The organism is Pasteurella dagmatis (assembly GCF_900186835.1).
Taxonomy (GTDB): Bacteria; Pseudomonadota; Gammaproteobacteria; order Enterobacterales; family Pasteurellaceae; genus Pasteurella; species Pasteurella dagmatis.
The window spans coordinates 1693528-1808870 of sequence record NZ_LT906448.1; the positions used below are offsets into that span (position 1 = coordinate 1693528).

General features: G+C 39.2%; 107 protein-coding genes, 4 tRNA genes, 1 pseudogene and 1 riboswitch (1 of these 113 running past the window's edge). Of the genes and pseudogenes, 58 read left to right on the forward strand and 54 right to left on the reverse strand.

From position 1 onward, the window contains the following. The 4 genes from mltC to CKV78_RS10580 all read right to left on the reverse strand — a co-directional run. Window positions 1–317, reverse strand: the beginning of a protein-coding gene (gene mltC / locus CKV78_RS07680) for a membrane-bound lytic murein transglycosylase MltC (protein ID WP_005763575.1). 763 nt of this gene lie to the left of the window's left edge; the window shows 317 of its 1080 coding nt (coding positions 1–317); it begins with the start codon at window positions 315–317; its stop codon lies off the left edge, out of view. A 6-nt stretch (window positions 318–323) separates the two neighbouring features. Next, window positions 324–596, reverse strand: coding sequence for an oxidative damage protection protein (locus CKV78_RS07685; RefSeq protein ID WP_005763577.1), 273 nt, complete (start codon window positions 594–596; stop codon window positions 324–326). Further along, entirely contained in the window at window positions 589–1707 is a 1119-nt protein-coding gene (gene mutY, locus CKV78_RS07690) for an A/G-specific adenine glycosylase (protein WP_005763580.1), read from the reverse strand. The genes CKV78_RS07685 and mutY overlap by 8 nt, the downstream gene beginning before the upstream one ends. 87 nt (window positions 1708–1794) lie before the next feature. Beyond that, on the reverse strand, window positions 1795–2286 hold the full coding sequence (locus tag CKV78_RS10580) for a cytochrome b (protein ID WP_032855395.1): 492 nt from the start codon (window positions 2284–2286) through the stop codon (window positions 1795–1797). A 118-nt stretch (window positions 2287–2404) separates the two neighbouring features. Here CKV78_RS10580 and trmB point away from each other — a divergent pair, with 118 nt between their 5' ends. The 5 genes from trmB to yggU all read left to right on the forward strand — a co-directional run bounded on the left by trmB (window position 2405) and on the right by yggU (window position 5868). Continuing rightward, the gene (trmB, locus tag CKV78_RS07695; protein WP_005763584.1) at window positions 2405–3172 is read left to right on the forward strand and encodes a tRNA (guanosine(46)-N7)-methyltransferase TrmB; all 768 of its coding nucleotides are present in this window, start codon (window positions 2405–2407) and stop codon (window positions 3170–3172) included. Between the two features lie 81 nt (window positions 3173–3253). Next, complete coding sequence (locus CKV78_RS07700) at window positions 3254–3598, forward strand: YggL family protein (protein WP_005763586.1); 345 nt, start codon at window positions 3254–3256, stop codon at window positions 3596–3598. A 411-nt stretch (window positions 3599–4009) separates the two neighbouring features. Next, the gene (gene corA / locus CKV78_RS07705; protein WP_005763588.1) at window positions 4010–4960 is read left to right on the forward strand and encodes a magnesium/cobalt transporter CorA; all 951 of its coding nucleotides are present in this window, start codon (window positions 4010–4012) and stop codon (window positions 4958–4960) included. Window positions 4961–4974: 14 nt separating this feature from the next. Beyond that, on the forward strand, window positions 4975–5541 hold the full coding sequence (locus CKV78_RS07710) for a YggT family protein (protein WP_005763590.1): 567 nt from the start codon (window positions 4975–4977) through the stop codon (window positions 5539–5541). Between the two features lie 24 nt (window positions 5542–5565). Further along, entirely contained in the window at window positions 5566–5868 is a 303-nt protein-coding gene (gene yggU / locus CKV78_RS07715; RefSeq protein WP_005763592.1) for a DUF167 family protein YggU, read from the forward strand. 286 nt (window positions 5869–6154) lie between these two features. Here the strand turns inward: yggU and CKV78_RS07720 are convergent, their stop codons facing one another. After that, the gene (locus CKV78_RS07720) at window positions 6155–6589 is read right to left on the reverse strand and encodes a hypothetical protein (protein ID WP_032855397.1); all 435 of its coding nucleotides are present in this window, start codon (window positions 6587–6589) and stop codon (window positions 6155–6157) included. Between the two features lie 177 nt (window positions 6590–6766). On the opposite strand from CKV78_RS07720, the gene tpiA reads away from it, so the two are divergent. Beyond that, complete coding sequence (gene tpiA, locus CKV78_RS07725; protein WP_005763596.1) at window positions 6767–7534, forward strand: triose-phosphate isomerase; 768 nt, start codon at window positions 6767–6769, stop codon at window positions 7532–7534. Window positions 7535–7604: 70 nt separating this feature from the next. Here the strand turns inward: tpiA and CKV78_RS07730 are convergent, their stop codons facing one another. The 8 genes from CKV78_RS07730 to rpsP all read right to left on the reverse strand — a co-directional run bounded on the left by CKV78_RS07730 (window position 7605) and on the right by rpsP (window position 13212). Next, the gene (locus CKV78_RS07730) at window positions 7605–8417 is read right to left on the reverse strand and encodes a class I SAM-dependent methyltransferase (protein WP_005763598.1); all 813 of its coding nucleotides are present in this window, start codon (window positions 8415–8417) and stop codon (window positions 7605–7607) included. Continuing rightward, complete coding sequence (locus CKV78_RS07735) at window positions 8410–8622, reverse strand: hypothetical protein (RefSeq protein ID WP_005763600.1); 213 nt, start codon at window positions 8620–8622, stop codon at window positions 8410–8412. Before CKV78_RS07735 ends, CKV78_RS07730 begins: the two co-directional genes overlap by 8 nt. Before the next feature lie 182 nt (window positions 8623–8804). Continuing rightward, window positions 8805–9629, reverse strand: a complete 825-nt coding sequence (locus tag CKV78_RS07740) for a glycosyltransferase family 8 protein (protein WP_032855399.1) — start codon at window positions 9627–9629, stop codon at window positions 8805–8807. A 99-nt stretch (window positions 9630–9728) separates the two neighbouring features. Then, window positions 9729–10997: a M20 family metallo-hydrolase gene (locus CKV78_RS07745; protein WP_005763603.1), complete on the reverse strand. Its 1269-nt coding sequence runs from the start codon at window positions 10995–10997 to the stop codon at window positions 9729–9731. Window positions 10998–11229: 232 nt separating this feature from the next. Further along, window positions 11230–11580: a 50S ribosomal protein L19 gene (gene rplS / locus CKV78_RS07750; RefSeq protein ID WP_005763605.1), complete on the reverse strand. Its 351-nt coding sequence runs from the start codon at window positions 11578–11580 to the stop codon at window positions 11230–11232. A gap of 35 nt (window positions 11581–11615) precedes the next feature. Beyond that, window positions 11616–12353, reverse strand: a complete 738-nt coding sequence (gene trmD / locus CKV78_RS07755; RefSeq protein WP_005763606.1) for a tRNA (guanosine(37)-N1)-methyltransferase TrmD — start codon at window positions 12351–12353, stop codon at window positions 11616–11618. A gap of 53 nt (window positions 12354–12406) precedes the next feature. After that, window positions 12407–12934 carry a ribosome maturation factor RimM gene (rimM, locus tag CKV78_RS07760; protein ID WP_032855400.1) on the reverse strand — a complete coding sequence of 176 codons (528 nt, stop codon included), beginning with the start codon at window positions 12932–12934 and terminating at the stop codon, window positions 12407–12409. A 29-nt stretch (window positions 12935–12963) separates the two neighbouring features. Beyond that, the gene (gene rpsP, locus CKV78_RS07765; RefSeq protein WP_005763610.1) at window positions 12964–13212 is read right to left on the reverse strand and encodes a 30S ribosomal protein S16; all 249 of its coding nucleotides are present in this window, start codon (window positions 13210–13212) and stop codon (window positions 12964–12966) included. A 267-nt stretch (window positions 13213–13479) separates the two neighbouring features. On the opposite strand from rpsP, the gene CKV78_RS07770 reads away from it, so the two are divergent. Further along, complete coding sequence (locus CKV78_RS07770; RefSeq protein WP_005763612.1) at window positions 13480–14517, forward strand: glycosyltransferase family 9 protein; 1038 nt, start codon at window positions 13480–13482, stop codon at window positions 14515–14517. Here CKV78_RS07770 and yczE read toward each other — a convergent pair. Further along, window positions 14470–15138, reverse strand: coding sequence for a membrane protein YczE (yczE, locus tag CKV78_RS07775; RefSeq protein ID WP_032855495.1), 669 nt, complete (start codon window positions 15136–15138; stop codon window positions 14470–14472). The genes CKV78_RS07770 and yczE overlap by 48 nt on opposite strands. Window positions 15139–15369: 231 nt before the next feature. Between yczE and CKV78_RS07780 the strand changes: the two genes are divergently transcribed. Both CKV78_RS07780 and deoD read left to right on the forward strand, forming a co-directional pair. After that, complete coding sequence (locus CKV78_RS07780; RefSeq protein WP_032855403.1) at window positions 15370–16647, forward strand: NupC/NupG family nucleoside CNT transporter; 1278 nt, start codon at window positions 15370–15372, stop codon at window positions 16645–16647. 249 nt (window positions 16648–16896) lie between these two features. Continuing rightward, complete coding sequence (gene deoD, locus CKV78_RS07785) at window positions 16897–17613, forward strand: purine-nucleoside phosphorylase (protein WP_005763619.1); 717 nt, start codon at window positions 16897–16899, stop codon at window positions 17611–17613. 63 nt (window positions 17614–17676) lie between these two features. Here deoD and metJ read toward each other — a convergent pair whose 3' ends face one another. From metJ to uspA, 6 genes are all read right to left on the reverse strand, one after another. Continuing rightward, window positions 17677–17994, reverse strand: coding sequence for a met regulon transcriptional regulator MetJ (gene metJ / locus CKV78_RS07790; RefSeq protein ID WP_032855405.1), 318 nt, complete (start codon window positions 17992–17994; stop codon window positions 17677–17679). A gap of 161 nt (window positions 17995–18155) precedes the next feature. Further along, complete coding sequence (galU, locus tag CKV78_RS07795; protein WP_005763624.1) at window positions 18156–19043, reverse strand: UTP--glucose-1-phosphate uridylyltransferase GalU; 888 nt, start codon at window positions 19041–19043, stop codon at window positions 18156–18158. A gap of 73 nt (window positions 19044–19116) precedes the next feature. Then, window positions 19117–20481 (reverse strand): phosphohexomutase domain-containing protein, encoded by a 1365-nt coding sequence (locus tag CKV78_RS07800; RefSeq protein WP_005763626.1) that lies wholly within the window; start codon window positions 20479–20481, stop codon window positions 19117–19119. A 27-nt stretch (window positions 20482–20508) separates the two neighbouring features. Further along, window positions 20509–20697, reverse strand: a complete 189-nt coding sequence (gene csrA, locus CKV78_RS07805; protein WP_005763628.1) for a carbon storage regulator CsrA — start codon at window positions 20695–20697, stop codon at window positions 20509–20511. A 118-nt stretch (window positions 20698–20815) separates the two neighbouring features. Beyond that, window positions 20816–23440: an alanine--tRNA ligase gene (gene alaS, locus CKV78_RS07810; protein ID WP_005763629.1), complete on the reverse strand. Its 2625-nt coding sequence runs from the start codon at window positions 23438–23440 to the stop codon at window positions 20816–20818. A gap of 216 nt (window positions 23441–23656) precedes the next feature. Further along, complete coding sequence (uspA, locus tag CKV78_RS07815) at window positions 23657–24082, reverse strand: universal stress protein UspA (protein ID WP_032855407.1); 426 nt, start codon at window positions 24080–24082, stop codon at window positions 23657–23659. Window positions 24083–24266: 184 nt separating this feature from the next. On the opposite strand from uspA, the gene mazG reads away from it, so the two are divergent. After that, window positions 24267–25055 carry a nucleoside triphosphate pyrophosphohydrolase gene (gene mazG / locus CKV78_RS07820; protein ID WP_005763633.1) on the forward strand — a complete coding sequence of 263 codons (789 nt, stop codon included), beginning with the start codon at window positions 24267–24269 and terminating at the stop codon, window positions 25053–25055. 105 nt (window positions 25056–25160) lie between these two features. On the opposite strand, the gene ilvC is transcribed toward mazG, so the two are convergent. Next, the gene (gene ilvC / locus CKV78_RS07825) at window positions 25161–26636 is read right to left on the reverse strand and encodes a ketol-acid reductoisomerase (protein ID WP_005763635.1); all 1476 of its coding nucleotides are present in this window, start codon (window positions 26634–26636) and stop codon (window positions 25161–25163) included. A gap of 174 nt (window positions 26637–26810) precedes the next feature. On the opposite strand from ilvC, the gene ilvY reads away from it, so the two are divergent. Continuing rightward, window positions 26811–27689, forward strand: coding sequence for an HTH-type transcriptional activator IlvY (ilvY, locus tag CKV78_RS07830; RefSeq protein WP_032855409.1), 879 nt, complete (start codon window positions 26811–26813; stop codon window positions 27687–27689). Window positions 27690–27751: 62 nt separating this feature from the next. On the opposite strand, the gene CKV78_RS07835 is transcribed toward ilvY, so the two are convergent. Beyond that, window positions 27752–30085 (reverse strand): TonB-dependent receptor, encoded by a 2334-nt coding sequence (locus CKV78_RS07835; protein ID WP_032855410.1) that lies wholly within the window; start codon window positions 30083–30085, stop codon window positions 27752–27754. 145 nt (window positions 30086–30230) lie between these two features. Here CKV78_RS07835 and rarD point away from each other — a divergent pair, with 145 nt between their 5' ends. Then, entirely contained in the window at window positions 30231–31106 is an 876-nt protein-coding gene (rarD, locus tag CKV78_RS07840; RefSeq protein ID WP_005763641.1) for an EamA family transporter RarD, read from the forward strand. Between the two features lie 336 nt (window positions 31107–31442). On the opposite strand, the gene aroE is transcribed toward rarD, so the two are convergent. The 4 genes from aroE to CKV78_RS07860 are packed head-to-tail and all read right to left on the reverse strand — an operon-like array spanning window position 31443 to window position 33985. Then, window positions 31443–32252: a shikimate dehydrogenase gene (gene aroE / locus CKV78_RS07845; RefSeq protein WP_005763643.1), complete on the reverse strand. Its 810-nt coding sequence runs from the start codon at window positions 32250–32252 to the stop codon at window positions 31443–31445. 3 nt (window positions 32253–32255) lie between these two features. Next, the gene (locus tag CKV78_RS07850) at window positions 32256–32807 is read right to left on the reverse strand and encodes a Sua5/YciO/YrdC/YwlC family protein (protein ID WP_005763644.1); all 552 of its coding nucleotides are present in this window, start codon (window positions 32805–32807) and stop codon (window positions 32256–32258) included. A gap of 5 nt (window positions 32808–32812) precedes the next feature. Beyond that, complete coding sequence (locus CKV78_RS07855) at window positions 32813–33364, reverse strand: DNA topoisomerase family protein (protein ID WP_005763646.1); 552 nt, start codon at window positions 33362–33364, stop codon at window positions 32813–32815. An 18-nt stretch (window positions 33365–33382) separates the two neighbouring features. Continuing rightward, a complete protein-coding gene (locus CKV78_RS07860) occupies window positions 33383–33985 on the reverse strand; it encodes a Maf family protein (protein WP_005763648.1) in 603 nt (200 codons plus the stop codon). A gap of 98 nt (window positions 33986–34083) precedes the next feature. Here CKV78_RS07860 and rmuC point away from each other — a divergent pair, with 98 nt between their 5' ends. From rmuC to CKV78_RS07905, 9 genes are all read left to right on the forward strand, one after another. After that, entirely contained in the window at window positions 34084–35703 is a 1620-nt protein-coding gene (gene rmuC / locus CKV78_RS07865; protein WP_005763650.1) for a DNA recombination protein RmuC, read from the forward strand. An 84-nt stretch (window positions 35704–35787) separates the two neighbouring features. Then, a riboswitch (TPP riboswitch) is annotated at window positions 35788–35891 on the forward strand. Between the two features lie 78 nt (window positions 35892–35969). Continuing rightward, a complete protein-coding gene (locus CKV78_RS07870) occupies window positions 35970–36692 on the forward strand; it encodes an ABC transporter ATP-binding protein (RefSeq protein WP_005763652.1) in 723 nt (240 codons plus the stop codon). Further along, on the forward strand, window positions 36692–37444 hold the full coding sequence (locus CKV78_RS07875) for an ABC transporter permease (protein ID WP_005763654.1): 753 nt from the start codon (window positions 36692–36694) through the stop codon (window positions 37442–37444). Before CKV78_RS07870 ends, CKV78_RS07875 begins: the two co-directional genes overlap by 1 nt. A gap of 125 nt (window positions 37445–37569) precedes the next feature. Next, entirely contained in the window at window positions 37570–38223 is a 654-nt protein-coding gene (gene tenA, locus CKV78_RS07880) for a thiaminase II (RefSeq protein ID WP_005763656.1), read from the forward strand. A gap of 22 nt (window positions 38224–38245) precedes the next feature. After that, window positions 38246–39193: an ABC transporter substrate-binding protein gene (locus CKV78_RS07885; RefSeq protein ID WP_005763657.1), complete on the forward strand. Its 948-nt coding sequence runs from the start codon at window positions 38246–38248 to the stop codon at window positions 39191–39193. A gap of 518 nt (window positions 39194–39711) precedes the next feature. Beyond that, window positions 39712–40515 carry a hydroxyethylthiazole kinase gene (thiM, locus tag CKV78_RS07890; protein WP_005763660.1) on the forward strand — a complete coding sequence of 268 codons (804 nt, stop codon included), beginning with the start codon at window positions 39712–39714 and terminating at the stop codon, window positions 40513–40515. Beyond that, the gene (thiD, locus tag CKV78_RS07895; RefSeq protein ID WP_005763661.1) at window positions 40508–41320 is read left to right on the forward strand and encodes a bifunctional hydroxymethylpyrimidine kinase/phosphomethylpyrimidine kinase; all 813 of its coding nucleotides are present in this window, start codon (window positions 40508–40510) and stop codon (window positions 41318–41320) included. Before thiM ends, thiD begins: the two co-directional genes overlap by 8 nt. A 54-nt stretch (window positions 41321–41374) precedes the next feature. After that, window positions 41375–42037, forward strand: a complete 663-nt coding sequence (gene thiE / locus CKV78_RS07900; RefSeq protein ID WP_032855412.1) for a thiamine phosphate synthase — start codon at window positions 41375–41377, stop codon at window positions 42035–42037. Next, window positions 42030–43334, forward strand: coding sequence for an MFS transporter (locus CKV78_RS07905; RefSeq protein ID WP_005763665.1), 1305 nt, complete (start codon window positions 42030–42032; stop codon window positions 43332–43334). The genes thiE and CKV78_RS07905 overlap by 8 nt, the downstream gene beginning before the upstream one ends. A 55-nt stretch (window positions 43335–43389) precedes the next feature. Here CKV78_RS07905 and CKV78_RS07910 read toward each other — a convergent pair whose 3' ends face one another. Further along, window positions 43390–50970, reverse strand: coding sequence for a YadA-like family protein (locus tag CKV78_RS07910; protein WP_095075299.1), 7581 nt, complete (start codon window positions 50968–50970; stop codon window positions 43390–43392). A gap of 310 nt (window positions 50971–51280) precedes the next feature. Here CKV78_RS07910 and CKV78_RS07915 point away from each other — a divergent pair, with 310 nt between their 5' ends. Continuing rightward, a complete protein-coding gene (locus tag CKV78_RS07915) occupies window positions 51281–51841 on the forward strand; it encodes a TIGR00645 family protein (protein WP_005763670.1) in 561 nt (186 codons plus the stop codon). A 78-nt stretch (window positions 51842–51919) separates the two neighbouring features. Here the strand turns inward: CKV78_RS07915 and CKV78_RS07920 are convergent, their stop codons facing one another. Continuing rightward, window positions 51920–52708, reverse strand: coding sequence for an IclR family transcriptional regulator (locus CKV78_RS07920; protein WP_005763672.1), 789 nt, complete (start codon window positions 52706–52708; stop codon window positions 51920–51922). Window positions 52709–52925: 217 nt separating this feature from the next. Between CKV78_RS07920 and yiaK the strand changes: the two genes are divergently transcribed. The 12 genes and pseudogenes from yiaK (at window position 52926) to araD (ending at window position 65059) form a co-directional block, all read left to right on the forward strand. Beyond that, a complete protein-coding gene (gene yiaK / locus CKV78_RS07925) occupies window positions 52926–53924 on the forward strand; it encodes a 3-dehydro-L-gulonate 2-dehydrogenase (RefSeq protein ID WP_005763673.1) in 999 nt (332 codons plus the stop codon). A 9-nt stretch (window positions 53925–53933) separates the two neighbouring features. Then, window positions 53934–54404, forward strand: a complete 471-nt coding sequence (locus CKV78_RS07930; protein WP_005763675.1) for a YhcH/YjgK/YiaL family protein — start codon at window positions 53934–53936, stop codon at window positions 54402–54404. 2 nt (window positions 54405–54406) lie between these two features. Beyond that, complete coding sequence (locus CKV78_RS07935) at window positions 54407–54889, forward strand: TRAP transporter small permease (protein WP_005763677.1); 483 nt, start codon at window positions 54407–54409, stop codon at window positions 54887–54889. Next, complete coding sequence (locus CKV78_RS07940) at window positions 54886–56166, forward strand: TRAP transporter large permease subunit (protein ID WP_005763679.1); 1281 nt, start codon at window positions 54886–54888, stop codon at window positions 56164–56166. Before CKV78_RS07935 ends, CKV78_RS07940 begins: the two co-directional genes overlap by 4 nt. 19 nt (window positions 56167–56185) lie before the next feature. Then, a complete protein-coding gene (locus tag CKV78_RS07945) occupies window positions 56186–57172 on the forward strand; it encodes a TRAP transporter substrate-binding protein (protein WP_005763681.1) in 987 nt (328 codons plus the stop codon). A 79-nt stretch (window positions 57173–57251) separates the two neighbouring features. After that, on the forward strand, window positions 57252–58769 hold the full coding sequence (locus CKV78_RS07950) for a sugar ABC transporter ATP-binding protein (RefSeq protein WP_005763683.1): 1518 nt from the start codon (window positions 57252–57254) through the stop codon (window positions 58767–58769). A gap of 36 nt (window positions 58770–58805) precedes the next feature. Further along, window positions 58806–59855 carry an ABC transporter permease gene (locus CKV78_RS07955; RefSeq protein WP_005763684.1) on the forward strand — a complete coding sequence of 350 codons (1050 nt, stop codon included), beginning with the start codon at window positions 58806–58808 and terminating at the stop codon, window positions 59853–59855. Between the two features lie 40 nt (window positions 59856–59895). Beyond that, on the forward strand, window positions 59896–61005 hold the full coding sequence (locus CKV78_RS07960) for an ABC transporter substrate-binding protein (RefSeq protein WP_005763686.1): 1110 nt from the start codon (window positions 59896–59898) through the stop codon (window positions 61003–61005). A 74-nt stretch (window positions 61006–61079) separates the two neighbouring features. Next, complete coding sequence (locus tag CKV78_RS07965; RefSeq protein WP_005763687.1) at window positions 61080–61967, forward strand: SMP-30/gluconolactonase/LRE family protein; 888 nt, start codon at window positions 61080–61082, stop codon at window positions 61965–61967. A 9-nt stretch (window positions 61968–61976) separates the two neighbouring features. Then, complete coding sequence (locus CKV78_RS07970; protein WP_005763689.1) at window positions 61977–63428, forward strand: FGGY-family carbohydrate kinase; 1452 nt, start codon at window positions 61977–61979, stop codon at window positions 63426–63428. Between the two features lie 85 nt (window positions 63429–63513). After that, window positions 63514–64374, forward strand: coding sequence for an L-ribulose-5-phosphate 3-epimerase (locus CKV78_RS07975; RefSeq protein ID WP_095075300.1), 861 nt, complete (start codon window positions 63514–63516; stop codon window positions 64372–64374). Next, window positions 64368–65059: pseudogene (gene araD, locus CKV78_RS07980) on the forward strand (L-ribulose-5-phosphate 4-epimerase). Before CKV78_RS07975 ends, araD begins: the two are co-directional and overlap by 7 nt. Before the next feature lie 35 nt (window positions 65060–65094). Here the strand turns inward: araD and CKV78_RS07985 are convergent. Next, window positions 65095–65925 carry a pyridoxal phosphatase gene (locus tag CKV78_RS07985; protein WP_005763691.1) on the reverse strand — a complete coding sequence of 277 codons (831 nt, stop codon included), beginning with the start codon at window positions 65923–65925 and terminating at the stop codon, window positions 65095–65097. 171 nt (window positions 65926–66096) lie between these two features. Between CKV78_RS07985 and tkt the strand changes: the two genes are divergently transcribed. Continuing rightward, window positions 66097–68103, forward strand: a complete 2007-nt coding sequence (tkt, locus tag CKV78_RS07990; protein ID WP_005763693.1) for a transketolase — start codon at window positions 66097–66099, stop codon at window positions 68101–68103. A gap of 99 nt (window positions 68104–68202) precedes the next feature. Here the strand turns inward: tkt and CKV78_RS07995 are convergent, their stop codons facing one another. The 7 genes from CKV78_RS07995 to CKV78_RS08025 form a co-directional block, all read right to left on the reverse strand. Continuing rightward, entirely contained in the window at window positions 68203–69501 is a 1299-nt protein-coding gene (locus tag CKV78_RS07995) for an L-cysteine desulfidase family protein (protein WP_005763695.1), read from the reverse strand. A 112-nt stretch (window positions 69502–69613) separates the two neighbouring features. Further along, entirely contained in the window at window positions 69614–70333 is a 720-nt protein-coding gene (locus CKV78_RS08000; protein WP_005763697.1) for an MgtC/SapB family protein, read from the reverse strand. A 111-nt stretch (window positions 70334–70444) separates the two neighbouring features. Then, the gene (gene napF / locus CKV78_RS08005; protein WP_032855416.1) at window positions 70445–71005 is read right to left on the reverse strand and encodes a ferredoxin-type protein NapF; all 561 of its coding nucleotides are present in this window, start codon (window positions 71003–71005) and stop codon (window positions 70445–70447) included. Window positions 71006–71083: 78 nt separating this feature from the next. Further along, the gene (locus CKV78_RS08010; RefSeq protein ID WP_005763702.1) at window positions 71084–71932 is read right to left on the reverse strand and encodes a dimethyl sulfoxide reductase anchor subunit family protein; all 849 of its coding nucleotides are present in this window, start codon (window positions 71930–71932) and stop codon (window positions 71084–71086) included. A 1-nt stretch (window position 71933) separates the two neighbouring features. Further along, complete coding sequence (locus CKV78_RS08015; protein ID WP_005763704.1) at window positions 71934–72551, reverse strand: DMSO/selenate family reductase complex B subunit; 618 nt, start codon at window positions 72549–72551, stop codon at window positions 71934–71936. Between the two features lie 10 nt (window positions 72552–72561). Continuing rightward, window positions 72562–74988: a DMSO/selenate family reductase complex A subunit gene (locus tag CKV78_RS08020; RefSeq protein WP_005763706.1), complete on the reverse strand. Its 2427-nt coding sequence runs from the start codon at window positions 74986–74988 to the stop codon at window positions 72562–72564. A 257-nt stretch (window positions 74989–75245) separates the two neighbouring features. Beyond that, window positions 75246–76739 carry a PTS transporter subunit EIIC gene (locus tag CKV78_RS08025; RefSeq protein WP_032855418.1) on the reverse strand — a complete coding sequence of 498 codons (1494 nt, stop codon included), beginning with the start codon at window positions 76737–76739 and terminating at the stop codon, window positions 75246–75248. A gap of 218 nt (window positions 76740–76957) precedes the next feature. Between CKV78_RS08025 and ubiA the strand changes: the two genes are divergently transcribed. The 6 genes from ubiA to hslU all read left to right on the forward strand — a co-directional run bounded on the left by ubiA (window position 76958) and on the right by hslU (window position 84768). Continuing rightward, complete coding sequence (gene ubiA, locus CKV78_RS08030; RefSeq protein WP_032855421.1) at window positions 76958–77824, forward strand: 4-hydroxybenzoate octaprenyltransferase; 867 nt, start codon at window positions 76958–76960, stop codon at window positions 77822–77824. A gap of 42 nt (window positions 77825–77866) precedes the next feature. After that, complete coding sequence (locus CKV78_RS10680; RefSeq protein WP_005763712.1) at window positions 77867–77992, forward strand: hypothetical protein; 126 nt, start codon at window positions 77867–77869, stop codon at window positions 77990–77992. Further along, window positions 77989–79854 (forward strand): site-specific DNA-methyltransferase, encoded by a 1866-nt coding sequence (locus CKV78_RS08035; protein ID WP_005763714.1) that lies wholly within the window; start codon window positions 77989–77991, stop codon window positions 79852–79854. Before CKV78_RS10680 ends, CKV78_RS08035 begins: the two co-directional genes overlap by 4 nt. 1 nt (window position 79855) lies before the next feature. Further along, the gene (locus CKV78_RS08040; protein ID WP_005763717.1) at window positions 79856–82780 is read left to right on the forward strand and encodes a type III restriction-modification system endonuclease; all 2925 of its coding nucleotides are present in this window, start codon (window positions 79856–79858) and stop codon (window positions 82778–82780) included. A gap of 110 nt (window positions 82781–82890) precedes the next feature. Next, window positions 82891–83421, forward strand: a complete 531-nt coding sequence (gene hslV, locus CKV78_RS08045) for an ATP-dependent protease subunit HslV (RefSeq protein WP_005763719.1) — start codon at window positions 82891–82893, stop codon at window positions 83419–83421. Between the two features lie 15 nt (window positions 83422–83436). Then, window positions 83437–84768 (forward strand): HslU--HslV peptidase ATPase subunit, encoded by a 1332-nt coding sequence (hslU, locus tag CKV78_RS08050; protein WP_005763722.1) that lies wholly within the window; start codon window positions 83437–83439, stop codon window positions 84766–84768. Between the two features lie 78 nt (window positions 84769–84846). Here the strand turns inward: hslU and coaA are convergent, their stop codons facing one another. Then, window positions 84847–85797 carry a type I pantothenate kinase gene (coaA, locus tag CKV78_RS08055; protein WP_005763725.1) on the reverse strand — a complete coding sequence of 317 codons (951 nt, stop codon included), beginning with the start codon at window positions 85795–85797 and terminating at the stop codon, window positions 84847–84849. 220 nt (window positions 85798–86017) lie between these two features. On the opposite strand from coaA, the gene CKV78_RS08060 reads away from it, so the two are divergent. The 7 genes from CKV78_RS08060 (at window position 86018) to CKV78_RS08090 (ending at window position 90179) form a co-directional block, all read left to right on the forward strand. Beyond that, window positions 86018–86093: transfer RNA gene (locus tag CKV78_RS08060), tRNA-Thr, on the forward strand. 28 nt (window positions 86094–86121) lie between these two features. Next, a tRNA-Tyr gene (locus CKV78_RS08065) sits at window positions 86122–86206 on the forward strand. A gap of 43 nt (window positions 86207–86249) precedes the next feature. Further along, window positions 86250–86324: transfer RNA gene (locus tag CKV78_RS08070), tRNA-Gly, on the forward strand. 3 nt (window positions 86325–86327) lie between these two features. Beyond that, window positions 86328–86403: transfer RNA gene (locus tag CKV78_RS08075), tRNA-Thr, on the forward strand. Between the two features lie 103 nt (window positions 86404–86506). Beyond that, a complete protein-coding gene (gene tuf / locus CKV78_RS08080; RefSeq protein ID WP_095075298.1) occupies window positions 86507–87691 on the forward strand; it encodes an elongation factor Tu in 1185 nt (394 codons plus the stop codon). A gap of 266 nt (window positions 87692–87957) precedes the next feature. Continuing rightward, window positions 87958–89067, forward strand: coding sequence for an aspartate-semialdehyde dehydrogenase (gene asd / locus CKV78_RS08085; RefSeq protein WP_005763727.1), 1110 nt, complete (start codon window positions 87958–87960; stop codon window positions 89065–89067). Window positions 89068–89225: 158 nt separating this feature from the next. Beyond that, window positions 89226–90179, forward strand: coding sequence for an alpha/beta fold hydrolase (locus CKV78_RS08090; RefSeq protein ID WP_032855423.1), 954 nt, complete (start codon window positions 89226–89228; stop codon window positions 90177–90179). Here the strand turns inward: CKV78_RS08090 and crcB are convergent. After that, window positions 90157–90540 (reverse strand): fluoride efflux transporter CrcB, encoded by a 384-nt coding sequence (gene crcB, locus CKV78_RS08095; protein ID WP_005763730.1) that lies wholly within the window; start codon window positions 90538–90540, stop codon window positions 90157–90159. The genes CKV78_RS08090 and crcB overlap by 23 nt on opposite strands. A 5-nt stretch (window positions 90541–90545) precedes the next feature. Then, the gene (locus CKV78_RS08100) at window positions 90546–91364 is read right to left on the reverse strand and encodes a Cof-type HAD-IIB family hydrolase (protein WP_005763733.1); all 819 of its coding nucleotides are present in this window, start codon (window positions 91362–91364) and stop codon (window positions 90546–90548) included. 376 nt (window positions 91365–91740) lie between these two features. Between CKV78_RS08100 and ilvG the strand changes: the two genes are divergently transcribed. The 6 genes from ilvG to ilvA all read left to right on the forward strand — a co-directional run bounded on the left by ilvG (window position 91741) and on the right by ilvA (window position 98751). After that, complete coding sequence (ilvG, locus tag CKV78_RS08105) at window positions 91741–93390, forward strand: acetolactate synthase 2 catalytic subunit (RefSeq protein WP_005763736.1); 1650 nt, start codon at window positions 91741–91743, stop codon at window positions 93388–93390. A 38-nt stretch (window positions 93391–93428) separates the two neighbouring features. Next, window positions 93429–93653, forward strand: coding sequence for an acetolactate synthase 2 small subunit (gene ilvM / locus CKV78_RS08110; protein WP_005763738.1), 225 nt, complete (start codon window positions 93429–93431; stop codon window positions 93651–93653). A gap of 18 nt (window positions 93654–93671) precedes the next feature. Then, window positions 93672–94292 carry a hypothetical protein gene (locus CKV78_RS08115; RefSeq protein ID WP_005763740.1) on the forward strand — a complete coding sequence of 207 codons (621 nt, stop codon included), beginning with the start codon at window positions 93672–93674 and terminating at the stop codon, window positions 94290–94292. An 18-nt stretch (window positions 94293–94310) separates the two neighbouring features. Next, window positions 94311–94970 (forward strand): hypothetical protein, encoded by a 660-nt coding sequence (locus tag CKV78_RS08120; protein WP_032855428.1) that lies wholly within the window; start codon window positions 94311–94313, stop codon window positions 94968–94970. Window positions 94971–95048: 78 nt separating this feature from the next. Beyond that, entirely contained in the window at window positions 95049–96884 is a 1836-nt protein-coding gene (gene ilvD / locus CKV78_RS08125) for a dihydroxy-acid dehydratase (RefSeq protein ID WP_005763743.1), read from the forward strand. 325 nt (window positions 96885–97209) lie between these two features. Then, the gene (ilvA, locus tag CKV78_RS08130) at window positions 97210–98751 is read left to right on the forward strand and encodes a threonine ammonia-lyase, biosynthetic (RefSeq protein ID WP_005763746.1); all 1542 of its coding nucleotides are present in this window, start codon (window positions 97210–97212) and stop codon (window positions 98749–98751) included. Window positions 98752–98801: 50 nt separating this feature from the next. Here the strand turns inward: ilvA and CKV78_RS08135 are convergent, their stop codons facing one another. The 5 genes from CKV78_RS08135 to rpe all read right to left on the reverse strand — a co-directional run bounded on the left by CKV78_RS08135 (window position 98802) and on the right by rpe (window position 104716). Continuing rightward, entirely contained in the window at window positions 98802–99437 is a 636-nt protein-coding gene (locus tag CKV78_RS08135) for a hypothetical protein (protein ID WP_032855431.1), read from the reverse strand. A gap of 196 nt (window positions 99438–99633) precedes the next feature. Further along, window positions 99634–102135 (reverse strand): TonB-dependent receptor domain-containing protein, encoded by a 2502-nt coding sequence (locus CKV78_RS08140; protein ID WP_407946524.1) that lies wholly within the window; start codon window positions 102133–102135, stop codon window positions 99634–99636. A 211-nt stretch (window positions 102136–102346) separates the two neighbouring features. Then, on the reverse strand, window positions 102347–103345 hold the full coding sequence (gene trpS, locus CKV78_RS08145; protein WP_005763752.1) for a tryptophan--tRNA ligase: 999 nt from the start codon (window positions 103343–103345) through the stop codon (window positions 102347–102349). Window positions 103346–103354: 9 nt separating this feature from the next. Next, entirely contained in the window at window positions 103355–104029 is a 675-nt protein-coding gene (locus CKV78_RS08150; protein ID WP_005763754.1) for a phosphoglycolate phosphatase, read from the reverse strand. 18 nt (window positions 104030–104047) lie between these two features. Next, entirely contained in the window at window positions 104048–104716 is a 669-nt protein-coding gene (gene rpe / locus CKV78_RS08155) for a ribulose-phosphate 3-epimerase (RefSeq protein ID WP_005763756.1), read from the reverse strand. A 103-nt stretch (window positions 104717–104819) separates the two neighbouring features. Here rpe and CKV78_RS08160 point away from each other — a divergent pair, with 103 nt between their 5' ends. From CKV78_RS08160 to dtd, 4 genes are all read left to right on the forward strand, one after another. Continuing rightward, entirely contained in the window at window positions 104820–105452 is a 633-nt protein-coding gene (locus CKV78_RS08160; RefSeq protein WP_032855433.1) for a LysE/ArgO family amino acid transporter, read from the forward strand. A 103-nt stretch (window positions 105453–105555) separates the two neighbouring features. After that, complete coding sequence (locus tag CKV78_RS08165; protein WP_032855435.1) at window positions 105556–106029, forward strand: YchJ family protein; 474 nt, start codon at window positions 105556–105558, stop codon at window positions 106027–106029. Further along, window positions 106026–106976 carry a virulence factor BrkB family protein gene (locus CKV78_RS08170; RefSeq protein WP_005763763.1) on the forward strand — a complete coding sequence of 317 codons (951 nt, stop codon included), beginning with the start codon at window positions 106026–106028 and terminating at the stop codon, window positions 106974–106976. Before CKV78_RS08165 ends, CKV78_RS08170 begins: the two co-directional genes overlap by 4 nt. Next, on the forward strand, window positions 106973–107407 hold the full coding sequence (gene dtd / locus CKV78_RS08175; RefSeq protein WP_005763765.1) for a D-aminoacyl-tRNA deacylase: 435 nt from the start codon (window positions 106973–106975) through the stop codon (window positions 107405–107407). Before CKV78_RS08170 ends, dtd begins: the two co-directional genes overlap by 4 nt. Before the next feature lie 212 nt (window positions 107408–107619). Here dtd and nlpD read toward each other — a convergent pair whose 3' ends face one another. From nlpD to icd, 10 genes are all read right to left on the reverse strand, one after another. Further along, the gene (nlpD, locus tag CKV78_RS08180) at window positions 107620–109047 is read right to left on the reverse strand and encodes a murein hydrolase activator NlpD (protein WP_005763767.1); all 1428 of its coding nucleotides are present in this window, start codon (window positions 109045–109047) and stop codon (window positions 107620–107622) included. Window positions 109048–109079: 32 nt separating this feature from the next. After that, entirely contained in the window at window positions 109080–109244 is a 165-nt protein-coding gene (locus CKV78_RS10560; protein WP_005763769.1) for a putative periplasmic lipoprotein, read from the reverse strand. 13 nt (window positions 109245–109257) lie between these two features. After that, window positions 109258–109833 carry a YqaA family protein gene (locus tag CKV78_RS08185; RefSeq protein ID WP_032855438.1) on the reverse strand — a complete coding sequence of 192 codons (576 nt, stop codon included), beginning with the start codon at window positions 109831–109833 and terminating at the stop codon, window positions 109258–109260. A 32-nt stretch (window positions 109834–109865) separates the two neighbouring features. After that, window positions 109866–110606, reverse strand: a complete 741-nt coding sequence (surE, locus tag CKV78_RS08190; protein WP_005763773.1) for a 5'/3'-nucleotidase SurE — start codon at window positions 110604–110606, stop codon at window positions 109866–109868. A gap of 86 nt (window positions 110607–110692) precedes the next feature. After that, the gene (locus CKV78_RS08195) at window positions 110693–111208 is read right to left on the reverse strand and encodes a tetratricopeptide repeat protein (protein ID WP_032855505.1); all 516 of its coding nucleotides are present in this window, start codon (window positions 111206–111208) and stop codon (window positions 110693–110695) included. Between the two features lie 37 nt (window positions 111209–111245). Continuing rightward, window positions 111246–112253 (reverse strand): tRNA pseudouridine(13) synthase TruD, encoded by a 1008-nt coding sequence (gene truD, locus CKV78_RS08200; RefSeq protein WP_005763777.1) that lies wholly within the window; start codon window positions 112251–112253, stop codon window positions 111246–111248. Then, window positions 112253–112729 carry a 2-C-methyl-D-erythritol 2,4-cyclodiphosphate synthase gene (gene ispF, locus CKV78_RS08205; RefSeq protein ID WP_005763779.1) on the reverse strand — a complete coding sequence of 159 codons (477 nt, stop codon included), beginning with the start codon at window positions 112727–112729 and terminating at the stop codon, window positions 112253–112255. The genes truD and ispF overlap by 1 nt, the downstream gene beginning before the upstream one ends. Window positions 112730–112737: 8 nt before the next feature. Next, on the reverse strand, window positions 112738–113460 hold the full coding sequence (gene ispD / locus CKV78_RS08210; RefSeq protein ID WP_005763780.1) for a 2-C-methyl-D-erythritol 4-phosphate cytidylyltransferase: 723 nt from the start codon (window positions 113458–113460) through the stop codon (window positions 112738–112740). Between the two features lie 5 nt (window positions 113461–113465). Further along, complete coding sequence (gene ftsB / locus CKV78_RS08215) at window positions 113466–113744, reverse strand: cell division protein FtsB (RefSeq protein WP_005763782.1); 279 nt, start codon at window positions 113742–113744, stop codon at window positions 113466–113468. Window positions 113745–113905: 161 nt separating this feature from the next. Then, on the reverse strand, window positions 113906–115153 hold the full coding sequence (gene icd, locus CKV78_RS08220; RefSeq protein ID WP_005763784.1) for an NADP-dependent isocitrate dehydrogenase: 1248 nt from the start codon (window positions 115151–115153) through the stop codon (window positions 113906–113908). Between the last annotated feature and the right edge of the window lie 190 nt (window positions 115154–115343).

A 115343-nucleotide genomic window follows, 5' to 3' on the forward strand; every position in this document is an offset into this window, starting at 1 on the left:
AAGGTATGCACGATGGCATTATGTAAATGACGAGCATCGCTTTGCGTTTCAATGGTAATCGTGCCCTCATCAAAGCTCACGTGGCTACGTGTATAGAAACGGTCTGTATATTTCACATAATCTTTACGGCTTGCCACTAATAATTCATTCACTCCCCAGATACGATCAATATTATGGGAGAATTGCCCGGTTAAAATATCTAAACCACGAGTGTCTTTTGCAAAGGCCTCATCGAAAGGATTGAACTTTTTATGTGGAGTTGAGCCACCACAAGCAAAAAGGAAAGGGATTAAGGCACAAATAATATATTTTTTCATCGTTAATTATTCCGCTGGAGGAACATAGCCTTCAATATGAACATCCTTACCTTCGAATAAGAAATTCACCATTTCTTCTTCTAATAGTTTTCGGTGATCGGCATTCATCATATTCAGTTTTTTCTCATTCACAAGCATCGTTTGTTTTTTCAGCCACTCTCCCCACGCTTGTTTGCTGATTGAGTCAAAAATGCGTTTGCCTAACTCGCCTGGATAAAGCTGAAAATCTAAGCCATCAGCCTCTTGTTTGAGATATTCACAGAATACAGTTCTAGCCATAATAATTCCTTATAAATTGTATTAATAGATTCTTCACTGGCGTTGCCAGTCCGATTTGCTCTGGATTTTGCGGATCATACCAATATTTGACCGCACTGAATACATTTGATTCATATTGCGTGCCATTTCCTGCCACTTTTTTCCAATCTGCGCGTTCTTGATCTTTCGGTTGAAAATCAAGATCCACATAAATTGGATAAATATCTAAATGAAAATGGCTAAATGTATGACGAAATACTGTCCATTCTTGATAATACCGAATACCTCTGTATTTTAAAAAAGCGATCAAATTGTCTTTGGTTTCAAATTGAGGAAAACAATATAATCCCCCCCAAATCCCCGAATTTTCACGCTGTTCTAATGCAACTTTACCTTGTGACGCTAAAATTAAGAAATAACTTTCTCGCTCGGGTAAGTTTTTTTTCGGCTTTTTGCCCGGATAATCTTGCCAATTTTGTTGTAAGTTAGCTTGGCAATAAGCTCTTAATGGACAAAGGTTGCATTTCGGTTTAGAACGCGTGCACACCATTGCACCAAGATCCATCATTGCTTGGTTAAAATTCGCCACTTGAGAGGTCGGAGTCACTTCTTCAGTCAGTTGCCACAATTTATCCTCGACTTTTTTCTCACCTGGCCAACCTGCAACAGTAAAATAACGCGCTAAGACACGTTTTACATTACCATCTAAAATCGGATAAGGTGCATCTAAACAAGAAGAAAGTACTGCGCCTGCGGTGCTTCGCCCAACACCTGTCAACGCCAGCACTTTTTCAAACTCAGTAGGGAACTCACCTGCATATTGATCACGAATTGTTTGAGCCGCTTTATGTAAGTTTCTGGCTCGAGCGTAATAACCAAGCCCTGTCCATAGGTGGAGTACTTCATCAAGTGGTGCATTAGCAAGTGCGGTCACATTTGGAAAAGTTTCGACAAAACGTTCAAAATAGGGAATCACTGTCGCTACTTGGGTTTGTTGCAACATTACCTCAGATAACCAAACTCCATATAAGCTTTTGTTTTGTTGCCAAGGCAAATGTTTACGACCAAATTTATCATACCAAGTTAAAACAGCTGAAGCAAAAGGGGCATCAGGGGAAGATTTAGCAAGCATAATTAAAAAAGTGCGATAAAAATCCGAAAAATCTTGTACGATCAATGTCTAAAAAATCTTAAAAATTGACCGCACTTTTAATAAAAATTAATGAGGTGACATACTTTTCAGTACATTATCCTTCAACACAATGTGATGAAATAAAGCAGCTGCAGCGTGCATTCCCGCTAAAGCAATAAAGCTATTTGCTAACCATTTATGCGCTTTCCCAAGAGAAAAATCGACACTGTAATAAGGCAAATTCCAGCTAAATAACATAAAATCATCAACATCTGCAGTTAACGTTAAATATCCCACCACTGGTGTGAGTGCCATACAAATATATAACAGCATTTGTACCGAATGTGCTGCGATATGCTGCAAGCGTGAAAGGTTGTGTTCTGGCTGCGCATTACGATAAAACATTCGTAAAACAATGCGTAGTAACAATAAAATAACGATTATGATTCCACTCAACACGTGGATTTCACCTACAACACCATCACCTGGTGGATAATCCCCTGTAAAATACGCGGTTAACACAAATAACAACGTGAGCCAGTGAAGATATATCATTGGTTTTGGATATTTTTGAGGCATATAAAATTCCTTTCCCACAAAGATTGAAGTAAAAGTTTGCATCAACAATGACAAGTTTTGTGTTTTTCAGCAAACCCCGTATAATTCCCAGCAACTCAGATCATTATAAACAAAAAATATGTCATTTAATAATCAAGATTCAAACAATCAACCAACCTTTGCCGATCAAAAACGAAAAACTGTTGAAGTAGCAGAATTTACCGAAGACGGTCGCTATAAACGTAAAGTTCGCAGTTTTGTACTACGCACTGGTCGTTTAAGTGAATTTCAAAAAAATGCAATGAATCAAAACTGGGGCTTTTATGGTTTAGAACACCAAAACGAACCTTTCGATTTCAAAAAAATTTATGGCAATGACAACCCTGTTGTATTAGAAATTGGCTTTGGAATGGGACACTCTTTAGTCGAAATGGCATTGCAAAATCCCGATCGTAATTATTTAGGGATTGAAGTACATACACCCGGAGTAGGCGCTTGTATTGCAAATGCAATCGAAAAAAGCGTAAAAAACTTACGTGTAATTTGCCACGATGCTACCGAAATTTTACGTGATTGTATTGCAGATGCCAGTTTAGAGGGGCTACAGTTATTCTTCCCAGATCCTTGGCATAAAGCAAAGCATCACAAACGCCGAATTGTGCAACCGCACTTTGTTGAAAAAGTGATACAAAAACTGACACAAGGTGGGTTTATCCATATGGCAACAGACTGGGAAAATTACGCTGAACATATGCTTGAAGTGCTACAACAAGCAGAAAGTTTACACAATACCTCAGAAACAAATGATTATATTCCACGCCCCGATTTTCGCCCTTTGACGAAATTCGAACAACGTGGTCACCGTTTAGGCCATGGTGTGTGGGATTTATATTTCACAAAAAAATAAAAAATAGACCGCACTTTCAGACTAAGTCGTGGCATAATTTACCGACAGAATTTTATCAGCCAACAGAGAGGAGAATCGAGAATGGCGATTAAACGTAACAAAAGACAACGTAAAAAAATGCACCTTGCAGAGTTCCAAGAATTAGGTTTTTTAGTGAACTGGCAATTTGCTGACGGCACTGCCATTGAGCAAATTGATGAAGTAGTTGATCGTTTTATTCGTGAAGTGATCCAACCAAATGGCTTAGCTTACGAAGGTAGTGGTTACTTACATTGGGAAGGTCTAGTTTGTTTAGAAGCTGTTGGAAAATGTGATGAAAACCACCGCACTTTAGTAAAAGAGTGGTTAGAGAAAAACGGCTTACAACAAATTGAAATCAGTCAATTATTTGACATTTGGTGGGAATATCCTGCAAAAGATGCCTAGTCATCTCAATTAATTACTCTATTAGGCGAACAGAGTTGTTCGCCTTTTTGTTTTTCTGTATGAATAATTGCTTATTCCATATCATAAAACCTTGACGAATCAAGCTTTCAAGCGTAACATTCGCCACGATTTAGTAATATGAGGACACACACTTTGGACAGTCACAGTCGATACCGAATTGAGTTTTTACTGTAACTTTCGCCATTCTTTTAATATCGGCGAGAGTTCGCTGATAAATCTTATCTAACACCGCTTTATTCGGCATCTTTTTCAGGTCATTGAAATCTCAATAACCCTAATCAAACGAATGAAAATTAACTACACTTACATAGAATTCTCTCTAGATAAAGATTTCGTTTGATTTCTTTTGTTCATTGCGTTGTTCATAATCCAGCAAAGGAGTATGACAAAATGATTAATGCTTTTGCACTTGAAGACGCTCGCCTAGTTCGTATTGATGAGGCTGAAAATACACAGCTCAACGCCGCAATTTGGCTTGATTTACTCGAACCGACTAGCGAAGAGCGTGAAATTTTACAAGAAGGTTTAGGGCAAAGCCTTGCTACATTCCTTGAATTAGAAGATATTGAGGCATCTGCACGTTTCTTCGAAGATGAAGACGGCTTACACCTTCACTCATTCTTTTATTGTGAAGACGAAGAGGATTACGCCGACCTTGCCAGTGTGGCATTCACTGTACGTGATGGTCGTCTATTTACCTTACGTGATCGTGAATTACCTGCATTCCGTCTGTATCGTATGCGCTCACGTGCGCAACGTCTCGTGGAATGTAACGCTTATGAAGTGTTACTCGATTTGTTCGAAACCAAAATTGAGCAATTAGCAGATGTTATCGAAACGGTGTACTCTGATTTAGAAAAATTAAGTCGCGTAATTTTAGACGGTAAACAAGGAGAAGCCTTTGACGAAGCGCTTGCTACCCTCACAGAACAAGAAGACACTAGTTCAAAAGTACGTCTATGCTTAATGGATACCCAACGAGCGTTAAGTTTCTTAGTACGTAAAACGCGCTTACCCGCAAATCAGTTAGAGCAGGCTCGCGAAATCTTACGTGATATTGAGTCGCTACAACCGCACAACGAATCACTCTTCCAACGTGTCAACTTCCTAATGCAAGCAGCAATGGGTTTTATTAGTATTGAGCAAAACCGAATTATCAAAATCTTCTCAGTTGTCTCAGTAATTTTCCTCCCTCCAACATTAGTTGCATCTAACTATGGTATGAACTTTGAGATTATGCCAGAATTAGGTCTTAAATTTGGTTATCCAATGGCGCTTGGATTGATGGCACTAGCTGCTTTTGCACCATATTGGTATTTCAAACGCAAAGGTTGGTTATAATTTAAGGAAAAACAATGAATTCATTACAATTATTAGTATTTATGCTCATTGATATTTATGGGCTAATTTTAGTATTACGAGCATGGTTCCAATTTAGCCGTGTAGATTTTTACAACCCAATTTCACAAAGCTTGGTGAAAATCACACAGCCTATATTAAATCCATTGAGTGCGATGATTCCCACCATTAAAAATATCAATTTATCAGCATTAGTGTTGGCGTTTGTCTTATTCAGCATTAAATTCCCACTCGCTCATTTAGTCGGTAATTTATTTATCGCTAATGCTGAATGGCTAGATTATCTTTTTATTGGCACACTTACTCTTGTGCGTACCTTTGGGAAGGCAGTTTTCTATGTATTATTAATTGGGGCAGTAATGAGCTGGTTCAATCGTGGTGAAAACCCAATGCAATTTGTGTTAGCCCAATTAACATACCCATTACTTCGCCCAATTCAACGCATTCTACCAAATACAGGAATGTTGGATTTTTCCCCAATGGTATTAGCCTTTGCACTTTTCTTCTTAAACAGTGTGTTAAATGACCTCTTCGGCATTTATTGGGCGTTAGCAAGCTATTAAGTGCGGTTAATTTCTTACGAGTTTATGGCAGCAATAGAAAAACAAGGTGAAAACTTGCGGTTGCGGATCTTTCTGCAACCGAAAGCTAGCAAAGATCAAATTGTTGGCTTGCACGATGACGAGCTCAAAATCACAATCACTGCACCACCAATTGATGGGCAAGCTAATGCTCACTTACTCAAATTTTTAAGTAAAACATTTAAAGTGCCTAAAAGTAGCATTGTCTTAGAAAAAGGCGAGCTCAATCGACACAAACAGATTTTAGTTCCAAATCCCAAAATAATCCCCGAAATTGTATCTGGCTTCTTAACATATAGTAAGAATTGATTTTCTATTTGAGGTTAATAAATATAGCCCTGAATGTTGCCTCTTCTGATCTGAGTAAACAAATCGGATAGTTTCTGCGTTGTTATCTTCTTGTTGAATAGTATGGCTCACAAATGTTGCTCAAAAACGAGCTTAATAAAACCACACCAATAATTTTTTAACAATAATCGCAGCTCATCATCCTTGCCCAATATTGCATATTATTGAAATCAGAAACTGAAACAAATAAGGTACTGCTGCGAAGGATACAAATTTTCTCTTTTAGCAAATGAACAAGTTAAAAGCGTTATAGATTCAGCTCAAAAATCGTTTTCTTTGGATTGATTTTAAATCCTTCAGCTTCGAGAATAGCCTGTTGCTGTTGCCCTTGTTCCACAACCAAACGTGTAGATTGTGTGTAACGTACAAACTCTTTCGCTTTTGCTACAAGTGCGGTGTAGATATCCGCATAATTAGAATTAGGTAGGACAAAAATATCTGTTAACTGCCAATAGCGCTGTAATTGTAAGGACGAAAGACGCGGATAGAGCTGAATAAAACCAAGAGGTTGTTGATTATCATCAAGGGCAATAAAAAATATACTTTCACTAAAGCGGATTCGATTAGTAAGAAAAGCTAAAGTACGGTCGGGATTTTCCGACATTCCAGAAGCAAGACGATAATGCTCAAAGAGCGGTAACAGAATATCTAAGTTCCATTGTTCGGCTTTAAAAATTTTCATCTTCGTCCAAATCGCATATTTTTTATCAAATCTATACAGTAGATTGTATCTTTTTAAAACGAAATAATCATCTTTTCTAAAATTTTTTTTCAAATTTGCCTAAAATCAACAGAAGGTGATCAAAAATTTGGTATAGTAATGCGGTTATTTTTTATTAATTCAATACGGAGAAAAATTATGGCACGTCGTCCTTTAGTTATGGGTAACTGGAAATTAAACGGTAGCAAAGCATTCACGAAAGAATTAATCGAAGGCTTAAAAACAGAATTAGCTGGTGTTGAAGGTTGTGATGCAGCAATTGCACCACCTGTCATGTATTTAGCAGAAGCCGAAGCGGCATTAGCTGGTAGTGTAATTGCACTAGGTTCACAAAACGTCGATGTAAACGTACAAGGCGCATTCACTGGTGATATTTCAACTGAAATGTTAAAAGATTTTGGTGCGAAATATATTATTATCGGTCACTCTGAGCGTCGTACTTACCACAAAGAAAGCGATGAATTTATTGCGAAAAAATTCGCTGCATTAAAACAAGCAGGTTTAGTGCCTGTATTATGTATCGGTGAAAGCGAAGCTGAAAACGAAGCTGGCAAAACTGAAGAAGTTTGTGCACGTCAAATTGATGCAGTGTTGAATACATTAGGCGCAGAAGCATTTAACGGTGCAGTAATCGCATACGAACCAATTTGGGCAATCGGTACAGGCAAATCAGCAACTCCAGCACAAGCACAAGCAGTTCACGCCTTTATCCGTAGCCACATTGCGAAGAAAGATCAAGCAGTTGCAGATCAAGTTATCATTCAATACGGTGGTTCTGTTAATGATGCAAATGCGGCTGAGTTATTCACTCAACCAGACATCGACGGTGCATTAGTTGGTGGCGCATCATTAAAAGCACCAGCATTTGCCGTGATCGTAAAAGCAGCTGCAAAAGCAAAAAACTAATTTAATCTCTTAAAACAAAAAGCAGATCATTTGATCTGCTTTTTTATTACCTAAAGTGCGGTCTGTTTTTCTATTTTTTCCAACTCACAAACGCCCAAGTTTTAAAGTCACCACGTGAGGAAGTGAGGTTTGGGTGTTTGTGATAATATTCTTTGAGTTTTGCCATTTCTTGTTCGGTTAACTCGCCAATCGACCACTGCACTGATTGGATAAAACTTTGCTCATCAATTTTTTCAGGCTGAATCAAACTGCATTCAGCAGTAATAAAATCCACAGAAGCGTAATAGCCTTTTTGATGTAACAAATTCAGCGCATACATATAATTCGGGAATCCCACCGAATCTCTGCCAATATATTGCAAAATGTCGCGTGCGATAAAGTCTTTTTCGACAATCATCGTCATATAAACTGCTTTTCTTGCTTTGGCATTCAGCTTATCCAACGCTTTATCTAAATCAGCCACCATTGAAGAACGTGATGACACACAGATATCACATTCTGGCACATCGTCCCAATTCTCTTCCCAAGATTTACGTATCGACTGCACGTTATCCAGCCCTAAATTTTGCGCACGCTGTTGTAAAACGGACAACATTCCTTCACTATAATCTAGCCCATATACCTGTCTTAATTGTGATGCAACTGAAAGAACAATCGCACCACCCCCGCAGCCCACATCTAATAAAGTATCAGCGTTACTTAAATCCATTCGGCTCACAAAGGCTCTTACATATTCATTATGTAAATCGTATTCGGACTGTTGCATTTTCTCTGCTTTGCGATCCCAATCTTGTGCCGTTTTTGGCTCTCTTGAGGCAAGCTGGTAATGATTTCGATACAATTCGGCGAAATTCACGTCCCAAAGCGTTTCTGTCTTATTCATAGATTGTCCTTAAATTTTTACGCAATAATTGTTCATCTAATTGATAAATGATGGCAAGATTTTTCACAGTCAGCGTTTGTTTCGGTTCGCCATTAGTAATTGTTTTATATTGATGAAATAAAATTGACAAACCGAGTTGTTTTAACTGTACAATTTTTTCTCTCACTTGATTACCAAAATAGAGGTTTGAATCTGGTTCGTCCATAATTAAAAAGACTGTTGCTATGCCAATCCTCTAGTAATCAAGATTAGTATTCATCCCTACTAATTTAGTAGTAAAATGCTAGGTTATAAATGTACAATGCTTAGAAAAAACACAAAATTTAGGTAACATAAAAAATAAAATGCGGTCAAAATTTTAAAATTTTGTACCGCACTTTTTATCGATTAGTTTTCTTCATTCGTCCACTTACGGATAATATCCTGCCATTCTAATTGGTAATAAGCCCAATATTGATCACGAAACGGCAAGTCATATTCAGGCAATAACCAAGGTTTGTATCTTGTAATATAGTGAATGACTTTAGGTTGTTGTCCTTGTAAATCTTTATATTTCTCAAGTGCTTCTGGCATTTTGTGTTGAATAAATGCAATTAGACTTCCCGTTTGATAATTATAAATTTTGTCTAATGCTTGCCATTTGCCTTTCAAAATAATATTCATAGCATCTTGATCGCCATAATATAAATTCACAGCTTGCTTAGTTAGGTCCATCAGCTGATTTTCAATATTTTGATCTCGCCATTTGTTCAAATCAATTAGCAACATTCCTGAGTTAAAATAGGGTTTCATATCAGGAAACTCTTTATAGCTATGTGGTGCTATATTTAAAAAAGCATCTTCGACAGCATACATCATATTATCACCAAAATCGGTGTAATATATTTCAGTTAAAGATCCTGTCACCACCACATCACAATCCAAATATAGCACACGATCGAGTGGTAATTGCCCTAATAAATAGCGGAAATAACTCGCTTCAGAAATATGATCTAATGTAGGGAATGTGGAAATGACCTCTGAATCAACTTTGGCATCAATAATATTTGAACCAAAATAGGCAAGGTATTGATTGAGAATTTGAAACCATTCGGAGGGATAATCTTTATTCAATAAATAAAAATGCACGTTTTTATTATGATAAGAAACGGATTTAATAAGTGTTTTAACTTGCTCTGAAAATTGTACGTCCGCTGATAAAACAATATTCATATTGCTGTCTCTGCCCTGAGAAAATAAAAGCATATTTTAATCTGAAATACAGCTAAAGACGATTGCTTTCTTCCGTCAAAACAACCGTCTTTACAAAGATTAAGCTAATAACTCTGCTAAGAGTTGTGTATAAATATTTACGCCTGTCAGCAATTGTTTTTCATCAAAATCAAATTCAGCTTGATGGTGACCTGCTGTCCGATCTGCACCTAAAATAAAGTAAATCGCTTGACCTCCGTGCTCTTGCACTCGGCGCCCTAAAATAGTCGCATCTTCGCTAGCATTAAAAGCATAGTTTGGTTCAACGTTGCGTACTTCAGGTTGTTTTCCTGCAATTTTGCTTACTAAATCAATCAGTTGTTGATCATTAACCATATCAACGGCTTCGCCCATAATTTCAGTTTCATAACTCACATCAAAGCTGATCGCCACACCTTGAGCAATTTGCATCACTTGATCAACCATATATTGATTAATCGCTTTATTTTCACCCCGCACTTCTAACTGAATAGTTGCGGTAGAAGGAATAACATTACGCCCCTCGCCAGCTTTTAGCACGCCCACATTAATTCTAGTCATCCCATCACCGTGGCGTGCAATGCCGTGCAATTGAGTTACTGTGTGCGCTGCTGCAAGCAAGGCGTTTTTACCTAAATGAGGAGCCGCACCTGCATGTGCTGGTTTACCTTGATAACGAATATCAATTTTTGTAGTAGAAAGAAAGTTTTTCGGGTTCGCAATCACTGTGCCAGAGTCAGCACAAAAACTAATATGTGAACTCAAGAAATAATCAGCATCGTCAATAATACCGCTTGCTGCAATGGCTGCTGCACCTCTCACACCTTCTTCTGCGGGTTGGAAAACCAGCTTGACTTTACCTGTTAATTTATCTTTATTTTGTGCAATCCAAAGTGCAGTGCCTAAGCCAATCGTAATATGTCCATCATGACCGCAAGCGTGCATAAAGCCATCATTTAAAGAACGGAAACCAAAATGATTTGGAATATGCTCCGCATGATCTGTTTCTGTCACATTCACGCAGTCAATATCAAAACGTAATGCCACTGTTTTGCCCGGCTTACCTGAATCAAATACCGCAACACAGCCTGTGTAGCCAGCCATTTTGTCTAACCATTTTTGTTTTGCGCCATAAGCAATTGCATTTTTCAACCCCGCATCAACAGCCCCTTGTGAGCGCCCACGCACAAAATCAGGATGAATAATATCTGGGCCAAAAAATAACTCAAACCCCATTTCTTCTAAATAATCTGCAATACGGCTTGTTGTCCAAAATTCTGTCCAGCCAATTTCTGGGAAACGATGAAACTCACGACGCCAAGCAACTAATTGAGGTAGATCGATATTCATAATATGACTCCTTATAGATGAAGAGAAGTACACAGGAATTGTGATACTTTTATGTATAGAAAAGATGCTATTTCAAGCATAGCCCGCATACTGAATTGAATCAACCTTTAATCTATAAAATCAAAAGAAATGTATTGTGCTGGAATGAAAACTTTTAGAAATTTAACCGCACTTGATGACGAAAAATAAAGAAAAGAAAAAGGCTTGGAACCCCAAGCCTTTCACAGTGAAATTATTCACCCAAACGTTCTTTAATACGTGCAGATTTACCTGAACGCTCACGTAAGTAGTAAAGTTTAGCTTTACGCACCGCACCTTTACGTTTAACAGTGATGCTGTCAATGATTGGTGAGTGAGTTTGGAATACACGCTCAACGCCTACACCGTTAGAAACTTTACGTAGTGTAAATGCAGAATGCAAGCCACGGTTACGAATTGCAATAACCACGCCTTCGAATGCTTGTAAACGACGTTTGCTACCTTCAACTACCCATACTTTAACTTCCAAAGTATCACCAGGGCGGAAGCTTGGTAGATTTTGTTTTAATTGTTCTTGTTCAAGTTGTTTAATGATGTTACTCATAATAATTAACCTTTTAATCCTAGATTGAACTGATATTAACTGTGTTCAGCCTTAATCTGCTTCAACAGTTTACTTTGTTCGTCAGTCAGAGCTAGGCTTTCTAATAGCTCAGGGCGTCTTAACCACGTTCGCTCAAGGGATTTTTTCAATCGCCATTTACGAATTTCTTTGTGATTACCAGACATCAGCACAGGTGGTACAGATAAACCATCTAAGACTTCAGGACGAGTATAATGTGGGCAATCTAATAATCCATCAGCAAAAGAATCTTCTTCTGCTGAGGCTTGTTTACCAAGTACACCTGGGATAAATCTTGCAACAGCATCAATTAATGTCATTGCAGGTAATTCGCCCCCTGTGAGCACATAATCACCGATTGACCATTCTTCATCAACTTCCGTTTCGATCAATCGCTCATCAATGCCTTCATAACGACCACAGAGTAAAATCAATTTCTGATTTTCTGCTAACTCTTTTACTCCGGCTTGATCGAGTTTTCGTCCCTGTGGCGAAAGATAAATAACCTTCGCGCCTTCTCCTACTTCAGCTTTGGCTGCGTGAATAGCATCCCTCAAAGGTTGCACCATCATCAACATCCCCGGACCACCTCCATAAGGGCGATCATCTACTGTTTTGTGCTTATCATGTGTGAAATCACGCGGATTCCAACACTGCACTTGTAAGAGATTCTGTTTTACAGCTCTACCTGTAACCCCAAATTCGGTAATCGCTTGAAACATTTCGGGGAATAGACTAATAATCCCAATAAGCATAAAGTATCCTTACATCAAAATGCTACAACTCAAGCTAACTTGCATACCTGAGGTTAGAAACCAGCGTCCCAATCAACGATAATAGTCTTCGTGTTGAGATCCACTCTTTTAACTACTTGTTCATACAAAAACGGAATTAACCGTTCTTGTTTTCCGAAAGCATCTTTGGCATTTGCGCGCACAACTAATACATCATTAGAACCAGTTTCCATCATTTCAGTGACTGAGCCCATTGAGTAACCTTCAAGGTTTACTACATTACAACCGATCAAATCGTGCCAGTAGTAGTCCCCTTCTTCTAACTCTGGGAAAACTGCTAAATCCACACCAATTTCAATATTAGCTAGTGTTTGCGCAGCTTCTCTGTCGTCGACACCTTTTAATTTAACGATTAAATCGTTATTGTGATAACGCCAGCTTTCTAATTCTGTTGGTTGCCATTGACCTTTAATTTTTAAAAACCAAGGTTGGTAATCAAAAATGCTTTCAGCATATTCTGTTGATGAATAAATACGTAACCAACCACGAATACCATAAGTTGAACCTAATTTGCCAACTACTTCAATTCTTTGCGATTCCATATTCATCACCTATCTCTCTATAAAAGCAATTAAGCTGCTTTTTTCGCTTCTTTAACTAAGCTTTCAACACGATCAGATAAAGATGCACCTTTTTCTAACCATGCATTAACACGGTCTAAATCTAAGCGTAAACGCTCAGCATTACCAGTTGCTAATGGGTTGAAAAAGCCAACGCGTTCGATGAAGCGACCATCACGTGGTGAACGGCTGTCAGCAACAACGATTTGATAGAATGGGCGTTTTTTAGCTCCGCCACGAGATAAACGAATGGTTACCATAACCTTCCTCTAAACATTTGATTACAAAAAGAAAACTCTCAATTATCGAAGTTATCTTGAGAGTTAAACTTACTTTTTTCTCTGTATATATAGACAAAAAGCCTGTGGATCATACTCTTTTTTAAGAAAAAATCAAGGAATAACCCAAATTCTCGCCAAAATTCCGCCCTAATTTACAACGACAACGTGCGGTAGATTTTTCAATTAAATTTTGTGAGGAAAAAGAGTAGAATATGCTCAAATTTACACATTATTTGAGAATAAAAAATGCAGAAACTGTTAGTTATTCGTAACGATAAATTAGGCGATTTTATGTTGTCGTGGCCAGCATTTGCTATGTTAAAGCAATCCAATCCTGCGCTAAAACTGACCGCACTTGTGCCGAAATATACGGAGGATTTAGCTCGCCTTTGCCCTTATATAGATGATGTGATTATTGATGCAGGCAAAAATGCGGATAAATCAGCACAACTGGCAACACTAAAAGCTATTAAAGCGGCTAAGTTTGATGCGTCAATTAACTTTTTCTCAGATAAATACAATGCGTTGTTAGTATGGAAAGCGAAAATTCCGTTTCGTTTAGCGCCAGCAACGAAGCTGATTCAATTTTTATATAACCATCGAATCACACAACGTCGTTCAAAATCCTTAAAACCGGAATTTGAATACAACTTGGATCTTGCCCGTGCCTTTTTGCGAAAAAATCATTGTCCAATTGTTGAGCCAAGCCCACCTTACTTAACTTTTGAGGAAAGTGTGGTGCAAAATCAACGTGAAAAATTAAGTCGCCTTCTTGGTTTGTCTTTAAAGAAAAAGTGGATCTTTGTGCACAGTGGTTCAGGTGGTTCTGCAACCAACTTATCCCTTGAGCAATATGCTGAATTAATTTCGGGATTACTGACTCATTTTGATTGCAACATGGTGCTCACTGCTGGTCCAAATGAAGGTGAAAAAGCACAAACATTAGCACAGCTCGTCAACAATGCAAATGTGGTGGTTTATGATAAAAATGATGGGCTTGTGGATTTTGCTCATTCATTAGCTTGTGCAGATTTATTTATTGCGGGTTCAACAGGGCCGTTGCATTTAAGTGCCGCATTGAATGTTCCTACAATTGGTTTTTATCCGAGCCGTCGTTCGGCGACTCCATTGCGCTGGCAACCAATTAATGCCCCTAGGAAGCATTTATCATTTTCGCCACAAACTACCGATAAATCTCGTCAAATGGACTTAAACTTAATTGAAATACCCAAAGTGTTAATGCAAGTGATTCCGTTTGTAGGACGTATGTGGCAACTTGATTAGGAGTGCTAACGTCATTTGTACAACCCAACCTATACCAATTGCGAAAAGGACAGTACCCACGCCAACCGTACCGCCTAAAAAGAAGCCTAGTGAGCAAACCGTCACTTCCATAATAGTGCGAACAATACCAACTTTTAACTGAAAACGTTGGCAAAACCCCACCATTAACCCATCTCTTGGGCCCGCACCTTGGTGGCAGGTCAAATAAAAGGCAGATCCTACACCAAAAAGTAAAATGCCAATAACAAGGTAAATATAGCTCACTGAAAGTGCGGTCGGTTTTGGCATCAGTTCCACAGTTAAACCAAGAAAAAAAGCAATAACAATAATATTGAGTACCGTGCCTAAGCCTAGGCGCAATTTGAGTGGTAGCCAAAACAGCATCACGATACAGCTAATAATAAAAGATGCCCAACCAACACTGACATTCATTTGTAAAGCCACACCTTGTGATAAAACTGTCCAAGGGGCAGAACCTAAATTAGATAATAAAATCATCCCTTCACCAATGCCTAGCACGGCAAGTGAACAAACTAGAACAGCAAGCGACTTGACCTCTAACGCCCAAAAACTGCTAGCAGCCCAAGAAGTTATCGGTAATACGTGATTTCGTTTTTGCATAATAAACTGTGAAAAAATTAACCGCACTTAATAATAATTTAAAATTTTTCCTATCCCAATAACATTCTGTTATATCTTATGCAATCACCTAAATTGAGAAGCACATCACACTTTGATGAAAATCTACAACCTTTTAATAATTTTGGAGTGAATAAAACAAGATTTTTATTGGGAAAACAAGTAAAATCATCAATCATTTCTTCATTTAATTTAAGTAAAGGACTTTACACCATGGGTACATTAATCAGTATTCTCGGTATTGTTGTATTATTAGCCATTGCGTTCTTGCTTTCTAATAATCGCAAAGCCATAAATTTACGCACAATATTTGGTGCATTAGGTATTCAAATTGCAATTGGCGCATTAATTTTATATGTACCAGTTGGTCGAGATGCATTACTTTGGCTTTCTGATGGTATCAGTAAAGTGATTGCTTACGGTAACGAAGGTATCGGTTTCTTATTCGGTGGCTTAGTCAGTGACAAAATGTTTGAAGTCTTTGGCGGTGGCGGTTTCGTCTTCGCTTTACGCGTATTACCAATCATCGTATTCTTCTCCGCATTAATCTCTGTTCTATACTACATTGGTATTATGCAATGGATTATCAAAATCATCGGTGGTGGTTTACAAACATTATTAGGGACTTCAAGATCAGAGTCTATGTCTGCTGCAGCAAATATTTTCGTTGGTCAAACTGAAGCACCATTAGTTGTAAAACCGTACATCAGTAAAATGACTGAGTCTGAATTATTTGCAATTATGTGCGGTGGTTTAGCTTCAATCGCAGGTTCTGTAATGGCTGGCTACGCAGGTATGGGCGTTCCTCTTCCTTATCTAATCGCGGCTTCATTTATGGCTGCGCCAGCTGGTTTATTATTTGCGAAAATTCTTTATCCACAAACTGAAAAATTCAATGATGATTTAGAAAAAGTAGATTTAGAAAAACCAGCAAATATTCTTGATGCAGCTGCTGGTGGAGCATCAGCAGGTATGAACTTAGCACTTAACGTAGGTGCAATGTTAATTGCTTTCGTTGCATTAATCGCGTTAATCAACGGTATCCTTGGTGGTATCGGTGGCTGGTTTAATATGCCGGAATTATCACTTGGCTTAATTTTAGGTTGGATCTTCAAACCTCTTGCTTGGGTTATCGGTGTAGATTGGAATCAAGCTGAAATCGCAGGTCGTATGATCGGTACTAAATTAGCGGTGAACGAATTCGTTGGTTATTTAGACTTCACAGCATACTTAAAAGCAGCTGCTGCTGATACAAATATGATCCAATTAACGGATAAAACACAAGCTATCATTACTTTCGCTCTTTGTGGCTTTGCTAACTTCAGCTCAATCGCAATCTTAATAGGTGGTTTAGGTGCATTAGCACCAAACCGTCGTGGTGATATTGCTCGCTTAGGTATCAAAGCAGTGATCGCTGGTTCATTAGCTAACTTAATGAGCGCAACAATTGCAGGTTTATTTATTGGTTTAGGTGGTGTCGCATTAAGCTAAAAAGTGCGGTATCATTTAGCAGAATTTTTTAATCAACACCACGACATTGTTCGTGGTGTTGTCATCTTGGAGGCGCGAAAACGTTTGCATACGATCACAACCTCCCCACAACAAAATTAAAGTCGCTTCTCATGATCTTAATGGATATAAACAAAGTCGAGACTTTATGAATATAAGCTAAAGTAGGACTTTAGTTTCACCCGATAAGCAATAAAATCGCTATCATCAACTTAACTAAGAGGAAAAATTATGACTCCACATATTAACGCTCCAGCAGGCGCATTTGCAGATGTTGTTTTAATGCCTGGCGATCCACTACGTGCAAAATACATTGCCGAAACTTTCTTAGAAGATGTGAAAGAAGTCACCAATGTTCGTAATATGTTAGGTTACACGGGGACTTATAAAGGTCGTAAAATTTCAGTAATGGGACATGGTATGGGTATCCCATCTTGCTCAATCTATACGAAAGAGTTAATTACCGAATATGGTGTAAAGAAAATTATTCGTGTAGGTTCTTGTGGTGCAGTACGTATGGACGTGAAATTACGTGATGTAGTGATAGGTATAGGCGCATGTACTGACTCTAAAGTAAACCGCATACGTTTCAAAGACAATGACTTTGCTGCTATCGCAGACTTCGATATGACAATGGCTGCAGTACAAGCGGCAAAAGAGAAAGGCGTAAATGTACGCGTAGGCAACCTCTTCTCTGCAGACCTATTCTATACACCAGATGTTGAAATGTTCGATGTAATGGAAAAATATGGCATTTTAGGTGTAGAAATGGAAGCAGCTGGCATCTATGGAGTCGCAGCAGAATTTGGGGCGAAAGCATTAACTATTTGCACTGTATCTGACCACATTCGTACTCACGAACAAACTACAGCAGAAGAACGCCAATTAACCTTCAACGAAATGATCGAAATTGCATTAGAGTCTGTATTAATCGGCGATAAAGCATAATTATTACAATAGAAAGTGCGGTCAGAATTTTCAAAATGTTGACCGCACTTTCTATGCTCATATTTAGTATTCCCAACTATCAGGATCAATACCAAGCTCACGCATGACATTTTTCGCCTCTTCTGGAATCTCATCATGGCGCTCTTTTAATAAATCTTCATCAGTAGGCAATGGCTGACCTGTGAAGGCATGAAGAAAAGCTTCACAAAGTAACTCACTATTCGTAGCGTGGCGTAAATTACGAATTTGGCGACGAGTGCGCTCATTAGTCAGAATCTCTAACACTTTAATCGGAATGGAGACTGTAATTTTCTTTACTTGCTCACTTTTTTTCCCATGCTCTGCATAGGGGCTAATATATTTACCATCCCAATCTGCCATTTTTATCATCCTATAATTGCCTAATAATAGTGTAGTATTTTAATGAAAAATCTCACAAATAACAATCTAGCCGTGGAGATTGCTAGATATCTATATCACAAATTTAGAATATAATCAGGACAAAAAATAAAGGCACCTTTTGAGGTGCCTAAGAATATCATTTATAGCGATTTAACAATCTGTTTTAAATAGGACTTAAATGCCTCCGAAAGTTGAGGATGGTTCAAGCCATATTCCACAAAAGCTTGCATATAGCCAATTTTATCACCACAATCGAATGATTTACCAGTCATATGGAATGCTTCTACCGCTTCTTTCTCAATTAACATATCAATTGCATCGGTTAATTGAATTTCATCCCCCACGCCTATTGGCGTTCTTTCAAGTAAATCCCAAATCGCTGCTGAGAAAACATAACGGCCAACTACTGCTAAATTTGATGGTGCTTTATCTACACTAGGCTTTTCTACAATATTATTGATTCTTGCACTTTCACCACCAGAGATTTCCACTCCACCACAATCAACAACACCGTAGCTACTAATTTCTTTTTTCGGTACTGGCGCAACCATAATTTGGCTGACTTGTGTTTCTTTAAAACGCTTAACCATTGCAGAAAGATTATCTGTACTCTGGTTTGCAGAAAAATCTGCTAATAGCACATCGGGTAAAATTACCGCAAAGGGCTCATTCCCCACTAGTGGGCGTCCACATAAAACAGCATGCCCCAATCCTTTGGCATTACCCTGTCTGACGTGCATAATTGTCACATTTTTTGGGCAAATAGAACGAACTTCATCGAGTAGCTGACGCTTAACACGTTTTTCTAGCATTGTTTCCAATTCAAAAGAAGTATCAAAATGGTTTTCAATCGCATTTTTTGAAGAATGTGTAACCAATACAATTTCTTTAATACCTGCTGCAACACATTCATTAACAACATATTGAATCAATGGTTTATCTACAAGTGTGAGCATTTCTTTTGGAATCGCTTTTGTTGCAGGCAACATACGTGTCCCCAAGCCTGCTACTGGAATGATTGCTTTCATTAAGTTCACCTCTTTTTGATAGTAAATGACCGCACTCAACGCAAAGTCTAAGTGCGGCCTTCTTCCCTCGAAATTACTGACGTAATAACGATAAAATTTCGTCGGTTTTCTCTACCATTAACTGTTTATCCCCACGCGTTTCTAAATTCAAACGCACAACAGGCTCAGTATTTGAGCTACGTAAATTGAATCGCCATTCTGGATATTCAATACTGATACCATCAATATCATCAACACTAATCGCATCAGCTTCATAAGCAGCTCGAACACGAGCAATAGCAGATTCTGCATCGGCTAGTTTACTGTTAATTTCCCCTGGCGATGGATAGGTATCGATACTATTGCCAACAAGCTCACCTAACGATTTACCTGTTGTACAAACTAATTCCATCACTAATAACCAAGGGATCATTCCACTATCACAATAGAAGAAGTCACGGAAATAATGGTGGGCGCTCATCTCACCGCCATAAATCGCATCAACCTCACGCATTTTTTCTTTAATAAATGAGTGACCTGATTTAGACATCACTGCTACACCGCCATTGTCTTCCACTAACTTAATTGTATTCCAAATTAGACGTGGATCATAAATAATCTTCGCACCCTCATTTTTCTGTAAGAATGCTTGACCCAGCAGACCCACAATATAGTATCCCTCAATAAATCCGCCTTTATCGTCAAATAAAAAACAGCGGTCAAAATCACCGTCAAATGCGATCCCCATATCCGCTTTATGCTCAAGCACAGCATTAATAGTATCTTGACGATTTTCAGGAAGAATCGGATTCGGAATACCATTTGGAAAAGTCCCATCTGGATTATTATGAATCTTAATAAATTCTACTGGCACACGTCTTGCTTTAAATTGAGCCTCAATTGCATCAATAACGTGTCCTGCAGCACCGTTACCTGAGTTGATAACGAGTTTCATGGGCTTTAAGTTATCTAAATTAATATAAGATAACAAATGCTCAACATAATCACCTAATACAGATAACTGTTTATATTGACCACGTTGAGTCACTGGAGCAAAGTTATTTTCCTCTGCCAAGCATTGAATATCAGACAAGCCTGTGTCCGCACTAATCGGGCGCGACCCTTTGCGAACTAACTTTAATCCATTGTAATCCATAGGATTATGGCTTGCGGTTACTTCAACGCCACCATCTGCTTTCAAAAATGATGTCGCAAAATAAACCTCTTCAGTACCTGTTTCACCTAAATCAATAACATTAACACCTGAATCAAGTAATCCATTTGTTACTGCACTTTTTAATTCTTTACTTGTTAGGCGAACATCTCCACCGACAATGATAGTTTTTGGTTTTAAGAATTGTCCAAATGCACGACCTATACGATATACAATATCAACATTTAGCTCTTCACCTAAACGACCACGGATATTATAAGCTTTAAAGCAAGTCAATTTACTCATAACTACTCCGTTTTACTATGATAAAGCTCAGTCAGATTGTTTCTGCTCATCCATCGCTTGTTTAATGCGCTGGTAGATCTCCTCTCTATGAACTGATACATCTTTCGGTGCTTTGATCCCAATTTTTACTTGATTGCCACGTATATTCAGAATCGTGATAGAAATATCATCGCCGATGAGTAAGCTTTCGCCAACTTTACGGGTTAAGATTAGCATGTGAACTCCTCACCTTTTTTAAGTTTAGAATAATGTCCTTATTTTCTAGCGAATTCCCTATCGAAACCTGTTTACCATCCGCTGTAATACAAAACAACGAGTGATGTTAAAAGCAAAATTAAAGATTGGCTTTTAACCATTCAGAGCCAACCAACAATGCTTGACTCACTTTTTCTACCTGTGTACCACCAGCCATAGCCATATCTGGACGACCTCCACCTTTGCCCCCAACCTCTTGAGCCAAGACATTGACTAACTCACCAGCTTTCACTTTGGCAGTTAGATCATTGGAGACCCCTACGATTAAATTCACTTTACCTTCAATTACCGAAGCAAAAGCAATTACCGCAGAACCAAGTTGATTTTTTAAGTCATCCACCATTACACGTAACGATTTCGAATCCACACCATTAAGCTGTTGAATGATGACAGATACGCCATTAATGTTAATTGCGTTCTTCGCTAAATCAGAACCAGCTTGTACGGCCACTTTCTCCTTTAACGAAAGTAACTCTTTTTCGGTTTTCTTCAATTTTTCTTGCTGTTGATTGATTTTATCAACAATAGAATTCACATCCGATTTCAACAATTCTGCACTTTGGGCTAACAACGCTTGTTGTTCTTGTAACCAAGTAATCGCATTTTCACCAGTAATAGCTTCAATACGACGTACTCCTGCAGCAATTGCTGTTTCTGCAATTACCTTACATAAACCGATATCTCCTGTGCGTTTTGCATGGATACCACCACAAAGCTCAATAGAAAAATCGCCCATTGTAAGCACACGCACTTGATCTGCATATTTCTCACCAAACAATGCCATTGCACCTTTCGCTTTCGCAGCCTCTAAATCCATAATTTCAGTTTGGATAACATGGTTTGCACGAATTTGTTGGTTCACAACACGCTCAATTTCAATCAACTGCTCTTTTGTAATTGCTTCTGGATGCGCAAAATCAAAGCGTAACGCAACATCAGAAACTAGAGAACCTTTCTGAACAACATGAGTGCCTAATACTTGACGTAAAGCAGCGTGAAGTAAATGTGTTGCAGAATGGTTTAACGACGTACGATGACGACGTTCAACGTCTACTACAGCATTCACTAATTGACCAATAGCTAAACTACCAATGGTGACTTTCCCAATATGTCCAAAAACTCGACCATATTTCTGCGTATCTTCAACCTCAAAGGCAAAATCCTGACCGTCTAAACGACCTGCATCACCAATTTGGCCACCCGATTCCGCATAAAATGGTGTGTTATCTAAAATAATTACCGCACTTTGCCCAGCCTCAACACGTTCAACTGGTTTACCCTCACAGAAAAGTGCGGTCACTTTTGCGAGAGTCTCTGATTCTGTATAGCCTTCGAATACCGTTACACCATCCATACGGATAACGTTATTATAATCCATTCCAAACTGGCTTGCTGATTGCGCACGTAAACGCTGCGCTTCCATTTCACGTTCAAAACCTGCTTCATCAATCGTAATATTTCGCTCACGACAAACATCAGCAGTTAAATCAAATGGAAATCCATAAGTATCATATAGTTTGAATGCAACTTTGCCAGAAAGTTCATTATCTTTTACTTGATTTAAGGCTTCATCTAATAAGGTCAAACCACGTTCTAAAGTACGAGCAAATTGCTCCTCTTCTAAACGTAATAATTTCTCTACATTAGCTTGTTTTTCTTTTACTTGGATGCCTGCGGATGCCATTGCTTCAATCAAAGTTGGCACTAATTTATAGAAGAAGGCTTCTTTGGCACCTAATAAGTTACCATGTCGTACCGCACGACGAATAATACGACGTAAGACATAACCACGTCCTTCATTCGATGGAATCACGCCATCTGCGATTAAATATGCACAAGAACGAATATGGTCCGCAACTACACGTAGTGATTTATTAGTTAAATCTTTTTCACCTGTTAACTCTGCGACTTTCGCAATTAATTTTTGGAAAATATCAATTTCATAGTTTGAGTTAACGTGTTGTAACACAGCACTAATACGCTCTAAGCCCATTCCAGTATCTACCGATGGTTTCGGCAATGGTTCCATGGTACCGTCTGCTTGACGGTTAAACTGCATAAATACAATATTCCAGATCTCGATATAGCGATCACCATCTTCTTCAGGAGATCCTGGTGGTCCGCCCCAAATATGCTCACCGTGATCATAAAAGATTTCAGTACAAGGTCCACACGGTCCTGTATCACCCATTTGCCAGAAATTATCTGAAGCATAAGGCGCTCCTTTATTATCACCGATACGAACAATACGCTCTGCAGGTACGCCAACCTCTTTATTCCAAATATTATAAGCTTCATCATCGGTCTCATATACAGTGACCCATAATTTTTCTTTTGGTAAGCCCAACCAGCGAGGAGAAGTTAAATATTCCCAACCAAAATGAATAGCATCTTTTTTGAAATAATCACCAAAGCTAAAATTACCCAGCATTTCAAAAAATGTGTGATGACGAGCTGTATAGCCAACATTTTCAAGGTCATTATGTTTTCCGCCTGCACGTACACAACGCTGTGCTGTCGTTGCACGTGAATAAGGACGTTTATCCATTCCAAGAAAAACATCTTTAAATTGATTCATTCCCGCATTAGTAAACAGTAATGTTGGATCATTTTCAGGAACGAGAGAACTACTTTCAACAATCTGATGTCCTTTTGTATGGAAAAAATCAAGGAAAGATTGTCTAATTTCTGCTGTTGTTTTCATTTATATATAAGCCTGCTTTTTTATATTATTTCAAATAATCAAATCAATAATACGATTAAAAGTTAGTCTGGTTTATTTTGTCATATTTTAAAATTTATAGAAAACATTTTTGCATTAAGATATACAATTTTTTACACTTTTATGCAAAAAAATAAACCGCACTCCGTTTATCTTTTCGAAGTGCGGCTCGTTTTCAAACTTTTCAAACTTGCATAATTATTCATCGCGAAGCGGAACAACTAGCATATCTACCGTAATATTATTCATTACTTGTCGAGTTGAGGACATTAATTTACTCCAGAAGTCTTGGTGATGTCCAGTAACAAGTAAGTCAATATCATATTTTTCAATAGCATCTGCTAATACTTGCCCTAAATCACCGCTTCCGCTAAGCTTTTCCGAAACAGGATAACTTGCTTTCTCGGCTAATTGTACCAGAGAGTGCTGGGTTTCAGTAGAGATTCTATCCTGCATTGATGCCATATTTACGTCAATCAATCCTGTGTAAAGGTCAGAAAAGTTAACATCAACATGAATAATGGATAACTTCGCCTCATTACGTCTTGCGACTCCAGCTGCTTTTTCCAACAAAAATGCGCTTTCATCTGAAAGATCCACTGCAACTAATACGTGTTTATACATAATAAACTCCTCATCTGCCTCAGGGTTGAACATATTTCATGGATATCATATCACTGCTCCATAAAAAAAAATATGCCTTAGATCACGTTTTAAAAAACTTTTCTAAGATTACATCGTACGTATCCGCTAGAAAAAAGATTATGCTATGATTAATCAAAATATTTTCACATTATGGAAATAAAAAATGGCACATACGATCCAAGATTTTATACAGCTCATTGCAAAGCTACGTGATCCAAATGGAGGATGTCCATGGGATCTTAAACAAAATTACGACACTATGATCCCCTGCTTATTGGAAGAAAGCTATGAAGTTGTTGAAGCAATTCAGCAAAAAAATATGGCAAATCTACGCGAAGAATTAGGCGATCTTCTATTACAGGTAGTGTTCTTCAGTCAGCTAGCCTCAGAGGAACGAATATTTACCTTTAATGATGTTGTCAATGATGTGGCCGAAAAAATCATTCGTCGCCATCCCCATGTATTTGGCGATATCACTGCAAATAATGAACAAGAGGCGCTCCAAAATTGGAATGCTATTAAGGCCCAAGAAAGCGTAGAAAAAGGAGAATCGTCCATTTTAGATAATATTCCATACGCTTTTCCAGCATTAATGCGAGCTGAAAAGTTACAAAAACGTTGCTCAAAAGTGGGGTTTGATTGGACTGAACTTCCACCTGTTATCGATAAAGTCGAAGAAGAATTACAAGAAGTAAAACAAGAATTAAACAAAGCAAATAAAAATCAACAAAAAATCGAAGAAGAATTAGGCGATTTATTATTTGCGGCGGTCAATCTTTGTCGTCATTTAAAATGCCAACCTGAAGAAAGTTTACGCAAAGCAAATAATAAATTCGAACAACGTTTCCGTGCTGTCGAAAAAAAACTCAAAGACCAAAATAAAACATTTAAACAATCCTCACTCATCGAGATGGATTTATTATGGGATGAAGTTAAATCTTCAGAAAAATAATTTGAATGAAGTTTTAAAATATAAATTTATTGCGGATTAATTCTCCTTTTTAAAGAACAATAAAAAGCCAACCTTTCGGGTTGGCTTTGTCTAAGAATAAAATAATTAATTTGAAGAAATTCGTTTCATATCGGTCATATAACCGCGTAGCTCCTGACCTACAAGCTCGATCGGATGATTACGAATCGCATCATTCACATTACGCAAGATGATATTATCAATTTCAACTGTCGGGGTGGGTTCACCTAAATCACCTTTTTGTAAGGTTGGCACGATCTCTTTCGCAAGAATTGGCGCTGCTACATTTGCAAATAAATAGTTACCATATTCAGCAGTATCAGAAATTACCACATTCATTTCATATAAGCGTTTACGCGCAATAGTATTTGCAATTAATGGAAGTTCGTGCAATGACTCATAATAAGCAGACTCTTCATAAATACCACTCGCTACCATTGTATCGAAAGCCAATTCAACACCCGCTTTCACGATAGCAACCATTAACACACCATGATCAAAATATTCTTGCTCACTGATTTTTCCTTCATATTTTGGTGCATTTTCAAAAGCTGTTTTACCGGTTTCTTCACGCCATTTTAAAAGATTCGCATCGCCATTTGCCCAATCCGTCATCATTGTTGATGAAAACTCACCACTAAGAATGTCGTCCATATGTTTCTCAAAAAGTGCGGTCATTTTCTCTTTAATTTGTTCTGAAAGTTCAAATGCACGCAATTTTGCAGAGTTAGATAAACGATCCATCATTAAAGTGATACCACCGTGTTTTAACGCTTCAGTGATAGTTTCCCAACCGTATTGGATCAGTTTACCAGCATAAGCGGGATCTTTACCGTCTGCCACTAATTTGTCGTAACAAACGATAGAACCCGCTTGCAACATACCACAAAGAATGGTTTGCTCGCCCATTAAGTCAGATTTTACTTCTGCAACAAATGAAGACTCAAGCACCCCTGCACGATGACCACCTGTTGCCGCAGCCCAAGCTTTTGCAATTTCTAAACCATCACCATTTGGATCGTTTTCAGGATGAACCGCGATCAATGTTGGCACACCAAAGCCACGTTTATATTCTTCACGCACTTCTGTACCCGGGCATTTCGGCGCCACCATCACAACAGTAATATCCTTACGGATTTGCTCGCCTACTTCCACAATATTCAAACCGTGCGAATAACCAAGTGCAGCACCTTGTTTCATCAATGGCATTACATCTGCCACTACTTTTGAGTGTTGTTTGTCTGGCGTTAAGTTCACCACAAGATCTGCCGTTGGAATGAGCTCTTGATACGTGCCCACTTTAAAACCATTTTCGGTGGCACGTTGGAACGATGCACGTTTTTCTGCAATCGCTTCTGGGCGAAGTGCATAGCTAATATCCAAACCAGAATCACGCATATTCAAGCCTTGATTAAGCCCTTGTGCACCACAACCAACGATCACAATTTTTTTGCCTTTTAAATACTCTGCTTCATTTGCAAATTCATTGCGATCCATAAAACGACAACGACCTAATTGGTCTAATTGTTGGCGTAAATTTAGTGTATTGAAATAGTTAGCCATTATTATGTCCTTAAATTTGATGTGTGTTTGTATGAGTTTGTGTTTGCATATGATTTGTGCTTTGTTTTGATTATAGTGATTTTTATCATTGCGTAAATTGATATTTATTGCATTTTATGTTGCAATTAATGCAATATAAAATCTAGTAATACGAGATATTGGATACTTAGCACCTTGAACTTTACAGATCTCAAACTGTTTCTACACCTTTGTGAAACAAAAAACTTTGCTAAAACAGCGACGCAGAACCATATGTCACCTTCTACATTATCGCGTCAAATTCAACGAATGGAAGAAGAACTAGGACAGCGTTTATTTTTACGTGATAATAGACAAGTGGTAGTCACTGAAGCAGGAGAAAAATTTATTCCTTTCGCACAACAAAGTTGGGCTGGATGGCGACAAATAAAACAACAGCTAAGTGATAGTTCAGATCAAATACTCAGTGGAGAACTACGAATTTTCTGCTCTGTAACTGCTGCTTATAGTCATTTGCCAGCAATATTAGAGCGTTTTCGCACACTTTATCCAAAAGTGGAAATCCAGCTCACCACGGGCGATCCCGCAGCGGCTTTACAGCACATACAAACGCAGCAAGTCGATCTTGCACTAGCAGGACGACCTAAAAATCTACCAAGTAGTGTAGCATTTCATCACATTGATGATATTAACCTTTCACTCATTGCACCTCGCATCAACTGTCCTGCGACACAATCGTTACAAAAAACACCGATTGACTGGCAAAAAGTCCCTTTTATTTTACCTGTCGAAGGACCTGCCCGTCAGCGTATTGATCAATGGTTTAAACAACAAAAAATTAAACATCCTAAAATTTATGCTACTGTCGCTGGACATGAAGCTATTATGCCAATGGTTGCCCTAGGTTGTGGCGTCGCAATGTTACCTGATGTTGTGATCAAAAATAGCCCAGTAAATAGTCAAATCTCTATTTTGCAATTAAATACACCAATCACACCTTTTGAACTCGGTCTTTGTATCCAAAAAACACGATTGATAGAGCCATTACTCAAAGCATTTTGGCAAATGTTATAATTATAAAAAAGGTAGTAAATATAATATATTACTACCTTTATTTTCTTATTATATCGTTTAGCTTAGAACATTAATTTCACACCTAAACGTGCGTTTCGACCAGGTAAAGGCGCAAGGAAACGAAGTTGTGAATTATTCAATCTTGCCTCTCTATTTGTGAGGTTCTGAATATGAAATGATACTTCTAGTTCAGCTTGATTAAGCGGATAAACATAAGATAAACCCAGATCCACAAGTGTAAAGTTTTTTACTGGTAATTCATCATCCACTTCTTTTGTTACACGTTTTTGTTTTAAGTAATGCACTATGGAAGCAAAGCTTTTCCAACGCTGCCACTGTACAGTGAGATCGCCTCCTACTCTAGAAGTAGGAAGATATGGCAAATAACCAATTCTTTTTGTATCAATATGATTAGAATCTAATTTTAATTTATTTTGGACATAGTCAGTAAAAAAGTGCCATGTAAAATCACCAAAATTATTAGTGCTATGTTGATAAGTTAAATCCAGCTCAAGACCATTCATTTGTAAAGGTGCTTGTCGCCATTCTTTCACTACGAGTCCTGATCTGGAAATACCCGTATAACCTAAATAGTTAAATTGACTGAAATCTCGACGGAACCAAGTCAACTCAGCACTAAGTTGCTCCCAATTTATACCAGTTGAAATTTCCCAATTACGGCTCTTCTCGTTTTTCAGACGACCATCCCCATTTTCTTCAATTAATAAAGCATAATGGTTATTATCAGCATATAGTTCATTTATTTCCGGAGCCCTTTCTTGCCAACTACGTTGTAGTCTTAAATACCAAGCATCCATTGGTTGAAATAAAAATCCTGCATGTGAATTTTGAACAAGAAAGGCTCTACTTTTGGAATAAGCACCGCCTTTACCACCAGATGTAATACGATTTGTCGTATCTACCACATACTTCACTTTATCCCAACGTTGCCCAATTTCAATCACAAAAGGGGACCATTCTATTTTCTCAAGAACGAATAAACCTTTAGTATCTGTATTCACATTTGGTAAATAGCTGTCTTTTCCACTTGACATCACTTTTTGTTTATTCCATTCCGTACCAAAAGAACCAACTAAATGATGATTAAAGAGCGGTTGGTGATCAAAACTCAAACGGTAATAATCACTATAAGATTTCAAACCATTAGATAAATGTATACCTAACCATTCTTTATCATGGCTTTTCTGAAAATTTAAGTGTAACTCTGCTTTAGCTATTAACTTAGAAGAAGATAAGCGTATTCCTTTCACATTCAATCTATTCGTTTCATTCGTCACAGAAATAGGCAAATAGGTACGTTTTGTTGGTGTACGGCTAGTTAAATATGCAAAACCGGGTACACCATAACGAGTATTAAAATGAGATAATGCGGCCCCAATATAACCTTTATCATAGATATAACTTGTTCCCAATGTGATTTGCTTAGTTCTCAACTGTGAGTTTGGAATACGCCCATCGAGATTAGGCACATATTCTGTGAGTGGGCCAAATTTTTCAGCGTAATAGGGGCTACCTTGCACATATTCTGGATTTGGTTTATTTCCACCACCCGACATATTAGTATATTTGTCACCTTCAGATAGTCCATAATCAGGATCTTTATAATGATCTAAATAAAACTGACTAATATATTTAAAATACTTAGGGTTGATTGAAGCAGTTTTTTCAATATCCACCTGACACTGGCGGCGTAATTCTGTATTTGTTTTCAAATAGTCATAGTCATAACAAATACCATCTTTACTTCGACTCGGGATTTTACGAGAAGAGATTTCACTTAATGATGCATCAAAATACCAAGCAACATGTGATTTATTATTCCCTTTTAATTGTACCTTATAAGTATTTAGTGCATTAAACCCTTGTTGCCATTCAATTTCTCCACTAAAAGGTTTCTCTGCTATAGTATATGGAATCGAATCATTATTTAAATTCACTGCTCCGCCAATACTTTTGCCCCCATATAATACAGAGGCGACACCACTTTTGATAATCTGGATCTCTTTTACAGAAGCAAGATTAGCCGAGGTAGCAAGGTTACCAGAAACAGCCGCCATATCTTGTAATGGAATATCATTTTGCATGATTTGAACACGCTGTCCTGATAAACCACGAATAATTGGACGTCCAGAATTTGGACCGAAATAATTATTTTGCACGCCCGTTACATTTCGTAATGCATCACCTAAAGTATCCGAACTTGTTTGTGACAATTTTTCTTTTGATAGTACGACATTAGACGATAAGCCACTTAGATTAGCCTTATTATTTATTACTGTATCTAATACACTGATTTCATCTAATGAGGCCGAATTTGCTAAAGAAAGCATAGGAAATAGCCATAATAGACCTAATTTATTAAATTTGATTGACATAGTCATCCCACTTATTTTTTAATAAAAAAAAAGATTTTAATCAAAAAATTTAAGAATACAAAGAAATAATGAATTTATTTTAAAAATAAGGTAGGCTCTAAATTCCCTCTATCTAGAAAAGTTGATACCTTATTGGAGCAATAAAATGGTAAAAGGCATTCTGCTTTCACTGTCAGCCTCAGTGCTATTTGGCTATCTCTATTATTTCTCAACGCTTCTTCAGCCTCTCGGTGGTGAGGATATATTTGGGTTTCGTATTATTTTCACTCTACCTTTCGTCATTGCTGCTGTGTTTTTATTTAAACAAAAACAAGCACTTCTACATTATTTTGAACGTATTAAACCGCAACCTCTGTTAATTTTAGGCTTTTTATTTAACTCGGCGATGATGGGGATTCAAATCTGGTTATTTCTATGGGCACCTAATAACGGCAGTGCGCTAAGCGTGTCTTTTGGTTACTTACTTTTACCTTTAGTCATGGTCTTAACTGGACGCATTATTTTCAAAGAACATATTTCAAGGATTAAATTTTTTGCTGTCGTCATTGCGGCTATTGGTGTGTTTTCCAATATTATTTTAAAGGGTGGGCTTTCGTGGGAGGCTCTTTTAGTCAGTTTCGGCTACAGCACTTATTTTGCTACGCGTAAAATACTCAAAATTAACGATCTTGCAGGTTTTTGTATCGAAATGAGCTTATTATTGCCAGTTTGTATCTATTTCGCTTTACAAGTCGATCTTAACGCAGTACAACAAGTCAACCCAAACATTTTATGGTTACTGGTTTTACTTGGTTTAATCAGTGGTGTTGCACTCAATACTTATATTGTTGCCAGTAGCTTACTGCCTATTAACGTACTCGGCTTATTAGGCTATGCTGAACCGATTATGATGCTATTTGTATCATTTTTAATTGGTGAGCAACTGGATAGTGAAACTATTCCACTCTTTATTTGTTTAATGATCTCCATGCTCTTGTTCATGAGTGAAGGATTGATTCGATTAAAACGACGCTATAAATAATCTCACAGTCCAACTCAGGTTTTCAGTCGTGCAAAGCGTTAATTTCTTCGATTTTTGAGACTAGACCCGCTTTTTTTACAGCAGAAGTGAGGATGAGCACCCGAAGTCCGTACTGGATATACAGTTCTTCTTTCGGTGTCAGATTTCGGATGTCGAGGAGGGGTAAATCATTTCTAATGCGCTATACTAATGTGCGCTGGCAGCAACAAAAAACGAGAGCATGTGTTACGCAATTTAGCTTTTATTATAAATTATTAAGTAATAATCAGAGAAATAGAAAATTTATCATTTTAACAGCTAGCAAAGTAATCAATAATCATCAGATAAGTAATAAAGTTAAACTAGCTTTCTATCTAGCAACAATTCAAACTCTGGCATCACTCCTCGCCACAATTCAAAAGAGTGTGCAGCTTGCGCAACAAGCATACCAAAGCCATCGCTGATGTTTTGCTTACCTAACCGCTTACAAAGTGCAATAAATGGCGTGTCGATATCCTTGGCGTATTGCATATCGTAAAGTGCGGTGGCTTTTTGCAAAATTTCTGGATTGACGTTGACGGTCTGTCCGTGTAAGCCCGAGGACGTCGCATTAATGATTAAATCAAATTTTTGCAATGGAATATCGACCAATTCAACAGCCTCGATCTTGCCATATTGGGCAAATTTTTGTGCTAAATCTTCTGCCTTACTTAATGTGCGGTTCGCTAACACAATATGTTGTTTAGCTTGTAATAGGGGCAGTAACACACCTTTTGTTGCCCCACCTGCGCCTAAAATCAGAAGTGTTTGCTCAGGTTTGAGCCAACCTAAACGTTGTAAATCACTGACTAAGCCCGCACCATCTGTATTATCAGCATATAAACGTCCGTCATCTAACTTTTTCAAAGTGTTACAAGCTTCAGCTGTCAAACAACGTTCGCTGTGAATATCTGCTAACTGAAAAGCTCGCTCCTTAAAGGGGGCAGTGATATTGCAGCCTTGCGCTCCTTTATCAAAAAAGACACGCAACTGCTGTTCAAAATCTTGTTCATCGCCGAGCATTGCCACATATTCTATTTGCTGTTGAGTTTGCTCAGCAAAAATTTTGTGAATTTGTGGTGACTTGCTTTGTGCAATTGGGTTGCCCCACACCGCATATGTATCCATAGTTTAACCTTGCCTAAAAAGTTGATGAGTAAAAAGATCGCGGATCTCAGACGGATTCGTCGCACTGCCAACGGGTAAATCTAACACAGGAAAATCCTCACCAAATTGCGCTCGCACTTCTTGTGCGCTACGGCAAGGTGGCAAAGTGGTGAGATTGGCACTAGTTGAAGTTAACGCAAAGCCCGCTTGCTCACAGAGTTGCTTCACCGCATCGTGCTGACATAAACGCACCGCAATGCTGTCGAATTGTCCAGTTAAAAATTTTGGCGTACTACTTTTTGCGGGCACGACCCAAGTGATTGGGCGATCATATTGTGTCTGCAAGCGTTGCCAGTGTTGCTCATCAAAATTTGCGGTCTCAATAAAGGGCAATAAAAAGTCTAAATGAGGTGCAACCAAAATCAGCCCTTTCTCAATTGGACGTTGTTTCAGAACTAATAATTTTTGCACCGCACTTTCGCTATTTGGGTTACAACCTAAACCAAATACAGCTTCTGTGGGATAAGCCACAACGTCATTTTGTTTAAGTTGTGCAACGATTTGTTCAATATTCATTAAAATTAAATTTCCGAGTCAAAAATATAGCGACAACTTTTATTCGCACATTGAAAAGTGCGGTGAGTTTCCGTTTCTTTTTTCAATGTACAAACTGGGCTTTCACACGCAGGACAAGCCACTAAATACGGCTTACTAGGTAACGTAAATTTACATTGAGGATAGCGATTACAACCATAAAACACTTTGCCTTGACGCCCACGACGTGCCACCAATTCGCCTTTTTGGCATTCAGGACAAGGAACCGTTTCTTGCGCCTGCTCCTCTGGTTCATCGTGAACTACAAAATGACATTCTGGGTAATTGCTGCAGCCAATGAACATACCAAAATGTCCTTGTTTTAATACTAACGGATACTGGCATTCTGGACATTGCTGTTCTAACACTTTCAGAATTTTGCTTTCAGAATGTGATTGTAAAGGTCTTAAATAATCACAAGCAGGGTACGCGCTACAACCTAAAAACAAGCCTTTTTTACCCTGTTTGACCTGCAATAAAGCGTTGCAAACGGGGCAATGTTCTTCTTGTTTTGTATGTTGAAAAAGGCGTTCGCTCATTGGTGTTCCTCAGTTAAATTAAAACAATTCTACCCCAAACGTCTTCAATAATGCCACGCTTTCAAACACAGGCAACCCCATTACACCCGTAAAACTGCCCTCAATATGCTCAATAAACGCACCGCCTAATTGCTGAATCCCATAAGCACCTGCTTTATCCATCGGTTCGCCTGTTGCGATATAGCCTTGAATCTCATTTTCCGTTAAGGTTTTAAAATGTACTTTGCTGATTTGCACTGCTGTTTTCATTTGCTGATCATTCGCAACACAAATCGCCGTAATCACCTGATGTGCTCTGCCTGACAACGCACGCAACATCTGTGCTGCATCAGTTTCATTTTCTGGCTTGCCTAAAATGTTATCATCTAAAATCACTGAGGTATCCGCAGAAAGAAAGGGCAAGTGCGGTACATTTTTCGCAAGTTTTTCCTGTTGCCACTTTTGGCGTGCTGCGTGATTTTTCTCAATCGCCATACGCAATACATAATCCGCGCCCTTTTCATTCGCTAGCGGCGTTTCATCAATATCGCAGCAAAACACGTCAAATTTAAAGCCGAGATTTTGCAAAATCTGTGCACGACGTGGGCTACTTGAGGCAAGGTAAAATTGGGAATGAGACATAAGCCAACCTGATAAATAAAAAAGATTATAACCTGTTAGGATAAATCCGCCACTTTCCTTTATACTTTAATCCTTCGTTAAACTTATGGAAAGACTTTATGCTATTTGAACTGACCGCCTCACAATCCCTGCTGATTATTGGTGCTCTGACTTTTTGTTGTGTCATTTTATTGTTTATCAGCGCGCGTCGTAAACGTGACAGCCAAGAATTGCAACAAGATCTCAATAAAACCATCGAAGATTTCAATCAATTATTAAGCAAATTTGAAGCATTGCAACAAACCAAAAGCCAACTTGAACAAGCAGTGGTGAAATATCAAACTAATGCGGAAGGGTTACAAGTGCGTTTGATTGAACGTGATGAAAAGTTAGGGTATTTGCAAAAAGAACTTGATGAAGAACAAGCTCGTCATAATGAAATTTCAGAAAAAATCACCGCACTTAAAGAACGCTTTGGCATTGCTTCTGCGCAAGCGGAAAGTTTAGAAAAACAACTTGAACATAGCCAAAGCAATTTCTATCGCAAAGAGCAAGAGAATCGTGAATTAGTGGAAAAATTGACCGTACTTTCACAAGAATTTACTGAGCTAAAAACCACACTAGCGGAAAAAGAAAAAAACTTTGCCGAGCAACAACAAAATATTGAGCAAAGTAAGCAACAACTAAGCACAGAATTTCAAAATCTCGCCAACCGTATTTTAGAAGAAAAAAGCCGTAGCTTTAGCCAAAGCAATCAAACCGCATTGGACAGTTTGCTCAAGCCATTTCGTGAGCAAATTGAGGGTTTTCAAAAACGAGTGAATGAAATTCATTCTGAGTCAGTAAAAGGCAATGCGGGTTTAGAAGCGGAAATCAAAAAAGTGTTGGATATTGGCTTAAATATGTCTCAACAAGCGGATAATCTGGCGTCTGCGCTAAAAGGTGAAAAGAAAACCTTAGGTAATTGGGGTGAGGTGCAATTAGAACGTGCGTTACAATTAGCGGGCTTGATTGAAGGCGAACATTACGAAGCACAAGCGCATTTTAAAGACAGCGAAGGCAAACACAATTACCCTGATTTCATCTTGAATTTACCAGATAACAAACATTTGATTATCGACAGCAAAATGTCGTTGGTAGCCTATGAAAGTGCGGTCAATTCTGATGATGAAATACTGCGTCAGAGCAAACTACGTGAACATATCAAAGCGATTAAAAATCACATAGATGATCTGTCGCGCAAAGATTACAGCAACTTGATTGGAATGCGTAGCCCGAATTTTGTGCTGATGTTTATTGCCGTTGAGCCTGCCTATATCGAAGCCATGAAAATGGATCCAAGCCTATTTAATTATGGCTATGAGAAAAATGTGATTCTAGTGTCGCACACCACTTTAATGCCAATTTTACGCACAGTGGCAAACTTATGGCGTATCGAACGTGGCAATGCAGAAGCAAAAGAAATCAGTGCTCGTGCTGGAGAAATTTACAATCAAATTTGCGTCGTTGCGGAGCGTCTTAGCAAGCTCGGTAACACACTTTCCACTGTAAGTTCGCACTATAACAACACCGTGACGGCTCTAGTTGGTCAACAAGGCTTAGTCGGCAAAGTTGAACGTTTCAAAGACCTCTCCGCCAAAGCCAACAAAGTCATGCCAAACGTCGAACTGTTACACAATGATGTAGAAGTAGAACGCTTGCAAGTGGTTAAAATTGAAGAAAAAATAGACAACAAATAGCCGCAATATAAATTAATAACGTGACAAAGATCACATTTCTTTAACAAATATCTTCTCTTTTTAGTAGAGTAAGGTAGTCTTATCGCACTTTAGTCGGGGTGCCTTACGTTGGTAAAACGTAAAGCTGAGATGATACCCGTGAACCTGATACAGCTAATACTGACGTAGGAAACTAATTATGCGAACACTTTCATTTTCTTTGATTTTTTCAACTTCCTTATCTCGCTTATTCCTATTTCAACGCTAATTAATTTATTGTTAATACAATGAATGCAGTTGAAATTCGTTCACTCACATTGACCTATAACCAAGAACCTTTGTTCTTAGGGTTTGATTTTGCTTTACCTAAAGGAAAGTGGACAAGTATTTTGGGTGCTTCTGGTGTGGGAAAATCCACATTGTTGCGCGCTATTGCAGGGCTTGAGAATGAGGCGAAAGCGCAAGGGGAGATTTGTTTTCCGCATAATGAAAAAATCAGCTATATGGCACAACAAGATGCGTTATATCCTTGGTTGTCTGTCATTGATAACGTTCAATTGGCTCAACATCTAACCCATTCAAAAACGTTAGAAACACAAACCCAAGCACAGCAGTTGTTAGCTGCGGTCAAAATGGATATGCACCAACACAAGGCTTGTTATCATTTATCTGGTGGACAAAGACAGCGTGTCGCCCTTGCCCGTACATTAATGCAAGACGCAGAAATTGTTTTAATGGATGAACCTTTTTCGGCATTGGACGCCGTCACCCGTTTGCAATTGCAAAATCTCGCTTGTGAGTTGCTAAAACACAAGACCGTTTTATTAATCACCCATGATCCGCAAGAGGCGATTCGATTAAGTGATGAAATCTATGTGTTACAAAATTATCCCGCGACGCTTTCAGAGAAAATCGCCCCCACTGGCACGGCTCCTCGTGAATTAGTGCAAGATGATTTGTGGCAATTGCAGCAGCATTTACTTACTCAGTTAATGAAAGGGGCGGAATAATGCAAATCAAAACGCTCCTTAAAGTCACGCTACTTTCATTATTATTGCTTGGATTATGGCAAAGTGCGGTCAGTTTTTTTGATGTTCCACGCTATATGTTGCCACCACCTACCGAAGTTTTCGACCAACTTGCTAGCCGCTACGATTTATTGTGGGAACACGCACAAGTGACCTTATTAGAAATTGGGCTAGGGCTATTTTTAGGCGTCACATTAGGGCTGATTTCCGCTCTACTTTTGAGTTTATCGCGCCATTTATCCGCATTTTTATTACCGTTATTAGTCATTTCGCAAGCCATTCCTGTTTTTGCGATCGCACCGTTATTGGTGCTGTGGTTTGGCTATGGGTTAGCTTCCAAAATCGTAATGACGGTGCTGATTATTTATTTCCCTGTTACCGCTGCTTGTTATGACGGCTTACGCAACACACCAAACCAATGGTTAGAGCTGGCAAAAACCATGCAAATATCACTGCTTCCGATGTTATTTAAAGTGAGATTACCCGCTGCATTGCCCTCTTTTGCATCAGGCTTACGCATTGCAGTATCCGTAGCACCTATCGGGGCGATTGTCGGCGAGTGGGTTGGTTCATCACAGGGACTCGGCTATTTAATGCTCCACGCTAACGCTAGAATGCAAGTGGATTTAATGTTTGCGGCGTTATTCGTTTTAATGATTATCAGCTTGTGTTTGTATTTCAACGTGGATTATTTACTGAACAAATGGCTACCTTGGGTGAGGTTTTTAAAATAATCAGTCAAAAGAATAGCTTAACAATTTTTGAAAAAACAACCGCACTTTCATCATTAGTGAATTAGGTTCCTTTTCTTTGGCGAAACAAAGAAAAGGAATAAACAAAATCAAAAAGGAATACAACGATGTCAACAACACAACAACTTATCAACAATGCAGGGCAATATTGGCAAGAGTATGTGCATCACACCTTTGTTCAACAACTGGCAAATGGCACGTTGCCGAAAGCCTGTTTCCAACATTATCTAAAGCAAGATTATTTATTCCTGTTTCAATACAACCGTGCACTGTCATTGGGTATTTATAAAGCCGAAAATTTTGCCCAAATGAAAACGGCTCACGAGGCAATCGGTGCATTGTTGCACGAAATTCAATTACATATTCAATTCTGTGGAAACTGGGGAATTGATGAAAAAACGTTATTCAGCACTGAAGAATCTGCCGCTTGTGTGGCTTACACACGTTATGTGTTAGACGCTGGAATGACTGGCGGTCTAGCTGAGCTTTATACTGCTATCGCCCCTTGCGCTATTGGTTATGCAGTGATTGCAAAACACATCGTAGAAAGTGGTGTAAGCCCCGAAAACAACCCGTATCAGGCATGGATTGATGCTTATTCAGGTGAGGAATTTCAAACTGCTGCACAAAATGCAATTGAAGCATTAGATGCGTTATGTGCAGGTTTAACCGATACACAACTTGCTAAATTACAACAGATTTTTAATACCGCAACCCGTATGGAATCTGCATTTTGGCAAATGGGATTAGATTTAAGCTAACAAGAAAAAAGGAGACAAATACATGCAAAACATCGTGAAAAATACGCTTACAGTTGCGCTCGCAATGGGCGTGAGCCTTTCTGTATCTGCCAAAGAAAAATTAACTTTATTGCTCGATTGGTTTGTAAACCCAGATCACGCAGCCATTATCGTGGCACAACAAAAAGGTTATTTTGAACAACATGGCTTAGAGGTTGAAATTGTTGAGCCTGCCGATCCTTCTCTACCGCCAAAATTAGTGGCGGCAGGTAAAGCGGATTTAGCCGTTGATTACCAACCACAGTTACAAATCCAAGTGGCAGAAGATTTACCGCTCACTCGTGTTGGCACCTTAGTAGCAACGCCATTAAATACGTTGATTGTGTTAGAAAAAAGTGACATCAAAACCCTAGCCGATTTAAAAGGCAAAAAAATTGGTTATTCAGTGAGTGGCTTTGAAGACTCATTGTTAAAAGCCATGTTGAAGTCCGCAGGTTTGACTAGCAAAGATGTGGAAATGGTGAACGTCAACTGGTCACTTTCCCCGTCTGTGATTAGCGGTCAAGTGGACGCTGTGGTCGGCGGTTTCCGTAACTTTGAATTAAACCAAATGCAATTAGAAAAACAACCAGGTCGCGCGTTCTATCCGGAGGAAAACGGGGTGCCGGTATATGATGAGTTAATTTTAGTGGCAAACAAAACATCAATGACAAAAGAAAAAATTAGCAAATTTTTAACCGCACTTGAGCAAGCTACCATTTACACTATGAACCACCCTGACGATGCGTGGAAATCATTCGTGGCGTACAAACCAAAAGAATTAGATAACGACCTCAACCGTTTAGCGTGGAAAGATACTCTACCTCGTTTAGCCTTACGTCCAAGAGCGTTAGACAGCCACCGCTATGAAAGAATGGCGGAATTTTTGAAAGAAAATGGCTTAACGAAAGTGGTTAAACCGTTGAGTGATTATGCGGTAGAAGTGAAATAGCTTCTTACTTTCTTTGCTTCGCCAAAGAAAGTAAGCAAAGAAAGGCGACCCTGATTTTTCTTTTCCCTTCGCTTATTGCTAACTTTTGGAACTAACTTTCCAAACTCACTTGCTTCGCAAGCTCAAACAAGGAAAGTTGTTCTCAAAAGTAAACGCAACCGCTACGGCGAAAAATAAGGGAATAAAAGAAAATAAATCTGATTTTAAAGAACAATTTAAATTCGGTTAAAAGTCATCGCACTTTTAATTAAAAAACTCGATAAAACGAGGCCCCGTGTAAGTTGCCCGAATGGAAAAGGCATTTTTAGGAAAATAAGGTTGCGTAGCGAAGTGAAGACAACTTATTTTCCGTTAAGAAAATGGCTTTGAAATGAGGAAAAGCAACTTAGTCGGGTCTGTTTTCTTTTTGCCTACCTTTGCTTTGCACAAGCAAAGAAAAAGTAGGTCGCACATCGTGCGAAACCCGATAGAACTAAACTGATAAAACTAAAACATCACAAAACAAAAGTACAACCAATATGTTAAAACCAAAATACCTACAAAAAATCAAATCTCAAAACCCTCTCATCCACAACATTACCAATGTGGTGGCTGCAAACTTCTCTGCCAATGGATTGCTTGCGATTGGGGCTTCGCCGTTAATGTCTGCTGCGATTGAAGAAATGGAGGAAGTGCCACGTATTAGCAATGCATTGGTGATTAATATCGGCACCTTAATGGGGAAAGAAGTCGCTGCAATGGTGTTAGCGGGTAAAACAGCAAACCAAGTGGGTATTCCAGTTGTGTTGGATCCCGTGGGAGTGGGAGCAACCCGTTTCCGTAAACAAACTGTCGCTACGTTATTAAAAGAAGTGAAATTTGCCACAATTCGTGGCAATGCCGGCGAGTTAGCCACAATTGCAGATGTGGACTGGAAAGCGAAAGGTGTGGATGCAGGCAACGGCAATGCTAATGTCGCAGAAATTGCTCGCATTGTTGCTGAAAAATATCACTGTGTAGTGATGATCAGCGGTGAAACGGACTATTTAAGTGATGGCAAACGCCATGTACAAATTCACAACGGCACACCACTATTCCCGAAGATTACGGCATCAGGTTGCTTATTAAGTGCAGTTTGTGGTGCGTTTTTAGCAGTAGCGAAACCTGAAGAATATTTTGATGCCATGGTTGAAGGTTGTACGACTTATGCCTTAGCTGGCGAGTTAGCTGCTAAACAATTAAGCGATACACAACACGGACAATTTTATGTGGGCTTATTAGATCAATTAGCCAGTATTTCCCCAGAACAAATTTCACAATTAGCGAGAGTATCTTATGAGTAATATTGCACAAGCCTTAACCATCGCAGGCTCTGATAGCGGTGGCGGTGCGGGTATCCAAGCGGACTTAAAAACCTTCCAAATGCGTGGTGTGTTTGGTACTTCGGCGATTACCGCCATTACTGCACAAAACACGTTGGGTGTGTTTGATATTCACCCGGTTCCATTAACGACGATTGAAGCACAGCTGAAAGCTATTGCGGACGATTTCCACATTTCGGCATTTAAAATCGGAATGTTAGGCACGGCAGAAATTATCGAATGTGTGGCGAATGCACTGAAAAAATACCAGTTTGGCAAAATGGTATTAGACCCCGTAATGATTGCAAAAGGTGGGGCACCGTTATTACAACAAAATGCAGTGAATGCGTTGAAACAGCATTTAGTGCCAATGGCAGAAGTGATTACACCAAACCTACCTGAGGCAGAAGCCTTAACAGGCATTAAAATTGTGGATGATAAGACCGCACTTGAGGCGGCAACCTTATTACAGCAAATGGGCGCAAAAAATATCGTGATTAAAGGCGGTCACACTGAAGATTCACAAAGCAGCGTTTGTCGTGACTGGATTTTCACCCCAACCGAAACCTTTTTCTTAGACAGCCCACGTTTCCCGACGAAACATACTCACGGTACAGGCTGTACCTTCTCAGCTTGTCTAGCGGCTGAATTAGCGAAAGGTAATTCTATTGTTGATGCAGTAAAAACCGCAAAGGCGTTTATTACCGCAGCGATTAGTGATCCATTAAACATTGGTCACGGACACGGACCGACAAACCATTGGGCCTATTCCAAAGTGGAAAAATAAATCGAATTTGCACAAAAGTGCGGTCAAAAAACACAACGTTTTGAAAGGATGTATATGAACAAAATTGAACAAGCAATGCGACTGTATTTTATCGCAGGCACACAAGACTGCCCGAATACAGGGGGAGATCCTGCTGAAAATCTATTGAGGATTTTAGAACAGGCATTAAAAGCGGGGATCACCTGTTATCAATTCCGCGAAAAAGGTAAAAAGTCCTTACAAGATCCAGTAAAAGTGAAAGAACTTGCGATGAAATGTCGCGATCTTTGTCGTCAATACAATGTGCCTTTTGTGGTGAATGATGACGTGCAACTGGCGATTGAAATTGGGGCTGACGGTATTCACGTTGGGCAAACAGATATGGCAGTCGCCGATGTTGCCGCACTTTGTCATAGCAAATGTTTTATTGGCACCTCCGTCAATACCCTTAATCAAGGGCTTGCCGCACAAGCTAACCCGCTTATTGATTATTTCGGCACGGGTCCCATTTTCCCAACCCAATCAAAAGAAGATCCAAAACCTGTTGTAGGTGTCGAATTCATTTCTACGATTCGCCAGAATGGGATCGATAAGCCAATCGTGGCAATTGGTGGTGTCACTGCTCAAAGTGCAGGAGAGCTACGTCAACGTGGTGCTAATGGCGTAGCTGTCATTTCCGCTATCGCACAATCAAATAACATCACAAAAACAGTTCAGGAGTTGCTAGGGAATGCGTAATAATCCGCGTAAAGTTGCTGTTGCGACGATGGTCGGCACTGCAATCGAATATTTTGATAATTATATTTATGCAATGGCCGCGGTGTTAATTTTTAACCACCAATTTTTTAACAGCGAAGATGCAATGTCGAATGATCTTGCCGCACTTTCTACTCTTGCACTGACCTTTTTCGCACGTCCGGTAGGTGCAGTATTATTTGGACATTTTGGCGATAAAGTTGGGCGTAAAAAAATGTTAGTTGCCTCTTTATTGTTAATGGGCTTCTCAACCATTTTGATTGGTTTACTCCCAACCTATTCTGATATTGGTATTTGGGCGACCATTTTGCTTTGCTTGTGTCGTGTGGGACAAGGCATTGGATTAGGTGGCGAATGGGCAGGGGCTGCATTAGTTGCGGTAGAAAATGCACCAACAGACAAACGCTCTTGGTTTGGTATTTTCCCTCAACTTGGCGCACCTATCGGCCTGTTGCTTGCTAACGGCGCATTTTTCTTAGTGGGTGCAATTTGGGGACAACAAGCAATGTTAGAATGGGCTTGGCGAATTCCGTTTTTATCTTCCATTGTGTTAGTTGTTATTGGGCTGTATATGCGAGCTAAGCTCGAAGAAAGCCAAGTATTCTTAGAGGCGACAGAACAAGGCAGAAAACAAACTGTGCCAGTAAAATCCTTACTCAGTACTCATTTGCGTCCTTTTACCTTAGGCGTGTTAATCGCTAGCTCAGGCTATGTGCTGTTTTACATATTAGTGGCGTTTGCTCAACTTTATGTGAAAAATGCCCCAACTGTATCCGAAGCAGGTCACGCACTTGGGCTTGGATTACCAGCGAATATGTTTACCTCTTACTTGTTGATCACATCTGTGATTTTCGCAATTTCCATTGCTTTATCTGGTATCTACGCAGAAAAATTTGGTCGCAAAAACTTGTTACTTTGGTCAACACTAGCCACCGCAATTTTTGGCTTAATGTTACCGCTCTTTTTAGGCGACGGGACGCCAACCAGTATTTTCTTATTCTTGGCATTAGGCTTTATTGTTCAAGGTTTGACTTTCGGACCAATGGCTGTGATGCTACCCGAATTATTTCCAACTGAAGTGCGTTATTCTGGTGCAGCACTATCTTACACTGTGGCAGGGATTGTAGGTGGAAGTGTATTTACAATTTTCTCTGTCAAACTCAATGCAAACTACGGTCTGATTAGCGTAGGAGCTTACTTAGCGGCGATGTCGCTTGTTTCAGTCATTGCCTTATATTTTACCCCTGAAACCAAAGGGCGTAATTTATCATCTAACTAAAACAGATAAAAAATGGCTGAGATCACTCAGCCATTTTTCTTTTCTACTATTAAACTTACCAAGCCCAACCTACACCAGCACCGATGTTGATATGACCCTGTGTATCTGCACTACCTGAAGCTTTAAAGCTAATATTGCCATTATCAGATACTCGGCTTAACCCTACGGCTACAGAAGATTGTCCACGATATGAACCCACTGCAATCGAGCCCATTGATTGCCCTTGTCTTAAAGCTTGTGGTAAGTTGGCAATCGCCGTTGCTCCCGCAATACCCGCACGTAAATCACGATTCATCGAATTCACATCTTTCGCAAGTTGAGTGACTCGGTTGTCAATTGCCATAATCTGTTTTTGATGATTTTGTTGAAGTTGGTCAACATAACGTTTATTCACCGCATCATCTGCTTTTGTTGGTGCTTTCAAGCCAGAAATCATACCAGAGCCATTACCATCTTTATCTCTCGCAAACTCCAACGATGGTGTCGCACCTGACTTAATCGCCACTTTCACATCACCTTGTTTATCTTTGATTGTTATCCCCTCACCGGTCATTTCAGCTGAACCTTTATCGCTTTCTGTCGTAACAGATTTCAAGCCTTTGAGTTTATCTGATAATTTAATAGATAACGTATGGTTTGTTTTATCTGCTTCAACTTTAATGTTGCCTGTCGCAGTCGTGGTACTATTGAATTTATCACCACTCGTGTTTTCTTCACCTTTAATTGTTAAGGTTTGACCTAGATTGCGATGCACTTCGTCGCCTTTAGCAGTATCATTGCCTGCAAAGTTCAATCCTTCGGCTTTAACATCCTTCAACTGTTTCACATTGACTGCGTCAGTGTCTTTCTCCCCAGCTTTCACATTGCTAATAATACGTGTTCTATTATTTGCAGGACGAAGCACAACTTTCTCATCATCTACCGCAGATGCTAGCTCTACACCCGGTTTTAACTTACCATTTGGACGTACATTTTCTACTGCATAGTAGCCATTGATAGCTTTACCATCACCGCTGACATAATCAACATAAACGAGTTTTTTGCCAGTTTCGCTATCAGCATATTCAAATGGCACATTGTTCTGAATATGATCAACATAATTTTTGTTGATTGCCGTTGAACCATCAGCATCATCTGCAACATCTTGCAAGCCATCAACTACACCTTTGTTATTAGCAAAGTGTAACTTATTATGCACTAACGTGGTTTTATCGCCTTTTTCATCACTAATTTCAAGACCAATAGTGCCGACTTTCGTAGCTGATTTGCTATCGTCTGATTTTAACGTGACTTCTTTAAATTCGGGACGTTCATTCAATGCCACCGAAATCGTGCCATTACCGGCATTATCAATGGTGTAACTGGTAGTTAAGTTTTTACCAACAAAAGATTGTTCGCCTTTTTTGATTTCTACTTTAGCAGATTTCACTTCGAGGGTTGAACCCAATGCCTGTTTACCTTGTTTATCATCTGCTCCAAAAGTTAAGCCTTTATCTACTAACTCATTGATATCTTGTACTTTTTTATCCACATAGTTTTTATTTGCCGCTAAAGAACCATCTGACTTATCATCAAGATCTTTAAGACCTGAAACTATACCGGTTCCCTTACCATCATCATCTTTTGCAAAAGCAATTTCTGGTTTGGTTTCGCCATTTTGATCTTTGCCGCCAATACCAATGACAGATTTACCATCTTTACCATTGATCGTCAGACCTTGTTTCGTCAATTGAGCATTAGCCTTATTATCTTGCGAATTTGGATCGCCCACAGTCACACCAGAAGCGTCTAATTTAGTTTGATCACCGTCCTTTTTAAATACCGCAGAAGAAAGATCTACAAGATCTTTAGCTAACTTAATTTCTAAACCATCGTTCGTCGCATTTTTTTCGACTTTCAGGTTTCCTGCTGCAGTATCACCTGTCAAATCACCTTCGCCAGTTAATTTCAAAGTAGATCCTAAAGTGCGGTCAATTTTTTGCTTATCATCGCCTTCAAAACTGAGACCTTGGTTAGTCATTGCAGAAGCAATAGCAGCTAAATCACTTACCGAAGCTGCTGAGTTTAATTTCTCTGTAGCCTTGTCTGCTTTTAACTTATTCAAGTTAGCCAATTTTTCAGCGTCTGTTGCACCTTCTAAAATTGGTGCTAAACCTGTAATACGGCGATTTTCACCATCAACTACTAATGTAGGTTGATTATTACCATTATTAAAGGTTAAAGACTTGTTAGTTAAATTAGAACTATGACCATTCCCCTCAGTTTGTAATCCTTGCGCTGTCAAAGTAGATTTGTTGCCGTTATCAACGGTTTCCACAGACGTTAAGCCTTTCAAGCTTTTCGCTACATCAACTGTAACCACACCATCTTCTGCAACAGTTGTAACGGTATTTGTGCCATTCACAAAATTTAAACCAGTATCTAGTGTAGTAGTTAAAGCACTACCACCATTTGCCTTATAGCTAAAGCTTGCTTTACCTATATTATTAGCGACATTACCTAATGCTTTGTCCAATGCAGTGATTGCATCGCTCATCGTCGCAGGATTTTTATCAGCGTCTGCCACTGAAGTGAGTGCTGGAATCTCAAGAGTAACAATACCATTCTGAATAGTGAATTTACCCAATTTCACTAAAAGTGCATTTAATTGCCCACCATTGATCGCATCAGTAGAAGTATCACTCACAGTACCTTTTTCTAAACCAGTGATTTTACCATCTTTACCAATAATGATTTTATGAGGTGTAGTTTCGCCAGCTTTAGTTGTTGCAATCTCAACCCCATTTTCAGTGAGCGAAACTGTTGTTGCTGCTTTACCATCAACTTTCGCTTCGCTAGCAATGGATTGAATGCCTTTCAATGCTTTAGCAAGTTTAATCACTAATTCATCGTTATTTGCAACAACAAATAAGTTATCTGCTGCACTCTCAAGTGCGGTTGAATTTTCTGAAGTTTCCCCTTTTATCACCAAAGTTTGACCTAGGGTTTTACTGATTGTTGGATCTGTATTGCCTTTAAATTTCAAACCTGCACTGGCGTTAGTCAATTCATTGATAAGCTCATCAACTTTCAATGACACAACAAATTTTTTACCACCAGTAGTATTTGTTTGATCAGAAGCTACTTGAATACTTCCACTACCCTCAACGGTTTCGAGCAAATTAATTTTTTGTTTCAGAGCATCATTTAATTTACTTTCCGCAATAGCACCTTCTTTAAGAGACAAACTCAGATCACTATCAATTAGCTTACCTGCACCTGTAACAGAAATTTCCGCATTACCATTAAGATTTCCACGAGTAATTTTATTTTCTTTTGTTGCAAGATCATCTTTACTCGCCGTATTTTGAATTTTTGTATAAGTATCTTTATCTAAACCAAATTCAATTTGCCCGTTCGCTTTATCTTTGAGTTCGATACCTTTTTTCGGTGTATCTGTTGCCTGATTAGTATCGGTCGCAGCTACAAAATTTAGACCTGTTGATAGATCTACTGGTTGTCCTGCAACACTATTGACCTTGTAACCAAGCTTATGAGCATCACCTTTTAATAAAGCTTTCACTTTGTCTGATAAATCAATTTCAACTTTATTGCCATATGCTTTTGTAGTGATAAATTTCTGTTCTCCAGAACCTGCACCTACAATGCTTAAATCTTCATTATCAAATTTAATACTTGGTAATTGATTGCTTTCTTTTGTAGTGTCATCGCCTTGGAATTTTAAATGTACTGCTTTGAGTTGTTTCACATTCACTGCATCATTATCGTGAGTACCACCTGCAACCCCAACAATTCTGCGATAAAATTGACCACGTTTACCCACAGATAAAACCCCATTACCTATATCATTTACTGATTCATTACTGAGATAAGCAGCATCATTTGTGAGATCAGATGTCATAACAGCACTATTGAAACCTAAAGCAATTGAGTTTTTAGCTTCACTCACTGCATTTGACCCGATTGCAAGCGCATTATCACTACTGACTCTAGCACTATGGCCAATTGCAATAGTCTCGGCATTATTTGCAATAGCAGAATCACCAAAAGCGATACTGAAGCGAGCTTTAGCTTGAGCCATACTACCAATGGCAATCGCATCTGCACCCGATGCACCCTTGCCTCGATAGTTCGCATTATTTGGATCAACATGACTATTCACACCATAATAACGGGTTGCATAAGTCAACTGTTTGATATTCGCTGCTTCATAATCATTCGCACCGCCTGCAACATGTAGGATTCTGCGTCTTAAACTCCCGTTACCAAGCGAAACAACACCATTTGCGACATCTGCATTTTCTTCACTGTGGTTATTCACAACACCAGCATTAGGATTTAAAAAAAGTGCTTTAGTATTCGTCGTGTAATTTTCATCTTGAGAATGGAAACCTAACGATACCGAGTATCTGTGGTGAGCAATCGCATAATCACCAATGGCGATCCCCGCATTGTTGTGCACTTTGGCGCCATAACCTAACGCAACCCCTTTTTCAGCACTTACAATAGCGCCATCACCAATTGAGACTGCTGATGTGCCTTTCGCCTCTGCGCTCCGCCCTATGGCAATCGCATCTGTACCCGATGCGCCTTTACCTCGATAGTTTGGATTATTGGTATCAACATGACTATTCACACCATAATAACGGGTTGCATAAGTCAGCTGTTTGATATTCGCTGCTTCATAATCATTCGCACCACCTGCAACATGTAGGATTCTGCGTCTTAAACTCCCGTTACCAAGCGAAACAACACCATTTGCGACATCTGCATTTTCTTCACTGTGGTTATTCACAACACCAGCATTAGGATTTAAAAAAAGTGCTTTAGTATTCGTCGTGTAATTTTCATCTTGAGAATGGAAACCTAACGATACCGAGTATCTGTGGTGAGCAATCGCATAATCACCAATGGCGATCCCCGCATTGTTGTGCACTTTGGCGCCATAACCTAACGCAACCCCTTTTTCAGCACTTACAATAGCGCCATCACCAATTGAGACTGCTGATGTGCCTTTCGCCTCTGCGCTCCGCCCTATGGCAATCGCATCTGTACCCGATGCGCCTTTACCTCGATAGTTTGGATTATTGGTATCAACATGACTATTCACACCATAATAACGGGTTGCATAAGTCAGCTGTTTGATATTCGCTGCTTCATAATCATTCGCACCACCTGCAACATGTAGGATTCTGCGTCTTAAACTCCCGTTACCAAGCGAAACAACACCATTTGCGACATCTGCATTTTCTTCACTGTGGTTATTCACAACACCAGCATTAGGATTTAAAAAAAGTGCTTTAGTATTCGTCGTGTAATTTTCATCTTGAGAATGGAAACCTAACGATACCGAGTATCTGTGGTGAGCAATCGCATAATCACCAATGGCGATCCCCGCATTGTTGTGCACTTTGGCGCCATAACCTAACGCAACCCCTTTTTCAGCACTTACAATAGCGCCATCACCAATTGAGACTGCTGATGTGCCTTTCGCCTCTGCGCTCCGCCCTATGGCAATCGCATCTGCACCCGATGCACCTTTACCTCTATAGTTCGCATTATTTGGCTCAACATGACTATTCACACCATAATAACGGGTTGCATAAGTCAATTGTCTAATATTGGCTGCATCATAGTCACCCGCCCCTCCAGCGACGTGCACAATACGACGGCGGAGCCCATGATGCCCTATTGATACTACCCCATTAGTGATATCTGCATTCGCCTCACTTTGATCATTCTCAATCCCTGCTTTCGCATTCAGGAAAATAGCTCGGGTATTTTGGTTGTAGCTTTCATCGACGGAATTTCGTCCCAGTGCCACAGAGTTGGCATTACTTGCTATAGCATAATCGCCTATTGCAACACCGCCATTTAGCTTAGCTTGGGCTCCATAACCTAATGCCACAGATTTTTCACCCATTGCAATCGCATTGTCACCCACTGCTAAACTAAAACGACCTTTACCCTGAGCGGCACTACCAATAGCAATCGCATATTCACCTGATGCCCCCTTGCCTCGATAGTTTGGATTATTGGTATCAACTGGAGTATTTACTCCATAATAACGTGTCGCATAAGTCAGCTGTTCTACATTAACTGCATCTGTGTTATCTGAACCCGCAGCCAAATGAATGATTCGGCGTTTTAAACTATTATTGCCAATTGAAAGGACACCATTATTCTTATCATTATTTTCGGTATATTGATTGATCTTACTTGGATTGTGATTTAAAAATGCACCTCGACTATTTTGATTATAATTTTGATCTTGTGAGTCTGAACCTAGTGCAATAGATTTTTGATTATGGGTTGCAGCACCGCGACCGAGCGCTACTCCCTCAACCTCTCGAGTTGCTGCTTGATATCCCAATGTAAGCCCATATTGTTTATGAGAAATAGCACTTCTACCAATTGCTAGAGAACCTTGTTCTTTAGCTTGAGCATCTATACCAAAGCTTAAACTTTCTCCTCCAGCAGATGATGCACCTTTACCAATTGCAATTGAGTCTGCACCTGTTGCACCATTACGATAGTAGTTTGCATCACCGGTATTATCAGATTTAAAAGAAATATAACGCACAGCAGATTTTACTTGTTTTACGTTGGCTGCATCGTAATCGTTATACCCACCTGCGACACCTATTAGCCGGCGTTTTATGCTTCCATTGGCAGTACCAAATGACACAATACCTTGACCACTATCATTTAATACGTCTGAACCGTGGTTTTCGAGAAAATAAGAATGGGTATTTGCAGCTAAAACATCGGCAGTTTGCACAACTGAGTTATAGCCTAGAGCAAGTGAGTTTTGTAGATTTGCCTTTGCATTTTGCCCAAATGCAATTGAGCGATGTGTTGTTGTAGTCTCTCCAACGAGAGCACCAGATCCAATAGCAATAGAAGACTCCCCATTGGTTCTGGCACCCACCCCAAAACTAAGCCCCTCTCGTGCAACTGATGATGCACGTTTACCTATCGCAATAGCATCTAGTCCTGTAGCTCCTTTTCCATCGTAATTTAGATCACCTGTATTATCTGATTGAATGGAAATATAACGCACAGCGGATTTTACTTGTTTTACGTTGGCTGCATCATAATCGTTATACCCACCTGCAACGCCTATTATACGGCGTTTAATATTTCCATCTGAGGTCCCCACTGATACGATACCTTGACCACTATCATTTAAATTATCAGAACTGTGGTTTTCGAGAAAATATGAACGTTTATTACTTAATACATCACTGACCTTAATTGATGAATTATAGCCAAGTGCAATTGAATTATTAATATTAACGGATGAATTGTAGCCAATAGCAACACTATTATTGATTGCTAAACTAGAAGAACTACCAACCCTAGCAGAACGGCCAATGGCGAGGGAATTACTTCCCTTTGTCAGGGCAGAAGGTCCAATACTGATACTGGCTTCATTTTCGGCTTTCGCACTTTTACCTAAGGTGATAGCATCTGTGCCTGTAGCTCCTCTTCCTTGATAATTACTGTCAGAGGGATGATTGGTATTTACGCCTAAATAATTATTTGTAGCTAAAGCCGAGATTGGAGATAAACAACTGGCAATGGCAAGAGATAAAAGGGTTCTTTTAAAAGTCCTTAGTGTTAAATAATCCATAATTTCCTATCCTATCCAAGAAATCCATATAAACACCCTAAATTAGTTCATTATATGCTCAATATGATAGAAAATATACAAACAAGTACAATTTTTAGCTAATTTTTAATATTAAAAAGAATAAAAAGATTAGTTTTTATGATTTTTATCAAAATAATAAGCTTGCTTATTTTGTATAAGAGAGGAATTTTCCATAAAAAATTACCGCACTTAACCAAACAAATTAAATTTCTCATAAATCCATTGAATTCTGCTTAAAAAACAGGTAATTTTCTGGGATCTTTTTTATTAGCAATAATCAATAAACAAAATGGAACAACACGCTCAAAATACCTCTATCAAATCAAAATCTGTACAATATCAAGCACCGAATATTATTAGCCAAATAATTTTCGCTAGCCGTTGGCTACAATTGCCTATTTATTTAGGTTTGATCATTGTTCAAGGCTTATATGCGTATAAGTTTATGAAATCTTTGTGGGAGTTGATGACAAACTTGCAAACAATGGATGCCAATATGATTATGCTTGCCGTCCTCAATTTAATTGATGTAGTAATGATCGCTAACTTACTGGTAATGGTGATTGTAGGCGGATATGAAATCTTTGTATCGAAATTGCGAACTAAAGATCACCCTGATGAGCCAGAATGGCTAAGCCACGTAAATGCCTCAGTGCTAAAAGTGAAATTATCAATGTCAATTATCAGCATTTCATCTATTCACTTGTTACAAACTTTTGTAAATGCAGCAAATATGGATGAAAAAACGATGATGTGGCAATTATTGCTTCATCTCGGTTTCTTAATTTCTGCAGTAGCAATGGCATATACTGACAAAATCTTATACAGCACGAGTCATAAAGGTCATTAATTAATAGTTCGAAAAGTAAAAATACCCTCAATATGTACCGCACTTTGAGGGTATTCTATTTTTCTCAATCAAGATTATTTATGCACCAAGCTCTTTTGAAATAGCATTGGCAGCAAGTTTAAGATGATGCAATAATACTTCTTTACCAATTTGGTTTAAACGAGCAGTCGAGAGTGATATAGATACAGAATAAGCCACATTGCCATTGATATCAAAGATAGGACAGGCTAAGCAAGTAACACCTCTTTCATTTTCTTCATTATCCATTGCATAACCAATCTCTCGAATTTTTTCCAATTCAATGTTCATCGCTTCTTGGGTCACAATTGTTTTCGGTGTTAGCTGTTCGATATTGCTCTGATTTTTCTCCCAATAATCGTCTAGGCTATGGCTTTTCTCGTGTGCCATAAAGATTTTACCCATCGCCGAGCAATACAGCTCTAAACGCTGACCAATATAAGCACGGGTTCTCATCATTCCTGTGGTTGGCTCGAGTTTGTAAATCATCACTGCGTGATGATGATCTCGCATTGATAAATTTACTGTTTCCCCCGTATCTAAATTTAACTGCTCTAAATAAGGGGCTGTAATATTTAAAATATTCAGTGAGCTTAACGTTTTTTGCCCAATCATTAAACATTTCATCGTTAAACGATATGCGCCAACAGTATTTGCAGGTTTAACGTAACCGCAAGCTTGTAGCGTTTGTAACATTCGATGGGTTGTACTTTTATTTAAATTTGATAACTCTGCCAATTTTGCTAGTGGGCAGCCATTTGGGAAATTACTTAAAATATCAATAAGTAACAGCCCTTTGACTAAACTTTGATTGCCACCCGCTTTTTTATTTTGCTCTTCGTTTGTCATTCTTGTATCCCAAATCGCTCACTTTAAGTGCGCTTATTCTAAAGAGATCTTCTCAAAATAAAAATGAGAAGTTGATCACAAAAATAATAAAAACTTTTATCCAATTGATTTTTAAAGATTTTTATCTTTCCATTTTGTTTGCGAACAAATTTTATTCAGCTTATAATTTTTAAAACGCAATTTCAATATGTGAAACAAACAAGTTTGTGAGGATAATATGAAAGTCAGTTACGAAACACTAAAACAAGAATTCAAACGCGTATTACTTGCTCGAAATGTACGTGAGGATATTGCTGAAGAATGTGCAGCAATGTTTGCGGATACCACAGAATCCGGCGTTTACTCACACGGAGTAAACCGCTTCCCACGCTTTATCTCACAACTGGAAAAAGGCGATATCGTGCCTGAAGCTGAGCCAACGAAAGTGCTTTCTCTAGGGGCCATTGAACAATGGGATGCCCATCAAGCTATTGGTAACTTAACTGCAAAAAAAATGATGGATCGTGCAATGGAAATTGCAGACCAATTTGGTATCGGTGTTGTTGCACTAAAAAATGCAAACCACTGGATGCGAGGCGGTGGCTATGGTTGGCAAGCTGCTGAAAAAGGGTATATCGGTATCTGCTGGACAAACTCGATTGCAGTAATGCCACCTTGGGGCGCAAAAGAATGCCGTATCGGAACTAACCCATTAATTATTGCAGTACCAACGACACCAATCACAATGGTGGATATGTCTTGCTCAATGTACTCTTATGGCATGTTAGAAGTGCATCGCTTAGCCGGTCGCCAAACCTTTGTGGATGCTGGTTTTGATGATGAAGGCAATTTAACTCGTGATCCTGGTACCGTTGAGAAAAACCGCCGCTTACTACCAATGGGCTTTTGGAAAGGTTCTGGCTTATCTATCGTGTTAGATATGATCGCAACATTGCTGTCTAATGGGTTATCTGTAGCAGAAGTGACTGAAGAAAAAGATGATGAATACTGCGTCTCACAAATCTTCATTGCGATTGAAGTAGATCGTTTAATTGATGGTAAAACCAAAGACGAAAAACTCAATAAAATTATGGATTATGTAAGAACAGCAGAACGCGCGGATCCTGATGTTGCAATCCGTTTACCAGGCCACGAATTTACCGCAATTCGTGCTGAAAACAAAGCCAATGGCATTCCCGTTGATGAATCTGTTTGGGAAAAAATTAAATCCCTATAAGGAGGCGATATGTTCTTCGGTCATATTTCTCAAGTCGATAAGAAACAATATCCAGACGCAATCAATATTGCGCTGGATTTCCTTGCCAGAACAGACTTTGATCAATTAGAGGCTGGGCGTTATCCAATCGTTGGCGAGCATATCTATGCGCAAGTATTAGATCTCGAAACTCAGGAAAAAACGACAATTTTACCTGAAGTACATCGCCGTTATATTGATGTGCAATATTTACACGCGGGGTTTGAGCGAATTGGCGTAACGCCTGATTTAGGCACAAACAAAATCGCCAAAGACTACGATGCAGATCGCGATATTTTGTTTTATCAGAATATGGAAAACGAAGTCGAACTGATTATGCGCCCTGGAAACTTTGCTGTCTTTTTCCCAAGTGATATTCACCGCCCAGCATGCCTTGATGGGCAATCAACCAAAATTCGCAAAGTTGTGGTCAAAATTGAAGTTGGTGAATTAGGAGTGTAAGGATGAGCTCTCTCAGCAAATTCATTACTAAGCTATTAGAAGGATTCGTTGTGATTATTTTATCCACAATGTCCTGTTTAGTATTTCTTAACGTGGTTTTACGTTATGGCTTTAATAGTAGTATTAATATCACCGAGGAAGTGTCACGCTATCTATTTGTGTGGTTGACATTTCTTGGGGCGATTTTAGCGTTCAGTGAAAATCGCCACGTCAACGTCACTATATTTACGGCGAACCTTTCAAAATATCAACAAAAATTCCTCTATCTAATTACTGATGGATTAATGTTATTGTGTTGTTATTTATTGATTATCGGAAGTTGGACACAATTCCAATTAAACTTAAATAACTTATCGCCAATTTCAGAAATTCCGACAGGTATCACTTATTTAGCGAGTTTCATTGCAGGGATTGCCATTGCAATATTACTTGCTGTCCGCTTGTTTTCTAATGCCAATATGCTTATCAGAGGAGAGAACAAATGACCGTTATCATTTTTCTTTCTGTCCTTTTAGGCGCGATTTTATTGGGTATTCCAGTTGCCTTTGCATTACTACTCTGTGGTGTCGCATTGATGTTGCATTTAGATTTGTTCGATGCACAAATCTTGGCACAACAAATTGTGAGCGGTGCAGACAGTTTCTCCCTAATGGCAATTCCATTCTTCATTCTTGCCGGTGAAATTATGAATGAAGGAGGCTTATCTAAACGTATTATTGACCTACCAATGAAATTAGTTGGTCATAAACGTGGGGGATTAGGCTTTGTTGCCATTCTTGCTGCAATGATCATGGCGAGCTTATCTGGCTCTGCAGTAGCAGATACTGCCGCAGTTGCAGCAATGTTGCTACCAATGATGAAAACCACAGGTTATCCATTGGATCGCTCAGCAGGTTTGATCGGTACAGCAGGAATTATTGCGCCAATTATTCCACCATCTATTCCATTCATTATCTTTGGTGTCGCAAGTGGAGTTTCTATTACCAAACTGTTTTTAGCAGGTATCGCACCAGGGATTTTAATGGGGATTGCACTTGCTACACTTTGGTGGTGGCAAGCAAAACGTTTAAATCTCATGACGTTCTCAAAAGCGACGAAAGCAGAATTGTGCATATCCTTTAAAAACAGTATTTGGGCATTACTCTTACCTGTCATCATCATTGGTGGTTTCCGTTCAGGTATGTTTACACCAACAGAGGCTGGGGCGGTTGCAGCATTCTATGCGTTGCTTGTGTCACTGTTTGTATATAAAGAATTAAAAATCAAACAACTGTATAGCGTGATCTTAGCTGCTGCAAAAACAACTGCTGTAGTAATGTTCTTAGTTGCGGCTGCACAAGTCACTGGATGGCTAATCACCATTGCAGAATTGCCACAAATGATGACGGAATTGTTAGAGCCATTAATTGACACACCAACCTTACTACTGATCGTTATTATGATTTCAGTATTTGTGATTGGAATGGTGATGGATTTAACGCCAACAGTATTAATCCTCACCCCCGTCTTAATGCCATTGATTGAAGAAGCCGGTATCGATCCAGTTTATTTTGGGGTGTTATTCATTCTTAATACATCGATTGGCTTAATTACACCACCTGTAGGTAACGTACTCAATGTGATTACAGGGGTCTCTCAATTGCCTTTTGATAAAGCAGCTAGAGGTATATATCCATATTTATTGATGATGATTGCACTGCTTTTTGCTTTCATTTTCTTTCCAGAGCTAATCTTAACGCCACTCAACTGGCTACAACCTTAAATTTCCATAGGAGAATGTTATGAAATTATTCAATCTTAAAACTCTCGCAGCATTAGTAGCTGGTATTGCGGTGTTTGCTGGTTCTGCTAGTGCGTCAACAACATTACGTTTTGGTTATGAAGCACCACGTAGTGATACACAACATGCAGCGGCGAAAAAATTCAACGATCTGCTTAAAGAAAAAACCAAAGGTGAAATTAAACTCAGCCTTTTTCCTGACAGCACATTAGGTAATGCACAAACAATGATTAGTGCTGTACGTGGCGGTACTATCGATTTAGAAATGTCGGGTTCACCTAACTTCTCTGGTTTAGTACCGAAATTAAACGTGATTGATATTCCATTTATTTTCCAAAACCGTGAGCACGCTTATGCAGTATTAGATGGTGAAATTGGTCAAGGCTTATTAAAAGAGCTTGAAGCACAAGGATTGAAAGGGCTTGCATTCTGGGAGGTCGGTTTCCGCTCATTTACCAATTCTAAGCATCCAGTGAAAACACCTGATGATATTAAGGGCTTAAAAGTACGTACTAACCAGAATCCAATGTACATTCAAGCCTTCTCTATTTTAGGTGCAAACCCAGTACCAATGCCACTTTCTGAGCTTTATACAGCATTAGAAACTCGTGCAGTCGATGCACAAGAACACCCAGTAGGTATTGTGTGGTCAGCGAAATTATACGAAGTACAAAAACACTTAAGTTTAACCAACCATGGTTATACTCCATTAATTGTAGTAATGAACAAAGCGAAGTTTGATGGTCTTTCACCTGAATTACAAACAGCACTTGTTGAGGCTGCAAAAGAAGCGGGAGCTTACCAACGTCAACTTAACCTTGAAAATGAGAAAGGCATTATTGAGAAAATGCAAAAAGCAGGCATTGAAGTGATCGATACTGTGGATACCAAGCCATTTAAAGCGGCGATTGAAAGTGAAGTTCGCAAAGCATTTATTGAAAAAAATGGCGATGATCTTGTCAAACAAATTGATGCCTTAGCAAAATAAGCTAACTCAGCGGTCGATTTCAAAACTTTTGTAAAATCGACCGCACTTTTACACACTCCTCATTACTCAAGGAGGAAATATGGTGATAAACGAACAATCTCCAATTTTAAGGCTACAACATATCGTGAAAAGATTTGGTAGCCATACTGCAGTAAATGATGTCAGCCTTGACATTCATCGAGGCGAAGTTGTTGCATTGCTTGGTGAAAATGGCGCAGGGAAATCCACCCTTATCAAAATTCTCGCTGGCATTTATTCACGTGATGAAGGTGAAATTACCTTTCATGATCAAAAAATTCAATCTGCTGAATCCCTTTCCCATTCCAATAAACAGCCTATTGCGTTTATCCATCAGGACTTAGGTCTGATTGAATGGATGACAATTGCTGAAAATATGGCATTTGTAATGGGATTTCCTCGCCGTTTTGGATTGATTGATTGGAAAAAAATTAATAAACAAGCACAAGATGCCCTCGATTTTGTAGGTATCCATTTATCCGCAGAAACGCGAGTATTTGATCTAAGCCGAACAGAAAAAGCCTTATTGGCGATTGCACGTGCCATTGCAGTAAATGCCGAAGTTTTGGTACTTGATGAACCCACTGCCTCACTGCCAGCTAGTGACGTTGAACATCTATTTGTGGTGCTCAATCGCTTACGTGAGCAAGGTGTTGGAATGATTTATGTTACTCATCGCTTAGATGAAGTAATTACCATTGCCGACCGTATTTTAGTCATGCGAGATGGTTATCCTGTCGCCGAGGGTCAGACTAAAAACTACGATGTAAAAGCATTAGTGAAAGCAATTGTAGGTGAAGAAACTCGTGGTAAACAGCGTGAGCCATTACCAGAAGGCACACCTGAAGTACTACAACTAAAAGATGTGATTGTAGGCGATACTGGTCCTGTTTCGTTCAGCTTACATCAAGGAGAAATGATTGCATTAGCTGGTCTACGTGGCGCAGGTCAAGAGGAAATTGGTCGTCTTTTATTTGGCTTACGTGACTTAGATAGCGGGCATATTACGTTGAACAATGAAACTTATAATGCAAACTCACCACAAGAAGCGATTAAGAAAGGCGTTGCATTAGTGGCAGGCGACCGCATCCGTGAAAGTTTAGTCATGTCAATGACTACCACAGAGAACTTGTTTTTGAATCCAATATTAAGCGGTCACCCACCATTGAAAAATTACGCACGCAAAGAGGAATGGGCAGAAAGCTGGTACAAGTTCCAACTCTTTGATATTCGCCCCAAAAATTTATTTATTGATGTGAGTGCACTATCAGGTGGTAACCAACAAAAAATTGTGTTGGCGCGTTGGATGCACCTCAATACGCCACTGCTGATTTTAGAAGACCCAACCGCAGGTGTTGATGTAGGTGCCCGGTCAGAAATTTATGATTTATTAAACCAAGCACTCAGAAAAGGCGTGGCAATTATTGTAATTTCCAATGATTTTGAAGAAATTGCGCACCTTTGTAATCGCGCTTTAGTGTTTAACCGCGGTGATATCGCTGGCGAATTGTTTAATGAGCAATTGACATTCGCAAACTTGCTTGCACTTGCATCTGATTCAAAATCCAGCATGAATTAAATTTTCCTGTTTCATTTACTTAAATAGGAGACCATTATGGCTCAAACAAATATCAAATCAACCGCACTAGAGCACCCTGTGTCTATTGCTCGTGATGGATTTGCGGCGTGGTTTTCCCAAATGCTCACTCGATATGGCTTACTTTGGTTATGTTTTGTCCTTGTCATTATTTTCTCTTTGACAACAGATTCTTTCGCCTCAATGCTCACACTCAATGCGATTTTAGAAAGTAAGTCTAAAATTGCTTTACTCGCATTGGCTGCCACTACCACAATGATCGTTGGTAAAATCGACTTAAACGTCGGTTTCGGTATTGTGCTCTGGCATATCTTAGCCATCACATTACAAGTGCAATATGGTTTTTCATGGCAAATGGCAACCATAATTGTGTTAATTGTTGCCGCACTTTATGGCTTGTTAAACGGCATTTTAGTAGCACTTGCGGATATTGATAGTTTTGTTGCGACTCTTGGTTCAGGTACTGTGCTTTATGCAGTGGCTTTATGGCACTCTGGTGGTCGTCAAATTGTTGGGGATTTACCGGACGGCTTTATTGCGATTAATAGTACCGAAATCTTCGGCATTCCAATCTCTGCCTTTTATGTCTTAATCATTGCAGTAGTTATGTGGCTCGTAACAGAACATACTCCAACAGGTCGTTGTATGTATGCTGTTGGTGGTAACCCTGCGGCTGCTCGCTTAAATGGTATTTCCATTAAAAAATACACTATTGTACCTTTCATCGTTTCAAGCTTAATTACAGGTTTCACTGGCGTATTGATTGCTGCTCAACAAGGCGTCGGCCAAGCAAGCGTAGGGATGGACTATTTACTTCCTGCGTTAGTAGGGGCTTTCCTTGGTAGTACTACAATCAAACCAGGACGCATTAACGTTTGGGGTTCTGTAGTAGGTATTGCTATTCTCGCAATAGGTATCTCAGGTATCCAGCAGTTCGGAGGAGCCTTCTGGGTAGAACCATTATTCAACGGTGCAACTTTATTACTTTCAATCACGATTGCAGGTTATGCACAACGTAAACGATTATTAAATCAAAAAGCTGTACAAAAGAAAGCAGCAACAAAATAACTTTTTGTTGCATTAATTCACCTATTATAAGGAGAACCTTATGAAACATTCTTTTCACCGCAGTTTAAGCGCAGTTGCTGCTTTAGTAACACTTACTTTTGCAACACAAGCAATGGCAAATGACCCATTTGTAGATGAAGCAAAAAAACTTGTTGCAGCAGCGACCGCACAACAAAACACTTGGGATGGCCCAACAACTGGTCCTAAATTGCAACAAGGAAAAAACATCATTTTCATCGCATCTGATATGAAAAATGGTGGTGTGTTAGGTGTAATCGATGGAATGAAAGAAGCGACAGCAGTAACAGGTTGGAAAATGGACGTGCTGGACGGCGCAGGCTCTGTAAATAACCAACTTGCAGCATTAAACCAAGCGATCGCACGTAAACCCGATGCGATTGTAATAGGAGGTTGGAACCCAAACGTGGCAAAAATTCCTCTTAGTAAAGCAAATAAAAACGGCATTACATTAGTGGCTTGGCACGCAACGCCAGAGCCAGGTCCAATCGATAAATATAATATTTTCTACAATGTGACCTCTGATTCTGACCAAATTGCAAAACTCTCTGCACAACTTGCCGTAGCAAATTCAGACGGTAAAGCAAAAGTGGTGATTTTAACCGACTCTTTATATGAAATTGCATTACGCAAAGCGAATGTAATGAAAGAAGTGATCGAAAAATGTAAAGAGTGCAAAGTGTTAGAATTTATCGATACCCCACTTGCAGATACTTCAAGCCGCATGCCGAGCTTAACCTTCAGCTTGTTACAAAAATATGGCGATGATTTGCAATATACTTTAGCAATCAACGACCTTTATTTTGACTTTATGGCGCCATCATTACGTTCTGCTAACAAAGGTGAAATGCCATACAACATTTCTGCGGGCGATGGCTCTGTGACTGCTTACCAACGTATTCGCACAAACAGCCACCAATTTGCCACCGTGCCTGAGCCACTCAACTTACACGGTTGGCAGCTTGTCGATGAATTAAACCGTGCATTCTCTAAAGAGAAACCATCTGGCTACATCACTCCAGCACACTTAGTGATTAAAGATAACGTGGCATATGACGGCGGTGATAAAAACCTTTATGACCCACAAAACGGCTATAAAGACGCATACAAAGCAATTTGGAATGTGAAATAGTGACTCGTTGCGGTCGTGGTATCTCAATGAAAATTGAGATAAAAACGACCGCACTTTCCTGATGAGGAGAGCGTATGTTATCAGCAAAACTTGAGGTTTATGACCCTCGTTTTTACCAACTTGTGGGCGCTGAAGCCACATTAGAAGAATTATTCGATAAGGCAATTTGGGCAGAGGGTCCAACTTGGTTACACGAACAACAAGCGGTGATTTTTAGTGATGTCAAAGGCAACACAATGTACCGCTGGACAGAGCAACAAGGCACGGCTGTCTTCCGCCAACCGTCGCAATTTGCAAATGGCAATACGGTAGATGCCAAAGGCAATCTTATCACTTGTGAGCACGGTCGCCGAGGCATTAGTGTTACCGATCGTGACAATAATGTACGTTTGTTAGTCGATAAGATCGATGGGAAACAACTTAATTCACCGAATGATGTCGTGGTGAAATCAGACGGCACGATTTGGTTTACTGATCCGCCTTACGGAATTTTGAGTGATGCAGAGGGGAAGAAATCACCAAGTGAGATCATCGGCTGTTATGTGTATTGCTACGATCCAAAAACAGATGAAATCAATATCGCAACTTTCCACGTAATGCGCCCGAATGGTTTGGCATTTTCGGCCGATGAAAGGCAGTTAGTAGTTGCAGATATGTCTTCAGTGGAATTTAAAACAGCTGGTTTGCATCATCTCGTTGTGTTTGATGTGGAGGGTAAACAACTGCATAACCGCAAAACCATTGCGGAAATTACACCGGGCATTCCTGATGGTTTCTGTATTGATAAAAATAATGTGATTTATTGTAGCTGCGAAACAGGTCTACTGATTTTATTAATAGATGGCACATTATTAGGACGTGTTTTACTCGATAAAACCACATCTAACTGTACTTTTGGATCAGACCAAAAAACATTGTTTATTACAGCAACGAATAGTCTGTATCGTTTAACATTCAAATAAGGGGAAATTGTGAATTATTACTTAGGCATAGATTGTGGAGGCACCTTTATCAAGGCTGCCCTATTTGATACTTCAGGGAAAATGTTTGGTTGTGTCCGTGAGAATGTACAAATGATTAGCGAACAAGCGGGCTATGCCGAACGTGATATGAACGAACTTTGGCAAGTATGTGCAACGGTGATTCGAAAAACAATTGCACATAGCCAAATTGACCCCAAACGAATTAAAGGAGTAGGTATTTCCGCCCAAGGCAAAGGCGCATTCTTGTTAGATAAGCAAAATCAACCACTTGGACGAGCAATATTATCTTCCGACCAACGGGCTTTACACATTGTGAAACAATGGCAAAAAGAAGGCATTCCAGAAAAGCTATATCCAATCACACGCCAAACATTGTGGACTGGTCACCCCGTTTCTATTTTGCGTTGGATTAAAGAAAATGAACCTGAACGTTATCAAAATATTAGTTCAGTCTTAATGTCTCATGACTATTTACGTTTCTGTCTAACCGGTGAGTTATTCTGTGAAGAAACCAATATTTCTGAATCCAACTTATACAATATGGAAGCAGGACAATACGATCCTGAACTTGCAGATTTATTAGGATTAACGGGCATTATCGATAAACTTCCACCAGTGATTGCTGCTAATAAAATTGCAGGTCATGTTACACCTGAAGCGGCCAAACTAACAGGATTAGCAGAAGGTACGGTTGTAGTTGGTGGACTTTTTGATGTCGTTTCGACCGCACTTTGTGCCAACCTTGATGATGAAACCAAACTCAATGCAGTCCTAGGCACATGGTCTGTAGTCAGTGGTGTTACAACAAATATCGACAATCAACAAACCTTGCCTTTTGTATATGGTCGCTATGCACAATCTGACAAGTTTATTATTCACGAAGCTAGCCCAACCTCCGCGGGTAATCTCGAATGGTTCGTTAAACAATGGCAATTAGACTACCAATATATTAACCAAGCTGTGAGTGAGTTAGCACCTGCGAAAAGCTCCGTTTTATTCGTACCATTTTTATATGGCTCTAATGCAGGTTTAGGAATGCAAGCTGGCTTCTATGGTATTCAATCACATCATACGCAAGCACATTTACTGCAAGCTATTTATGAGGGTGTGCTATTCAGTTTGATGTATCACCTCAACCGAATGAAACAACGTTTTCCGCAAGCAACGTATCTACGTGTGACTGGTGGACCGACTAAATCGAAAATTTGGCTACAAATGCTGGCAGACTTCACAGGAATGACTTTAGAAGTACCACAAATTGAGGAGACGGGTTGTTTAGGTGCTGCATTAATGGCAATGCAAGGTTTAGGCGAGCAAGCAAATGTTTTCGAAAAACAATCAATGTTGAGTATTCAGCCAAATCCAGACCATTTCGAGGCTTACCAACATAAATATCAACGCTATCAACAGCTAACAGACGCTCTGAAAGCAATGCTTTAAAGTACGCAAATAAAAACACAAAGAAGTGCGGTCAAAAATAAAAAAGTTTTGACCTCAAGATTTAAAGATAAAGACGGAGTATATCGTGAGAAAACATAAACTAGGTATTTATGAAAAAGCCTTGCCGAAGAATATCAGCTGGCAAGACAGACTCTCTATCGCCAAAGCCTGTGGCTTTGATTTTGTCGAGATTTCTATTGATGAAACCGATGAACGCTTGGCACGCTTAGATTGGAGCAAAAAAGAACGTATCAATCTGGTCAAAGCCATGATAAATACCGGCGTGACCATTCCATCTATGTGTTTATCTGGCCATCGCCGCTTCCCATTTGGTAGCCGTGATGAAGCCACTCGTCAAAAAGCCTATGAGATTATGCAAAAAGCGATTCAGCTCGCCGTAGATTTAGGTATCCGTACCATCCAATTAGCAGGCTACGATGTCTATTACGAAGAGCAAGATGAAGGCACTATTCAACGTTTCCAACAAGGTTTAGAATGGGCTGTTGAGCTCGCAGCAAGTCATCAAGTCACCATCGCAGTAGAAATTATGGATACCCAGTTTATGAGCTCCATTAGCCGTTGGAAAAAATGGGATGATATTATTAAATCCCCTTGGTTTACTGTCTATCCTGATTTAGGCAATCTTTCAGCGTGGAATGATAATGTCGTAGAAGAATTAAAACTGGGCATAGATAAAATCTCCGCTATTCATTTGAAAGACACTTATAAAGTCACTGAAACTTGTAAAGGGCAATTCCGTGATGTTCCCTTTGGTGAGGGATGTGTGGATTTCGTGCAATGTTTTAAAACATTGGCAGAACTAAATTACCGCGGTGCCTTCTTAATTGAAATGTGGACTGAAAAAGCCGAAGAGCCAATTGCAGAAATTATCAAGGCACGCCGTTGGATTGAACAAAAAATGCAAGAAGGGGGATTTGTATGTTAAAAGAATTACGTGAGAAAGTTTTAAAGGCCAACCTAGAATTACCAAAACACCATTTAGTCACCTTTACTTGGGGGAATGTTAGTGCGATTGACCGTGAAAGCGGACTTGTGGCAATCAAGCCGTCGGGGGTGGAATATGATGTAATGACCGCTGAAGATATCGTGATTGTAGATTTACACGGCAATCGTGTATGGGGAACGAAAAAACCTTCTTCGGATACCGCAACACACTTAGAGCTATATCGTCAATTCCCTACTATTGGCGGGATTGTGCATACTCACTCTCGCCACGCCACCACTGGGCACAAGCGGGGGAAGATTTAATCGCTGCGGGCACTACCCACGCAGATTATTTCTACGGTTCTATTCCTTGCACGCGTAAAATGACACCTGCTGAAATTCAAGGGGAATACGAGCTTGAAACGGGCAAAGTAATTGTAGAAACCTTCCGTGAACGGGGCATCGACCCGAAAGATGTGCCTGCTGTCCTTGTTCACTCTCATGGTCCTTTTGCTTGGGGTACTGATGCTGACAATGCGGTACATAACGCTGTCGTATTGGAAGAAATTGGTTATATGAATTTATTCACTCGCCAACTTCGCCCAAATCTACAATCTATGCAACAAGAACTATTAGATAAACATTACTTACGTAAACACGGTAAGAATGCGTATTATGGGCAGTAAATAAAAAATAAGTGCTAATGCATGAACGTTAGCACTTATTCATAGGTTGATTTAATCAGAATAGAAGCCAAAACGGAAGCAATACCTTCTTCATCATTGCTAAGAGTGACTAATTTTGCACATTCTTTTACTTCTGTTTCAGCGTTACCCATTGCGATCCCCAAACCAACAGCACTGAGCATTGAAATATCATTGTGATTATCGCCAAAAGCAACTACTGCTTGTGGGTCAATTCGCCAAGAATTTAGTAACTCTAATAATCGAGTACCTTTAGTATTGCCACGGTTTGCAATGTCTGCACGGTCAAACCAAGACCATTCACAGCTAAATTCTGAGCTTGGTAAGGCATTCACTGTTGCTTGCATTAAATCACGATCAGGATGGCTAATCACAAACTTCCAGATGATTTCTCCATCCTTTAACAGTCCATTAAAATCGGATACTTCACGGATTTTAGGTCGAATTGCTTCAGGGCAACTTTCAACCCATTTAGAAAATTTGCGCATATGCTCATTTAATGAAGAGTAATTCATCTCATTGCGCGAATACATTAACAAATGCATTCCGTATTTTTCAGCTAATTGAATAATGGTGCGAGCTTGTTCAAAAGATAACGGATTTGCCGACAATACACTATCTGTTTGAGGTTGATAAACATAAGTACCATTGCAGCAGATCATCGGAGTGGTTAAATTTAATTCATGATAATAAGGATAGGCTGCGGTATGGTGTCGACCAGTGACTAAAACCACCTTGAAGCCTTTATTAATACAGCGTTGAATTGCAGCTTTACTAGAGGTAAGAATCTGTCCTTTACTGTTTAACAAAGTGCCGTCAAGATCAAAAGCAATAACTTGATAATCCATCTTTTTTCCTGTGTGAAATACAATTTATGGGTTACAGTATAGAGTGTTTAATAAGAAAAAGAAATGAATCTTAGATACCAAGAAAGCATATAAATTCATTATCCTTTACCACTAAAATAGAGTAAAATATTGTTCAAATTTAAGTCTTAATTCAATGAGGAGTAAATCATTATGGCAACTCGTAAAGAACTTGCAAATGCTATCCGTTTTTTAAGTATGGATGCCGTACAAAAAGCAAAATCAGGTCACCCTGGTGCACCAATGGGAATGGCAGATATTGCGGAAGTATTATGGCGTGACTTCTTAAAACACAATCCAACTAATCCAAAATGGTTCGATCGCGACCGCTTCATACTGTCGAATGGCCATGGCTCAATGTTAATTTATAGCTTACTGCATTTAACTGGCTATGATTTGTCTATTGATGATTTAAAACAATTCCGTCAGTTGCATTCTAAAACACCAGGCCACCCTGAATATGGTTATGCACCTGGTGTCGAAACCACAACCGGACCTTTAGGACAAGGGATTACTAATGCCGTGGGTTTTGCGATCGCAGAGAAAACTTTTGCACATCAATTTAACCGTCCAGGTCACGACATTGTTGACCACTATACTTACGTATTCTTAGGCGACGGTTGCTTAATGGAGGGGATCTCACACGAAGCTTGTTCATTAGCTGGGACGTTAGGTTTAGGTAAATTAATCGCATTTTACGATGACAATAACATCTCTATTGATGGTCATGTTGATGGATGGTTTACTGATGATACCCAAAAACGCTTCGAATCTTATGGCTGGCATGTCATTCCTGCAATTGATGGTCACAACTCTGAACAAATCATTGATGCAGTGAAAAAAGCACAAGCAGAAAAAGAAAAACCGACTTTAATTATTTGTAAAACTATCATTGGTTTCGGCTCACCAAACAAATCAAATTCACACGATTCTCACGGTGCACCATTAGGTGATGATGAAATCGCATTAACTCGTCAAGCATTAAATTGGGAGCACGCACCGTTTGAAATTCCAGCAGATATCTATGCTGAATGGGATGCAAAAGCAAAAGGCGATAAAGCAGAAAAAGCGTGGAGTGAGAAATTTGCTGCTTATGCAAAAGCATATCCTGAATTAGCAGCAGAGTTCACTCGTCGAGTAAACGCTGAATTGCCAGCAAATTGGGCTGCAGAATCGCAAGCATTCATCGAAAAATTACAAGCTAACCCAGCAAGCATTGCAAGCCGTAAAGCATCACAAAATGCAATCGAAGCTTACGCAAAATTATTACCTGAATTCTTAGGTGGTTCAGCTGACTTAGCAAGCTCAAACTTAACATTATGGTCGGGTTCAAAACCAATTCGTGCCGTTGAAAACGCTGATGGTAACTATATCAATTACGGTGTACGTGAATTCGGTATGTCTGCAATTATGAATGGTATTGCATTACACGGTGGTTTCATTCCTTACGGTGCAACGTTCTTAATGTTTATGGAATATGCACACAATGCAGTACGTATGGCTGCATTAATGAAACAGCGTTCATTATTCGTTTACACCCACGACTCTATTGGTCTTGGTGAGGACGGTCCAACACACCAACCTGTTGAGCAAACTGCAGCATTACGTTTAATTCCAAATCTTGAAACTTGGCGTCCTTGCGATCAAGTAGAATCAGCTGTCGCTTGGAAAGCTGCAGTAGAGCGTAAAGATGGCCCAAGTGCATTGATCTTTACTCGTCAGAACTTAGCACAAATGGACCGCACTTCTGAACAATTAGCAAATGTAGCACGTGGTGGGTATGTATTACGTCAATGCTGTGAAAAAGGTGACTGTCCGGATTTAATCTTAATCGCAACGGGTTCTGAAGTAGAATTAGCAATGAAAGCAGCAGATGTGTTAGATGCAGAAGGCGTGAAAGTCCGCGTAGTTTCTATGCCAAGCACCAATGTGTTCGACAAACAAGATGCAGCATATCGTGAAAGTGTCTTACCTAGCAATGTGACTAAACGTGTTGCTATCGAAGCAGGTATCGCTGATTTCTGGTACAAATACGTTGGCTTTAATGGTCGTGTAGTGGGTATGAATAGCTTTGGTGAATCAGCACCTGCTGATCAATTATTCAAACTATTCGGCTTCACCGTAGAAAATGTCGTAGCGAAAGCAAAAGAAATTCTTTAATCTAAGCGTTAGATAAAAATGAATCAGCACATTAATTTTATTAATGTGCTGATTTTTTATGCGTATTTTACTAAAAATTGCGTAAAAATGACCGCACTTTTAGCCTTTTGGTTTTGCCACCATAATTTCGATCACTTGACGATCCGTATATTGCATACTGCGTGAAGCTAAATCACATAAATTCTTAATAGAACGATCAATATTATGTTCCACTATCCCTTCATTACCTGTTACATAAGAATCATCCATTGCCATTAGAATCGACTTATAGCTTGAATTCACACTGGTGGAAACTTTCATTGCACAGCTATTCGCTGCACCATCACAAATTAAACCACTGATATCGCCAATCATACTACTTAAAGCCATACTAATAGTGCTAAATTTACCCGTGAGCAACCATGCGACACCCGCACAACTCCCCATCGCAGCAGTACTTACCGCACAAAGCGCGGACAGTTTTGGTAATTTACTGTGAATATAAATCGCCATTAAGTGTGATAAGAATAAAGCACGCACTAATTGTTCGTGGCTTGCATTAATATGACGAGCCACCACCACAGTCGGCATTGTTGCAGTAATACCTTGATTACCCGAGCCAGAATTACTCATTGCAGGTAAATTTGCCCCCCCCATACGTGCATCTGAAGCAGCCGTTGTCGCAATTGTGATACGACTTAGCAAGTCATCACTAATTAAGCCACGACTAATTTGCTTCTGTAATGTACGCCCAATATGTAAGCCGTAGTCATTACGTAAACCTTCTTCAGATAGTGCAGTGTTCAGTTCAGCAGCTTGTGAAATAAATTCAATCTTTTCAAGATCCACTTCCATTGCAAAATTGAAAATATCTTCACTGTTAAGATAGTTGAAAAAATCTTGCGTATTTTCGACCGCACTTTGGCTATTTTTATGAAAAATCACTTCGCCATTTTTCTCTATATGCACAATATTAGTGTGATGTTCTTCAATACACACACGCACCCAATCGCCTTCCGCATAAAGATTCGCTTCGGAGTATAACAACTGATCACATTGTGCAATGCCAACATTCACTGCATTATTGACTAACATTTGTTTAGCCTGTGCCACTTGTTCGGCTGTAATCTTTCTCAATACTTCCAAACCACCTTCCGCATCACCGCCAAGCGCCCCAATCGCAGCAGCCATTGGTAGGCCAACTGTCCCCGTACCCGGTACAGTCACCCCCATTCCATTTTTCATTAAATTTGCAGATACTTTCGCCTCAATCCGCTCTGGTGCTTTTCCTAAATAAGTGCGTGCGACTGCAGAAGCAAGAGCGAGGGAAATAGGTTCGGTACAACCAAGCGCTGGAACGACTTCTTGTTTTACATTATCTAAAATTCGTTGTTCAAGTTGTTGTAAAAGTGCTTTCATAAATAACCCTTTTGTAAAAATAACCCCAAAATACCGCTCTACTTTTTTGATGAATGAGATGGGCAATTAAGTGCGGTCAAAAAACGTCAATTTTCTATTTGAGTAGGAAAAGCTACCCTTCTAAATCCACACTCACCACTTCAGGTTCATTTTTTAGTAATAAATACAAATTTTGTAACATCATTTTATCGGTGATTAGACAACGAACGTTTAAGCGTACATCGTCAGTATTCGGTAGATCTTTCACGTTTAAACTATCGACACGGTAGTTATTACTAATCAGAATATCCGTGATTTTGCCAATAGCATTAGGCGTATTGAGTTGAATTGTAATTTTCGTTTTACGGATATTATTTTTACGGCGAACTAGACTCTGCACAATTGGGCTTAAACGCACAGCAACCAAAATCATCATTGTCGCAATAATCGCATCAAAGAAGAAGCCTGCACCGCTTGCAATACCAATCCCTGCGGCTGCCCAAATAATCGCTGCAGTAGTTAAACCTGAAATAGCATCATTACTTTTACGTAAAATCACGCCCGCACCTAAGAAACCAATCCCACTGATGACTTGTGCAGCCAAACGCATTGGATCAGTACGAATATTTTCAGACACTTGCGCATAATGCTCAGCTGCTTGAATGGAGACAATGGTCAATACACAAGTCGTCACTGCAATAATCACGCAAGTTTTTACCCCAACGGGCTTACGTTTCAACTCACGCTCAAAACCAATAATACCACCTAGCAACATCGCCATAGCCATTTTTGCCAAGATATAAAAATGAGTAGATACAAGAAAAAGATTAAAAAATTCAACAGCAGATTTCATACAATATCACATTAAAAAATAACCAAGATTGGGCATTTTAACAAGGGAATATACGAACCTCCATAGCTTGATAAAAATATATTCTATTTCAAGCTTTAAATGAGAAAGCACTTAGCGTTCATAAGCAGGCTCTAGCATAATGGCATTCACAAAACAGCTAATTTTACATTCACCACAGCCGTTACAATATTGACTAATTGAAAGATTATTTTGTTGGATAGAAATTGCATTTTGAGGGCATTTTTGCTGACATTCGGTACAAGACTGTCCTTTTTTAGATAAACAGTTTGAGCCAAAAACAGGACGTAGTTCTGTGTCTGCTGGAAATGCAATATGTAAAGCGTGAGTTGGGCAAACTTGTGCGCATTTGGCACAAAAATCACAAGCAGAAAAATCAATTTCTAATACTGGCTTGCCATTGTCTAATCGGATTAGACCATAAGGGCAAGCGTTGCTACAATCACCACAGCCATTACAAATATCCATAAACAGACTTTCTTTAGCAGCAAAGGGCGGTCGGTTTTTTAGGCGTTTTTCTTGTTTAATCGCACGTTCTGTACCACCTAATAATCCACGCAATAATCCACGACGAGACACCTTATGATAGTTTAAATAAGCTTCATAATAGCGCTCATCTCGTTGATTTTGTGAATTATCTCTTTTGAGGTTCATTATAACTAGCAATTCCTTACAGCATTTAGCGATAAAAAGGGGCAAACCGGAGTTTACCCCTAACATTAGGGTGTATTTTTATGCTCCAATTGCCATGCCTGCAGTCATATGTAAGCCATAAAATAGGGTACGGCCAATCATCTCTCCCACCAAAATACATAACACAGCAAAAATCTTTGTCACGATTGAGCTTGGTTTATGTACCGCATAGAATAGGCATACAACCGCTAAACCAATTAAAGTAAAACGTAGTGCAGTTAACGTTGCAAAATCAGGTACAAGTGCGGTCGCTTTTTGCACAGAAGTCACTATATCGCCTAATGCAAAACCTTGACACATTGACACAACGGCCGCAACTAATGCAGCGATTGATACCACCGTTGGCACCCAAGAAACTGAGTTGCCACCTGGGCGTTCCGTATGCAACAATGCATAACCAAGTGTAAAGCCCGATAAAATCACAGTGAGGTAGAACCCCCAAGTAGTGAAGTGAGAGTCCCACGTTGGTACAGTTGAAATATGGTAAACCATATTCATCATATACATAAACAATAAGCCAACTGCTGAAGCAAGCACTAATAATAAACTGCCAAAAACTTTGGGTAATTTATCGAACACAGACAATAGCCAATATAAGCCCACGATTGCGAAGAATAATGCTCCACTGGCAATTTCATTACTCAGCATTGATTCACCTACGCGATTTAATGAATTAAATGCACGGAATGGCGAACCTAAATGTGCCAGAGAAGCAATAAAGCCCACGCCTAACATCGCCAATAAAATAAACATCGCTTTGTGTACATAAGCCCGATAAAACTTATCTTGTGTAGTAAATAACACCATTGAGAACAGTAAAAATGCGCCTACAACAGATTGCGCTAATACCGTAAAAATCACTAAAGGTAATTCGTGTAATCCGTTCATCTTACACCTCTCTTGGGTTTGCTAAGAAACCGCTAGTATCGCCACTCGGGCGTGAGTGTTTATTGGTTTTTACCACTAAATTCGGTGCAGTTAAATCTGCTGGTGGTAATGGTGCAATGGAAGCTTGTTCTCCGTATTTTTCTCTTAATTCAACAATTGGTGCAAAATCTAATGCGCGCAATGGGCAAGCATCTACACAGATTGGTTTTTGTCCTTCTTTTACTCGAGAATAGCAACCATCACATTTTGTCATATGACCTTTTACTACATCATATTGTGGTGCATCATAAGGACACGCCATATGGCAATAACGGCAACCGATACAAATATCTTCGTTCACAATCACAAAGCCATCTGCATTTTTATGCATTGCCCCTGTTGGACAGACCGTTACACACGCTGGATTATCGCAGTGGTTACAAGAAATCGACATATAATAACTAAAGACATTTTGATTCCAACAACCTTTTGTATCTTGCTGCCAATCCCCACCACAGTATTCATAAATACGGCGGTAATTCACATCAGTGCCGAGATCTTTATAATCCTTACAGGCTAATTCGCAAGTTTTACAGCCTGTACAGCGTTCTGAATCAAAATAAAAACCATATTGTTCCATAACTCACTCCTTAGACTCTTTCAACTTGAACTAAATTAGAATGTTGTGGATTACCTTTCGCTAAAGGTGAAGGGCGTTGTGTAGTTAATACATTGACACAACCTGAATGATCAACCCCCTTGCTATCTGGTGCATACCAAGCCCCCTCACTTAAAGCAACCACACCAGGAATAATACGCGGAGTCACTTTGGCGTGAATTTGTACTTCGCCACGATCATTGAATATGCGAATCATATCGCCATTTTGAATGCCACGAGTATGTGCATCAATTGGATTAATCCAAACCTCCTGTGGATTCGCTGCTTTGATAACATCCACATTGCCATAAGTAGAATGGGTACGAGCTTTGTAATGGAATCCTGTCATTTGTAACGGATATTTCTCCATTAATTTATCACCATAATGCTCAAAGCTATCAGCGTGAATTGGGAGTGGATCAATCACTTCATCTTTTTCCAATTTCCACGTTTTCGCAATTTCAGCCAAACGGGAGGAATAAATCTCAATTTTGCCGGAAGGCGTAGGTAATGGATTGTTCTCTGGATTTTCTCGGAAAGATTTATACGCGACATAGAAACCGTTCGGGTCCACTTTCTTGAAGATGCCTTGTTGTCTAAACTCTTCAAATGTTGGCAATTCAGGTAGTTTCTCACGCGATAGCTGATAAATATGGCGTAACCATTCTTCTTGAGTGCGCCCTTCAGTAAATTGCTCTTTAATACCCATTTTTTCAGAAAGTGCGGTCAACATGTCGTAAATATTGCGACATTCAAACGCTGGCGGAATGACTTGATCAGCAAAAATCACATAGTTCATATTGGCAACAAAAGCATCCATACAAAAATCCATTTGCTCTGATGCTGTACAATCTGGCAATAAAATATCACTGTATTTCGCTGTTGAAGTCATATGGTTATCAATGGTGATAATTAACTCGCATTGATCTTCATTCTGTAAAATTTTATGTGTACGGTTAATATCAGAATGTTGGTTAATCAAACAGTTACTTGCATAGTTCCAAATCACTTTGATTGGTGCAGTAAGTTTATCCACTCCCCTAATCCCGTCTGTTAATGCTGTCATTTCATGTGCACGGAAAATGGCATCCGTCCATAAGAACATCGGAATACTGGCTTTCACTGGGTTTGTCAGTGTTGGCATACGCACAAACGGGACTTTATAAGTACTTTCTCTTGCCCCGGTGTTGCCACCACTAATCCCCACGTTACCTGTCAAAATAGGTAACATGGCAATCGCACGAGAAATCAACTCCCCATTACTACGACGCTGTGGTCCCCAACCTTGTGAAATATATGCTGGTTTAGCCCCAGCAATTTCACGCGCTAATTTAATAATTCTGGCTTCTGGAATTCCTGTAATTTGCGCTGCCCATTCTGGCGTTTTTGCAATACCGTCATCGCCTTGACCTAAAATATAAGCTTTATAATGTCCATTTTTTGGTGCATCGGCTGGCAAAGTTTTTTCATCATAACCAATACAATATTTATCTAAGAATGGCTGATCGACTAAGCTCTCCGTGATCATCACATATGCCAATGCGGACACTAATGCTGCATCCGTGCCTGGTCGAATTGGTATCCATTCATCTTCACGACCCGCAGCAGTATCTGTGTAGCGGGGATCAATGACAATCATTTTGGCATTAGATTTTTGACGAGCTTGTTCAATACAATAAGTTAAACCACCACCACTCATACGTGTTTCCGCAGGGTTATTACCAAATAACACTATCAGTTTTGTGTTTTCAATATCAGCAAGCCCATTACCAAGAGCCCAACCACCACCATAGGTATAATCTAATCCCACAGCAATTTGTGCAGTACTATAATCGCCATAATGGTTCAAGTAACCACCTAGGCAATTCATAAAACGAGCAATCATTGTTGAACCTGGAGGCCAAGATTTTGTCATTGTGCCACCAAGTGTACCCGTACCGTAATTGAGATAGATTGATTCATTACCGTACTTCTCAATATTTTTGCGTAGAGATGCAGCAATTTCGTTTAACGCTTCATCCCAAGTAATGCGTTTAAATTTACCTTCACCACGTTTACCCACGCGTTTCATTGGGTATTTCAAACGATCTGGATTGTAAACACGACGACGCATTGAACGACCACGCAAACAAGCACGTACTTGATGATCAAAGTTATAAGTTTCTGTTCCTGTATTGTCAGTTTCTACATAGATAATTTTGTTATCTTTGACGTGCATACGCAGTGGGCAACGGCTGCCACAGTTTACAGTACAGGCACTCCACACCACTTTTTCTTCTGAAGAATTGACCGCACTTTTTTCCACAGCAACCGCTTTGAATGGTAAAGAAATATTGGCTGCAGCGACTGCTGCACCAATAGAGGTTTTTTGAAGCAAAGATCTTCTCGTCAATACTGGATTGACAATTGATTTATCCATAACGCCTCCCCCAGTAGTTATGTCATATAAATAGAAGTAAAATATTTTTCTATTTAACAACTAAAAAAAGATAACCATTATGAGGTAGATCAAACTTACTTCCCTGAAAGCAATAAAAATAAAATAAATATGATATAAATCAATATGTTATTATAAATGATAATAGTTTGTATTATAAGTTTTTTAACCAGTCACTCATTTTTCATAAAAAATACCCCATTTTTAATGGGGTATTTGATAATTCTAGAAATAATAATTTAATCTTCTTTTCCTAGGATTTGATTCACTTCACTTTTATAAAGTACTGCTTTCGCACCAAAAATAGCTTGAATACCTCCACCTACATCTAGAACATCTACTGCACCCAATGCTTTTAAACGTGCTTTGTTAACCACTTTCACATCTTTCACATTCACTCTCAAACGAGTAATACAAGCATCAACGTGCTCGATGTTTTTCGCACTACCTAATGCTTCAATGATGTGATGAGCATTTTCAGTTAACGAAGTATTCGTTGACTCAGTCACTTCCTCTTGTTCTTCAGCTCTACCTGGGGTCATCACATTAAATTTGGTAATTAAGAATCGGAAGGCAAAATAGTACAACATAGCCCAAAACACCCCAACAATCACAACTCGAATCCAGTTAGTATTTTCATTACCTTGCAAAATACCAAATAATAAGAAATCGATGAAGCCACCTGAGAAAGTGTTTCCGATAGACACATTCAAAATATCAGCAATATAGAAAGATACACCATCTAAAAATGCGTGGAACACATAAAGCCAAGGTGCAACGAACAAGAACATAAACTCAATTGGTTCTGTAATGCCGGTAATAAATGAAGTTAGTGCAGCACCTAAAAATAGACCGCCTACCAAGCCACGGCGTACTTTTGGTGCACAGTGATACATTGCTAAACACGCAGCAGGTAAGCCAAACATCATTGTGTCAAAACGACCCGCAAAGAAGCGAGTTCCTTCAGTAAATAGGCCTTGGTGATTTGGATCGGCTAATTGTGCAAAAAAGATTTTTTGCGCACCAACAATAGTTTCACCATTAACGAGCTCCGTTCCACCAAGTTCTGTGTACCAGAAAAGCGGATAAATCATGTGATGTAAGCCCACTGCACCACTTAAACGCATCAAGAAACCATAGAAAAATGTGCCAATAGCACCCATTGAAGCAATGCCTTCACCCGCGGAAACTAACCAACCTTGGAATGTTGGCCAAATTAGGAAGAATACTGCACCGACAAAAATCGCCACAAATGCGGTGACAATCGGTACAAAACGAGAGCCTCCAAAAAAACCTAAAATTTGCGGTAGTTGAATATTATGATAACGATTATGTAATTTAACCGTTAATAGCCCCATCACTAATGAACCAATCACACCAGTATCAATACCTTTCACTTCAGGTGAAAAAATGGAAATTAATGCACTAATAGTGCCTGTCATAATTAAATAACCGACAACCGCCGCAAGTGCAGCGACACCTTTATCACGTTTAGCTAAACCAATCCCTAAACCAATACAAAGTAATAAAGCTAAATTAGCAAACACAACGCTCCCAGCAGCAGACATAATTTGGAAAATGCCTTGTAATACAGGTGTATCCAAAACTGGATATGCTTGAACAGTCGCTTTATTTGACAATGCACCACCAATACCTAGCAACAAACCCGCTGCAGGCAAAATAGCGATTGGCAACATAAAAGCTTTACCAATTTGTTGAAGTTGTTTAAACATACAGTTCTCCTCTTTCATACGAATGTCTAATTGAGTTTACGGATTTTAATAAGAAAGTGCAGTGAGACGAGTCACAGATTTGTGATTTAGTGATTTGATTTATCAGAAAAATACAAGAAAATAAACATTCAGTAGACTAAACGCTCTTATGATTTTGTAAGGAAATTTTGCAAAATTTGAAGTAAAATAACCGCACTTTTAACTAAATTATGAGAATTATGCCAATTTCTAAACAAAAATGGATTGCTTATGCACAGTTAATGCGATTTGATAAGCCGATTGGGACATTGCTATTACTTTGGCCTACACTTTGGGCATTATTTTTATCTGTGAAAGGTATTCCTAATTTGGCGGTGTTAACCATTTTTGTTTTAGGTGTCATTGTTATGCGTGCGGCGGGTTGCGTCATTAATGATTATGCTGATCGCCATATTGATGGTTCAGTAAAACGTACTTCTCAACGTCCTTTAGCCACTGGAGCAGCAGCCCCGAAAGAGGCCAAATGGCTATTTGCAATCCTAATTTTTTGCTCGTTTATTTTAGTACTATTTCTCAATACTTATGCCATTGCATTGTCATTTATTGCAGCCTTTTTAGCCTTTATTTATCCGTTCATGAAACGCTACACCCATTTACCTCAACTATTTTTAGGTATGGCATTTGGTTGGTCCATTCCAATGGCTTATGGTGCATCAATCGAAGCATTACCGCTGGAATGTTGGCTCTTATTTTTAGCCAATTTAGCGTGGACAGTAGCCTACGATACTCAATATGCAATGGTCGATCGCGATGATGATTTACGCATTGGCGTCAAATCCACCGCCATTTTATTTGCCCAATATGACAATAAAATTATCTCATTATTACAAATCATCACCCTGTGTTTTTTAGGCACCATTGGCTACCTTTCACAACTGCACATCAGTTATTTTGCTGTGCTATTTATCGCCACCTTATTTTTCGTTTACCAATGCAAACTCATCAAAGACCGAGAACGAGAATCCTGCTTTAAAGCCTTTTTAAACAACAACTACTTCGGGGCAATGGTGTTTATTGCGTTTTTGTGCGGGATATTTTTCGACTAAATATCATTGATGACTTGACAAATTTTAAAGGAAATCTGAACAATGAATAAACGCAACGCAACGCAACGCAACGCAACGCAACGCAACGCAACGCAACGCAACGCAACGCAACGCAACGCAACGCAACGCAATAATTATTTTCTAAATGTGTTGGGAGTGCAACTATGACGCTCCCAATTCAACATTTATTTTCTGAACAAACAGAAAACCCATCCATTACCTTACTCAAACAACTCTTTCCCCAATGCTTTGATAAAAACGGGGCATTTTTGCCTGAAAAAATGGCGGAGTTGATGCCGTCCGCAGGCGTGGATGTGAGCCGTGAGGCATATTCGCTCAATTGGTTGGGGAAATCCTATGCTCGCTATTTACGAGATTGCAACCCGACCACCTTATTAAACGAAGATCAGCCACACAACAGTCAACCGCAAAACCAACACAGCCAAAACTTGCTGATTAAAGGCGATAATTTAGAGGTGTTGAAGCACTTAAAAAATGCCTATGCCAACAAGGTTAAAATGATTTATATCGATCCGCCTTATAACACAGGCTCAGACGGCTTTGTGTATCAAGACGACCGTAAATTTACCCCTGAACAGCTTGCCAAACTTGCCAATATGCCGATTGATGAAGCCAAGCGAGTATTGGATTTTACCGCAAAAAAATCCAATTCCCACAGTGCGTGGCTAACGTTTATGTATCCACGTTTGTATATTGCTCGTGAATTATTAAAAGAAGACGGCGTGATTTTTATTTCCATTGATGATAATGAACAAGCACAGTTGAAATTGTTGTGTGATGAAGTGTTTGGGGAGGAGAATTTTGTTGCTGGGTTTATTTGGAACAATAAATATACAGTATCAAATGATACAGATGTCTCATATCAACATGAACATATTTTTTGCTACGCGAAAGATAAGGCTAATTTTTCATTAAATTTATTAGAAAGAACCGCAAAGCAAAATAAGGATTATAAAAATAGAGATAATGACCCTAAAGGTGCTTGGAAAGCTACACCAATTCATGCAAGAAGTGGAACAGATAGCGGTATTTACACAATTGTTTTTCCCAACGGCATTGAATGGACTGCCCCGACAGGGCGTTATCCTAGATACTCAAAAGCAAAACTACAAGAATTATATGATGAAGGAGCTTTGTATTTTAATAAAAATGGGGGAGTTGATAAAAAAACTTATTTAAGTGAAGTGCGAGATGGTATTACCTGTGGAACTGTTTGGAGTTATGAAGATGTTGGTCATTCACACGGAAACAATGAAGAATTAGCAGATTTATTAGGAAAAGGAATTTTTAACGACCCTAAGGGTATAATGTTAATTGAAAAATTATTAAAACTATCAACCAGTGCAAATAATAAGGATATTGTTTTAGATTTTTTTGCAGGTTCAGGTACAACCGCCCATGCTGTATTTAATGCTAATAAATTTGATGGAAATCGTAAATTTATTTTAGTTCAGCTTGATGAACCCCCTAAAAAAGAAGCCTATAAAGCAGGTTACCAAACCATTTTTGACATCACCAAAGCCCGTATTGAAAAAAGTGCGGTCAAAATTCAACAAGATTTTCCCGATTATCAAGGGGATTTAGGCTGTAAAATTTTTGAAATGGTGCCTAATTTCCGTCTTGCTCAAGAGGATGAAAATCTCAGCCCACAAATGGCATTGCCAGATAGCCTAAATGCCAATTTAAGTGAAGAACAGTATCACACCTTGCTCACCACTTGGCGTGTGTTTGATGGCAATGCTTTAACCGATTCCGTGCAAGCGGTGAAATTGGGCGATTATCTTGCCAATTTGTGTGGTCACACCCTGTATTTTATTCAAGCAGGATTTGACAGCCTTGCCATTAAAGCCTTGATTGAAAAATTGGATAAGGACAAGGCATTTTTACCTGAACGCATTGTGTTGTTTGGAGCCAATGTGGAAAGTGCCAAACAAAAAGAGCTCAAACAAGCCCTTGATAGCTACACAAACCGCAAAAAACTCAATATTGCGTTATTGGTGAGGTATTGATATGGCAGGTTTTCATTATGAAAAAGGCTTGCCGCATCAAATGGCAGCGGTGCAAGCGGTGTTGAGTACATTTAATTATTGTGTGCCAAAAAAGAATGAACGGGGGGAAAATCCCACTATTTCCGTTTCAGCTTGGGTAGAAAATATCCGCCAACTTCAACATCAAAATGGCATTGAAACCGCCCTTGCCGATGGGAGCAATGTGTTGGATATTGCGATGGAAACGGGCACAGGCAAAACTTACACCTACACCCAAACGATGTTTGAAATGCACAAACAATTGGGCGTGTATAAATTTGTGATTGCAGTGCCGACCTTATCCATTAAAGCAGGCACGGAGCAATTTTTAAAAAGTGAGGCGTTGAAAAAACATTTCCGTTTGGATTTTGAAGGCGAATACGGCGATGCAGAAATTGAGTTGTATGTGGTGCAGAGCCAAAAAAGTAAAAAAGGCAGTAAAAATCAGTCAATGCCCACGGAAATTGTGCGTTTTGTGCAAGCTGATAATGCCAAGAAAATCCACGTGTTGTTGCTCAATATGGGGATGATCAACAGCAAAACGATGAAAGGGGAAGATACGGGCAATGATGGCAGTGTGTTACTCAAAGATTTATACCACAAACCCTTTGAAGCCATTGCCTCCGTAAAACCGATTTTGATTATTGATGAACCGCACCGTTTTAAAGATGATAATAAAACTTGGCAAAGTTTAATGGCATTGGCTCCGCAGTTTGTGTTGCGTTATGGGGCGACATTTGACGATAGATTTCGTAATTTGATTTATCGTCTCACAGCCATTGATGCCTTTAATCAAGATTTGGTGAAAGGGGTGAAAGCCTTTGTTCAAGAAGTGCAAGGCGATGAAAAAGCCAAGGTGCGATTTGTGGAAAGTGATGGCAAATCCGCTACATTTGAGCTATCGGGAAGCAAAACGCCTTTTGTGTTAAATGTGGGCGAGAGTTTGGAAAAAGTCCATTCTCATATTCACGATCTGTATTTGGATAAATTGAACAAATCCACCGCCGTGTTAAGCAACGGATTAGAATTGAAAAAAGGCGACAGTTTCAATCCCTATTCGTATGCCAATCCTGTGTTCGATAAAATGTTGCGAGAGGCGGTGCGTGAGCATTTTAAAAATGAAAAAGTGCTATTAAATCGCCCTGATAAAATTAAACCCTTAACCTTGTTTTTTATTGATGATATTGCGGGTTATCGTGAAGGCGATAAACTGGCTGGCAGCTTAAAACGGCGTTTTGAAATTTGTGTGAAAGAAGAAGCAGAAAAAGCATTACAAACGGCGGAACCTGATTCTGCTTTTTATCATTCTTTGAAAACGGTATTAACAGATATTTCTGCCACCCACGGAGGCTATTTTTCGAAAGATAATTCTTCCGATGATGAGAAAATCGCCCAAGAAATTAGCGAGATTTTACACGACAAAGAAACTCTTTTGTCTTTAGCTAACCCACGCCGTTTTATTTTTTCTAAATGGACATTGCGAGAAGGTTGGGATAACCCGAATGTGTTTGGCATTTGTAAATTGCGTTCCAGCGGCAGTGAAACCAGTAAATTGCAAGAAGTGGGGCGTGGTTTGCGTTTGCCAGTGAATGAATTTATGGCACGAGTAAAAGACGGCAATTTTATGCTGAATTATTTTGTGGATAGCAGTGAAACAGATTTTGTGAAAAAACTGACCGATGAAATCAATCAAAGTGCGGTGAAAGAACAAGTGTTTACGGCGTTGAATGATGAATTATTCCAGCAAATTCAAGCCTGTTATCCGAACGAAACGAAAAAATCCATTCGCAATGCCTTGTCTGATTTAACCGATGATGATGACAATTTCATTGGTGATGGTTTTAATCAAGCGAAACAACGCTATCCAAATGCTTTCAACACGGCTGAAAAATTAAAAAATGGCAAAATTACCCAATCAGGCAAGGATCGCAGCAAAGTCAAAATGCGTGTCGGCAAATATGACGAACTCAAAGCCTTATGGGAAACCATCAATCAAAAAGCGATTTTGCAATATCAACTTAATGAGGAACAGTGCCTGCAATTGTTATTGGCTTATTTACAAGAAAATAAAAGTCGTCTTACCCAAACAGGGATTAAAACGAAAGTGAGCCAAATTAAGGTAATTAATCATCAATTGGTGGCGACAGAGCAGTCTAGCCTTGTTGATGATAACGTTGAAGCGATTGTTACGATGAATTATCGTGATTTTTTGGAAAAATTGGCTCAAAAGTCTTTTATTCAAATGACAACCTTGCACAGTGCTTTTCACCAACTACGTGATGAAATCCCAATTGAGCGGTTTATGAATGAATACACCATTGCGACAATTTGCAAGGGGTTTAATCGTTATTTATTACATCACTCCTTTAGTGAATTTCAGGTGGGATACACAAAAGTGGGAGGACGGGTTCATCCCACGAAATTTACCGATGCACAAGGCAAACCCTTGGCAGAAGTAAATTCAGTAGATTTAGGTGTGCAAAGTGATAATGCGACACCACTAGATAGCTTTCTGTTTGACAGTCTGTTTTTTGACAGCGATCTTGAGCGACAAAACATCACAGACACACACATCCCAGAAGTGACGGTTTTCACTAAAATTCCAAAAAATTCCATTAAAATTCCTGTCGCAGGCGGTGAAACCTATTCTCCTGACTTTGCCTATATCGTTAAAACCGATCAAGGCGAAACCCTGAATTTAGTGGTGGAAAGTAAGGGAGTGGAAGACCAAGAGGATTTGCGTAGCAGTGAACTGCAAAAAATTCAACACGCCGAGCATTGGTTTCAAAGCTTGAGTGGGCAGTTGAAGGTAAAATTTGAAACCCAGTTTAAAGCACAGCAGATCAAAGACATTATCTTAAAACAGCTTCAGAGAAGTGAAAAAAGATGCCAAGAGACAAGTTGTTAAAAATTAAGCCGTTTAGTCAAATAAACGGCTTTTCTTTCTCTTTTCCCTTGAACTTTCCCATTTCATCGCCATATAGAGCCTTATGATTTTGCAATAACAAAGGATACGAAATGACAACGATTGTAAGTGTTCGCCGTAATGGTCAAGTTGTGGTCGGCGGTGATGGTCAGGTTTCATTAGGCAATACCGTGATGAAAGGCAATGCCCGTAAAGTTCGCCGTTTATACAACGGCAAAGTGTTAGCCGGCTTTGCGGGGGGCACGGCTGATGCCTTTACATTATTTGAATTATTTGAGCGTAAGTTGGAAATGCATCAAGGGCATTTGTTAAAAAGTGCGGTGGAATTAGCGAAAGATTGGCGTACCGACCGTGCTTTACGCAAACTTGAAGCGATGTTGATTGTGGCTGATGAGAAAGAAAGTTTAATTATCACAGGGATTGGTGATGTGGTACAGCCAGAAGCAGATCAGATTTTGGCGATTGGCTCAGGCGGTAATTTTGCGTTATCTGCAGCTCGTGCATTAGTGGAGAATACTGATCTGTCTGCCCGTGAAATCGTGGAAAAATCGTTAAAAATTGCGGGTGATATTTGTGTTTACACCAACACCAATTTTACTATTGAAGAATTACCTAATAATTAGGTCATAGGAGTAAAAATGTCTGAAATGACCCCTAGAGAAATTGTTTCTGAATTAGACCAACACATTATTGGTCAAGCAGATGCGAAAAGAGCGGTAGCGATTGCATTAAGAAATCGTTGGAGAAGAATGCAATTACAAGAACCACTTCGTCATGAAGTAACCCCAAAAAATATATTAATGATTGGTCCGACAGGTGTAGGTAAAACCGAGATTGCACGCCGCTTAGCAAAACTCGCCAATGCTCCTTTTATTAAAGTAGAAGCGACAAAATTTACCGAAGTGGGCTATGTGGGTAAAGAAGTGGACTCAATTGTTCGTGATTTGACGGACAGTGCAATGAAGTTAGTGCGTCAAACTGAAATCGAAAAGAATCGTTTCCGTGCAGAAGAAGCTGCTGAAGATCGTATTTTAGATGCCTTATTACCGCCAGCAAAAAATCAATGGGGACAAGTTGAAGCCTCTGATAACAATAGCAGCACCCGCCAAGTCTTCCGTAAAAAATTGCGCGAAGGTCAGTTAGACGATAAAGAAATCGAAGTTGATGTCGCAGGTGTGTCAATGGGTGTCGAGATCATGGCACCGCCGGGTATGGAAGAAATGACGAACCAATTGCAGTCAATGTTCCAAAATCTTTCAAGTGGGCAAACCAAAAAACGCAAAATGAAAATCAAAGATGCGTTAAAAACCTTGATTGATGATGAAGCAGCGAAACTGATTAATCCAGAAGAGCTTAAACAAAAAGCGATTGATGCTGTCGAGCAAAACGGGATTGTATTCATTGATGAGATCGACAAAATCTGTAAAAAAGGTGAATACAGCGGTGCCGATGTATCACGTGAAGGTGTACAACGTGACTTACTTCCATTAGTGGAAGGCACAACAGTGAGCACCAAACATGGTATGGTGAAAACCGATCATATTTTGTTTATTGCTTCTGGGGCATTCCAAGTGGCACGTCCGTCAGATTTAATTCCTGAATTACAAGGTCGTTTGCCAATTCGAGTGGAATTATCAGCCTTAAGTGCGGTGGATTTTGAACGAATTTTAACTGAGCCAAATGCATCATTGACGGAGCAGTATAAAGCGTTAATGGCAACTGAAGGTGTCAACATTGCGTTTACTGAAGGAGCGATTAAGAAAATTGCGGAGGCTGCATTCCGTGTGAATGAAAAAACGGAAAATATCGGTGCACGTCGTTTACATACTGTCATGGAGCGTTTAATGGATAAAATTTCCTTTAACGCAAGTGAAATGAACGGACAAATTGTCACTATCGATGATGCTTATGTGATTGAAGCATTAGGCGATGTTGTAGAAAACGAAGATCTTAGTCGCTTCATTTTATAATTTTCTAGAAAATAAACCGCACTTTAGCTTCAACCTCAAAGTGCGGTGTGTTTTTTGTTAATTTTTACTAAAAGAAGATTATTTACGCAACTTCACTAATTCTACAGCGTGATTTGCCCCTTTCGTTAAGATTAAATTCGCCCGTTCTCTAGTCGGTAAAATATTTTCGCGTAAATTTAAGCCATTAATATCATCCCAAATACGGCTTGCGGTACTCACAGCCTCTTCTTCAGACAAGCTCGCATAGTGTTTGAAATAGGAATCGGGATCACTAAATGCACTTTGACGGAATTTTAAAAAACGGTTGATATACCATTTTTTTAATAAATTTTCGTCAGCATCCACATAAATAGAAAAGTCCACAAAGTCAGATACGAAGGTTTGCGTTGAGCGGTCGCCTGTTTGTAATACATTCAAACCTTCTAAAATCAAAATATCTGGCTGTTCAACGACATCAAATTGATCTGGCACAATATCGTAAATTAAATGTGAGTAAACTGGAGCCTTCACATTTGGTTTGCCCGATTTAATGTCAGCTAAAAAACGCACTAAACGCAATGTATCATAAGAAACAGGAAAGCCTTTTTTGTGCAATAAATTCTCTTTTTGTAACTTCTCTAAAGGATATAAGAAACCGTCAGTCGTAATTAAATCTACTTTTCGCACTTCAGGCCATTGTGATAGTAAAGATTGCAAAATACGTGCTGAAGTACTTTTTCCAACAGCAACACTACCAGCAATACTGATAATGTAAGGTACTTTGTCTGGATTTACACCTAAAAAGCGGTTCATCACTTGCTGACGCTGAATATGTTCTTCAATGTAATAATTGATTAAACGCACTAATGGTAAATAAATGGTACGCACTTCATCTAAAGAAAGCTCTTCATTAATACCAAGTAGCGGTTTGAGATCCTGCTCCGTAAGGGTTAGAGGTACCGACTTTCTCAATTCTGCCCATTGTTGGCGGTTAAAAGATAAAAAAGGTGTAAGTTGATTAGCTAAAAAAGTTGAATTTGTTTGTTCCACAATACGTTTAACTTATGTAAATGACAGTTAATTGAATATAAAATATACCCTATAAAATGATAAAATCGCATAATTTTTTTAGAAAAGTGCTAATTTTATGATAAAAAACAGCCTTTTTGTTTGATAATTAAACGAATAAATAAAAAAAATCATTTTTTTCAAAAAAACACTTGTCAGCGGTAAAAATTTCCCTATAATACGCCTCACTTGCTTACGAGATGCCGACTTAGCTCAGTAGGTAGAGCAACTGACTTGTAATCAGTAGGTCACCAGTTCGATTCCGGTAGTCGGCACCATTCTTCTCAGCAAGTGCTCATTTAACGCGGAGGGATTCCCGAGCGGCCAAAGGGAGCAGACTGTAAATCTGCCGGCTCAGCCTTCGAAGGTTCGAATCCTTCTCCCTCCACCATTTTTAAATGAATCGTTCTGATGGGTCAGATGAATTTAGGACTGCGGGCATCGTATAATGGCTATTACCTCAGCCTTCCAAGCTGATGATGCGGGTTCGATTCCCGCTGCCCGCTCCAAACGCTGATATAGCTCAGTTGGTAGAGCGCACCCTTGGTAAGGGTGAGGTCGGCGGTTCAAATCCGCCTATCAGCACCAGTCTTAAACTTCCTATCTGTCCTTTATTAACAATAAATTATTAATTTTGGTTAATGTGGTATATTGAACCATCCATAACCGTGTTTGTTTAGAGGGACTCTCAATGTCTAAAGAAAAATTTGAACGTACAAAACCGCACGTAAACGTGGGTACAATCGGCCACGTTGACCATGGTAAAACAACTTTAACAGCAGCAATTACAACTGTATTAGCAAAACACTACGGTGGTGCTGCTCGTGCATTCGACCAAATCGATAATGCACCAGAAGAAAAAGCACGTGGTATCACCATCAACACTTCACACGTTGAGTATGATACAGAAACTCGTCACTATGCACACGTTGACTGTCCAGGACACGCAGACTATGTGAAAAATATGATCACTGGTGCGGCACAAATGGACGGCGCTATCTTAGTAGTAGCAGCAACAGATGGTCCAATGCCACAAACTCGTGAGCACATCCTTTTAGGTCGCCAAGTAGGTGTACCTTACATCATCGTATTCTTAAACAAATGTGACATGGTAGATGATGAAGAATTATTAGAATTAGTTGAAATGGAAGTGCGTGAGCTTCTTTCTCAATATGATTTCCCGGGTGATGATACACCAATCGTACGTGGTTCAGCGTTACAAGCATTAAACGGCGTACCAGAGTGGGAAGAAAAAATTCTTGAGTTAGCAGGTCACTTAGATTCTTATATCCCAGAGCCAGAGCGTGCGATTGACAAGCCATTCTTATTACCAATCGAAGACGTATTCTCAATTTCTGGTCGTGGTACAGTAGTAACTGGTCGTGTAGAGCGTGGTATTATCCGTACTGGTGAAGAGGTTGAAATTGTTGGTATTAAAGAAACAACAAAAACAACTGTAACAGGTGTTGAGATGTTCCGTAAATTATTAGACGAAGGTCGTGCGGGTGAAAACGTAGGTGCGTTATTACGTGGTACTAAACGTGAAGAAATCGAACGTGGTCAAGTACTTGCTAAACCAGGTTCAATCACACCACACACAGACTTCGAATCAGAAGTTTACGTATTATCAAAAGAAGAAGGTGGTCGTCACACTCCATTCTTCAAAGGTTACCGTCCACAGTTCTATTTCCGTACAACTGACGTGACAGGTACAATTGAATTACCAGAAGGCGTAGAGATGGTAATGCCAGGTGATAACATCAAGATGACTGTAAGCTTGATTCACCCAATTGCGATGGATGAAGGTTTACGCTTTGCGATTCGTGAAGGTGGTCGTACAGTAGGTGCGGGTGTTGTTGCTAAAATTATCAAATAATTTGGTATAACTTGCTGAAAAAGGCGTATCTAAAGGTACGCCTTTTTTGTTACTTACTCATTTTTTCATCATAATTTTTCACATCACAAATATTAAAATTTTGTTAAAAAATAAACAAAAATCCTTTTTTATTAAATAAAAACTATTCTATCATCGAATTTCCTTCTTTTTTCACCAAAATAACTTGCTTTTCTTTGAGTGTTCTTGTAATTAATTAGCTTTATTCAAACACAATATCATTCACTTTTTAATATAAGGAAAATTTTATGCAAAACGTTGGGTTTATCGGTTGGCGTGGAATGGTAGGATCCGTATTAATGGATCGTATGCAAGAAGAAAATGACTTTGAAAACATTAATCCTGTGTTTTTTACGACTTCACAAGCAGGCCAACAAGCACCCTCTTTTGGAGGGAAAAACGCTGGTGATCTGAAAGATGCATTTGATATATCAGAACTACAAAAATTAGATATTATCGTGACTTGCCAAGGTGGTGATTATACCAACGATGTGTATCCAAAATTACGTGCTGCGGGTTGGACTGGTTATTGGATTGATGCTGCCTCTGCGCTTCGTATGGAAAAAGATGCTATTATCGTGCTTGACCCTGTGAACCAAAATGTAATCAGTGAAGGCTTAAAAAGCGGTATTAAAACCTATGTTGGTGGTAACTGTACTGTGAGCTTAATGTTAATGGCATTAGGTGGTTTGTTTGAACGTGATTTAGTGGAATGGGTATCTGTGGCAACTTACCAAGCAGCAAGTGGTGCAGGTGCGAAAAATATGCGTGAATTGCTAGTGCAAATGGGTCAACTTGAAGATAGTGTAAAGACAGATCTTGAAAACCCAGCATCATCAATTTTAGACATTGAGCGTAGAGTAACAGCCAAAATGCGTGGCGATTTACCTATCGATAACTTTGGTGCGCCATTAGCTGGTAGCTTAATTCCTTGGATCGACAAACTTTGGGAAGATGGGCAAACTAAAGAAGAATGGAAAGGTTATGCTGAAACTAACAAAATTCTTGGCTTAGATGACACCCCTATTCCAGTTGACGGCTTATGTGTACGTATTGGTGCCTTACGTTGCCACAGCCAAGCCTTCACTATCAAAATGAAAAAAGATTTACCATTAGAAGAAATCGAGCAAATTCTTGCGAGCCACAACGAATGGGTAAAAGTCATTCCAAATGATAAAGAAACTACTTTACGAGAGCTTACACCGACTAAAGTCACTGGCACGCTTTCTGTACCCGTGGGTCGTTTACGTAAACTCAAAATGGGGCCTGAATATTTAGCTGCATTCACTGTTGGTGATCAATTATTATGGGGTGCAGCAGAGCCACTTCGTCGTATCTTAAAACAATTAGTAGCTTAATCTTTAAACTTTAGCTCATCACAAAAGTGCGGTCAATTTTAAAAAATTTTTAAATTTACCGCACTTTTACCTCTAATCAACTGTCAGATACAATCTACTCTGTCCCTCTCACCTTTTATGCTACACTAGTCCAGATGTTTCAAAAATTGGACTATATTATGATGCGTGAACCTCACTTTACTCACTTTGCTTTAGCTGAATTATATCCTTTTGCCGCACAATTCCCGTTGCAAGATGTGAGGGGGCAAAAGAATGTGCGCATTACTTATCGTCATTTTGTGCAAGACACTCCTGAAGAACGTCGTTTAATTATTCTCGTTAATGGACGTGCAGAAAACCTATTAAAATGGACCGAACTCGCCTATGATTTTTATCAGCAAGGCTACGATGTTTTAGTGTTTGATCACCGTGGACAAGGTTATTCACAACGTTTATTGAAAGATCACGAGAAAGGCTACATTGATGAGTTCCGTTTTTATGTAGACGATATGGCGATTTTATTAGAAAAAGTCACCGCAGGTTATGGTTACAAAAGCCAACACATTCTAGCACATTCTTTGGGTGCGCTAATTAGCACTTATTATCTTGCTAATTACGATCATCACATACAAAGTGCAGCCTTATCAGCACCATTTTATGGCATTCCAATGAAACATTCTTTGCGTGATGAATTAGTGATTAATTTGATGATGTTATTTGGGCAAGGCTCACGTTATGTGTTTGGCAAAGGGGAATATAAGCCAGCGGATTTAGATAAAAATGATTTGAGTAACTGTCGTACAAGAATGCGCTGGATGAATCGCATCAATCGCCGTCACCCTCACATTCATTTAGGTGGGCCGACTTTCCGTTGGGTCCATTTATGTTTCAATGCGATTAAAAAGCTACCAAGCATTTTGCCACGTATTGAAATCCCTGTACTGATTTTACAATCAGAAAAGGAAAAAATTGTAGATAACAAAAACTTGGAAAAACTGACCGCACTTTTACCACAAGGCAAGCTAGTGCAAATTACGCATAGTAAACACGAAATTTTATTTGAACGAGATCCAATTCGTGATGAAGCACTTGCGCACATCAATCAATTTTTTACTGACAACTGCGCCAAATAAACACGCCTAACGCTGAACATAACAAGCTACCAAACAAATGCAATGAGGCAATTCCAACAGCCTCAAGCCATTTATTTTGGATAAAATTCTCAATGACTTCCGCAGAAAATGTAGAAAATGTCGTTAAACTGCCGAGAAAGCCTGTGACTAAAAATAACCGCCATTCTGCTGAAATTTGTGGGAACTGCCAGAACATTGCAATTAACAGGCCAATAATAAAACAGCCCACATAATTAGCGATGAGCGTGCCGAAAGACAAGAAAGCGAAAAGCGGATTGAACAATAAACCCAATCCCCAACGAGAACAAGCGCCCAGTGCAGCGCCTAGGCTGATTAATAGAAGATTTTGCCACAGGCTCATATCAGTTATACAATACCAAAAGTAGCTCGAATATAACTTGCAACGGCTTCGTGAGAGTTGACACCAATCACATCTAATTGTGGACAGGCTAATTTCAAACGAGGGTCAGCATTACCCATCACACAACCCTTGCCTACACCACTTAACATATCTACATCGTTCATTCCATCACCAAAGGCTAAACAATGTTGCATATCATAATCACGATGAGAAAGTACTTGTTGGAGTGCGTTCGCTTTGGACACATTTTTATTCATCACTTCTAAACATTGCGTAGTAGAATAAGTCATACTCACCATGTCGCCGTAATTGTTTTTCAAATATTGCTCAATTGGCACAAGATCTTGTGCTTCACGACCAATAAAAAACACTTTTTCTGTTTCGCGTCCGTGGTGTTGAGAGAAATCCACCACTTCATACATAAAACCAGAATCTTTGTGAAATTTACGTAATTGTGGCACATCAATATTAATGAACCAATCATCTCCTTGATAGGAATTCACACACACACGTGAGTGATCGAAATCAATATTCATTATATCTAAGGCTAAATTTTCAGGTAAATAATTACTCACTAAAAGATTGCCTTGTAAATCCTGTGCCCTTGCACCATTAGAGGTAATCATAACTGCTTTCTTAATATTCACTTTTTTGAAAATTGGGATTAAATCTGTGTGGTTACGCCCAGTTGCAAGCATAATATCCACACCTTTCTCCGCCAATTTCTCTAATGTATTGATGGTAAATTCACCAATCATATGATTCGAATTTAAAAGCGTACCATCTAAATCTGACACAATGGCTCGAAAAGGAAACTGCTGCATAATAATATCCTGTAACAAAAAATAGCATTTATAATATCACAATCACCTACCTACCACGAGGTGGTGTGCTAAAAGTCATCTAGCAAAATACAAACAATTTTATATTTTTTACAATTTTGCAAAAAAATTATTTGCTATGAAAAAAAAATATGATATGAATATAAAGCATACATAACAGCATACTAAACTATTTGGAATTAAAATGATGGCATTACGCCCTGTGATTAGCATTATTATTAACCTCGTAGTAATTCTTATTACTACGGGGCGAGTGCATAATGTTTGATTAACAGCAAACCAAATAGATCAAATATAGCCCTCGTCTAGCAAAAAAGACGAGGGTTTTTTTATACTTAAAACAACTTAAGGTGGGAAAATGAACGGGGCAAGATTAGTCACAGAAAGTTTAAAAGCACAGGGAGTAAATACCGTTTTTGGTTATCCAGGCGGGGCAATCATGCCTGTATACGATGCACTTTATGATGCCGGTATCGAGCACTTATTATGTCGTAACGAACAAGGCGCAGCGATGGCGGCTATTGGTTACGCTCGCTCAAGTGGTGCTGTCGGCGTATGTATTGCAACATCAGGTCCTGGTGCTGCAAACTTAATCACGGGCTTAGGTGATGCCTTAATGGACTCTATTCCGGTGGTCGCAATCACAGGTCAAGTTGCCTCGCCATTAATTGGTACAGATGCCTTTCAAGAGGCAGATGTATTGGGTTTATCTTTAGCTTGTACCAAACACAGCTTCTTAGTTCAAAGCATCGAGGAATTACCAGAAATCATTGCAAAAGCCTTCCAAATCGCTGCAAGTGGTCGTCCTGGTCCTGTGTTAGTCGATATTCCAAAAGATATTCAAATTGCTCCAACAAACTTGTTACCCATGACATTTCCTGTGGAAAAACCAGTTGCACTTCCAGCAGACAGCCTTGCGCAAGCGCTTGAGTTAGTTAAACAAGCAAAACGTCCTGTAATGTATGTTGGTGGTGGTGTTGGAATGGCACGTGCGGTACCTGCATTGCGTGATTTCTTAGAAGTGACTCAAATGCCGAGCGTTTCCACCTTAAAAGGCTTAGGCACAATTCACCCAGACAATCCATATTATATGGGAATGATTGGTATGCACGGCACCAAAGCTGCTAACTATGCAGTGCAAGAATGTGACTTATTAATTGCATTTGGTGCACGCTTTGATGATCGAGTGACCGGCAAATTAGATACCTTTGCTCCGCACGCAAAAGTGATCCATGCAGACATTGATATTGCAGAAATTGGCAAATTACGTCATCCTGATGTAGCTTTGCGTGGTGATTTAACTGAAGCATTCAACGCATTAGCAACACCATTGAATATCAGCGACTGGCAAACACGTGTTAAACAACTCAAACAAGAACACGATTTTTGCTATGGCGTAAATGGCGGCGATACCTTTATTAACCCACTTTGGCTACTTAACTCGTTATCAAAGAAGAAGTCACAAAGTGCAGTAGTAACAACCGATGTTGGTCAGCACCAAATGTGGTCAGCACAACACGTTCAACATTACGCACCTGAAAATTACATCACTTCTGCAGGCTACGGCACAATGGGCTTTGGTTTACCTGCGGCAATCGGTGCGAAAAAAGCACGCCCGAATGACGATGTCATTTTGATCACAGGTGACGGCTCAATAATGATGAATATTCAAGAGTTGGGCACTTTTAAGCGAGGTAAAACACCAGTCAAAATCGTGTTATTAGACAACCAACGCTTGGGCATGGTTCGTCAATGGCAAGAGCTTTTCTTCAATGCGAGATTCAGTAACACGATTCTAGATGATAACCCAGACTTCGTGATGTTAGCAGCGGCTTTCGGTATTCAAAGTGAACGAATTACCAAAGGCGAAGAGGTTGAGGGTGCATTAGATCGTTTACTTGCGAGTAAAGAAGCTTATTTCTTACACGTTTGCATTTCTTCCAACGAGAACGTATGGCCTCTCGTGCCACCAAATGCGTGCAATTTGGATATGTTAGAAAATATGTAAAAGTGCGGTCAGTTTTTTGGAAATTTTAAGGAAATTATATGCAAACCTATCAATTTACACTCGAAGTAAAGCAACGCCCTGAAACACTTGAGCGTGTATTACGTGTTATCCGTCACCGCGGTTTTTACGTTGTCTCAATGAATATGACTTCAATCGAAGATGAGGCAAGAATCGATTTTACAGTAAAAAGTGACCGCACTTTAAACTTGCTTACCAATCAATTAGTTAAGGTATATGATGTGAAGGATATTCATCTCTCATAATCAACAAGGAGTTGTGCAATGAATTTCGTCAAAAAACTAATAATTAGTGCGTTTGCTGTTGCAGCAAGTAGCTGTTTCAATACTTATGATGCATCCGTTAACGCAAAAACAGAGTCGATTTATGCTTTTATACTGTCTGATAACGCCATTCATGTTTTGGGCGAACACTATGATTACCAAGTTAGTGCTCACAAAACCGAAAATGCGAAAAGACTGATTCAGCTATTGCATTCTCCTTACTATCCATCAATTAACAAAATTGATCTTAGAGAAATCAAAAAAAATGTAAAAAGTAATCGTGCAAAAACCTGTTTAGACATCGACTTCGAACCAACAAAATTTACTGAAGTACAGCAGAAAGATTTACGTGACAATTATCAAGTCAGAGTTGCACCAAAACGTGTTTATTACAGCACGTGTCTTGAGAACATTGCTTTAGTAAAAGTGGGAAATAGAGAACAACTTTTAGCGAAAAACAAATTCTCACCACCACTGAAAACTCGCCTTGTGGAGTATAAAGAAGATACACATTACGATTCGCAAGCCACAAAAATGGGTGTTGCTGTCGCCGTCTTTACCCCAATTTATATTGCAGGTGCAATTGTTGCATTACCTTTTACATTATTTACTCAAGACTAAATGGGGAAAATAGATAGTATGTGGTACAAAAAAATTTGGCTAATCGTCGGCTGCTTGTTATTAAATGCTTGTTGCTTTAGTGGAAGTTGCTTACCACCAGAAATACAAGTAACTCAGCAGCAAAATGGTGTGATTCATTCTATCGTCAAGCGAGATAACCAAGTTTATTTTTCCACTAGCCGGGGTAATTATGTTTCAGACAATACTTTGGATTATGATGAAGTTAACGAATTAGAAAAAGCGATTTATCTTGAAGATTCATTAGTGGTAACAGAGCAAAATGAGCCAAACTATCAAACCATCACTCATATCATCTACTTTGATGCAATGAAAACAGGGAAAGCTATTCAAATGGATGAATTTGGACGTAAAACCCTTATTATGAATGCACAAAAGCCATGGACTCACTTATCTGTATGGACTTATCAAGATTTTACTGATGATATAGATAACCAAAAACCAAGGATACGTTTTTTACACGAGTTAACTGACATTGCAATCTCTCGAGCGGAGCAAAAAATACGTTTAGATAAGCAGAGACCAAAACTTATCGCACTTAAAATTGTGCATTATCAAGCCAAAAGGCAAGACTCAACGAATCAACGAACATTAATAAAACAGGATAAAAATTTCCCAATTCCAACATCATTTATTGATTGGAAATTAGTTAAAAAATAATTTATTTATGGATCTGGTGGGTCAATTTTTCTTATATAAATTTCCACCGAAATTACAAACACAATACTTGGAGAGATTATGCCTAAATTGCGTTCAGCAACTAGTACTCAAGGTCGTAACATGGCTGGGGCACGAGCCTTATGGCGTGCTACAGGAATGAAAGAAAATGACTTTGGCAAACCAATCATTGCTGTTGTTAACTCTTTTACTCAATTCGTGCCAGGTCACGTCCATTTAAAAGATATGGGACAACTTGTTGCACGTGAAATTGAAAAAGCAGGCGGCGTGGCAAAAGAATTTAATACGATTGCAGTTGATGATGGTATTGCAATGGGGCATGGAGGAATGCTTTATTCTTTACCGTCTAGGGATTTGATTGCAGACAGTGTGGAATATATGGTGAATGCCCATTGCGCTGATGCGATGGTGTGTATTTCTAACTGCGATAAAATCACACCGGGGATGTTAATGGCAGCCTTACGCTTAAATATTCCTGTGGTGTTTGTGTCTGGTGGTCCAATGGAAGCAGGCAAAACCAAACTTTCGGATAAAATCATTAAGCTAGATTTAGTTGATGCAATGATCCAAGGTGCAAACCCAAATGTTTCTGATGAGGAAAGCGCACAGATAGAACGTTCTGCTTGCCCAACTTGTGGATCTTGTTCTGGTATGTTTACCGCAAACTCAATGAATTGCTTAACTGAAGCATTAGGCTTAAGTTTACCAGGCAATGGCTCCTGCCTTGCTACTCACGCGGACCGTAAACAGCTTTTCTTAGATGCTGGCAAACAAATCGTTGAATTGTGCAGACTTTATTATGAACAAGATGATGATAGCGTTTTACCACGCTCGATTGCCAACAAAAAAGCTTTTGAAAACGCAATGAGCTTAGATATTGCAATGGGTGGTTCTACTAACACCGTATTACACTTGTTAGCAGCAGCACAAGAGGCAGAAGTGGACTTCACCATGGCAGATATTGATCGGTTGTCTCGAAAGGTGCCTTGTTTAAGTAAAGTTGCTCCAAATACGCAAAAATACCATATGGAAGATGTACACCGTGCAGGTGGTATTATGGCAATTTTAGGTGAGTTAGATCGAGCTAACTTGTTACACAATGACACGCGTACTGTCTTAGGATTAAGTCTTGCCGAGCAATTAGCACACTATGACATCAAACTCACGCAAGATGAAAAGGTACACACATTCTTCCGTGCAGGCCCTGCTGGGATACGTACCACAGAAGCTTTTTCACAAGATTGCCGTTGGGATACTGTCGATGATGATCGTGAAAACGGCTGCATCCGAAGTAAAGCATTTGCATATAGCCAAGATGGTGGCTTAGCAATGCTCTCTGGTAACCTCGCACAAGACGGTTGTATTGTCAAAACTGCTGGCGTTGATGAGTCAATTTTAAAATTTACAGGCAAAGCTATTGTTTTCGAAAGCCAAGAAGATGCTGTTGCAGGCATTTTAGGAGGCAAAGTCCAAGCTGGGCACGTGGTAGTTATTCGTTACGAAGGACCTAAAGGCGGGCCAGGTATGCAAGAAATGCTCTACCCAACTAGCTATCTAAAATCGATGGGATTAGGTAAAGCCTGTGCATTATTGACAGACGGACGCTTCTCTGGCGGTACATCGGGCTTATCTATCGGCCACGTTTCCCCAGAAGCTGCTGCGGGAGGCGTCATAGGTTTAGTCAAAGACGGCGATACCATTGAAATCGACATTCCAAACCGCTCCATTCAATTATGCGTTTTGGAAGAAGAACTTACACAACGTCGCATAGTACAAGACAAACTTGGCTGGCAACCTGCAAATCGCCAACGCGAAGTCTCCTTCGCCTTAAAAGTCTATGGTCATTTTGCTACATCCGCAGACAAAGGCGCAGTAAGAGATAAAAGCAAAATTTAAAATCGCCATCTTATAAAAGGAAATAGAAGTATTCAAAGTGCGGTACATTTTTCAGAAATTTTAATTTGTCTCTAAATGAGCATAACGTACTCTTTTCCCCTTATTTTTCGCCGTAGCGGTTTGCGTTAACTTTTGAGAACAACTTTCAGTGTTTAAACTTGCCAAACAAGCCAGTTTTGAAAGTTGGCTCCAAAAGTGAACAATAATCGAAAGGAGAAGAAAAATTAAGGGGCTGTTTCTTTTGGTTACTTTGCTTTACATCAATAAAAAAAGTAACTCGTCCTCAGGCGAAAAACTAAAATAATGAAATAAACGGATATAATTTATGGTCAATAACTTAGCCTCAAACCAACCTACAGGCTCCGAATACCTAAAAGCGGTGCTCAGCTCAAAAGTATACGAAGTGGCACAAGTCACACCTCTACAAGAAATGCCAAAACTGTCTGAACGCTTAGGCAACAAAATCTTTATCAAACGTGAAGACCGCCAACCTGTGCATAGTTTCAAACTACGTGGTGCTTATGCCATGATTGCAGGCTTAGACGAGGAGCAAAAACGTGCAGGGGTTATCGCAGCATCTGCGGGCAACCATGCGCAAGGCGTTGCACTTTCAGCCAAACACCTCAACTTACATGCACTCATCGTGATGCCACAAAATACACCGAGCATCAAAGTGGAAGCTGTGCGTGGCTTCGGAGGAGAAGTATTATTGTACGGTGCGAATTTTGACGAAGCAAAAGCGAAGGCGATTGAGCTATCTGAAAGTAAAAATATGACCTTTATTCCACCATTTGACCACCCTGCTGTAATCGCAGGTCAAGGTTCATTAGCAATGGAACTACTCCAACAAAACACTCAAATCGACCGCATCTTTGTGCCTGTCGGTGGTGGTGGGCTAATAGCTGGCATTGCGGTATTAATTAAACAATTAATGCCAGAAATTAAAGTAATCGGTGTTGAATCTAAAGACTCTGCGTGTTTATATCATGCGTTAAAAGCAGGCAAGCCTGTTGATTTAGACCGTGTTGGCTTATTTGCAGATGGTGTGGCAGTGAAACGTATTGGAGACGAAACGTTCCGTGTTTGCCAACAATATATTGATGATGTCGTGCTCGTTGATGGCGATGAAATTTGTGCAGCAGTGAAAGATATTTTTGAGAATGTACGTGCTATTGCTGAACCCTCTGGTGCACTGTCATTAGCTGGATTAAAAAAATATGTGAAAGAACATAACATTCAAGGTGAAACGCTAGTTAATGTGCTTTCAGGAGCAAACTTGAACTTCCATACCTTGCGCTATGTATCCGAGCGTTGCGAAATTGGCGAACAACACGAAGCCTTACTTGCGGTAACCATCCCAGAAAAACCAGGCAGCTTCTTAAAATTCTGTCATATTTTAGGCGCTGTGCCTGTAACAGAGTTTAAATACCGTTATGCTGATGATGCTCAAGCGTGCATCTTTGTGGGTGTTCGTATCAGCGGTGAAGAAGAGAAAAATAGCATTATCAACCAACTACAACATAATGGCTATGACCTAATCGACTTATCTAATGATGATATTGCGAAAACTCACGTGCGTTATATGATCGGAGGTCGCTCAAACAGCCATTTTAAAGAGCGTTTATATAGTTTCGAGTTCCCTGAGCAAAAGGGCGCATTATTGAAATTCCTTGAAACGCTTGGGCAAACGCATTGGAATATTTCGTTGTTCCACTACCGTGCACATGGAGCGGACTACGGCAATGTCCTCGCGGGCTTCCAATTAAATGATGGCGATCTTGAAGCGTTCAACCAACATTTAGAAAAACTCGGCTACGTTTACCAAGATGTCACCGAAAGCCCTGCATATCGTTATTTTTTAGTCTAAACCAATAAAAAAGTGCGGTGATTTTTACCGCACTTTTTATTTATCACAACTTATTTCACAAAATCACTAAAGGTCAATTCGTAATTATCGCCATCGCGATTGTAAGAAATAAAGCGTGGGAATTTTTCACCTGCAAATTTTTTCACCACAATATCTTTATCGCCAGTTTTAAATTGGTAAGTAATTTGTGTCATATCTTGCTTATTGTATTTGACGATATTTTCACTTCTTTTTACAAATACATTATGCATTGGATACAATTTCTTGCCGTTAGTAATTTGGAAATTTATTGGTAATTTATCGTAATAACTTAGCTGAAATGCCATTGTAAATAAGTCAAACGTTGGTAATTCTAACGCAGCTTTCGTTAAGCCACTTTTGACTTTTCCATATTCAATCGAATCACCTTGAATTTTTGAGATAGCATAAGCTTTACCATTGCGGACATCTTTGTAGTCCACCATATTGAACTGCTTTGCCCCTTGAGTGCCTTTTGACAAAAACTCGATGTTATAAAGTGGCACGTTGATTTTAGCATCAACGGAATATTTGGCTCCATCCGCTTTAAAATGCACATACGCCGGCATTAGATAATTTGAGCTGTATTTAATATTAAAATCTGCATTTGCCCATACATTTGAGACATACAATAACACTGAACAACATAAAATTTTTAAAAACTTCACCACACTTTCCTCTAGTTTCAATCAGTTAAAAAGCAGAGTCTCTCTATAAATAGAGATAATCAAATTTGTATTGGCTTTGACAACAATACATCACAATAATTCTCATATAAATATTACTAATATACGTATCATATAAGAAATAGCACAAAAACCGCACCTCATCACAAAGTGCGGTTATTATACATAATGTTTATGATCAGAAACGATACTCTACACCAAGATGTAAAGTTCGACCAGGTGCGGTATTTAACCCCATATTATTTACATCTAAATAATAACGATTAAATACATTATCCATTGTCATCGTGAATTTAAGATGCTCAGATACATTATAGTTCGCATATAAATCCACTAAAGAGTAAGGTGCCCACTCAATACTTGAAGTATTCACAAAACGCTCGGCTGAAAGCACTGGTACAAGACGTTTACTATAATAGCTATAACGAGCGCCAATATCTAATTGCTCATTTAGCCAGCGTGAACCTAATGTAATATGTAAATTTAAGCGAGGAGGAACAGCATTATTTAGATTACTACGATAAACATAACCTGAATTACATTGTGCTTCTTTTCCTGCTTGTTCAGGCGTTAAACAAAATTGTGTTTTTGTATAATAAGTGCCGGATAACTTCGTATAAAACTTACGCATATCGTAATAAGCTGATGCTTCAAAACCCGTGAACTGAGCACTTTGAATATTTAAAGTTTGCGTGATACCACTTTTACGATCAAAGCTTCGAGTTAAGTAATCATCCACATTGTTATGAAAATAGGCTAATTTAAAACCAACAACATTATCTCTATTGCCAATATTTTCGTAAAATCCATTGATACCTAATTCCCAATTTTTAGCACGCTCAGCCTTAAGACGCTCTAAATTATCTGCTGTTGATTGCATACTCCAACCTTTAGTTGCTTGGAATAAACTTGGTGAACGCAGTGATTGCGCATATTTCACGTAAAGCGTAGTGCCTTTCATAATTTCTGAACTGAGCATCACAATCGGTGAAAATCCTTTATTTTTAATTGGTTCTTGTTTATGCACAACATATTTATATTGCGGTATAAAATCAATTCTACCGTCTGGACGAGGTACTGGTTTATCACCAATATGCACTTTTTCTTCTCGTACAACATAATCATAAATTGTTGAGCGCATATAACGTAATCCAACGTCAGCTTTTAGCCAAGATACAAATGGATAACTCACATTAATAAATGCACTCATTTCTTTCCGTTTACCATCACGAACATAGAGTGGGGCAATCGCATTATCGGGATAGCCTTTTTCTCTGACTCTTTGCAACGCATTACGAGGTGGATAAATACGCTCATAGTTATGCGCAACACCATATTTCAGAGTTAAAGGTTGGTTGTTAATTTGAAAAATACTTGTGTTAGCAATACTCAATCCTTTTTGTTTTGAAATCAAAAAGTGAGCATGGCGACTAGATAATGAATAGCCATATTCTTCAATAAGTGGAGTAAAATTTGATGAGTCACTATGTGTATAATAAGTATTGATATTCAAATTTATATAGGGATTATTCGGGTTATATTGATAACTTAAATTATAGTTATCTACCTTCACTTCTGTCCCCTCACCTTGCAGTGCACCATAAGCCCTAAAATTTAAAATTGAACTCATGATTTCACCGAAATGGCTACGATAATGACGATATGCTATCCCTAAACGATGCTCACTATTATAAAAATTGACTTTCGCTAAATAGGAGTCATTATTTTGTGATGTATTCAGGGCTTCTTCACCAGGACGATAAAGTGTGCTTCGGTTTTCCTTAAATGACAGTATACCTAATTCAACTTCTTCATGTTTACGTGGTTCTTCAACCTCAACATAATCTTCTTCAAATTTAATATTATCAATTTGTGGTGTTTGCCCATGCCTTCCCACAAAGTAGTTTCCTTGTTTACGCTTAGCATATGCTAAGACAAAATCAGCATTATCCCATTTTTTAGCAAATGCAATACTGTAATTATAAGAGTTGAAATCAAGTCCATGAGAAGAATAACGTGCATTGGGCGCATAAGTTTGTGCTTTGCATAATCCCGTTGTATTGCTAAGACATTTATGAATATACCTTGTTTGATAACCCCCTCTAGTATAATTTGCAGGAGGTGCAACAGTATTTGTCATTGTGCCTAGTTTTAAGCGAACGCCCCAATCTTTACCTTCTGTAACAATGTCTTTCCAGCTAATCGTATTCATACGTACAACACCACCAATGGCACCTGTTGCATCATTCGCTAAAGAAGGTCCTTTCTCAATCTCAACTTGGCTTATTAAATCAGGATCTAAGTATGTACGTGTCGATGAGCCAGCATAGCCTTGCCAAGATGGGACTGACTGTAATCCATTATCTACCCAAACAGGTACTCTATTTTCATTGGCGATACCTCTAATATTGACTGAAAGTGCACCACTATTACGCTTATTCCCAACAATCACACTTGGTACACCTGATAGAAAGTCTCCAACAGAGCTTCCTCTAAACTGAGTAATTTCAGATTGAGTTAAATAAGAATAAGAGCCAGCAGACAAGTAAGTTTTGATCAAGCTCTCATCATACTCTCCACCTTTTTCACTCTCATTAACATGAATAGTCTCTAATTTATTTATGGTTGTTTTTTCTGTGTTGGACTCAGCAAAAGCAACTGTTGGTATTGCTAAAACCATACTGAAGCTTAAACTAAGTGAACCTACCAGCACTTTCTGTTGCATGTTTTCTCCTTATTTTTACTAAATGATAATGAATATCATTACAATCTATCGATATTTTTAAGGGAATGCAATCCTCTATCATAAAAACTCTTTTTTATGATAGAAATAAAAAAACCGCACTTTTTACTCCAAAGTGCGGTTCAGTTTTAAAAGATAAGTGAAGTAATTACGCTACAAAACCAACAGCTTGGTAAACAGCATCTAAAGTTTTCTTCGCACGTTCACGCGCTTTTTCTGCCCCTTCACGAGCAATTTTATTTAGCAACTCTTCGTTATTGCGGAAATGATGGAAACGTTCTTGTAATGTAATTAGCATTGCTGATACTTCATCTGCTACAGCACCTTTCAAGTGACCATACATTTTGCCTTCAAATTCTGCTTCAAGCTCTGAGATAGATTTGCCTGTTACACCAGATAAAATATCTAATAAGTTAGACACGCCCGCTTTGTTTTTCACATCATAGCGAACGACAGGTGGCTCATCTGAGTCTGTCACCGCACGTTTGATTTTCTTCGCAACAGCTTTTGGATCTTCTAATAAACCAATTACGTTATTGCGATTCTCGTCTGATTTTGACATTTTCTTTTCAGGTTCAAGCAATGACATTACACGTGCCCCTGCTTTCGGAATAAACGGCTCTGGCACCGCAAATAAGTCGCCATACAGCGCATTAAAACGGTTTGCAATATCACGTGTGATTTCTAAATGTTGTTTTTGGTCTTCACCAACAGGGACTTGATTTGCTTGATATAACAAAATATCTGCAGCCATTAACACGGGGTAAGTGAATAAACCAACATTGATATTTTCTGCGTGGCGAGCAGATTTATCTTTGAATTGTGTCATTCGCCCCATTTCACCGAAATAAGTATAGCAATTGAGTATCCAAGCTAATTGTGTGTGTTCTGGCACGTGTGATTGGATAAAAATAGTGCTTTTTTCAGGATCAATCCCACAAGCTAAATAAAGTGCTAATACATCTAAGGTGGCTTTACGCAATGCAGCAGGATCTTGACGAACAGTAATCGCATGTAAATCTACGATACAGAATAAACATTCATAATCATCTTGCATTTTGACCCATTGACGTAAAGCACCAAGATAGTTACCAATTGTCAGTTCTCCCGATGGCTGTACACCACTTAATACAACAGGTTTTGTCATTGTTATTCCTTATTTTAAAATCGTTAAAATATCTGCAAAATCATCAAACACCCAATCTGGATTTGCCTCAGAAATTGGAATGTTATAGTTGTAGCCATAAGTTAAACCAACCACTGGGCAGCCTGCTGAATGTGCAGCTAAAATATCATTTTTAGAATCGCCTACAAATAAAATTTGTTTTGGATATAAGCCAAATTTACCACATAAATAATACAATGGCGCTGGGTGTGGCTTAATCGCTGGTAAAGATTGTCCGCCTAATAGCTCGCTAAATAAATGGTCGATACCAAATGCAGCTAACACTGGTTGAACGTGTTTTGTTGGCTTGTTGGTCACCACAGCTAAGGTGTAACCTTGTGCTTTTAGTTGTTCCAACGTGTCTTTCACATTCGGATACAAACGACTTACATTGCATAAGTTTTCACCATAATAGAAACCAAAACGGCGTTTTACTTCACGAATTTGTTCATCATTCAGGTTTTTACCTGTTTGCTCTTTTGCCCATTCTAAAGCACGAGCAATTAAAATATCTGCACCATTACCAATCCAAGTGAGCACCAATTCTTCTGATGCTTGGGGTAAATCAAATTCCGCTAACGCTGAATTCACCGAGAGTGCCAAATCTGGCAAGCTATTGACTAAGGTGCCATCAAGGTCAAAGCCAATCAATTTAAATTGTGTCATTTTCTACCGCACTTTTTATTAAACAGTTGCTAATTGTTGACGCATTTCGTCAATCACTTTCTTATAATCTGGCTGATCAAAAATTGCAGAACCAGCAACAAACATATCAGCACCGGCTTTCGCAATTTCCGCAATATTATTTACTTTAACACCGCCGTCGACTTCCAAGCGAATATCAAAACCGCTATCGTCAATACGCTTGCGCACTTCACGCAACTTATCTAAAGTGCTTGGAATGAAAGATTGTCCACCAAAACCTGGGTTAACTGACATCAATAAAATAACGTCAACTTTATCCATTACATAATCTAAATAGCTTAGTGGTGTTGCCGGATTAAACACAAGACCTGATTTACAACCACAATCACGCACTAGCTGTAACGAGCGATCAATATGTTCTGTCGCTTCGGGATGAAAAGTGATGTAAGTTGCTCCTGCTTTAGCAAAATCTGGAATTATGCGATCAACAGGTTTCACCATTAAATGCACATCAATTGGCGCAGTAATACCGTAATCACGCAGTGCCTTACATATAGGAGGACCGAAAGTTAAGTTTGGTACGTAGTGATTATCCATTACATCAAAATGGATAATATCCGCACCAGAATTTAAAACATTTTGAACATCTTCACCTAAACGGGCTAAATCCGCAGATAAAATAGAAGGTGCAATTAAATAAGGTTTCATCGTTGACCTCACTTGTTAACAAGTTGTTAAACTAAACGCTTGCAAAGCGAAAATATTGCGTTTAGTGTACTACTTTATGTTTGAATTATTAAGGAAATTCTTTATGGAACAGTTTTTACAAGGATTTTTTGTCACCTCTGGTTTGATTATAGCAATCGGGGCACAAAATGCGTTTGTATTGAAACAAGGATTACTTAAACAAAATATTCTTTCAGTGATTTTAACCTGCTTTATTTGCGACATTGTTTTGATTTCATTAGGCGTATTAGGTCTAGGCTCACTCATTAGCCAAAGCCCAATGGCAATAGTCTCGCTCGCATTTTTAGGTAGTACATTTTTGCTTTTTTATGGTTTAAAAGCCTTTCTTTCCGCTTATCAAGGCAATGCCTCCCTTGCACTCGAAGAACAAGAAAATACACCTCAACGAAGCATACACGCCGTGATTGCAACCTTATTGATTACGCTACTGAACCCACACGTTTATTTAGATACTGTCGTGATTTTAGGTGGGATTGCTGGTACCTTGGCATTTGATGAAAAATTGCTTTTTTTAGGTGGTTCATTGTTAATGTCAGCATTATGGTTTTTCAGCTTAGGTTATGGTGCAAGATTATTAATCCCATTTTTCCGCAGACCAATTACTTGGCGCATTCTAGATCTCGTAATTGGTGTGATCATGTGGGCAATTGCTATCAGCTTGATACATTATGGCATCACTTTATTTAAGACGTTATAGAACAAAATCAATTAAAAGAAATAAAGATGAGAAGATAAATTGTTTTTCAATCAACAATGCCTTTGCTACAATTTTGACCTAATCTAAAAATGAAATGAGCAAAATGACCCAAAATTTAACCGCACTTTGTCCCTGTCAATCAGGTCAAATTTATCAAGATTGCTGTGCACGATTCCATCAACAACAGCAATTTCCCACCAATGCAGTACAATTGATGCGTTCTCGCTATACCGCCTACGTATTGAAAAATATTGATTATATTGTGCAAACCACTGTACCAAGTCAGCAACATTTACTGCCAATTTCAGAATTAAAAGACTGGGCGGAACAAACACAATGGGTAGGATTAACCATTATCAAACATGAACGACTGTCTAAAACCCACAGTACAGTTGAGTTTGATGCACACTTTGCCTGTGATAAAGGCTCACAAGTACATAATGAGAAATCGCTGTTTGTGAATATTGAAGAGCGTTGGTATTTTGTCGATCCAACAGTTCCGTTACCTACAATGAAACAGCCTTGTCTTTGTGGCTCAAATAAAAAATTCAAACATTGTTGTGGAGGTTTACTGTGAACAACATTTTTAAAAATACCTTACTTTTCTCAAAATTGTTTTGGCTTCGTTTTCAACAAAATAAATTAAGCCAAGCTGCCGGTTATTTAACTTATAGTACAATGCTAGCGCTAGTACCGCTGGTAATGGTAGTGTTTTCTGTATTTTCTGCCTTCCCTGTTTTTAACGAGGTTACAGGGGAATTAAAAGGCTTTATTTTCGACAATTTTGCACCACAAGCTAGTGATATGGTAGGGCAATATATTGATGAATTTGTCAGTAATTCCAAGCAAATGAGTGCTGTCGGTGTAATCAGTTTAGTAGTTGTCGCATTAATGTTAATTAACTCTATTGATCGTACACTTAACTCAATTTGGCACGATACTACCATTCGTCCCCTCGTCTTTTCATTTGCCATTTATTGGCTAATTTTGACACTAGGTCCACTACTAATTGGCGCAAGTATTGGTGTGAGCTCTTACATTGCCACAATGTTGAATGAAAACATTTCATTGCCATTTGGTCTAAAACTGCTGAGTTTTGTGCCATTCTTTTTAACGTGGTTGATCTTCACTTTGATTTACAGCGTTGTGCCAAATAAAAAAGTAAAAATTACTCATTCAGCTATTGGGGCATTAGTTGCAGCAGTTTTCTTCACATTGGGTAAACAAGCATTCCTTTGGTATGTCACTAATTTCCCATCATATCAATTAATTTATGGTGCGATGGCGACCTTGCCAATTATGTTATTATGGATCCAGCTCAGCTGGGTGGTGATTCTAATTGGTGCACAATTAGCTTCTGTACTAGCTGACTACAGCTTGTGTAAGAAAGGTGAAATAAGCGTTGAGGAGCTTGTAGAAGCGGATACTAGCGAACCGGCATTACAACAAAAAATCAAAAAAACTGAACTAGAACTTAAAGCAGAAATTGCACAACGCAAACAACTACTGGAGAAACAAGGATGATTGCATTGATTCAGCGTGTTACGCAGGCAAAAGTGGAAGTTGATAATCAAATTGTTGGTGAAATTGGACAAGGTTTATTAGTCTTACTCGGCGTACAAAAAGAAGATGATAAAACCAAAGCCGATCGTCTAATCGAAAAAGTGCTTAATTATCGTGTGTTTGGTGATGAAGAAGGCAAGATGAACCTCAATGTGCAACAAATTAATGGACAGGTGTTGGTAGTCTCTCAATTTACTTTAGCTGCCGATACACAAAAAGGTTTACGTCCAAGTTTTTCTCGCGGTGCACCACCAGCCCTTGCAGAAGAATTATATGATTATGTAGTGCAAAAGTGCGGTGAGAAAATTAAAACATCTAGCGGTCAATTTGCCGCAGATATGCAAGTGAGCTTAACTAATGATGGTCCAGTTACATTTTGGTTAGAAATATAAAAATAATTTGTTAGAACAGTTAAATATTTTTATGTTGTGTGAACATATTCAATGCCAAAAATTAATAAAATTGAGCAAATATCAGTAAGGATAGAATAAACCTATATACTTCAGATTGTTTTAAAAATATCGATATTCTTAAAAAACGTAAATCAGTTAAAAAAATAAAAAACCACATTTATTTATTAAATGTGGTTTTTTAGAAAAATAACTTAGCGTTTTGGTAAATAACGCATTGGATCTACGGATTTTCCTTTATAGCGGATTTCAAAATGTAGCTTCACACTGTTAGTACCAGAACTGCCCATTTTAGCAATTTGTTGCCCAGCACTGACTTCCTGCTGATCTTTAACTAAAATGCTTTCATTATGCGCATACGCACTTAAATAATCATCATTATGTTTGATAATAATTAAGTTACCATAACCTCTTAACGCATTACCTGCATACACCACTCGACCGGCTGCTGCGGCATTAACTGATTGACCTCGTGAACCTGCAATATCAAGCCCTTTGTTTCCACCATCAGCAGTGGAGAAACCCTGAGTAATATTGCCTTTAGTTGGCCATTGCCACGCAACACTCGACATAACTTGTTTAGTTTCGTTTGTTGGTACTGGCACTGGTTGGTGTGCCACAGGCTGATTCACAGGCGACGTTTGTACCGGTGCAGATGGTGTACCTGCACCTGATTTAATTGGGCCGATTACTGAACCATCAGATCCGTATTGTGTACCGTTTGGACCCGGCGTATAAGTGACTTCTTGTTCTACAGGTTTTGAAACTGGTTGCGGTACCGGCTGCGTAACCACTGCAGTTTGTACAGGTTTACCATTAGATACACGTAATGTTTGCCCTACCGCTAAACGATATGGCTCAGACATATTATTTAGCGCAGCAAGATCTTTCACATCTAAACCCGAAATATACGCAATCAAGTACATTGTGTCACCTTTGCGCACCGTATAGGTTTCCCCCTTGTAAAAGCCTTTATCAATTTTACTGTAATCAGGCGTGTTAGTATTTGGATTACGTGGAATATCAAAATGCTGTGAAGTTATACCTTTAGTTACTGGAGCCGGCGCACCCGTTGAAGCCACAGGTGCTACTGAACTGGGGGAGTATGCATTTTTCCCATTAGACACTCGTAATACTTGACCTGTACTCAATGTATAAGGCTGAGACATATTATTTAACGCCGCTAATTCAGGTACCGTTAAACCTGAAATATAAGCAATTAAATACATACTATCGCCTTTGCGCACTGTATAGGTCTCGCCACGATATGAACCTTTTACAATTTTGCTATAATCCGGCTGACCTGTCGATGGATTACGAGGAATGTCAAATTGTTGTGAATTCATTGATACTGGCTGTGTAACAACCGGCTGAGTTACTGTTGGCATCGGTTGAGTCGGTGTCGAAGTCGGTTGATAAACTGGTTGATTCATTCCAGCTGGCATACTACCAGACTGCTGAATTTGAGGTTCCCAAGTACCGCCACTTGATGATGAATCCACTGGTTGCATAATACCTGGTGTTAATGTGCCATCTACACTTTCTACTGGTGCTGGCGCATTAGAGGTACAAGCTGACAGCATCGCAATACTGATAGGTAACAGTAAAAATGATTTTCTCATTGTTGAAATTCCTCTTTTTATTTCAATTCTTGTTAATGTTTTTGAATCTCAGGTAACCAACTTCCACCTTCTTGTGCGCCAGTTCCTGCTACAGGTTCCATAATTCCAGGTGTCAATGCATTCTCATCTTGTTCAACCGAAGAACTACAAGCACCAAGCACTAACACCATAGACAATAATAAAAACAATTTATTCATTTTTAACCTTAAATTATCGCCAAATTAAATAAACAACTACGGCAAGCACTACAACTGACCAGCCGACCAATTCTATTGAGCGGCGCAATTTCGCCGCAAATTTCTCACCACCCCAAGCGGCTAACTTAGCCACTAATAAAAATCGGGCTGCACGAGAAATAAATGCAGTAATCACAAATGGGAAAAACGCCATCTGCATTACGCCAGCACAAATAGTGAATACTTTATATGGAATTGGAGAAAATCCTGCTACAAAAACCACAAGCACGCCCCATTTTTCAAACCAAGAAATGGCCGTATCCCAATGGTGTTGATAGCCAAATTGTTGTACATAATGTTGTACCCAATCGACGGCGAAATAACCCAATCCATAACCAATAATTCCACCCAATACTGAAGCAATCGTAGTATACAATGCAAATCGCACTGCACTTTGTGGCTTCGACATTGACATTGGGATCAACATCACATCAGGTGGAATTGGGAAAAAAATCGCTTCAATAAAGCTTGTAAAAGATAAGAAAAATGCAGCATAACGATGTTTTGACCATTCCATCGTTTTGTCGTACATAGCACCAAAAATATTCAATTTACGTTTCCTAAAAAATAATCAAAATCAAATTATTCACTGTCTAACCAATCTTGTAAAGCTTGCAATGAATGATGAGCTGTCATATCCGCTTGAATTGGCGTGATTGACACATAGCCATTTTCGACAGCGTGGAAATCCGTGCCTTCTTGTCCACTGTCCACTAGGCCCGCCGGCCCAACCCAATAAATGGTTTCCTCACGAGGATCTGTCTGTTGAATAACTTCTGCCGCTACTGCACGATAGCCCAAATGACACACTTTAATTCCTTTAATTTCTTCATAAGGAATATCTGGTACATTAATATTGAGAATTTCACGTTTTCTCAAAATATTCCCGTGCAGTTTGGGGATCAAATCACATACCACTCTTGCAGCGGTTTCATAATGACGACGACCATCTAACGATACAGCAATCGCTGGTAAACCTAAATAACGTCCTTCTAACGCAGCTGCCACTGTGCCAGAATAGATCACATCATCACCTAAATTTACACCTGCATTAATGCCTGATACAACAAGATCCACCTTTCCTGACAAAAAACCATTTAAAGCAAGATAAACACAATCCGCAGGTGTACCATTAATGGAATAGTCACCATTTGGTAAACGTATTGGGCGCAAAGGGTGAGCTAAAGTTAATGAGCTTGAAGCAGCACTGCGATTACGATCTGGCGCAACAAGTGTCACGTCTGCAAACTTACGTAACTCCCGTGCGAGTGTTTGAATACCTTCAGCATAAACACCATCATCATTACTAAGAAGAATGTGCATTTATAAACTATCCTTATATTTTTTGTCTTATTAAAATTCGTTTATATTTTGTTGTTATTTAAAGTGCGGTATTTTTTCAAAAAGTTTTATTCCCAATCGCAACCTTCTTTCAAGCCAGCCTTACAAGCCTCTTTAAAATATATTTTGGCTCGCGCCCTATCACGCTCCACACCTTCACCATTGAAAAATAATGTCCCTAAATTGTATATCGCTCTAGGATCACCTTGCACCGCGGCTCGACTGTACCACCGATAGGCTTGTTTAAAATCTTGTGCAATGCCATCACCCTCACTGTACATAAGGGCTAAATGATATTGTGCATCTGGATGATTTTGCTCCGCAGATTTTTGATACCATTTCAAGGCTTGTCGCTTGTCTTGCTCAACACCATCACCGTCATCGTACATTCTCCCCACATTAAATTGGGCTGACATATCGCCTTGCTCTGCACGTGATAACCAGAGTTTGAAAGCTTCGGAATGCTCACCATTTTTATAGGCTTCAGCACCTTTTTCAAATATTGGGTCAGCAGGTAAACTCATAGTATTGGTTGAAATCACAACTAACATAAAACTAAACAGCAATGTTATCCATTTTTTCATCGTCATTCTTTGAGTAAAACGAAAATATAAAGCCATACTAAATCTCTCCAACATTTACTAATTCTCTCACCAATGCGGTGGCATAACTGCCCGCGGGCAAATAAAAATAAAGTTTCAAGCCTTCTTCAGTAAATACCCAATGCAAATCCTGTGCTTGCATTAAAATTGGACGGCGTGTGGCTTTCATTCGCTCTTGTGCCATTAGTTTTAATAAAGTGTGATGTTGACCAACAATTTGATTTTCGATATCAGTGGCTGGCTGATTTTGTTCGCCGATTAATGGAGCTGTGAGCAAAATATCTTGCTGTTCTAACCGCACTTGTAATGCATTTAAGTCTTCATTTTCATCTGCTTGAAACCAGCTGTGCGAACCTTGTAGCTGTAAAATATCGCCACGTAAAACTTGTTGAGCAAGCTGTAAATCAATACGCTCTGAAACTACTAAATTGAACACTTCGCTACGTGCTGCTGAAAGATAAAAACTGCGTTTTTTGCGGTCTTTCACTTTAATTTCACCTGTTGCCCAACGTAAGGCTTGCGTTAAATTATGCCCATCACGCCCAAAACGCTGTTCAGTGAAATAGTTTGGGAAACCAAATTTCTTTAAGTTTTCTAACCGCACTTTGAGCTCATCAGTTTCTTTAGCACCACGCAATAGAATTTCAAAATGATTACCATCAAGGCTACCTGTACGGATTTTACGGTTGTGGCGAGTCACTTCGAGAATTTCCACCCCCTCTAATTGGAATTGACTGAAATCTGGGGTAGGTTGTCCCGGCATTTGCAAGCAGAACCATTGTTCCGTCACTGCTTTGCGATCTTTTAAGCCTGCATAGCCCATATTACGCTCAGAAATGCCTACAAATTGCGCTAATTTTTCACCGACAAATAGTGTGTTGCAGTCCGTTTTACGCACTTTAACCGCAACAAATTCACCATCACCGGACATCTCATAACCAAGGTTTTCTTTCACTACAAAATCCGCACATTCTGCTTTCAAAAGTGCGGTTTGTTCTGGGCGAGTTTGTAAATAAGCCAATTCCATTAGATTTTCACCACCAGTGCAACCGCTTCACAAGCAATCCCTTCACCACGTCCAGTAAAACCTAAACGTTCGCTTGTCGTCGCTTTCACGTTCACTTGTTCAATATCACACGCCAAATCCTCAGCAATTGCTGCACGCATTGCATCAATATGCGGACGCATTTTAGGCGCTTGTGCGATGATCGTCACATCGACATTACCCACTTTATAGCCTTTCCCTTGCACTTGAGCATACGCCTCACGCAATAAACCTCGACTATCAGCACCTTTGTATTTCATATCAGTATCAGGAAAAAGCTTGCCGATATCGCCTAATGCCACAGAGCCAAGTAACGCATCTGTGAGAGCATGTAATGCGACATCACCGTCTGAATGTGCAAGCAAACCTCTTTCATAAGGAATTGCAACTCCGCCAATAATAATCGGGCCTTCGCCACCGAATGCATGTACATCAAAACCGTGACCAATTCGTATCATATCTTTTCCTATTTTGTTCTGTTTAAATAAAATTCTGCTAAAGCTAAATCTTCGGGGCGTGTCACTTTAATATTATCGCTACGCCCTGCCACCAAGTGCGGTCGAAACCCTGCAAATTCCATAGCTGATGCTTCGTCTGTGACTTGTAACCCCTGTGTTAACGCTTGCTCTAACGCTTGTGCCAGTGTTTCTATGGGGAAAAATTGAGGGGTTTGCGCCAGCCAAAGCTGTGAGCGATCTTCGGTGTGTTGAATTTGTAAGTTATCTAACGCACGTTTAATAGTATCTGTGGCTGGAATTGCCAAAATTGCGCCGTTTTCATCGTTCACTTGTACTAATTTATCGAGGTCTTGATGGGTTAAACAAGGACGCGCGGCATCGTGCACCATTACCCAAAAATCTTCTGAATTTTGCACCGCACTTTGTGCTTCATTTCTTATTGCGTTAATCCCATTTAACACTGAATCTGCACGATTTTCGCCCCCCTCAACCACTTGGATTTTAGGGTGTATTAATAAAGATAAGCTGGAAATATAAGGATCTTGTGGCGCAACAGCTAAGATAATTTTTTCAATCAAAGGATAGGTCAGCAGCACAGACAAAGTGTGTTCTAAAATGGTTTTCCCATTAATTTGCAGATATTGTTTTGGTTTATCTGCTTGCATACGACTGCCAATGCCCGCCGCAGGCACCACAGCGACAATCTTACGTTTTGGCTCACATTTCAACATTGCTATTATTTATGTTCTTTCACAATATGATAAAAAGTTTCGTCTGGTTTCACCATTTCGTGCTGAAAACGTGCACGTTCTTCAATGGCTTCCACGCCTTGTTTGAGATCTTTAATTTCTGCCGCGATAACTTGGTTGCGCTGTGACAGTTTTTCATTTTCTTGTTTATGTTGAGCAATTTGCTGGGCCGTTTGCTTGTAATCCAAATAGCCATTCTTGCCAAACCAAAAATCATATTGGAATAGCAATAACACAGCGACTAATAAAAAAATAAATAAACGCATCGTTCTTCTGCCCGTAAATAACAAAGTATTTAGTTTACCGTGAAATGAGAAAAAATACCGCACTTATCCAGAAAATTAAGGTAAATTTTTATGATAAACTTAGCAAAAAGCCCCATTATTCTTACAAACAATGGGGCTGATTTTTTAATCAATAATTTTATTTACATATTTGCCACAATATCTTTCGCAAATTCAGAAGTTGAACGTAACTTTGCACCTTCTAACATTTCTGCAAAATCAAATGTTACAGTTTTATCTGCAATGGTTTTCGATACTGCTTTTACCACTAAATCAGCAGCCTCTAACCAGCCTAAATGGCGTAACATCATTTCACCACTTAAAATCAATGAGCCTGGATTGCCTTTATCTTGACCCGCAATTTTCGGTGCAGTCCCATGAGTGGCTTCAAAAATTGCCGCTTCTGATCCAATATTTGCCCCCGGAGAAATCCCAATACCACCCACTTGAGCCGCTAACGCATCAGAGATATAGTCACCGTTTAAATTCAATGTTGCAATAACATCATATTCCGTTGGGTGAAGCAGAATTTCTTGCAAGAAGGCATCTGCAATGCTGTCTTTAATAATGATCTCTTTGCCTGATTTTGGATTTTTTAATTTCATCCAAGGACCGCCATCCAGCAATTCAGCACCAAATTCTTTCGCGACTTCATAACCCCACTCTTTAAATGCCCCTTCGGTAAATTTCATAATGTTACCTTTGTGCACGAGAGTGAGCGATTTGCGGTCATTGTCGATCACATATTGCAATGCAGCACGCACTAAACGTTGGGTGCCTTGTTTTGAAACTGGTTTAATACCAATGCCACAATCTTCAGTGAAACGGATTTTCTTCACGCCCATTTCTTTTTGTAAAAACTCAATTACTTTGTTCGCTTCTGCGGAGCCCGCTACCCATTCTACGCCTGCATAAATATCTTCGGAGTTTTCACGGAAAATCACCATATCCACAAGTTCAGGGTGTTTCACTGGGCTTGGTGTCCCTTCATAATAACGAATTGGACGTAAACAGTTATATAAATCTAATCCTTGACGCATTGCCACGTTAAGTGAACGAATGCCACCACCGACAGGGGTCATTAAAGGCCCTTTGATAGCCACGTGATAATCACGAATAAATTCCATTGTTTCATCTGGCAACCAAGTATTTTCACCATATACTTCATTCGCTTTGCCGCCCGCATAAATTTCCATCCACGAAATTTTACGCTTGCCCCCATAGGCTTTTTCCACTGCTGCATCAATGACAGTACGCATCGCAGGCGTTACATCTATACCGATACCATCGCCTTCAATAAATGGAATAATTGGATTATTAGGCACAATGAATGCGCCTTTTGCATCCAGTTGAATTTTTTCACCTTGTGGGATAACAACTTTTGATTGCATATGATTTCTTCCTTATTTTCTAACCTGTGGTAGTATAATTGTTCAATAGTAATTTACGTTATGAAAGAAGATTATTCTTACAAAACTATTGGAACCGGCTCAACTTCGCAAGTATTTATTAAAAAATTGTTAAAAAATTTCTTTATTTTTCGATCTAGATCCCATTTTCAGCTCGACTCTCTTTAAATAT

Coding starts and splice junctions, on each gene's coding strand:
- tuf (WP_095075298.1), top strand. CDS start 86,507: ATGTCTAAAGAAAAATTTGAACGTACAAAACCGCACGTAAACGTGGGT.
- CKV78_RS08150 (WP_005763754.1), bottom strand. CDS start 104,029: ATGACACAATTTAAATTGATTGGCTTTGACCTTGATGGCACCTTAGTC.
- dtd (WP_005763765.1), top strand. CDS start 106,973: ATGATTGCATTGATTCAGCGTGTTACGCAGGCAAAAGTGGAAGTTGAT.
- galU (WP_005763624.1), bottom strand. CDS start 19,043: ATGAAAGCAATCATTCCAGTAGCAGGCTTGGGGACACGTATGTTGCCT.
- CKV78_RS07800 (WP_005763626.1), bottom strand. CDS start 20,481: ATGAGTAAATTGACTTGCTTTAAAGCTTATAATATCCGTGGTCGTTTA.
- CKV78_RS10580 (WP_032855395.1), bottom strand. CDS start 2,286: ATGCCTCAAAAATATCCAAAACCAATGATATATCTTCACTGGCTCACG.
- rpe (WP_005763756.1), bottom strand. CDS start 104,716: ATGAAACCTTATTTAATTGCACCTTCTATTTTATCTGCGGATTTAGCC.
- rimM (WP_032855400.1), bottom strand. CDS start 12,934: ATGGAATCGCAAAGAATTGAAGTAGTTGGCAAATTAGGTTCAACTTAT.
- CKV78_RS08120 (WP_032855428.1), top strand. CDS start 94,311: ATGTGGTACAAAAAAATTTGGCTAATCGTCGGCTGCTTGTTATTAAAT.
- CKV78_RS08090 (WP_032855423.1), top strand. CDS start 89,226: ATGATGCGTGAACCTCACTTTACTCACTTTGCTTTAGCTGAATTATAT.
- CKV78_RS10560 (WP_005763769.1), bottom strand. CDS start 109,244: ATGAATAAATTGTTTTTATTATTGTCTATGGTGTTAGTGCTTGGTGCT.
- CKV78_RS07930 (WP_005763675.1), top strand. CDS start 53,934: ATGTTCTTCGGTCATATTTCTCAAGTCGATAAGAAACAATATCCAGAC.
- tpiA (WP_005763596.1), top strand. CDS start 6,767: ATGGCACGTCGTCCTTTAGTTATGGGTAACTGGAAATTAAACGGTAGC.
- CKV78_RS07905 (WP_005763665.1), top strand. CDS start 42,030: ATGCGTAATAATCCGCGTAAAGTTGCTGTTGCGACGATGGTCGGCACT.
- aroE (WP_005763643.1), bottom strand. CDS start 32,252: ATGGATACATATGCGGTGTGGGGCAACCCAATTGCACAAAGCAAGTCA.
- CKV78_RS07885 (WP_005763657.1), top strand. CDS start 38,246: ATGCAAAACATCGTGAAAAATACGCTTACAGTTGCGCTCGCAATGGGC.
- CKV78_RS08160 (WP_032855433.1), top strand. CDS start 104,820: ATGGAACAGTTTTTACAAGGATTTTTTGTCACCTCTGGTTTGATTATA.
- CKV78_RS07855 (WP_005763646.1), bottom strand. CDS start 33,364: ATGAGCGAACGCCTTTTTCAACATACAAAACAAGAAGAACATTGCCCC.
- ftsB (WP_005763782.1), bottom strand. CDS start 113,744: ATGCGTTTATTTATTTTTTTATTAGTCGCTGTGTTATTGCTATTCCAA.
- CKV78_RS07965 (WP_005763687.1), top strand. CDS start 61,080: ATGTTATCAGCAAAACTTGAGGTTTATGACCCTCGTTTTTACCAACTT.
- CKV78_RS08140 (WP_407946524.1), bottom strand. CDS start 102,135: ATGGTTTTAGCAATACCAACAGTTGCTTTTGCTGAGTCCAACACAGAA.
- CKV78_RS08165 (WP_032855435.1), top strand. CDS start 105,556: ATGACCCAAAATTTAACCGCACTTTGTCCCTGTCAATCAGGTCAAATT.
- CKV78_RS07770 (WP_005763612.1), top strand. CDS start 13,480: ATGCAGAAACTGTTAGTTATTCGTAACGATAAATTAGGCGATTTTATG.
- CKV78_RS07780 (WP_032855403.1), top strand. CDS start 15,370: ATGGGTACATTAATCAGTATTCTCGGTATTGTTGTATTATTAGCCATT.
- CKV78_RS07910 (WP_095075299.1), bottom strand. CDS start 50,970: ATGGATTATTTAACACTAAGGACTTTTAAAAGAACCCTTTTATCTCTT.
- CKV78_RS07720 (WP_032855397.1), bottom strand. CDS start 6,589: ATGAAAATTTTTAAAGCCGAACAATGGAACTTAGATATTCTGTTACCG.
- trmB (WP_005763584.1), top strand. CDS start 2,405: ATGTCATTTAATAATCAAGATTCAAACAATCAACCAACCTTTGCCGAT.
- CKV78_RS08000 (WP_005763697.1), bottom strand. CDS start 70,333: ATGAAATCTGCTGTTGAATTTTTTAATCTTTTTCTTGTATCTACTCAT.
- crcB (WP_005763730.1), bottom strand. CDS start 90,540: ATGAGCCTGTGGCAAAATCTTCTATTAATCAGCCTAGGCGCTGCACTG.
- CKV78_RS07915 (WP_005763670.1), top strand. CDS start 51,281: ATGGAACAACACGCTCAAAATACCTCTATCAAATCAAAATCTGTACAA.
- CKV78_RS08010 (WP_005763702.1), bottom strand. CDS start 71,932: ATGAACGGATTACACGAATTACCTTTAGTGATTTTTACGGTATTAGCG.
- CKV78_RS08195 (WP_032855505.1), bottom strand. CDS start 111,208: ATGAAAAAATGGATAACATTGCTGTTTAGTTTTATGTTAGTTGTGATT.
- CKV78_RS07730 (WP_005763598.1), bottom strand. CDS start 8,417: ATGAATAAGACAGAAACGCTTTGGGACGTGAATTTCGCCGAATTGTAT.
- CKV78_RS07700 (WP_005763586.1), top strand. CDS start 3,254: ATGGCGATTAAACGTAACAAAAGACAACGTAAAAAAATGCACCTTGCA.
- CKV78_RS08100 (WP_005763733.1), bottom strand. CDS start 91,364: ATGCAGCAGTTTCCTTTTCGAGCCATTGTGTCAGATTTAGATGGTACG.
- corA (WP_005763588.1), top strand. CDS start 4,010: ATGATTAATGCTTTTGCACTTGAAGACGCTCGCCTAGTTCGTATTGAT.
- mazG (WP_005763633.1), top strand. CDS start 24,267: ATGGCACATACGATCCAAGATTTTATACAGCTCATTGCAAAGCTACGT.
- truD (WP_005763777.1), bottom strand. CDS start 112,253: ATGGAATTGGCTTATTTACAAACTCGCCCAGAACAAACCGCACTTTTG.
- thiE (WP_032855412.1), top strand. CDS start 41,375: ATGAACAAAATTGAACAAGCAATGCGACTGTATTTTATCGCAGGCACA.
- CKV78_RS07860 (WP_005763648.1), bottom strand. CDS start 33,985: ATGTCTCATTCCCAATTTTACCTTGCCTCAAGTAGCCCACGTCGTGCA.
- ilvD (WP_005763743.1), top strand. CDS start 95,049: ATGCCTAAATTGCGTTCAGCAACTAGTACTCAAGGTCGTAACATGGCT.
- CKV78_RS07920 (WP_005763672.1), bottom strand. CDS start 52,708: ATGACAAACGAAGAGCAAAATAAAAAAGCGGGTGGCAATCAAAGTTTA.
- tenA (WP_005763656.1), top strand. CDS start 37,570: ATGTCAACAACACAACAACTTATCAACAATGCAGGGCAATATTGGCAA.
- CKV78_RS07745 (WP_005763603.1), bottom strand. CDS start 10,997: ATGAATATCGATCTACCTCAATTAGTTGCTTGGCGTCGTGAGTTTCAT.
- trpS (WP_005763752.1), bottom strand. CDS start 103,345: ATGACAAAACCTGTTGTATTAAGTGGTGTACAGCCATCGGGAGAACTG.
- hslU (WP_005763722.1), top strand. CDS start 83,437: ATGTCTGAAATGACCCCTAGAGAAATTGTTTCTGAATTAGACCAACAC.
- CKV78_RS08115 (WP_005763740.1), top strand. CDS start 93,672: ATGAATTTCGTCAAAAAACTAATAATTAGTGCGTTTGCTGTTGCAGCA.
- CKV78_RS07955 (WP_005763684.1), top strand. CDS start 58,806: ATGGCTCAAACAAATATCAAATCAACCGCACTAGAGCACCCTGTGTCT.
- CKV78_RS07940 (WP_005763679.1), top strand. CDS start 54,886: ATGACCGTTATCATTTTTCTTTCTGTCCTTTTAGGCGCGATTTTATTG.
- CKV78_RS07835 (WP_032855410.1), bottom strand. CDS start 30,085: ATGTCAATCAAATTTAATAAATTAGGTCTATTATGGCTATTTCCTATG.
- rplS (WP_005763605.1), bottom strand. CDS start 11,580: ATGAGTAACATCATTAAACAACTTGAACAAGAACAATTAAAACAAAAT.
- CKV78_RS07950 (WP_005763683.1), top strand. CDS start 57,252: ATGGTGATAAACGAACAATCTCCAATTTTAAGGCTACAACATATCGTG.
- icd (WP_005763784.1), bottom strand. CDS start 115,153: ATGCAATCAAAAGTTGTTATCCCACAAGGTGAAAAAATTCAACTGGAT.
- metJ (WP_032855405.1), bottom strand. CDS start 17,994: ATGGCAGATTGGGATGGTAAATATATTAGCCCCTATGCAGAGCATGGG.
- csrA (WP_005763628.1), bottom strand. CDS start 20,697: ATGCTAATCTTAACCCGTAAAGTTGGCGAAAGCTTACTCATCGGCGAT.
- uspA (WP_032855407.1), bottom strand. CDS start 24,082: ATGTATAAACACGTATTAGTTGCAGTGGATCTTTCAGATGAAAGCGCA.
- rpsP (WP_005763610.1), bottom strand. CDS start 13,212: ATGGTAACCATTCGTTTATCTCGTGGCGGAGCTAAAAAACGCCCATTC.
- tkt (WP_005763693.1), top strand. CDS start 66,097: ATGGCAACTCGTAAAGAACTTGCAAATGCTATCCGTTTTTTAAGTATG.
- ispD (WP_005763780.1), bottom strand. CDS start 113,460: ATGTTGAAATGTGAGCCAAAACGTAAGATTGTCGCTGTGGTGCCTGCG.
- CKV78_RS07735 (WP_005763600.1), bottom strand. CDS start 8,622: ATGGACGAACCAGATTCAAACCTCTATTTTGGTAATCAAGTGAGAGAA.
- hslV (WP_005763719.1), top strand. CDS start 82,891: ATGACAACGATTGTAAGTGTTCGCCGTAATGGTCAAGTTGTGGTCGGC.
- CKV78_RS07985 (WP_005763691.1), bottom strand. CDS start 65,925: ATGGATTATCAAGTTATTGCTTTTGATCTTGACGGCACTTTGTTAAAC.
- CKV78_RS07710 (WP_005763590.1), top strand. CDS start 4,975: ATGAATTCATTACAATTATTAGTATTTATGCTCATTGATATTTATGGG.
- rmuC (WP_005763650.1), top strand. CDS start 34,084: ATGCTATTTGAACTGACCGCCTCACAATCCCTGCTGATTATTGGTGCT.
- ilvG (WP_005763736.1), top strand. CDS start 91,741: ATGAACGGGGCAAGATTAGTCACAGAAAGTTTAAAAGCACAGGGAGTA.
- yczE (WP_032855495.1), bottom strand. CDS start 15,138: ATGCAAAAACGAAATCACGTATTACCGATAACTTCTTGGGCTGCTAGC.
- ilvM (WP_005763738.1), top strand. CDS start 93,429: ATGCAAACCTATCAATTTACACTCGAAGTAAAGCAACGCCCTGAAACA.
- trmD (WP_005763606.1), bottom strand. CDS start 12,353: ATGCTTATTGGGATTATTAGTCTATTCCCCGAAATGTTTCAAGCGATT.
- napF (WP_032855416.1), bottom strand. CDS start 71,005: ATGAACCTCAAAAGAGATAATTCACAAAATCAACGAGATGAGCGCTAT.
- nlpD (WP_005763767.1), bottom strand. CDS start 109,047: ATGAGAAAATCATTTTTACTGTTACCTATCAGTATTGCGATGCTGTCA.
- CKV78_RS07945 (WP_005763681.1), top strand. CDS start 56,186: ATGAAATTATTCAATCTTAAAACTCTCGCAGCATTAGTAGCTGGTATT.
- ilvC (WP_005763635.1), bottom strand. CDS start 26,636: ATGGCTAACTATTTCAATACACTAAATTTACGCCAACAATTAGACCAA.
- ispF (WP_005763779.1), bottom strand. CDS start 112,729: ATGATACGAATTGGTCACGGTTTTGATGTACATGCATTCGGTGGCGAA.
- CKV78_RS07935 (WP_005763677.1), top strand. CDS start 54,407: ATGAGCTCTCTCAGCAAATTCATTACTAAGCTATTAGAAGGATTCGTT.
- CKV78_RS07740 (WP_032855399.1), bottom strand. CDS start 9,629: ATGAATATTGTTTTATCAGCGGACGTACAATTTTCAGAGCAAGTTAAA.
- mutY (WP_005763580.1), bottom strand. CDS start 1,707: ATGCTTGCTAAATCTTCCCCTGATGCCCCTTTTGCTTCAGCTGTTTTA.
- ilvA (WP_005763746.1), top strand. CDS start 97,210: ATGGTCAATAACTTAGCCTCAAACCAACCTACAGGCTCCGAATACCTA.
- CKV78_RS08025 (WP_032855418.1), bottom strand. CDS start 76,739: ATGTTTAAACAACTTCAACAAATTGGTAAAGCTTTTATGTTGCCAATC.
- CKV78_RS10680 (WP_005763712.1), top strand. CDS start 77,867: ATGAATAAACGCAACGCAACGCAACGCAACGCAACGCAACGCAACGCA.
- CKV78_RS08040 (WP_005763717.1), top strand. CDS start 79,856: ATGGCAGGTTTTCATTATGAAAAAGGCTTGCCGCATCAAATGGCAGCG.
- CKV78_RS07960 (WP_005763686.1), top strand. CDS start 59,896: ATGAAACATTCTTTTCACCGCAGTTTAAGCGCAGTTGCTGCTTTAGTA.
- CKV78_RS07870 (WP_005763652.1), top strand. CDS start 35,970: ATGAATGCAGTTGAAATTCGTTCACTCACATTGACCTATAACCAAGAA.
- CKV78_RS07995 (WP_005763695.1), bottom strand. CDS start 69,501: ATGAAAGCACTTTTACAACAACTTGAACAACGAATTTTAGATAATGTA.
- asd (WP_005763727.1), top strand. CDS start 87,958: ATGCAAAACGTTGGGTTTATCGGTTGGCGTGGAATGGTAGGATCCGTA.
- CKV78_RS08035 (WP_005763714.1), top strand. CDS start 77,989: ATGACGCTCCCAATTCAACATTTATTTTCTGAACAAACAGAAAACCCA.
- deoD (WP_005763619.1), top strand. CDS start 16,897: ATGACTCCACATATTAACGCTCCAGCAGGCGCATTTGCAGATGTTGTT.
- yiaK (WP_005763673.1), top strand. CDS start 52,926: ATGAAAGTCAGTTACGAAACACTAAAACAAGAATTCAAACGCGTATTA.
- thiM (WP_005763660.1), top strand. CDS start 39,712: ATGTTAAAACCAAAATACCTACAAAAAATCAAATCTCAAAACCCTCTC.
- CKV78_RS07875 (WP_005763654.1), top strand. CDS start 36,692: ATGCAAATCAAAACGCTCCTTAAAGTCACGCTACTTTCATTATTATTG.
- ubiA (WP_032855421.1), top strand. CDS start 76,958: ATGCCAATTTCTAAACAAAAATGGATTGCTTATGCACAGTTAATGCGA.
- surE (WP_005763773.1), bottom strand. CDS start 110,606: ATGCACATTCTTCTTAGTAATGATGATGGTGTTTATGCTGAAGGTATT.
- yggU (WP_005763592.1), top strand. CDS start 5,566: ATGGCAGCAATAGAAAAACAAGGTGAAAACTTGCGGTTGCGGATCTTT.
- thiD (WP_005763661.1), top strand. CDS start 40,508: ATGAGTAATATTGCACAAGCCTTAACCATCGCAGGCTCTGATAGCGGT.
- alaS (WP_005763629.1), bottom strand. CDS start 23,440: ATGAAAACAACAGCAGAAATTAGACAATCTTTCCTTGATTTTTTCCAT.
- CKV78_RS08015 (WP_005763704.1), bottom strand. CDS start 72,551: ATGGAACAATATGGTTTTTATTTTGATTCAGAACGCTGTACAGGCTGT.
- CKV78_RS07850 (WP_005763644.1), bottom strand. CDS start 32,807: ATGAATATTGAACAAATCGTTGCACAACTTAAACAAAATGACGTTGTG.
- rarD (WP_005763641.1), top strand. CDS start 30,231: ATGGTAAAAGGCATTCTGCTTTCACTGTCAGCCTCAGTGCTATTTGGC.
- CKV78_RS07685 (WP_005763577.1), bottom strand. CDS start 596: ATGGCTAGAACTGTATTCTGTGAATATCTCAAACAAGAGGCTGATGGC.
- CKV78_RS08020 (WP_005763706.1), bottom strand. CDS start 74,988: ATGGATAAATCAATTGTCAATCCAGTATTGACGAGAAGATCTTTGCTT.